The organism is Photobacterium alginatilyticum (assembly GCF_009910675.1).
Classification (GTDB): Bacteria; Pseudomonadota; Gammaproteobacteria; order Enterobacterales; family Vibrionaceae; genus Photobacterium; species Photobacterium alginatilyticum.
Genome location: NZ_RSEJ01000002.1, coordinates 173,015 through 288,357 on the forward strand (window position 1 = coordinate 173,015; position 115,343 = coordinate 288,357).

General features: G+C 43.9%; 100 protein-coding genes and 1 tRNA gene (1 of these 101 cut by a window edge). 18 read left to right on the top strand and 83 right to left on the bottom strand.

The genetic code is table 11. From position 1 onward, the window contains the following. Nucleotides 1–46 carry the 5' portion of a 2-succinyl-5-enolpyruvyl-6-hydroxy-3-cyclohexene-1-carboxylic-acid synthase gene (gene menD, locus EIZ48_RS03015; protein WP_160648643.1) on the bottom strand. It extends 1,703 nt beyond the left edge of the window, so 46 of the gene's 1,749 nt are visible here — the first part of the coding sequence; the start codon lies at nucleotides 44–46; its stop codon lies off the left edge, out of view. Continuing rightward, nucleotides 43–1,359, bottom strand: a complete 1,317-nt coding sequence (locus tag EIZ48_RS03020; RefSeq protein WP_160648644.1) for an isochorismate synthase — start codon at nucleotides 1,357–1,359, stop codon at nucleotides 43–45. Before EIZ48_RS03020 ends, menD begins: the two co-directional genes overlap by 4 nt. A gap of 441 nt (nucleotides 1,360–1,800) precedes the next feature. Between EIZ48_RS03020 and EIZ48_RS03025 the strand changes: the two genes are divergently transcribed. The 3 genes from EIZ48_RS03025 (at nucleotide 1,801) to EIZ48_RS03035 (ending at nucleotide 5,117) form a co-directional block, all read left to right on the top strand. Then, nucleotides 1,801–3,015, top strand: a complete 1,215-nt coding sequence (locus EIZ48_RS03025) for a pyridoxal phosphate-dependent aminotransferase (RefSeq protein ID WP_160648645.1) — start codon at nucleotides 1,801–1,803, stop codon at nucleotides 3,013–3,015. 150 nt (nucleotides 3,016–3,165) lie between these two features. Continuing rightward, entirely contained in the window at nucleotides 3,166–3,750 is a 585-nt protein-coding gene (yfbR, locus tag EIZ48_RS03030; RefSeq protein WP_160648646.1) for a 5'-deoxynucleotidase, read from the top strand. Next, complete coding sequence (locus EIZ48_RS03035) at nucleotides 3,750–5,117, top strand: anti-phage deoxyguanosine triphosphatase (protein ID WP_160648647.1); 1,368 nt, start codon at nucleotides 3,750–3,752, stop codon at nucleotides 5,115–5,117. Before yfbR ends, EIZ48_RS03035 begins: the two co-directional genes overlap by 1 nt. A gap of 59 nt (nucleotides 5,118–5,176) precedes the next feature. On the opposite strand, the gene EIZ48_RS03040 is transcribed toward EIZ48_RS03035, so the two are convergent. Further along, nucleotides 5,177–5,809, bottom strand: a complete 633-nt coding sequence (locus EIZ48_RS03040; RefSeq protein WP_160648648.1) for a tRNA-uridine aminocarboxypropyltransferase — start codon at nucleotides 5,807–5,809, stop codon at nucleotides 5,177–5,179. Between the two features lie 10 nt (nucleotides 5,810–5,819). On the opposite strand from EIZ48_RS03040, the gene rrtA reads away from it, so the two are divergent. Next, nucleotides 5,820–6,392 (top strand): rhombosortase, encoded by a 573-nt coding sequence (rrtA, locus tag EIZ48_RS03045; protein WP_160648649.1) that lies wholly within the window; start codon nucleotides 5,820–5,822, stop codon nucleotides 6,390–6,392. 135 nt (nucleotides 6,393–6,527) lie between these two features. Beyond that, a complete protein-coding gene (locus EIZ48_RS03050) occupies nucleotides 6,528–6,866 on the top strand; it encodes a TehB family protein (protein ID WP_160648650.1) in 339 nt (112 codons plus the stop codon). Nucleotides 6,867–6,976: 110 nt separating this feature from the next. On the opposite strand, the gene EIZ48_RS03055 is transcribed toward EIZ48_RS03050, so the two are convergent. From EIZ48_RS03055 to tig, 7 genes are all read right to left on the bottom strand, one after another. After that, the gene (locus tag EIZ48_RS03055) at nucleotides 6,977–7,264 is read right to left on the bottom strand and encodes a ComEA family DNA-binding protein (RefSeq protein ID WP_089153676.1); all 288 of its coding nucleotides are present in this window, start codon (nucleotides 7,262–7,264) and stop codon (nucleotides 6,977–6,979) included. A 161-nt stretch (nucleotides 7,265–7,425) separates the two neighbouring features. Further along, the gene (ppiD, locus tag EIZ48_RS03060; RefSeq protein WP_160648651.1) at nucleotides 7,426–9,315 is read right to left on the bottom strand and encodes a peptidylprolyl isomerase; all 1,890 of its coding nucleotides are present in this window, start codon (nucleotides 9,313–9,315) and stop codon (nucleotides 7,426–7,428) included. A gap of 219 nt (nucleotides 9,316–9,534) precedes the next feature. Beyond that, nucleotides 9,535–9,807 (bottom strand): nucleoid-associated protein HU-beta, encoded by a 273-nt coding sequence (hupB, locus tag EIZ48_RS03065; RefSeq protein WP_075764154.1) that lies wholly within the window; start codon nucleotides 9,805–9,807, stop codon nucleotides 9,535–9,537. A 224-nt stretch (nucleotides 9,808–10,031) separates the two neighbouring features. After that, entirely contained in the window at nucleotides 10,032–12,404 is a 2,373-nt protein-coding gene (gene lon, locus EIZ48_RS03070; RefSeq protein ID WP_075764152.1) for an endopeptidase La, read from the bottom strand. A gap of 137 nt (nucleotides 12,405–12,541) precedes the next feature. Further along, nucleotides 12,542–13,822, bottom strand: coding sequence for an ATP-dependent protease ATP-binding subunit ClpX (clpX, locus tag EIZ48_RS03075; protein ID WP_075764150.1), 1,281 nt, complete (start codon nucleotides 13,820–13,822; stop codon nucleotides 12,542–12,544). Between the two features lie 114 nt (nucleotides 13,823–13,936). Beyond that, a complete protein-coding gene (gene clpP / locus EIZ48_RS03080; RefSeq protein ID WP_075764148.1) occupies nucleotides 13,937–14,560 on the bottom strand; it encodes an ATP-dependent Clp endopeptidase proteolytic subunit ClpP in 624 nt (207 codons plus the stop codon). A gap of 107 nt (nucleotides 14,561–14,667) precedes the next feature. Next, entirely contained in the window at nucleotides 14,668–15,975 is a 1,308-nt protein-coding gene (tig, locus tag EIZ48_RS03085; protein WP_160648652.1) for a trigger factor, read from the bottom strand. A 523-nt stretch (nucleotides 15,976–16,498) separates the two neighbouring features. Here tig and EIZ48_RS29035 point away from each other — a divergent pair. Then, a complete protein-coding gene (locus EIZ48_RS29035) occupies nucleotides 16,499–16,663 on the top strand; it encodes a hypothetical protein (protein WP_175577521.1) in 165 nt (54 codons plus the stop codon). Nucleotides 16,664–16,750: 87 nt separating this feature from the next. On the opposite strand, the gene EIZ48_RS03090 is transcribed toward EIZ48_RS29035, so the two are convergent. Further along, nucleotides 16,751–16,827, bottom strand: a tRNA-Arg gene (locus EIZ48_RS03090). A 348-nt stretch (nucleotides 16,828–17,175) separates the two neighbouring features. Here EIZ48_RS03090 and folD point away from each other — a divergent pair. After that, nucleotides 17,176–18,033, top strand: a complete 858-nt coding sequence (gene folD, locus EIZ48_RS03095; RefSeq protein ID WP_160648653.1) for a bifunctional methylenetetrahydrofolate dehydrogenase/methenyltetrahydrofolate cyclohydrolase FolD — start codon at nucleotides 17,176–17,178, stop codon at nucleotides 18,031–18,033. 113 nt (nucleotides 18,034–18,146) lie between these two features. Here the strand turns inward: folD and galU are convergent, their stop codons facing one another. Together galU and rfaH are read right to left on the bottom strand one after the other, a co-directional pair. Further along, nucleotides 18,147–19,055, bottom strand: a complete 909-nt coding sequence (gene galU, locus EIZ48_RS03100) for a UTP--glucose-1-phosphate uridylyltransferase GalU (protein WP_160648654.1) — start codon at nucleotides 19,053–19,055, stop codon at nucleotides 18,147–18,149. An 87-nt stretch (nucleotides 19,056–19,142) separates the two neighbouring features. Next, on the bottom strand, nucleotides 19,143–19,640 hold the full coding sequence (gene rfaH / locus EIZ48_RS03105; RefSeq protein WP_160648655.1) for a transcription/translation regulatory transformer protein RfaH: 498 nt from the start codon (nucleotides 19,638–19,640) through the stop codon (nucleotides 19,143–19,145). A 412-nt stretch (nucleotides 19,641–20,052) separates the two neighbouring features. On the opposite strand from rfaH, the gene EIZ48_RS03110 reads away from it, so the two are divergent. Continuing rightward, a complete protein-coding gene (locus tag EIZ48_RS03110) occupies nucleotides 20,053–21,444 on the top strand; it encodes a peptide MFS transporter (protein WP_160648656.1) in 1,392 nt (463 codons plus the stop codon). 209 nt (nucleotides 21,445–21,653) lie between these two features. On the opposite strand, the gene EIZ48_RS03115 is transcribed toward EIZ48_RS03110, so the two are convergent. Then, the gene (locus EIZ48_RS03115; RefSeq protein WP_160648657.1) at nucleotides 21,654–22,700 is read right to left on the bottom strand and encodes a response regulator; all 1,047 of its coding nucleotides are present in this window, start codon (nucleotides 22,698–22,700) and stop codon (nucleotides 21,654–21,656) included. Between the two features lie 349 nt (nucleotides 22,701–23,049). Here EIZ48_RS03115 and EIZ48_RS03120 point away from each other — a divergent pair, with 349 nt between their 5' ends. Together EIZ48_RS03120 and EIZ48_RS03125 are read left to right on the top strand one after the other, a co-directional pair. Continuing rightward, complete coding sequence (locus tag EIZ48_RS03120; RefSeq protein WP_160648780.1) at nucleotides 23,050–23,925, top strand: LysR family transcriptional regulator; 876 nt, start codon at nucleotides 23,050–23,052, stop codon at nucleotides 23,923–23,925. Nucleotides 23,926–24,201: 276 nt separating this feature from the next. Further along, nucleotides 24,202–24,801: a Yip1 family protein gene (locus EIZ48_RS03125; protein ID WP_160648658.1), complete on the top strand. Its 600-nt coding sequence runs from the start codon at nucleotides 24,202–24,204 to the stop codon at nucleotides 24,799–24,801. Between the two features lie 143 nt (nucleotides 24,802–24,944). Here EIZ48_RS03125 and purF read toward each other — a convergent pair whose 3' ends face one another. From purF to fabB, 10 genes are all read right to left on the bottom strand, one after another. Next, a complete protein-coding gene (gene purF / locus EIZ48_RS03130; RefSeq protein WP_160648659.1) occupies nucleotides 24,945–26,462 on the bottom strand; it encodes an amidophosphoribosyltransferase in 1,518 nt (505 codons plus the stop codon). Between the two features lie 123 nt (nucleotides 26,463–26,585). Then, nucleotides 26,586–27,077, bottom strand: a complete 492-nt coding sequence (locus EIZ48_RS03135) for a CvpA family protein (RefSeq protein WP_075764229.1) — start codon at nucleotides 27,075–27,077, stop codon at nucleotides 26,586–26,588. A 64-nt stretch (nucleotides 27,078–27,141) separates the two neighbouring features. Continuing rightward, the gene (locus EIZ48_RS03140; protein ID WP_160648660.1) at nucleotides 27,142–27,705 is read right to left on the bottom strand and encodes an SPOR domain-containing protein; all 564 of its coding nucleotides are present in this window, start codon (nucleotides 27,703–27,705) and stop codon (nucleotides 27,142–27,144) included. A gap of 2 nt (nucleotides 27,706–27,707) precedes the next feature. Further along, nucleotides 27,708–28,979 carry a bifunctional tetrahydrofolate synthase/dihydrofolate synthase gene (gene folC / locus EIZ48_RS03145; protein WP_160648661.1) on the bottom strand — a complete coding sequence of 424 codons (1,272 nt, stop codon included), beginning with the start codon at nucleotides 28,977–28,979 and terminating at the stop codon, nucleotides 27,708–27,710. Nucleotides 28,980–29,139: 160 nt separating this feature from the next. Then, nucleotides 29,140–30,081, bottom strand: coding sequence for an acetyl-CoA carboxylase, carboxyltransferase subunit beta (gene accD, locus EIZ48_RS03150; protein WP_240152850.1), 942 nt, complete (start codon nucleotides 30,079–30,081; stop codon nucleotides 29,140–29,142). A 168-nt stretch (nucleotides 30,082–30,249) separates the two neighbouring features. Further along, nucleotides 30,250–31,035: a tRNA pseudouridine(38-40) synthase TruA gene (gene truA, locus EIZ48_RS03155; protein ID WP_160648662.1), complete on the bottom strand. Its 786-nt coding sequence runs from the start codon at nucleotides 31,033–31,035 to the stop codon at nucleotides 30,250–30,252. A gap of 206 nt (nucleotides 31,036–31,241) precedes the next feature. Next, complete coding sequence (locus EIZ48_RS03160) at nucleotides 31,242–36,524, bottom strand: FimV/HubP family polar landmark protein (RefSeq protein WP_160648663.1); 5,283 nt, start codon at nucleotides 36,522–36,524, stop codon at nucleotides 31,242–31,244. 283 nt (nucleotides 36,525–36,807) lie between these two features. Next, complete coding sequence (locus EIZ48_RS03165) at nucleotides 36,808–37,821, bottom strand: aspartate-semialdehyde dehydrogenase (RefSeq protein WP_160648664.1); 1,014 nt, start codon at nucleotides 37,819–37,821, stop codon at nucleotides 36,808–36,810. Further along, nucleotides 37,818–38,990, bottom strand: a complete 1,173-nt coding sequence (locus EIZ48_RS03170; protein ID WP_160648665.1) for a 4-phosphoerythronate dehydrogenase — start codon at nucleotides 38,988–38,990, stop codon at nucleotides 37,818–37,820. The genes EIZ48_RS03165 and EIZ48_RS03170 overlap by 4 nt, the downstream gene beginning before the upstream one ends. A gap of 561 nt (nucleotides 38,991–39,551) precedes the next feature. Further along, on the bottom strand, nucleotides 39,552–40,766 hold the full coding sequence (gene fabB, locus EIZ48_RS03175; protein WP_160648666.1) for a beta-ketoacyl-ACP synthase I: 1,215 nt from the start codon (nucleotides 40,764–40,766) through the stop codon (nucleotides 39,552–39,554). 205 nt (nucleotides 40,767–40,971) lie between these two features. Here fabB and mnmC point away from each other — a divergent pair, with 205 nt between their 5' ends. Next, a complete protein-coding gene (gene mnmC, locus EIZ48_RS03180; RefSeq protein ID WP_160648781.1) occupies nucleotides 40,972–42,987 on the top strand; it encodes a bifunctional tRNA (5-methylaminomethyl-2-thiouridine)(34)-methyltransferase MnmC2/FAD-dependent 5-carboxymethylaminomethyl-2-thiouridine(34) oxidoreductase MnmC1 in 2,016 nt (671 codons plus the stop codon). Nucleotides 42,988–43,098: 111 nt separating this feature from the next. On the opposite strand, the gene EIZ48_RS03185 is transcribed toward mnmC, so the two are convergent. The 4 genes from EIZ48_RS03185 to EIZ48_RS03200 form a co-directional block, all read right to left on the bottom strand. Continuing rightward, complete coding sequence (locus tag EIZ48_RS03185) at nucleotides 43,099–44,421, bottom strand: IS4 family transposase (protein WP_160648667.1); 1,323 nt, start codon at nucleotides 44,419–44,421, stop codon at nucleotides 43,099–43,101. Between the two features lie 130 nt (nucleotides 44,422–44,551). Then, nucleotides 44,552–44,872 (bottom strand): hypothetical protein, encoded by a 321-nt coding sequence (locus tag EIZ48_RS29040; RefSeq protein ID WP_075764114.1) that lies wholly within the window; start codon nucleotides 44,870–44,872, stop codon nucleotides 44,552–44,554. A 240-nt stretch (nucleotides 44,873–45,112) separates the two neighbouring features. Then, nucleotides 45,113–46,279 (bottom strand): nucleotide sugar dehydrogenase, encoded by a 1,167-nt coding sequence (locus EIZ48_RS03195; protein ID WP_160648668.1) that lies wholly within the window; start codon nucleotides 46,277–46,279, stop codon nucleotides 45,113–45,115. 142 nt (nucleotides 46,280–46,421) lie between these two features. Then, nucleotides 46,422–47,840 (bottom strand): MBL fold metallo-hydrolase, encoded by a 1,419-nt coding sequence (locus tag EIZ48_RS03200; RefSeq protein ID WP_160648669.1) that lies wholly within the window; start codon nucleotides 47,838–47,840, stop codon nucleotides 46,422–46,424. Nucleotides 47,841–48,266: 426 nt separating this feature from the next. Between EIZ48_RS03200 and wecA (EIZ48_RS03205) the strand changes: the two genes are divergently transcribed. Both wecA (EIZ48_RS03205) and EIZ48_RS03210 read left to right on the top strand, forming a co-directional pair. Further along, nucleotides 48,267–49,364: a UDP-N-acetylglucosamine--undecaprenyl-phosphate N-acetylglucosaminephosphotransferase gene (gene wecA / locus EIZ48_RS03205; protein ID WP_160648670.1), complete on the top strand. Its 1,098-nt coding sequence runs from the start codon at nucleotides 48,267–48,269 to the stop codon at nucleotides 49,362–49,364. Between the two features lie 237 nt (nucleotides 49,365–49,601). Further along, a complete protein-coding gene (locus tag EIZ48_RS03210; protein ID WP_160648671.1) occupies nucleotides 49,602–49,775 on the top strand; it encodes a hypothetical protein in 174 nt (57 codons plus the stop codon). Between the two features lie 104 nt (nucleotides 49,776–49,879). Here EIZ48_RS03210 and wecA (EIZ48_RS03215) read toward each other — a convergent pair whose 3' ends face one another. The 18 genes from wecA (EIZ48_RS03215) to EIZ48_RS03300 form a co-directional block, all read right to left on the bottom strand. Continuing rightward, nucleotides 49,880–51,001 carry a UDP-N-acetylglucosamine--undecaprenyl-phosphate N-acetylglucosaminephosphotransferase gene (gene wecA / locus EIZ48_RS03215; RefSeq protein WP_160648672.1) on the bottom strand — a complete coding sequence of 374 codons (1,122 nt, stop codon included), beginning with the start codon at nucleotides 50,999–51,001 and terminating at the stop codon, nucleotides 49,880–49,882. A gap of 480 nt (nucleotides 51,002–51,481) precedes the next feature. Then, nucleotides 51,482–52,648, bottom strand: a complete 1,167-nt coding sequence (locus tag EIZ48_RS03220) for a nucleotide sugar dehydrogenase (RefSeq protein ID WP_160648673.1) — start codon at nucleotides 52,646–52,648, stop codon at nucleotides 51,482–51,484. A gap of 10 nt (nucleotides 52,649–52,658) precedes the next feature. Beyond that, entirely contained in the window at nucleotides 52,659–53,405 is a 747-nt protein-coding gene (locus EIZ48_RS03225) for a glycosyltransferase family 2 protein (RefSeq protein WP_160648674.1), read from the bottom strand. Nucleotides 53,406–53,463: 58 nt separating this feature from the next. Beyond that, complete coding sequence (gene cpsG, locus EIZ48_RS03230) at nucleotides 53,464–54,828, bottom strand: phosphomannomutase CpsG (protein WP_160648675.1); 1,365 nt, start codon at nucleotides 54,826–54,828, stop codon at nucleotides 53,464–53,466. A 6-nt stretch (nucleotides 54,829–54,834) separates the two neighbouring features. Then, nucleotides 54,835–56,247 (bottom strand): mannose-1-phosphate guanylyltransferase/mannose-6-phosphate isomerase, encoded by a 1,413-nt coding sequence (locus EIZ48_RS03235; RefSeq protein ID WP_160648676.1) that lies wholly within the window; start codon nucleotides 56,245–56,247, stop codon nucleotides 54,835–54,837. Between the two features lie 40 nt (nucleotides 56,248–56,287). Continuing rightward, nucleotides 56,288–56,737 (bottom strand): GDP-mannose mannosyl hydrolase, encoded by a 450-nt coding sequence (locus EIZ48_RS03240; RefSeq protein ID WP_160648677.1) that lies wholly within the window; start codon nucleotides 56,735–56,737, stop codon nucleotides 56,288–56,290. Nucleotides 56,738–56,739: 2 nt separating this feature from the next. After that, nucleotides 56,740–57,552, bottom strand: a complete 813-nt coding sequence (locus EIZ48_RS03245) for a hypothetical protein (RefSeq protein WP_160648678.1) — start codon at nucleotides 57,550–57,552, stop codon at nucleotides 56,740–56,742. Further along, the gene (locus tag EIZ48_RS03250) at nucleotides 57,542–58,636 is read right to left on the bottom strand and encodes a DegT/DnrJ/EryC1/StrS family aminotransferase (protein WP_192928445.1); all 1,095 of its coding nucleotides are present in this window, start codon (nucleotides 58,634–58,636) and stop codon (nucleotides 57,542–57,544) included. Before EIZ48_RS03250 ends, EIZ48_RS03245 begins: the two co-directional genes overlap by 11 nt. Further along, the gene (locus EIZ48_RS03255; protein ID WP_160648679.1) at nucleotides 58,629–59,195 is read right to left on the bottom strand and encodes an acyltransferase; all 567 of its coding nucleotides are present in this window, start codon (nucleotides 59,193–59,195) and stop codon (nucleotides 58,629–58,631) included. Before EIZ48_RS03255 ends, EIZ48_RS03250 begins: the two co-directional genes overlap by 8 nt. Beyond that, nucleotides 59,195–59,602 (bottom strand): hypothetical protein, encoded by a 408-nt coding sequence (locus EIZ48_RS03260; protein ID WP_160648680.1) that lies wholly within the window; start codon nucleotides 59,600–59,602, stop codon nucleotides 59,195–59,197. The genes EIZ48_RS03255 and EIZ48_RS03260 overlap by 1 nt, the downstream gene beginning before the upstream one ends. Next, nucleotides 59,602–60,534, bottom strand: a complete 933-nt coding sequence (locus EIZ48_RS03265; protein WP_160648681.1) for an NAD-dependent epimerase/dehydratase family protein — start codon at nucleotides 60,532–60,534, stop codon at nucleotides 59,602–59,604. Before EIZ48_RS03265 ends, EIZ48_RS03260 begins: the two co-directional genes overlap by 1 nt. Next, the gene (gene gmd / locus EIZ48_RS03270) at nucleotides 60,531–61,565 is read right to left on the bottom strand and encodes a GDP-mannose 4,6-dehydratase (protein ID WP_160648682.1); all 1,035 of its coding nucleotides are present in this window, start codon (nucleotides 61,563–61,565) and stop codon (nucleotides 60,531–60,533) included. The genes EIZ48_RS03265 and gmd overlap by 4 nt, the downstream gene beginning before the upstream one ends. 1,663 nt (nucleotides 61,566–63,228) lie before the next feature. Beyond that, on the bottom strand, nucleotides 63,229–64,353 hold the full coding sequence (locus EIZ48_RS03275) for a hypothetical protein (RefSeq protein ID WP_160648683.1): 1,125 nt from the start codon (nucleotides 64,351–64,353) through the stop codon (nucleotides 63,229–63,231). Nucleotides 64,354–64,384: 31 nt separating this feature from the next. Further along, nucleotides 64,385–65,581: an O-antigen ligase family protein gene (locus tag EIZ48_RS03280; protein WP_160648684.1), complete on the bottom strand. Its 1,197-nt coding sequence runs from the start codon at nucleotides 65,579–65,581 to the stop codon at nucleotides 64,385–64,387. A 705-nt stretch (nucleotides 65,582–66,286) separates the two neighbouring features. Continuing rightward, the gene (locus tag EIZ48_RS03285) at nucleotides 66,287–68,452 is read right to left on the bottom strand and encodes a polysaccharide biosynthesis tyrosine autokinase (RefSeq protein ID WP_160648685.1); all 2,166 of its coding nucleotides are present in this window, start codon (nucleotides 68,450–68,452) and stop codon (nucleotides 66,287–66,289) included. Nucleotides 68,453–68,548: 96 nt separating this feature from the next. After that, nucleotides 68,549–68,977, bottom strand: a complete 429-nt coding sequence (locus EIZ48_RS03290; protein ID WP_160648686.1) for an arsenate reductase/protein-tyrosine-phosphatase family protein — start codon at nucleotides 68,975–68,977, stop codon at nucleotides 68,549–68,551. A 43-nt stretch (nucleotides 68,978–69,020) separates the two neighbouring features. Next, a complete protein-coding gene (locus tag EIZ48_RS03295) occupies nucleotides 69,021–69,401 on the bottom strand; it encodes a four helix bundle protein (RefSeq protein WP_160648687.1) in 381 nt (126 codons plus the stop codon). Between the two features lie 56 nt (nucleotides 69,402–69,457). After that, on the bottom strand, nucleotides 69,458–70,606 hold the full coding sequence (locus EIZ48_RS03300) for a polysaccharide export protein (protein WP_160648688.1): 1,149 nt from the start codon (nucleotides 70,604–70,606) through the stop codon (nucleotides 69,458–69,460). A 695-nt stretch (nucleotides 70,607–71,301) separates the two neighbouring features. Here EIZ48_RS03300 and EIZ48_RS03305 point away from each other — a divergent pair. The 4 genes from EIZ48_RS03305 to EIZ48_RS03320 all read left to right on the top strand — a co-directional run bounded on the left by EIZ48_RS03305 (nucleotide 71,302) and on the right by EIZ48_RS03320 (nucleotide 75,652). Next, complete coding sequence (locus EIZ48_RS03305) at nucleotides 71,302–71,511, top strand: hypothetical protein (protein ID WP_160648689.1); 210 nt, start codon at nucleotides 71,302–71,304, stop codon at nucleotides 71,509–71,511. A gap of 238 nt (nucleotides 71,512–71,749) precedes the next feature. Continuing rightward, complete coding sequence (locus EIZ48_RS03310) at nucleotides 71,750–72,505, top strand: YjbF family lipoprotein (RefSeq protein ID WP_160648690.1); 756 nt, start codon at nucleotides 71,750–71,752, stop codon at nucleotides 72,503–72,505. 12 nt (nucleotides 72,506–72,517) lie between these two features. After that, nucleotides 72,518–73,459, top strand: coding sequence for a capsule biosynthesis GfcC family protein (locus tag EIZ48_RS03315; RefSeq protein ID WP_160648691.1), 942 nt, complete (start codon nucleotides 72,518–72,520; stop codon nucleotides 73,457–73,459). Beyond that, nucleotides 73,460–75,652, top strand: coding sequence for a YjbH domain-containing protein (locus EIZ48_RS03320; protein WP_160648692.1), 2,193 nt, complete (start codon nucleotides 73,460–73,462; stop codon nucleotides 75,650–75,652). It abuts the gene before it with no gap. 94 nt (nucleotides 75,653–75,746) lie between these two features. Here EIZ48_RS03320 and cysN read toward each other — a convergent pair whose 3' ends face one another. The 6 genes from cysN to EIZ48_RS03350 all read right to left on the bottom strand — a co-directional run bounded on the left by cysN (nucleotide 75,747) and on the right by EIZ48_RS03350 (nucleotide 82,622). Beyond that, a complete protein-coding gene (gene cysN, locus EIZ48_RS03325) occupies nucleotides 75,747–77,156 on the bottom strand; it encodes a sulfate adenylyltransferase subunit CysN (RefSeq protein WP_160648693.1) in 1,410 nt (469 codons plus the stop codon). A 29-nt stretch (nucleotides 77,157–77,185) separates the two neighbouring features. Next, nucleotides 77,186–78,142, bottom strand: a complete 957-nt coding sequence (locus EIZ48_RS03330; RefSeq protein WP_160648694.1) for a DHH family phosphoesterase — start codon at nucleotides 78,140–78,142, stop codon at nucleotides 77,186–77,188. Continuing rightward, nucleotides 78,142–78,741, bottom strand: a complete 600-nt coding sequence (gene cysC, locus EIZ48_RS03335) for an adenylyl-sulfate kinase (RefSeq protein ID WP_160648695.1) — start codon at nucleotides 78,739–78,741, stop codon at nucleotides 78,142–78,144. Before cysC ends, EIZ48_RS03330 begins: the two co-directional genes overlap by 1 nt. 9 nt (nucleotides 78,742–78,750) lie before the next feature. Beyond that, complete coding sequence (locus EIZ48_RS03340; RefSeq protein WP_160648696.1) at nucleotides 78,751–80,466, bottom strand: SLC13 family permease; 1,716 nt, start codon at nucleotides 80,464–80,466, stop codon at nucleotides 78,751–78,753. A 3-nt stretch (nucleotides 80,467–80,469) separates the two neighbouring features. Further along, nucleotides 80,470–81,378, bottom strand: a complete 909-nt coding sequence (gene cysD, locus EIZ48_RS03345; protein ID WP_205298569.1) for a sulfate adenylyltransferase subunit CysD — start codon at nucleotides 81,376–81,378, stop codon at nucleotides 80,470–80,472. A 680-nt stretch (nucleotides 81,379–82,058) separates the two neighbouring features. After that, entirely contained in the window at nucleotides 82,059–82,622 is a 564-nt protein-coding gene (locus EIZ48_RS03350; RefSeq protein ID WP_160648698.1) for a sugar transferase, read from the bottom strand. A 259-nt stretch (nucleotides 82,623–82,881) separates the two neighbouring features. Between EIZ48_RS03350 and EIZ48_RS03355 the strand changes: the two genes are divergently transcribed. Then, the gene (locus EIZ48_RS03355; protein ID WP_160648699.1) at nucleotides 82,882–84,795 is read left to right on the top strand and encodes a polysaccharide biosynthesis protein; all 1,914 of its coding nucleotides are present in this window, start codon (nucleotides 82,882–82,884) and stop codon (nucleotides 84,793–84,795) included. Between the two features lie 54 nt (nucleotides 84,796–84,849). On the opposite strand, the gene EIZ48_RS03360 is transcribed toward EIZ48_RS03355, so the two are convergent. The 31 genes from EIZ48_RS03360 to ccmA all read right to left on the bottom strand — a co-directional run bounded on the left by EIZ48_RS03360 (nucleotide 84,850) and on the right by ccmA (nucleotide 115,269). After that, a complete protein-coding gene (locus tag EIZ48_RS03360) occupies nucleotides 84,850–85,698 on the bottom strand; it encodes a hypothetical protein (RefSeq protein ID WP_160648700.1) in 849 nt (282 codons plus the stop codon). Between the two features lie 104 nt (nucleotides 85,699–85,802). Then, nucleotides 85,803–86,759, bottom strand: a complete 957-nt coding sequence (locus EIZ48_RS03365) for an NAD-dependent epimerase/dehydratase family protein (protein WP_160648701.1) — start codon at nucleotides 86,757–86,759, stop codon at nucleotides 85,803–85,805. A gap of 293 nt (nucleotides 86,760–87,052) precedes the next feature. Further along, a complete protein-coding gene (locus EIZ48_RS03370) occupies nucleotides 87,053–87,982 on the bottom strand; it encodes a glycosyltransferase family 2 protein (protein ID WP_160648702.1) in 930 nt (309 codons plus the stop codon). 110 nt (nucleotides 87,983–88,092) lie between these two features. Further along, on the bottom strand, nucleotides 88,093–88,455 hold the full coding sequence (locus EIZ48_RS30040) for a GtrA family protein (protein ID WP_369127458.1): 363 nt from the start codon (nucleotides 88,453–88,455) through the stop codon (nucleotides 88,093–88,095). Between the two features lie 163 nt (nucleotides 88,456–88,618). Then, nucleotides 88,619–89,635 (bottom strand): NAD-dependent epimerase/dehydratase family protein, encoded by a 1,017-nt coding sequence (locus EIZ48_RS03380; protein ID WP_160648704.1) that lies wholly within the window; start codon nucleotides 89,633–89,635, stop codon nucleotides 88,619–88,621. Between the two features lie 2 nt (nucleotides 89,636–89,637). Beyond that, entirely contained in the window at nucleotides 89,638–91,356 is a 1,719-nt protein-coding gene (locus EIZ48_RS03385; RefSeq protein WP_160648705.1) for a thiamine pyrophosphate-binding protein, read from the bottom strand. A gap of 46 nt (nucleotides 91,357–91,402) precedes the next feature. Then, nucleotides 91,403–92,716, bottom strand: a complete 1,314-nt coding sequence (rfbH, locus tag EIZ48_RS03390; RefSeq protein ID WP_160648706.1) for a lipopolysaccharide biosynthesis protein RfbH — start codon at nucleotides 92,714–92,716, stop codon at nucleotides 91,403–91,405. A gap of 1 nt (nucleotide 92,717) precedes the next feature. Then, a complete protein-coding gene (rfbG, locus tag EIZ48_RS03395) occupies nucleotides 92,718–93,797 on the bottom strand; it encodes a CDP-glucose 4,6-dehydratase (RefSeq protein ID WP_160648784.1) in 1,080 nt (359 codons plus the stop codon). A gap of 2 nt (nucleotides 93,798–93,799) precedes the next feature. Continuing rightward, nucleotides 93,800–94,573, bottom strand: a complete 774-nt coding sequence (gene rfbF / locus EIZ48_RS03400) for a glucose-1-phosphate cytidylyltransferase (protein ID WP_160648707.1) — start codon at nucleotides 94,571–94,573, stop codon at nucleotides 93,800–93,802. A gap of 20 nt (nucleotides 94,574–94,593) precedes the next feature. Beyond that, a complete protein-coding gene (locus tag EIZ48_RS03405) occupies nucleotides 94,594–95,559 on the bottom strand; it encodes a CDP-6-deoxy-delta-3,4-glucoseen reductase (protein WP_160648708.1) in 966 nt (321 codons plus the stop codon). A gap of 28 nt (nucleotides 95,560–95,587) precedes the next feature. Then, nucleotides 95,588–97,243, bottom strand: a complete 1,656-nt coding sequence (locus tag EIZ48_RS03410) for a hypothetical protein (protein WP_160648709.1) — start codon at nucleotides 97,241–97,243, stop codon at nucleotides 95,588–95,590. 46 nt (nucleotides 97,244–97,289) lie between these two features. After that, the gene (locus tag EIZ48_RS03415; RefSeq protein WP_240152851.1) at nucleotides 97,290–98,207 is read right to left on the bottom strand and encodes a glycosyltransferase; all 918 of its coding nucleotides are present in this window, start codon (nucleotides 98,205–98,207) and stop codon (nucleotides 97,290–97,292) included. A gap of 1 nt (nucleotide 98,208) precedes the next feature. Further along, a complete protein-coding gene (locus EIZ48_RS03420; RefSeq protein ID WP_160648711.1) occupies nucleotides 98,209–99,990 on the bottom strand; it encodes an ABC transporter ATP-binding protein in 1,782 nt (593 codons plus the stop codon). Continuing rightward, a complete protein-coding gene (locus EIZ48_RS03425) occupies nucleotides 99,983–101,359 on the bottom strand; it encodes a glycosyltransferase family protein (protein ID WP_160648712.1) in 1,377 nt (458 codons plus the stop codon). Before EIZ48_RS03425 ends, EIZ48_RS03420 begins: the two co-directional genes overlap by 8 nt. A gap of 5 nt (nucleotides 101,360–101,364) precedes the next feature. Beyond that, on the bottom strand, nucleotides 101,365–102,468 hold the full coding sequence (locus tag EIZ48_RS03430) for a DegT/DnrJ/EryC1/StrS family aminotransferase (protein ID WP_160648713.1): 1,104 nt from the start codon (nucleotides 102,466–102,468) through the stop codon (nucleotides 101,365–101,367). Beyond that, nucleotides 102,461–102,928: an acyltransferase gene (locus EIZ48_RS03435; RefSeq protein ID WP_160648714.1), complete on the bottom strand. Its 468-nt coding sequence runs from the start codon at nucleotides 102,926–102,928 to the stop codon at nucleotides 102,461–102,463. The genes EIZ48_RS03430 and EIZ48_RS03435 overlap by 8 nt, the downstream gene beginning before the upstream one ends. Next, nucleotides 102,928–103,329 carry a sugar 3,4-ketoisomerase gene (locus EIZ48_RS03440; protein WP_160648715.1) on the bottom strand — a complete coding sequence of 134 codons (402 nt, stop codon included), beginning with the start codon at nucleotides 103,327–103,329 and terminating at the stop codon, nucleotides 102,928–102,930. Before EIZ48_RS03440 ends, EIZ48_RS03435 begins: the two co-directional genes overlap by 1 nt. 2 nt (nucleotides 103,330–103,331) lie before the next feature. Then, on the bottom strand, nucleotides 103,332–104,201 hold the full coding sequence (rfbA, locus tag EIZ48_RS03445) for a glucose-1-phosphate thymidylyltransferase RfbA (RefSeq protein WP_160648716.1): 870 nt from the start codon (nucleotides 104,199–104,201) through the stop codon (nucleotides 103,332–103,334). Nucleotides 104,202–104,218: 17 nt separating this feature from the next. Continuing rightward, nucleotides 104,219–105,286 carry a dTDP-glucose 4,6-dehydratase gene (gene rfbB, locus EIZ48_RS03450; RefSeq protein ID WP_160648717.1) on the bottom strand — a complete coding sequence of 356 codons (1,068 nt, stop codon included), beginning with the start codon at nucleotides 105,284–105,286 and terminating at the stop codon, nucleotides 104,219–104,221. A 904-nt stretch (nucleotides 105,287–106,190) separates the two neighbouring features. After that, entirely contained in the window at nucleotides 106,191–106,457 is a 267-nt protein-coding gene (locus EIZ48_RS03455) for a YfcL family protein (RefSeq protein WP_160648718.1), read from the bottom strand. Further along, nucleotides 106,441–107,007, bottom strand: coding sequence for an elongation factor P hydroxylase (locus tag EIZ48_RS03460; RefSeq protein WP_160648719.1), 567 nt, complete (start codon nucleotides 107,005–107,007; stop codon nucleotides 106,441–106,443). The genes EIZ48_RS03455 and EIZ48_RS03460 overlap by 17 nt, the downstream gene beginning before the upstream one ends. A 127-nt stretch (nucleotides 107,008–107,134) precedes the next feature. Then, nucleotides 107,135–107,947, bottom strand: coding sequence for an MlaA family lipoprotein (locus EIZ48_RS03465; RefSeq protein ID WP_160648720.1), 813 nt, complete (start codon nucleotides 107,945–107,947; stop codon nucleotides 107,135–107,137). Nucleotides 107,948–108,022: 75 nt separating this feature from the next. Then, nucleotides 108,023–109,246 (bottom strand): c-type cytochrome biogenesis protein CcmI, encoded by a 1,224-nt coding sequence (ccmI, locus tag EIZ48_RS03470; RefSeq protein WP_160648721.1) that lies wholly within the window; start codon nucleotides 109,244–109,246, stop codon nucleotides 108,023–108,025. Further along, nucleotides 109,246–109,752, bottom strand: coding sequence for a cytochrome c-type biogenesis protein (locus tag EIZ48_RS03475; protein WP_160648722.1), 507 nt, complete (start codon nucleotides 109,750–109,752; stop codon nucleotides 109,246–109,248). Before EIZ48_RS03475 ends, ccmI begins: the two co-directional genes overlap by 1 nt. Beyond that, nucleotides 109,749–110,303: a DsbE family thiol:disulfide interchange protein gene (locus EIZ48_RS03480; protein WP_075764010.1), complete on the bottom strand. Its 555-nt coding sequence runs from the start codon at nucleotides 110,301–110,303 to the stop codon at nucleotides 109,749–109,751. The genes EIZ48_RS03475 and EIZ48_RS03480 overlap by 4 nt, the downstream gene beginning before the upstream one ends. Further along, nucleotides 110,303–112,285, bottom strand: a complete 1,983-nt coding sequence (locus EIZ48_RS03485) for a heme lyase CcmF/NrfE family subunit (RefSeq protein WP_160648723.1) — start codon at nucleotides 112,283–112,285, stop codon at nucleotides 110,303–110,305. Before EIZ48_RS03485 ends, EIZ48_RS03480 begins: the two co-directional genes overlap by 1 nt. After that, nucleotides 112,282–112,767 carry a cytochrome c maturation protein CcmE gene (gene ccmE, locus EIZ48_RS03490; RefSeq protein ID WP_160648724.1) on the bottom strand — a complete coding sequence of 162 codons (486 nt, stop codon included), beginning with the start codon at nucleotides 112,765–112,767 and terminating at the stop codon, nucleotides 112,282–112,284. The genes EIZ48_RS03485 and ccmE overlap by 4 nt, the downstream gene beginning before the upstream one ends. After that, nucleotides 112,764–112,970 (bottom strand): heme exporter protein CcmD, encoded by a 207-nt coding sequence (gene ccmD / locus EIZ48_RS03495; protein ID WP_075764004.1) that lies wholly within the window; start codon nucleotides 112,968–112,970, stop codon nucleotides 112,764–112,766. Before ccmD ends, ccmE begins: the two co-directional genes overlap by 4 nt. 7 nt (nucleotides 112,971–112,977) lie before the next feature. Beyond that, nucleotides 112,978–113,709: a heme ABC transporter permease gene (locus EIZ48_RS03500; RefSeq protein WP_075764002.1), complete on the bottom strand. Its 732-nt coding sequence runs from the start codon at nucleotides 113,707–113,709 to the stop codon at nucleotides 112,978–112,980. A 234-nt stretch (nucleotides 113,710–113,943) separates the two neighbouring features. After that, nucleotides 113,944–114,612: a heme exporter protein CcmB gene (gene ccmB / locus EIZ48_RS03505; protein WP_075764000.1), complete on the bottom strand. Its 669-nt coding sequence runs from the start codon at nucleotides 114,610–114,612 to the stop codon at nucleotides 113,944–113,946. A gap of 6 nt (nucleotides 114,613–114,618) precedes the next feature. Then, nucleotides 114,619–115,269, bottom strand: coding sequence for a cytochrome c biogenesis heme-transporting ATPase CcmA (gene ccmA, locus EIZ48_RS03510; RefSeq protein WP_160648725.1), 651 nt, complete (start codon nucleotides 115,267–115,269; stop codon nucleotides 114,619–114,621). Nucleotides 115,270–115,343: the final 74 nt, after the last annotated feature.

Here is a 115,343-nt window from a genome sequence, read left to right on the forward strand (position 1 = left end):
AAGCATCATTCTGAACCGATAACGGTGTTAATCCAGCCCGAGTCATGCAGATTTGCGCTCCAGTTCCGGTTCATCGGAGCCGAGCAGACTGCATAGCGTCGAGGTCTTGCGATCCAGCTCCTGCCACTCGCTGTCGGCCGTCGAGCCGGGAACAATGCCTGCCCCTGCAAATAAATGAAGCTCTTCACCCATGATTAGCGCGCTGCGGATAGCGACACAGAACTCACTGCGCTGACGACTAAGAAAGCCCACCGCGCCGCTATACCAGCCACGGGCAAACGGCTCGTGCTCGGTAATAAAATCCAACGCCTTGTCACGGGGCAAGCCGGCAATGGCCGCGGTCGGCTGCAGACTATCTAACAGATCGGCACTGTAGACCTGTTCATTGAGTTGGGCACCAATACTGCGCTTCAGGTGTTGCACCTTACGTAGACGAACCAGCTCCGGCGTCTCCGCAACGTTCATCGTTTCACAGCGGGGTACCAGGCGGCTGACAATATCGTCTACCACCAGACGATTCTCATAGCGGTTCTTATTGTCGTCCATCAGCCATTGCGCCAACTGGTCGTCTTCCGACAGATCCTGCCCACGGCCAATCGTACCCGCTAGCGCTTCGGTTTGCAGATCGCGCTCCTGACGCAGGAACAACCGCTCTGGCGTCGAACCGACAAAACAATGCTTGGCATCCATCGCCATCATGAAGTGAAAGCTGCTGATATTGCGGCTTCGGCTGGCCTTAAGTAGCTGTGCCGGTGAAACAGGCAAATCGAGCTGCAACGTCGTACGTCGCGCCAGAACCACCTTTTCAAAAAGGTTTTGTGAAATCGCATCCAGCGCATTGCCAATCATCGCAGACCAGCCAGCAAAGTCAGGCGCGTATGAGCGACCTAGGATCTTGCTTTTAATTTCAGGCACTTCCGATGTGTCCGGTGTTATCTGCGACAACGCCTGCAAGGTACTTTCTTTATCATCTGCCGAGAGATTGACTGCCAGCTGCCAGCTACCGTCCAAACGGATCACTTCCAGCTGCGGCAAAAAGAAAAAAGAGGAAAGGCAACGGCGGTTGCGGCTAGTCCGGCCGTCAAAAGAGCGCCCGCCCCAGATGCGTTGTTCGTCCGACAGCACTTTTTCTGCCGCCATCGGATCGGTAAAGGTTTTGATCTGACCTAGTGCCACTACCTCTTCACGGCTATCTCGAGACTGCCAGTAAAATTTCGGAAAGAGAGGTTGTGACTCCATCCAGTCAATAAGGTCGGTATTGGCCGGTAAATCCAGCGCCACCGTTAATCGTTGGGTTGTTTGTGTCGCCTGTTGAATTTTCTTAATCAAAGACTCAACTGCTGTTTGTAACGCGGTCAAGGTAACCTCACTCAGCTCTAAGCACCCTAGCGGCTCATCCCTGGCTGATTGTTAATATGCCAATCACTTGGCACATAATTCTACCTTTATGTGGGTTAAATACTTAACCACATAGTGAATGTGCCATTCTACCTCAGTTCATGCAGTCTGACTAATAAAGTAATTAGTCAACACTACTCTTCATATCTCATCACAATTGATCATGGCACCTGACAAGGTGTTTCCTCCTGGTCAGGTGCCAATTCAACCACCGGTCTCAAAGCAATCATGGTGCGAACACCTCGACGGCAGATCTGAAACCAGTGGATCACACCTAAGCAAATAGAATTTAATTACATAAAACACTATTCTTCACGATTTTTTCCTGCCGGGTATTTATTTTATACAGATTCATAGTGTAATTTGTTGTCAATACATAATAATTTGCGCAGGAATCAAGCAATGCACAACATCGGGATGTCATCCAAGTTAAATAATGTTTGCTACGACATACGAGGTCCCGTTCTCAAACATGCCAAACGCATGGAAGAAGAGGGCCACAAAATTTTGAAGTTGAACATCGGCAACCCGGCCCCGTTCGGCTTCGATGCACCAGATGAGATCCTGGTTGATGTGATCCGTAACTTGCCGACATCGCAGGGCTACTGTGATTCAAAAGGCATTTATCCGGCCCGAAAAGCGGTTGTGCAGCATTACCAAAAACGCGGCATGCTCGACATTGATGTCGAAGACGTCTATATCGGTAACGGTGTCTCCGAGCTTATCATGATGTCGATGCAGGCACTGCTCAACAATGGTGATGAGATTCTGGTACCGGCACCGGACTATCCGCTCTGGACAGCAGCAGTGTCACTTTCTGGCGGAAACCCGGTTCACTACATCTGTGACGAGGAAGCTGACTGGTATCCCGATCTTGACGATATACGCAGCAAGATCACACCCAATACCCGCGGTATCGTGCTTATCAACCCGAACAACCCGACAGGTGCGGTCTATAGCCGTGACTTTTTGCTGGAAGTGGTTGAGATAGCCCGCCAGCATAACCTGATTATTTTTGCCGACGAGATTTACGATAAAATCCTGTACGAAGGAGCCCAGCATACTTCTATCGCCCCGCTGGCCGAAGATGTTTTCTGCGTCACCTTTAACGGCCTGTCAAAATCGTACCGCGTTTGCGGTTTTCGCGCCGGCTGGATGATCCTGTCGGGGCCGAGGCACCTTGCCAAGCCCTACATCGAAGGGATCGAGATGCTGTCGTCAATGCGCCTTTGTGCCAATGTCCCGATGCAGCATGCAATCCAGACCGCGCTCGGCGGCTACCAGAGTATCAACGAGCTGATCCTGCCTGGCGGACGCCTGCTCGAGCAGCGCGACAAAGCCTATGACATGATCACCTCAATCCCCGGTATTTCCTGCGTGAAGCCCAAGGGAGCACTGTACCTGTTCCCAAAACTGGATCAGAAAAAGTTCAATATTGTTGATGACGAGCGAATGGCGCTGGACTTCCTGCAACAGGAAAAAGTCCTGCTGGTGCACGGCACCGGTTTTAACTGGAAGAAGCCGGACCATTTCCGCATCGTCACCCTGCCACGGGTTGACGATCTCGAAATGGCAATCGGCCGTCTTGAACGCTTCTTGCATAGCTACCGCCAATAATCATTGCCCCATCCAAGCCAAACCCAGCCAAGCCTCAGTTTTTACTGGGGCTTTTATTTACCTCACGTTTTTTTCTGTTACCTTTAACTAGATAGGCCAAACTGAATACAGCCAATCAGCCTCACTCTCAGCCGCAAAAGAAGTATCGATATGGAAAAAAGTCATTTTTTTGCCCACCTGGCACGTATGAAGCTCATCCAGCGCTGGCCGCTAATGCGGAGTGTCTCGACGGAGAACATCTCGGAACATAGTCTTCAGGTCGCTTTTGTCGCCCATGCCCTGGCACTGATCAAAAACCGTAAATTTGGCGGCAATACCAATCCCGAGCGCATTGCCCTGCTCGGTATGTTCCATGACACCAGCGAAGTGCTGACCGGGGATATGCCAACCCCGATCAAATATTACAACCCGACCATTGCCGAAGAGTATAAAAAGATTGAGCTTGCTGCCGAGCAAAAGCTGCTGTCGATGCTGCCGGAGGAATTCCGGGACGACTACGCGCCGCTGCTCGATAGCCACACTATCGACAAAGAGGATTATGCCATCGTCAAGCAGGCTGACAGCTTGTGTGCGTACCTCAAATGCCTTGAAGAACTCAGTGCCGGCAACCATGAATTTACCCAGGCCAAGAAACGCCTCGAACAGACCCTGTCGGAGCGCTCCAGTCCCGAGATGCAGTACTTTCTCGATACTTTTGTAGATAGTTTCAACCTAACGCTGGACGACATCAGTTAATGACACAATTTATTCTCGATCCCAGCTGGGAAAACCGAAAAAGCAATGAACAGAAAGTTCGCCGCAACGACCATCGCTCAGCCTACCAGCGCGACCGGGCAAGGATCCTGCATTCTGCCGCATTCCGTCGCTTGCAGGCCAAAACTCAGGTCCACGGAGCCGGGCATCATGACTTTTACCGCACCCGGCTAACGCATTCCCTGGAAGCCTCCCAAATTGGCACCGGCATTGTGGCCCAATTGAAAATCAAACAACCAACGTTTCGTGATCTGCTGCCATCAACTAGCCTGATGGAAAGCCTGTGTTTGGCACATGATATCGGCCACCCTCCCTTTGGCCACGGCGGCGAAGTCGCACTGAACTACATGATGCGCGAACATGGTGGTTTTGAAGGCAACGCCCAGACATTTCGTATCGTAGCTCTGCTCGAGCCCTATACCGAACACTTCGGTATGAACCTGTCGCGTCGCACCCTGCTCGGTCTACTCAAGTACCCGGCACTTATCAGCAATACCCGCGCCACCGAGCTACCGACAGAGGTGGCCAACTTTCGCCACCTGAAAGCTAAAGACTGGCACCCTGCCAAAGGGGTGTATAACGATGATATAGAAACCTTCGAATGGGTGCTGGCACTGCTCTCCGATCACGACCGCGAACTCTTTAGCCAGATGCGCCATCAACGCACTAGCCCGACAGAGCACCTGAAAACACGCTTCAAATCACTCGACTGTTCGATTATGGAGCTGGCCGATGATATCGCCTATGGTGTGCATGATCTGGAAGATGCCATCGTGATGGGCATCGTTACCCGCGAGCAATGGCACGAGGCCGTCGCCAGCAAGCTTGCCGACTGCGGTGAGCCCTGGCTGGAGGCGCGGATCGGCAAGCTCAGCGAACAGCTATTCGGCACCCACCATCAGCGCAAAGATGCCATCGGGGCAATGGTCAACGCCCTGCTGACTTCCATTCATATCGCTCCGGCTATTCAAAACGGCGTCGATAGCTTTGACGCCCCCCTGCTACAGTGGAATGCCTATCTCTCCGAATCAATGGAGCGGGTGCTGGAGGTACTAAAACAGTTTGTCAGTGATTTTGTGGTGAAAAAACCGGAGATCCAGTTGCTCGAATACAAGGGACAACAACTGGTCATGGAACTGTTCGAGGCCTTTGCCTCCGATCCGGAGCGTCTGCTTCCGGCCAATACTCGGGAACGATGGGAGCAGGCCGTCAGTAATGGAGAAAATGCGCACAGGATCATTGCGGATTACATCTCGGGAATGACTGATGGCTTTGCCCAACGGCTTTACAGCACTCTATTCCAGCCAACCACTGCCGTTGGCGTCGGCCACGAGGGGCATGGGTTTTAGACAAAGCTCCTCCCTATTTTCAAGAGGAGGGAACTAGACCACGACAGCCTAACCATAAATTAGGAATTAGAATCTTGAGTTTCACGTTTATAATTCCGCTCAAATACCCCCTCGGGCATTTGCTGGATCTGAAACTCTATCATTCGGTTGAAAGCATCTATCAAGGGGGAGAACTTCGCTTCTCCTTCCAGTGCGGCCAAGGCCAGATAACCGGCCTCGACGGTCGAGACCCCCTGCTCTTTCGGTGACTTACGGATGCGGTAATTGCCTTTCTCGACATTATCCAGATTAACCGTTGGCAGCGCCTGCAGGTTGCTGGACAGTTGCCACATCTTGTAGGCCTTTTTCCAGGTACCATCAAGCAAAATCAGTGCTCGTTTTACGCCTTCACGCTGCGGCTGCCGGGCCAGCGAAGAAACAGGCTCCGAATACTCTCCAGGGTATACAATGTAGACATCTCGCAAAGGATCGCTTAACAAGCTGTTCAGCTCATCATGATCAGAAAAATCCTCTCCGACCCACAACCGGGCATTGGGTAAAGAGAGCGTCAGTATACGTGCGGTACCAATTGCACGTTTTACCTCTGAAGGATGTTGTAATATCCAGAGTTCGGTTTTAGCATCAACAGTTTGGATCCAGCTGCAAATACAGGCTTTTTGGGCCTTGCCGCACTGCCCACAATATCGGCTCATCGAGGTGACCTTGTCTATTCGTACTTTTCTGATTATTGCCATCACAGCTCTCTTCATCGCACAATGGCCCGCCGCCCAATACTGGTTGGCCTGGGATCGCAGTGCAATACTCGATGGCGAAGTCTGGCGGATCCTAACAGGAAACCTGACCCATACCAATTGGCCGCATATGATAATGAATACCCTGGCGCTGGCAATCATCACATTCATTTATCGGTTACATTACTCTGCCCGCCCATATAGCTTGCTAATACTGGTACTCTCGGCTGTCGTTGGAATTGGGATCATAGCAACCGACATTCAGTGGTATGCCGGGCTATCAGGGGTACTTCACGGGCTATTTGCCTGGGGGGCCGTAAAAGATATCCAGACCAAACAGAAAGGCGGCTGGCTGCTTATGCTGGGGCTCGTTGGTAAAATCGCGTCTGAACAATACTTCGGCGGTTCGGCCAGCTCAGAGGCACTTATCGGGGCACGCGTAGCTATCGAAGCACACCTTCTCGGTGCCATTGCCGGTGTAGTCTGCGTACTAATCCCGGTCATATTGAAGAAAAGCTTAAATAAAAACAAGCTCTTAAATTAATAACTGTCGAACACTCTTTGCACACATATCATTGCAAATGAGAATTATTATTGACAATGCCGACCTTAACCTGCATTATAAATGCAAGTTAAGAGTAAGCCAATTTAGTTCTCACTTGCATGCTAAGAGGTCATTATGAGCCATCTACGAATTCCAGCTGATTGGATAATTCAGCGTTCAACCCCTTTCTTTACCAAGCAGACGGTACCAGCGGCATTGCTATCGCATCATAATACGGCAGAGGGCGTGTTCGGACAGCTTTGCGTCATGGAAGGCAGCGTTACCTATCACGGTTTCGCGGATAGTGAGGCCACCGAGCCCGAAATGACAGTCGTCATCAATGCCGGTCAGTTTGCAACCAGCCCACCACAGTACTGGCATCGGATAGAACTCTCCGATGACGCGCAGTTCAACATTAACTTCTGGTCAGAGAAAGAAAAAAACGATCAGCCCCTATTCAATACCAAGAAATAACCAGCAATTGCCAGGAAATGGACCCCCCCCCTCACTCAAACAGCTTCGCCAAGGAAGGCGAAGAAGAACCACATACCTCTCTCCTTCAGCCGCTGTGCTTTGAAGAAAAGTTAAAGCTTAATTCGCTCCCGGTTCTTGGCGACAGTCGCAGCGCCTATCCCCTTCACATTTTCTAGCTCGTCAGCTGTGGCGAACGTACCATGAGTATTACGGTATTCAATGATATTTGCTGCTTTGTCCGGCCCAATACCAAGTAATAGCTTATCCAGCTCTTCAGCATTGGCTGTATTGATATTCACAGTGATCTCAATACCCTCATGTGAATCACCACTAGCATGCCCCACAGGAACAAAGCATAGCGCGGCAATCAGTATTACCGCATGAAAGAATACATTCAAAATTAACCTCCACTCATTACAAACCAAATAGGAATATTTCACGGTTCTGCGGTAATTAGCTTAAAACGAGAGGAAAGGAGGTAAATAGAAATGAATAATGATATGACAGAAAAACGACGGGCCGCACAATGGCGGCCCGTTAACGAATTGCTAAATTACAATTAGTTTGCTGGTGCATCCAGAGTTGGATAACTAACCTCAGCAGTGTTTCGCAGTACTTTCAGCGTTGCCATTACATCCTGCTGTGCATTCATCTGCTCAACCTGAGTGGCTAACTGGCTGTCTGATGCAACCTGCTCAACATCCGCCTCAATCACTTCATCCAAAGCGATAATCAGCACATTGCCGGACATGTCACGCGTCATACCGTAAACTGCCTTGCTATCGACAGGCTTGGCTAGACCATAGGCAACCTGGGCAACCATACGGTCAGCACCAGAACGACTGATGGTTTGCGCATCAGAGAAGCTAAGAGACTCTGTTTCCAGGATGTCTGTCTTGCCATCACGAAGCGCTGCAATGATCTCGTCAGCTTTTGCCTGTGCAGCCTGCTCGCCTTGCTGAGCAGCCAACTGCTGCTTAACAGAGTCAGAGACTTCGTCGAAAGGAAGCACCATCTCATCACGAGCGTCTTCGACACGTACGACAACGACATGCTCTGGACCGATCTCAATCACATCAGAGTTCAGGCCATCTTCACGCACTTCCGGGCTAAATACCGCCTGCATTACTGCAGGGTTAGCCAATACGCCTGGCGCATCGTTCTGGGCGAAGAAATCAGTTGTCTGCACTTCTGCATCCACAGCCGCTGCAGCATCGTCCAATGAATCTGGCATTTCGAACGCTGTCTCAGCCAGCTGAGTCTGAAGGTCATAGAACTCTTCAGCCGCACGCTGCTCACGAAGCTCGGCAACAATTTCATCGTGCACATTAGCAAATGGCTTAACCTTAGAAGCCTTGATATCGTCTAGCTTGATGATGTGGTAGCCAAACGAGGTCTGGACAACGGCAGATATTTCACCTTTGTTCAATGCAAATGCCGCATCTTCAAAAGCCGGATCCATCACGCCGCGCTCAAACCAATCTAGCTTACCGCCTTCTTTGGCACTGAACGTATCGTCAGAAGACGACTCGGCCAACTGGGCAAAGTCCGCTCCGCCGTTTAGCTCAGCCAGCAGGGCATCAGCCTTCGCTTTTGCATCACTGCTGTCACCCTGGATAAGGATATGGCTAGCAAGGCGCTGCTCGGCTGTGCCAAATTTAGCCTGGTTCTCTGCGTAAAAAGCTTTTGCATCATCTTCAGAGATATCCAGCGTGGTTTTCAGGCCCTCGCCCGACAGCTCGATGTAAGCCACTTTGACCTGATCAGGGCGCGTGAACATCTGTGGGTTCTGATCATAGAAAGCCTGGATTGCTTCTTCAGAAACATCCGCGTTCTTCTGAAACTCAGCCACATCCAGAGTCAGGCTACGGATAACACGCTGCTGCTTCTCAAGCTTGGTCAGTGCCGCCAGCTCATTGCCCAATGCAAAATCACTGCCTTGGATCGCAGTCAGTAGCTGCTGACGCAGCATATCTGTACGCATTGACTCGGCAAACATTTCCGGTGTGAAACCAGAACGACGAAGCAAGGTATTGTATACCTCGTTGTCAAACTTACCGTCACGCTGGAACTCAGGCATTGAGACAATCGAGCTACGGATCTGCTCATCACTGATACGCAAACCAAGCTCTTTGGCGCGTTGCTCAACCAGTACATCATTGACCATGCGATCAAGCACGCTACGACGGAACTGCTGTACGTAAGCCGGATCGCCCATCAACGTTGTGAAGTACTCACCAAGCTGAGACTGCATACGGTTACGCTCATTCTGGTAGGCCTGCTCGAACTCACGCTGACTGATTTCTCGATCATCAATCTTTGCAGCGGCTTGCTCACTGCCACCGGCAAGGTAACTACCCACACCAGCAAAAACAAAAGATAAAATAATTAAGCCAAGAATGATCTTGACCCAAATGCTGCTAGCGCCTTCGCGCATACGCTCCATCATAATCTGCCGTATCTCCTACTCATTCGATCTGGCACTGTGGTTGTGAAGAATGCCTTCGGGTATCTAGCCAATAGGCACTAGATACTGAAAATTTCACCCTGATACAAAGTAAAAAAAGCGCATCAACTCGATGCGCCCTCATTTCATGCCAAGTTGTCAGTAAGTCTGACAACCCGCATCGATGTTTGTTCAATACAAACAGCGGGCCGATGCCCACTATTAGTTTACAGAATCCTTAAGCGCTTTACCCGCTTTAAAGCCAGGTACTTTCGCAGCAGCAATCTGGATTTCTTCACCTGTCTGTGGGTTGCGACCGGTACGTGCTGCACGCTCACGAACAGAGAAAGTACCGAAACCAACTAGCGCAACCTGATCACCTGTTTTCAGGGTGTCTGAAACAGCGTCAATGAATGCATCCAGAGCACGACCAGCTGACGCTTTAGAAATATCTGCATTTTCAGCAATTTTATCAACTAACTGAGTTTTGTTCACGATTTCATCCCCTCTATGAACCTTGTCCGCAAGCCACCTTGTCAACAAGCTTAAAACTTGCAACGGACAAAAAAAATGTATCAGGCCTAATTATACCGGCACAGAACACCTGAGATACGGGTAAGCATTGATATTATTGAGCTTACAGCGAATTAGACCTAACTTATAGCGATACAAAAAAACGCTGACAAGGCTTTTTGTACCTGAAAGCGTCTTTTCTTTACTTAACTTTGCTGCATGTCACTGTTTTGGGCGTTAACCAGCTCAATGCCTGTCGGATTATTCTGCAGTGCAACGGTCAGCACCTCATCAATCCAACGCACCGGACGCACGACCAAATCCGCAATCACGTTATCTGGGATCTCTTCCAAATCACGCTCATTCTCTTTCGGGATAAGTACCGTCTTGATACCCCCTCGGTGTGCGGCCAGCAGTTTTTCTTTCAGGCCACCGATCGGCAATACTTCACCACGCAGTGTGATTTCACCCGTCATGGCAACATCACCGCGTACCGGGTTACCCGTCAGACTTGATACCAGCGCCGTACACATCGCAATACCCGCACTCGGACCGTCTTTCGGTGTTGCGCCTTCTGGTACGTGAACATGAATATCACGCTTCTCGTAGAAGTCTGCAGCCACGCCAAGACGTTCGGCACGGGTACGTACAACGGTCATTGCCGCCTGGATCGACTCCTGCATCACGTCCCCCAGCGAGCCGGTGTAGGTAAACTTACCTTTACCCGGCATCGACTCGGTTTCAATCGTCAGCAGATCACCACCGACTTCCGTCCAGGCCAAACCGGTTACCTGACCAATACGGTTGTTCTCTTCAGCTTTACCGTAATCGAAGCGCTGGACGCCCAGGTAAGCTTTCAGGTTTTCCTGAGTGATCGTCACCGTCTTGGTGTCAGTGTTTAGCAGGATCTCTTTGACTGCCTTACGGCATAGTTTGGAGATTTCACGCTCCAGGCTACGCACGCCCGCTTCACGGGTGTAATAACGAATAATGCCGATCAGGGCTGAATCATCGACTTCAACCTCGCCCGGCTTCAGGCCGTTGCGCTTGATCTGCTTCTCCAGCAGGTGGCGCTTGGCAATATTGAGTTTCTCGTCTTCGGTATAACCCGACAGACGGATCACTTCCATACGGTCAAGGAGCGGCCCCGGAATGTTCATTGAGTTCGAGGTCGCCACGAACATCACGTCAGACAGATCGTAATCAACTTCCAGGTAGTGGTCGTTGAACGCATTGTTCTGTTCAGGATCAAGTACCTCCAGCAAAGCTGACGATGGATCGCCGCGCATATCCGATGACATCTTGTCGATCTCATCCAGCAGGAACAGCGGGTTTTTCACTTCCACTTTGGCCATTTTCTGGATCAGCTTGCCCGGCATAGAGCCGATATAGGTACGACGGTGACCACGGATCTCCGCCTCGTCACGCACACCACCCAGTGCCATACGCACGTACTTACGGCCTGTTGCGGCGGCAATAGACTGCCCCAGCGAGGTTTTACCGACACCTGGAGGACCAACAAGACATAGAATAGGTCCCTTCAGCTTGTTGATACGGCTCTGAACCGCCAGGTACTCAAGAATACGCTCTTTAACACGTTCCAGACCATAATGGTCGGCATTCAAGACTTCTTCTGCCTTGGCCAGGTTTTTCTTCACCTTAGAACGCTTATGCCATGGCACGCTCAGCATCCAGTCGATATAGCCGCGTACAACCGTCGCTTCCGCTGACATCGGCGACATCATCTTCAGCTTCTGCAGTTCCTGCTCGGTTTTTTCACGCGCCTCAGCCGGCATTTTCGACTCTTCGATCTTCTTCTTCAAAGATTCGAATTCATCCGGGGCATCATCCAGCTCACCCAGCTCTTTCTGGATAGCCTTCATTTGTTCGTTGAGGTAATACTCGCGCTGGCTCTTTTCCATCTGCTTCTTGACGCGGCCACGAATGCGCTTCTCAACCTGCAGCAGGTCAATTTCAGATTCCATCATTGCCATCAGGAACTCGAGGCGTTCCGTGATATCAACGATTTCTAGCACCTTCTGCTTATCGGCAAGCTTAAGCGGCATATGCGCAGCAATGGTGTCGGCAAGGCGTGCCGCTTCATCAATGCCGTTCAGCGACGTCAGCACTTCCGGCGGGATCTTCTTGTTCAGCTTGATAAAGCCTTCGAACTGGTTGATCGCCGTACGGACCAGCACTTCCTGCTCACGCTCGTCCATCTCCTGGGTTACAAGAAACTCTGCGTCGGCAGTGAAAAACTCATCATCGCGTAGATTTTCAACCTTGGCACGCTGCTGGCCTTCAACCAGCACTTTCACCGTACCATCAGGCAACTTCAACAACTGAAGAATAGTGGCAACCGTACCGACATCATACAGGTCGTCGATCGAAGGCTCGTCGGTAGCCGCTTCTTTCTGGGCTACCAACAAAATTTGCTTATTGTCATCCATTGCCGACTCAAGACAACGAATAGATTTATCCCGGCCTACAAACAATGGAATAACCATATGAGGGTAGACCACCACATCTCGTAGTGGCAGAACGGGGATCTCAAGGCGTTCCGAACGCTCCAGGTTCATATTCTTCTCTCTTCCGTTCAATCTCTTTACTGAGTATATGGGGGTAAAGCAGAAAGATTCAACGGGATAAGTAACAGAAAATAAAAAAGGAGGCAAAAGCCTCCTTTTTTTCAACATTATGAGCAGTAATTACACAATCACTCAGCGCCAGCTGCTTGATTTTCTGTGTTTTCATAAATCAGCAATGGGTCGGACTCACCCTTGATGACTGATTCATCGATGACTACTTTGCTCACGCCTTCTGCAGAAGGAAGTTCGTACATAGTATCTAGCAGGACAGCTTCCACGATAGAACGTAGACCACGAGCACCAGTTTTGCGCTCCATTGCCTTACGGGCAATCGCTACCAGCGCATCATCACGGAACTCAAGCTCGACATTTTCCAGCTCAAGCAATGCGGCATACTGCTTGGTCAATGCGTTCTTCGGCTCGCGCAGGATCTGCACCAGTGCATCTTCGTCCAGTTCGTTCAGGATCGCCGTGACAGGCAGACGACCAATGAACTCAGGGATCAGACCGTACTTAACCAAATCTTCCGGCTCAACCTGTTCAAACAGATCGCTCAGAGTGCGCGACTCGTCTTTAGAACGAACATCGGCACCGAAGCCAATACCTGTACCGGTTGCTACACGCTGATCAACCACTTTATCCAGACCGGCAAATGCACCACCACAGATAAACAGGATCTTAGAGGTATCAACCTGCAAGAACTCCTGCTGTGGGTGCTTGCGGCCACCTTGTGGCGGAACAGAGGCAACAGTACCTTCGATCAGTTTCAGCAAGGCCTGCTGAACACCTTCACCCGATACATCACGGGTAATCGACGGGTTGTCTGACTTACGTGAAATCTTGTCGATTTCATCAATGTATACAATACCACGTTCTGCTTTTGCTACGTCGTAATCACACTTCTGTAGCAATTTCTGGATGATATTTTCTACATCTTCACCGACATAACCCGCTTCTGTCAGCGTGGTTGCATCAGCCATAGTAAACGGTACATCCAACATACGAGCCAGTGTTTCAGCCAGTAGAGTCTTACCACTACCGGTCGGGCCGATCAGCAGAATGTTACTCTTACCCAGCTCAACACCGTCGCTGGTGGTGTCGCCATTTCGAAGACGTTTGTAATGGTTGTACACCGCTACCGCCAGTACCTTTTTCGCATGGTTCTGACCAATAACGTAATCATCCAGGTTCGCACGAATTTCCTGTGGCGTTGGAAGTTCGCTGCCGTCTCGCTTCGGCATCACTTCTTTAATTTCTTCGCGAATAATATCGTTGCATAGATCAACGCACTCATCGCAAATATAAACAGAAGGGCCAGCAATCAGCTTGCGAACTTCATGTTGACTTTTGCCGCAGAAAGAGCAGTACAGCAGTTTTCCACTACCACTCTCTTTTCGCTTATCTGTCATTCGCTAACCTCTTTTTGGGTCTCAACCCATCATTGCCTTGTTTTGAGTGTATAACAACTCTTATCATTTTGCTCCGCGTCTCAGCAAACCTGTGCCACGGAGCCAAAAACAGAGTTAGTCACGGTTACTCAAAACTGCATCTACCAAGCCGTACTCGACTGCTTGCTCTGCCGACATGAAGTTATCACGATCTGTATCGCGCTCAACCACCTCAAGCGGCTGGCCTGTGTGCTCGGCAAGCAGATTATTTAGTCGTTTCTTGATAGTTAAAATTTCTTGAGCATGGATCTGAATATCAGAAGCCTGGCCCTGGAAACCGCCTAGCGGCTGGTGAATCATCACGCGCGAGTTAGGCAGACAGAAACGTTTGCCCGGCGCACCGCCAGCCAGCAGGAAGGCGCCCATTGAGCAAGCCTGACCCATACAGAAAGTACTCACGTTTGGCTTGATGTGCTGCATGGTGTCATAAATTGACATGCCGGCAGTTACCGAGCCACCCGGTGAGTTGATGTATAGAAAAATATCTTTGTCTGGATTTTCAGACTCAAGGAATAAAAGCTGCGCAACCACTAGGTTGGCCATGTGATCTTCTACCTGACCGGTCAGAAAAATCACACGCTCTTTTAGCAGTCGGGAATAGATGTCGTAAGAACGCTCACCACGAGAAGTCTGCTCGACCACCATAGGTACCAGCGCGTTCATAATTGGCGACATGGCGTTGTTGTCTTGGTAGCTCATAACGTTATTTCCCTAAAATAAATGGCCCGAATGAAATTACTCTCACACGGACCATTGTTAGCAGAAGATTTGAAACAAAGTCAAATCTCTACAGTAATTTCAGCAAATTAAGCTGCAGGCTGCTGCTGGTTCATTAGCTCGTTGAAGCTAACTTCTTTGTCAGAAACCTGTGCTTTAGCTAGAAGTGCGTCAATCGCCTGCTCTTCTAGAGCAACGTTGCGCATGTTGTTCATCATCTGCTCGTTCTGCTCGTAGTAAGAAACAACTTCTGTTGGATCTTCGTATGCAGAAGCCATTTCAGAGATCAGCGCTTTAACACGCTCGTCATCCGCTTTCAGCTCTTCTGACTTGATCACTTCGCCTAGAAGCAGACCAACTACAACACGACGCTTAGCCTGCTCTTCGAACAGTTCACGTGGTAGTTCAGGTGCGTTTGCAGCATCACCGCCGAAGCGCTGAGTTGCCTGCTGACGCAGAACGTTGATTTCCTGGTCGATAAGCGCTGCAGGAACGTTGATGTCGTTCTGCTCGATTAGGCCGTTAAGAACCTGGTCTTTGATACGACCTTTAACCGCTTGCTTAAGCTCGCGCTCCATGTTCTTACGAACTTCAGCTTTCAGACCTTCAACAGAACCGTCTTCAACACCGAACTTAGAAACAAACTCTTCAGTTAGCTCAGGTAGTTCCTGTGCTTCAACTTTGTGTAGTTTGATTACGAAAGACGCTGCTTTACCTTTTAGGTTCTCAGCGTGGTATTCTTCTGGGAAAGTCACTTCTACAGTGAACTCGTCGCCCGCTTTCTTACCAACGATACCGTCTTCGAAACCTGGGATCATACGGCCCTGGCCCATTGCAAGAGCGAAACCTTCTGCTTTACCGCCTTCGAATTCTTCGCCGTCTACAGAACCGGTGAAGTCGATTGTTACGCGGCTGTCTGCAACTGCTGCTTCTTCAACTTCAGACCAGGTTGCCTGCTGCTTGCGTAGCGTGTCCAGCATAGTCTCAACGTCTTCGTCTTTAACTTCTACTGCTGGCTTTTCAACAGTGATCTTGTCTAGACCAGCTAGTTCGATCTCTGGGAATACTTCGAAAGACGCTTTGAATACTAGATCTTTACCTTCAGCGATTTCAACTGGAGTAAAAGTAGGCGCGCCTGCTGGGTTGATTTTTTCTTTAACAATTGCTTCGATGTAGTGACGCTGCATCACTTCACCAAGGATGTCTTGACGAACAGAAGCGCCAAACATACGAGCAACCATTTTCAGCGGAGCTTTACCTGGACGGAAACCATCGAAACGACGATTCTTAGCAATTTTCTTCAGTTCAGCTGTTACTGCATCTTCAATGTTAGCAGCAGGAACTGTGATAGTTAGATGGCGTTCTAGGCCTTCAGTGGTTTCAACGGTAACTTGCATTTTATTTAACCTCAAAACTTACTCAGCATTCTCTGAGTGATGTTGCCGATCAGTCATATGCTGACGGTGGCATCCTTTCGTGTTATGGCTTACGACAAGGCAAAAACCATAACGCCTTAATTCTGATAATTTCTGTATCTATTTGGCCTTAGAGCCACGAAGCCAGAAATTAAAACGCGGTATTATAGCGAGCTGAAGCGCTGTCGTCGAGACGAGTCAGCCCAACCGCAATCAAACCTTTCACACAAGATAGGGGCAAAAAATCCATTTTCAAGGAGAAACTGTAAAAATCTCCCTACCTTTTCTGTTTTTTTGACAAAGAATTGGAATATCAGCGCCAAATGCCTCATGAATGCCGATTTTATGTTCAGACTGGAGCACTGCTGAGTGGTCCCTTTAAATGAAATGATCAAAAAGATTCTAAATAAGCAACAATGAGCACAATAGGTGCAAACCATCAGAGATATCATGTGCGTTAGCAATAATGGAATAGGATATGTTGCTCAACGTTAAGGATATCGATATGAAAAGGAATAAAGCGAAGGTCATTGCTTCCTGGCACCCATCAAACCCAAGGGAAATGGCTGCACTACAAGCACTATTGATTCAGGAGATTGGCGGACAACCTGCACACCACCAAGGCGGCACAGGAAAAACCGGTAACAATTCCGGGCGAGTCATCCGATAGTGATAAATCAGTAACGCAGTAAAAGCCTCTCAGGCTAAGAGTGAACTTACTAAATCGGAACGCAAGGAGATAAATCAAGAGAGGAAATGGCGCGCCCTGCAGGATTCGAACCTGCGACCACATGCTTAGAAGGCACGTGCTCTATCCAACTGAGCTAAGGGCGCATCATTATATGTAACGATAAGTTACGGGACGGGATTATACGTCCCCTGACAGTCACGTCAACGCTTTTTCTCCGAATTTCGCCCCCCTTCCTACCAAGTGCTCAAAGTAACAACAATTTGCATTAATTTCAGTAATTAACTGCCATTTTGCAGCCCTCAACGTATCTCTAGCAGCAACCTATTCATCTACACGCCCCAATCCGTCGATTCTGCTTCAACCATGTGCTTGTGAAAAAAAGGCATGTGTATTGCCTAAAAAGGAATAAAGCAAACGTTTGCGCTATGGATCTTGGTCACATTCTTTGCGACAATGTGAAAGCTCCGTTAACTACAGCCCAAAGGATAATCATGGCCGCTCAAATTATTGATGGAAAACTCATCTCCCAAACCGTTCGACAAGAAGTTGCTGCCCGTGTTAAAGCACGAGTGGATGCGGGTTTGCGTGCCCCTGGTTTAGCCGTTGTGCTTGTTGGACAGGATCCGGCATCGCAAATTTATGTCGGCAGCAAGCGTAAAGCCTGTGATGAAGTCGGCTTTATTTCTAAGTCATTCGACCTGCCGGCTGCAACATCCGAAACTGAGCTACTGGCCCTGATCGATGAACTCAATAATGATAAAGAAATCGACGGCATCTTAGTTCAGTTACCTCTGCCTGCCGGAATAGATACCACCAAGGTCATTGAGCAAATCGATCCGGAGAAAGATGTCGACGGTTTCCACCCGTACAATGTCGGCCGCCTGTGTCAGCGTATCCCTAAGCTCCGCTCCTGCACGCCCAAAGGCGTAATGACACTGCTTGAACGATACAACATCGCCGTTCGTGGTAAGCACGCCGTTATTGTCGGTGCATCAAACATTGTTGGCCGGCCGATGACCCTTGAGCTGTTGCTTGCAGGCGCCACCACAACAACCTGCCACCGCTTTACCAAAAACCTGGAGCAGCATATTCGTCAAGCCGATATCCTGATTATCGCCGTCGGCAAACCTAACTTCATTCCGGGCGAGTGGATCAAAGAAGGCGCAACCATCATGGATGTCGGTATCAACCGACTAGACAGCGGCAAGCTAGTCGGTGATGTTGAGTACGATATCGCCCGTGAGAAAGCCCGCCACATTACTCCGGTCCCAGGAGGCGTCGGCCCCATGACAGTAGCCACATTGATTGAAAATACCCTGCTCGCCTGTGAGCAGTATCATTCGGACTAAAGATCTAGGGTCTAAAGATAATATCAAGGTGCGCAAGTCGAATATAAAAAAAGCGAGAGGTGTAAACCTCTCGCTTTTTTGAGTCTGGAGCCTGTTTTCCTGAAACTCGCTACTTAGAGCGTTTTAACCACGTCTTTCAGATAAGCTTTAAAATCTTCACCAAGGGCTTCGTGGCGAATACCATACTCAACAAACGCCTGCATGTAGCCTAGCTTGCTTCCGCAATCGTGACTCTTTCCTGACATATGAAAAGCATTGACTTGCTTGGTTTCCATCAGCATATCAATGGCGTCAGTCAACTGAATTTCATCACCGGCACCAACAGGCGTTCTTTCAAGCAGTCCCCAAATCTCTGCTGGCAATACATAGCGGCCGACGATTGCCAGATTTGACGGCGCTTCTTCCTGATCCGGCTTTTCAACAACCTTGGTCATTGGCGCAGATTCACCTGGATTCAGCTCTGAACCATTGATATCTGCCACACCATAGCTCGACACTTCTGACATTGGCACAGGCTCAACCATAACCTGGCTCACCTCGGTCTCATTAAATGCCGATACCATCGCGGCCATATTTTCCTTGCGCAGATCGCTCGCCGCATCATCCAAAATGACATCAGGCAGAACAACAGCAAACGGCTCGTCTCCCACCAGCGGATGGGCGCAAAGGACAGCATGACCCAAACCTTTTGCCTGTCCCTGACGAACATGCATAATCGTGACATCTTTAGGACAAATGCTCTGTACTTCATCAAGCAACTGACGCTTAACACGCTTTTCCAATGTTGCTTCCAGCTCGAAAGAGGTATCAAAATGGTTCTCAATCGAGTTTTTTGAAGAGTGAGTAACCAGCACAATCTCTTTGATACCTGCCGCCACACACTCATTCACCACATATTGGATCAGCGGCTTGTCGACGATTGGCAGCATTTCTTTCGGGATCGCCTTAGTTGCAGGCAACATACGCGTACCGAGACCGGCGACAGGGATCACCGCTTTACGAACAGGGGAAGTATTAGGCATTCTTAATTCCATTAATCAATAATCGGGCAAACTATAACAAACTGTGGTTAAACTATCGACACTGTCTCTGGCAGTAAACACTGCCAGTTATTTCTTCACAATATCTTCATTTTGAACACTAACTTTCACTGGCTTACCCAGCAGGTTAATCAGCATAAACGAACGTTTCTCGCCGTCAGGCTCCTGGTAAATGGCTTCGATACCCTTGAACTGACCCTGGGTCAACTTCAGGCTTTCACCTGGCTGAGGCAAGCTTGACAGTTTCACCTGATGCTCTTCACTGTCTTCATTCATCATCAAGCCGTAGATCAGGTCCGGCTGAACAGTCTGGGGCTTGGCACCCTGGCGAATAAAGCTCGCCACTCCGCGAGTTGAGCGAATGGTGGTATAACTGATCTCTTCCGGGTCGAAATACACAAACATATAACCCGGAAACAGAGGTTCGGAACATTCCGTTCGCTTGCCCCTGACAATTTTTTGCACTGTCACCTGAGGGTAGTAACACTCAACACCTTGGCGATCAAGATTGATCACTGCGCGCTCCTGCTCGCTGCGCTTACAATATAGGAGGTACCAATCTTTCATAATTTTCTTAGCCTAATTCACGCCAACTGAAACACTCCCTAAATTATAAGTACTGATAAACAAAGAACAACTTATTCCAAAGCGATTGATATCACATCAAATTCTCTCTTCAAGCCCGTCACAATTGTAACAACCATTAAAAACACAAAAATGCAACATTAAAAGCTAGCATAAAAGACCAGATCAATATAAAGCACCAGAATGAGCATTAAAGACAACACAACAAACCAAACGAGCCGTGTAAATCTGAGATTTCATTTTTGACCAAATGATATGCAACCACTGACAAATCAAAGGTTTACATTGTTTTTCATTTGTTCTGCAAATGTGAAAATTTGCAGTTTAAAAGTTTGTGCTTTATAAAAAGAGCCGAATTTGCAATCACACATACAATTCAACACAGAGAATAATTATGAGCAATCTGAGAAGTGGTACATTGCTTGGCCACCCTAAAGGTTTGTTTCTACTGTTTGGTACAGAACTATGGGAACGATTTTCTTACTATGCCATGCGCGCGATTTTGGTACTTTATCTGACAGATAAAACCATCAACGGCGGCCTTGGCTGGTCGACTCAAGACGCACTCAACCTCTACGGCATCTACACCGGTCTCGTCTACATCACTCCTCTAATTGGTGGATGGATTGCCGATAACTTCCTCGGTCAGCGCCGCTCTATCATCATTGGTGGTATCCTGATGGCTCTCGGCCAGTTCACACTGGCACTACCAAATAGCATGGTCGACCCGCACTCAGTGACTGCTTTCTACCTGGGTCTTGGCCTGCTGATCATTGGTAACGGTATGTTCAAGCCGAACATTTCAACCATGGTCGGTGACCTGTACGAAGAAGGTGATAACCGTCGTGACGGCGCTTTCACTATCTTCTACATGGGTATCAACCTTGGTTCACTGCTTGCGGGTATTATTGCCGGTGCTGCTTCAGCTGCGTACGGCTGGAAGGCAGGCTTCCTGACTGCCGGTATCGGTATGGTTATCAGCCTGATTACTCAGATGGTATTTGCTGAGCGTCTACTGGGTAATATCGGTAAAGAGCCAGCTGCCAAGCGTGCTGCCGCGATGAACAAATCCGGTAAACAAGAGCCGCTAACCAAGCAAGAACGCGATCGCATGAAAGTTATCATGATCATGGGTCTGTTCGTGGTTATTTTCTGGGCTGGCTTCGAACAAGCCGGTGGTCTGATGAACATCTTCTCTCAGCAATATACTGACCGTATGATTGGTAGCTTTGAAGTACCAGCAGCATGGTTCCAGTCTCTGAACCCGTTCTTTGTGATCACGCTTGCTCCGATCATCGCTTCTATCTGGGTGAAAATGGGTCCTAAAGAGCCAAGCTCACCAATTAAATTTGCGATGGGTCTTTTCTTCCTTGCAATAGGTTTCCTATGCATGATCGGTGCGGTTATGCAGCAAGGTGGCGATCTTACTGTTAAGACATCAATGATGTGGCTAGTAGGTGCATACTTCTTCCACACTCTGGGTGAGCTTTGCCTATCACCAATCGGCCTGTCAATGGTAACCAAACTTGCCCCGCTACGCCTTGCCTCTTTGATGATGGGTGCATGGTTCGGCTTTAACGCAATTGCTAACTATGTAGCCGGTATCATTGGTTCACAAGTAGGTGAAGCAGGTCCAATGGCTATCTTCAGTGGTATTGCAATTGCAGCAACAATTGCTGGTGTACTGCTACTACTTTGCTCAAATCAGCTTATCCGCTGGATGCACGGTGCAGAAGGTAAAGTTGTCGAAGAAGAAGCTACAGACGCGAAACCTGTTGAAGCATAAAAATATGAGTAACTAGGTCTAGGTCTAGGTCTAGGTAATAGCAAAAAGCGAGAACAGTGAGTTCTCGCTTTTTTGTTTTTGGGTTCTAGGTTCTAGGTTCTAGGTTCTAGGTTCTAGGTTCTAGGTTCAGAAATCTTCAAAAGCCCCCAGGAAGTGTCAAGCTCCTGCTCTTCCTAAGCACCTTTCTTCCCAGGAACCAGGACCCGCACTTAAAAACCACACCGCTTTAGAGTAAGGCTGAAACTGGCCGAACCAATTTCACTGAGAGAGAGTCGACCTCCGGACTCGGAAAGCGGCAAATGGATAGTGTCATTCTGGTAGGCATTCTTACCAAGCCAAGGCTGAGCAACCAGCTCTTTATTACCTTCACTGGTTTGCAGTATTGCAGCCAAGCCTGTTGATGTGACAGACAAGCTCTTGTCGCAAGCATCAAAAATGCCAAACAGGGCTTTGATCGGCGCGGCATAACCTGAATGCTTCATCCCTTTTTCAATCAATTGAATCAAGCTGCGGATATCATGTTCATCGGCCATCCGGGTACGTAGAAAATCATTAAAGAACGCCCGAATAAGCAAGGTGGTCGCGGTGCCATTGTCGTTATCTGTTGACGAATCGACAAGGTAGAAGGCCAAACGCCCATCCATAAGCCAGGTATAATCCAGTAGTACAGGCTGGACATCGGTCGACTGCAGAACACAATAACTCAACTGCCAGTCTCCCTGCTTGGACTCTGTCTCCGGCATCAAACCCAGCAGCAGTTCCCGAGCAGCCCTCGGGTTGGCCTTGAGCTCTTCAATGTGCCATTCCAGCTCCTCATCGACACAGCTATCATCGCCTATCCCAAACCACTGACTGGAAAAATCTCGGTTTTCCGTCACGGAATCTTGGGATTTCAAAACGGACAGCATGGCTGACTTCAGCACCATGATGTTATCCAGTGGCTTGACCAGAAAATCCTTTACTCCGTGGCGAAGCGCCGTGGCAACATCAGCCATATCACCGGTGCCAGAAATGACAATAATCGGCACCATCGGGTACTGTACGGAGATTTCTTCGACAAACTCCATCCCGGTCAATACCGGCATTGCCAAGTCACAAAGCAGCACATCGGGAATACTATCTCTTAACGCTTGTAACCCTGCCAGCCCGTCTTCAGCTTCACGCACTTTACAGCCCTGGCTTTCAAGGAAACCAGTGATCATTCTGCGAAAAACAGGATCATCTTCAACCACGAGAACATCTTTATCCTCAAGCAAAGGTTGTGCCCTCCATGAATGATGATTATCTTTTGCCTGAGTGTGCTCAGGACGACATACGGATTTATCAGAATGCGTGTGCATGAAAACTCGAATTGCTAACCAATCTATCAAAAGCATAGGCCGGAATTATTATTCCGTCATAACTATCACAGCTTTCAGCCCGTAAATTATTGGATTATGCAACCTACTTCAAAAATTAACCTTCTCAAGGCATAAAGATCGCCGTTTTTAGTAGGTAGAACTATGTTGATATTGATTTACAGCAAAACTTGTTACGATAGTGACACCTCATAGCACAATTTGTTATACCATTCTCCGATTATTAGTTTTCAGTGATTGTATGACTATGAAGCTTGACGATTTAAATTTGTTTCGTATGGTTGTTGAACACGGCAGCTATACTGCCGCCTCCCGTAAAACTCAGGTTCCAGTTGCCACATTAACACGACGGATCCAAGCCCTGGAAGAGTGCCTAAGCATTCGCCTGTTAAACCGTCACGCGCGAAAACTTTCACTGACAGAGGCCGGACAAAAATTCTATGATGATTGTAGCCCTCTGCTGCAACAGTTGGTCGATACTACCGAGCACATTAGCGAAGAGTGCAAGGGAGCGGCTGGCAAGCTGAAAATTGCCGCTCCGTCAAACCTGACCAAAGTGATGCTGCAACCAATGCTAAATGCGTTTATGCAGGATCATCCGGCGATCAGTATTGAACTGCATATGAGCAGCGAGCCGGAGCAGCTTGATCCGACAGATTGGGATGTTATTTTTCGTGTCGGTCCGCAGCGCGATTCAACACTGATTGCCCGGCGCATCAATTCGGTCAAGGACATCCTGGTCGCCAGCCCGGACTACCTAAGAAATAACGCCGAGCCCAAGCATGCCCAGGATCTCCACCATCACTCCCTGCTCAAAGGCAAGCCATTGCTTCGCTGGCGCCTGACCGACAGTAACGGCGAGACAGTCACAGTAAATGAACGAGGGCGTTTTGAGGCCAATCAGCTTAATGTGGTGCGTAAGGCATGTGCAAGCGGCCTTGGTATCACACTGATGCCGGATGTGATGCTGGAAAAATATATCGCCACGGGTGAGCTGGTCCGTATTCTTGAAAACTGGTCGGCCAACCCACGAGAAGTCTACCTTCTCTATAACCACCGCGATTACCAGCCAGAAAAACAGCGTCTGTTTATTGAATTCGCCAGCGAATACTTCAAGCTATAATCCCTACCAGAAAGTTCTTCCACCTCCAGCCGGAATGTCCGGCTGGTGAGTACCAATTTCTTGCCAAGCCTGATAACCCCGACTAAACGTTAATAGACTGAACAGAGCAATTGGCTGCCCTTTTTCAAGGCGTAGGAGCCAATAACACTTGATACCAAGGACTCCTAATTGTCCTGTTCAGTAAGGACTAAGAGCACAATCGAGTTTTGGGGAAAGTGTTCTTTGAACCATTAATCTTATCGTGCGGAATATCGCACAAGATAACGGGGAAACGTTATGATTCTGGGACATTTATTTGGGCTGTATACACACCCTAAACAAGAGTGGCGTACCATTGACAAGGAACATGAAGGGTTCCAAAGCAGCCTTTCTCATATCTTGTTGATCGCCTTGCTGCCACCGATCTTTGCCTTTATCTCCAGTGTCTTCATCGGCTGGCGAATAGGTGTCGGTGAACCAATCTTCCTCACCCAATCCAGTGCATTAGGCATGTCTGTTGCCATGTATTTTGCGCTCATTGCCGGTGTCTTTGCTCTCGCCTACCTTACTTATTGGATGAGCCATACATTTGGTTCGACACCGACCTATACTCAGGCACTTGAACTTGCCGCCTATACGGCAACGCCGCTGTTCATGGTCAGTATTGCAGCCATTTACCCACAAGTGTGGTTCCTGATGATTGCAGGCCTAATCGGGATCGCCTACTCGGTGTATCTGCTATATACCGGCGTTCCAATTTTGATGCATATTCCTGAAGAGCGCGGGTTTATCTATTCCAGCTCCATTGTGACCTGCGGTCTGGTTCTACTGGTATCGATTATTGCCGGCTCGGTTATTCTCTGGAATCTCGGACTGGGGCCTCAGTTTAGTCATTAAGCGGAAAAAGCTAAGGTTCGAGAACCGAGTGCTAAGAAAGAGCAAGAAGAGATAGAGAAAAAGCTCCTCCCTCTTTTCAAGGGGGAGGTTGGGAGGGGGTTAATCCCAACCCAACCTCCCACCTTCACAAAGAGAGGTAAGGGCTACACGCCCTCGTTATGCAATTCCAGGTTTGCCAAATCCTGCTGAATAATACGCTGAGTCTTGGAATCTTCGCTACGTAACGACTCCAGATATTCAAGATACTCCTGATTGACATCACCAGTCACATAGCTACCACTGAATACCGAGGCTTCAAACTGCGGGATATCCGGATTCCCTTCCAGTACCGCTGACACCAAATCATCAAGATCCTGGAAGATCAGGCCATCAGCACCAATCATCTTGCAGATCTCATCGACCTCGCGACCGTGAGCAATCAGCTCGTTGGCACTTGGCATGTCAATTCCGTAAACATTCGGGAAGCGCACTTCCGGCGCGGCTGATGCCAGATACACCTTGCGAGCTCCCGCTTCACGGGCCATCTCTATAATTTGCTCGGAAGTCGTGCCGCGAACAATAGAGTCATCCACCAGCAGCACACTCTTATCTTTAAACTCAGAACGGATCGCATTGAGCTTGCGACGAACTGACTTACGACGCATTTGCTGTCCCGGCATGATGAAAGTCCGACCAACATAACGGTTCTTCACAAACCCCTGACGGTACGGCAAATCAAGACTGCGAGCGATTTCAAGCGCACTGTCACAAGAGGTTTCCGGTATTGGGATCACGACATCAATGTCCAAATCATCCCATTCCCGCTTAATCTTCTCACCAAGCTTGGTGCCCATCCGGACACGGGCGCCATACACTGACACCTTATCGATAAAGGAGTCAGGGCGGGCAAAATATACGAACTCAAAGACACACGGGTTTAGTGTCGGGTTATCAGCACACTGCTCGGTGTAGAGCTCACCGTCAAAGGAGATATAGACCGCTTCGCCAGGTGCCACATCGCGGACAAAGTCAAAACCTACCGCATCGAGAGCTACTGACTCCGAGGCAACCATGTATTCCGTCTTGCCGTCGACTTCACGCTTGCCCATACATAGCGGACGAATGCCATGCGGGTCACGAAATGCAATAATACCGTGGCCGATCACCATAGCGACAACCGCATATGCACCCTTGACGATTCGGTGGACTTCGCGCACGGCTTTAAACATATCAGTTGGGTTGATTGGGTAGGACTGGGCATGTTCGAGTTGGTTGGCGAGGACGTTAAGAAGAATTTCCGAATCAGAGGTCGTATTGACATGACGCCTAGCCTGCTCAAACAATGTCTCCCTAATTTCGGCCGCATTGGTGAGGTTACCGTTATGCGCCAATGAAATACCATAAGGTGAGTTGACATAAAACGGTTGTGCTTCCGAGGCACTTGAGCTTCCTGCCGTCGGATAACGGACATGACCAATACCAACATTGCCCTGAAGGCGCTGCATATGCCTCGCTTCAAAGACATCACGTACCAGACCATTTGCTTTTCGCAGACGGAAACGATTGCTTTCCAGGGTAACAATACCGGCGGCATCCTGGCCGCGATGTTGTAGCACGGTCAGTGCATCATAGATAGACTGGTTTACCGGGGTTGAACCCACGATTCCGACAATACCACACATGTCCTAATTCCTCGTCACGCATTAAGTGCAATTATAACAGCCTACCCATATCACGCTTATCAACAGGGGCGGTATCTGCCGCCCCTGATAACAACCAACGAATAAACTGTCTAAATACCGATGCTACAGTGCACCGGGCAAAAAGCTTGATGTGTCTTTGAGGTAAGTGAAGAACCATTCAATCACGACGCCGAACTGCGGGATCAACTGCGACTCTTTCCACCAGTCAGCACTTGCAAACCCTGTAAACGCATCGATGAAGAATAGCAAGGCAGAGACAATCAGTACTCCCCTCACTCCGCCAAAGACAATTCCCAGAACCCGATCTGTCCCAGACAGGCCTGTTTTCTGTACTAACTGTCCTATGACATAGTTCACCACCGCACCGACAATCAGTGTGGCAATGAACAATGCTGCGATGGCACTACCGTTACGTAGCATCTCATCCTGTATATTCGTAAAGTACGCTGCCAGCTCGGTATAAAAATTACTGGCGATGAAAAAGGCAGCGAACCAAATTACCAGTGATAAGGCTTCCTTAACAAAACCACGGATCAAACTGACCAGTGCAGAGAAGCCTATTACGCCTAAAATTACGTAATCAATCCAGATCATCATTTGTTATATTCATCTTGTTGGTGCGTATTCTAACAGAAAAAATGAGAACGCAAACGTTTACCTAAGGGTTTAATGGGTTAAATCTGAGCAATCGGCCCTTTAAACCGGTTAATTTTTCCAATTCTTTGAGCTGGGTAGAAAGCTTGGATTTTGATACATCCGGACCAACAACTACCCGCGCCAGATCACCTTGCTGAGGCTGTTTGGGAAAAACATGTGCCTGGTAACCGGCATCACGTAGTTTGCTGACCAGTTGGTTGGCGTTGTCGAAATTGCGAAATACGCCAAGTTGTACAACCCAGCCGCTATCTTGATTACCTACCTTTGGCTCTGTGACTGGGGCAGGTTCGACCTTGACCGCTCCACGCTCCGAGACAGTATTGTTCGCCTCAGGCTCATCAATCACAACGGTCACAGGCTCCGGCGGCAAACCAACCTCGGCAAACTCGGGCTCGGGGATCACTTCAAACTCCCCTTCCTCGCCAATTTCAGGCTGAAGCGGAATACTGGCAAACTGTTCTTGATAATGCTGCTTCTTGCCATCAAACAAGTCAGGCAGAAAAATAACACCGATCGCCACCAAAATAATGGTGCCGACCAAGCGGCTTTGAAATTTACTCGCCACGTCTACTCCTGGGTTGATGCTAAGTGACTGGAAATCTGACCGACAGTGTAAAACGAGCCAAATACGATTACCATATCCTCGTCGCCGGCCTCTGTCAGCGCTGTGTCATAAGCTTGTTCCGGCGTTGGGTAAGGCTGACAATCACCCGGCAAGTGCGCAATAATTTCATCGGCAGTCGCCGCCCTTGGCCCTTCAAGTGACGCTGGGTACCACACATCGACGACATCGTGCATCTCTGCCACCGTTGCCGCTATATCCTTATCATGCAGCATGGCTACAACAGCATGAATACGGCCTTTGTTTTCGCGCTGCTTAACTAAAGCCAACTGCCGGGCAAAGTACTGCGCTGAGTGGGGGTTGTGCGCCACATCCATAATAACGAGCGGTGAGTCGGATACACGCTCCATTCGGCCAGGCAGCGACGCCTTTGCCAGACCATTGGCGATATTCTCGTCACTGATATCCAGCTCGGCAGCGCCCAAGGCCATCAGTGCCGTTGCCGCATTGGGCAGAGGAAGAGACGGCAAAGGTAAATCATTAAGATCAAATGCCCCGCAATGCCAGCTCCAGCTATTCTCAGACTGCTTGTAATCAAACTGATAACCAACCTGATAAAGCTTGGCCCCAATATCATCAGCATGAGCAGGAACGGTTGCCGGAGGATTAGGCTGACCACATATTGCTGGCTTCTGTGATCTGAAGATGCCCGCTTTCTCATAGCCGATCACTTCGATATCGTCACCCAGCCAGTCGACATGATCAACGGCCAGACTGGTAATGACCGATACATCATGATCAACAATATTGGTGGCATCAAGCCGTCCGCCCAATCCCACCTCCAGAATAACCACTTCGACCTGATGGCGCCTAAAAAGCTCCAGAGCAGCCAGCGTGCCAAACTCGAACAGACTCAAGCTTACGTCCTGGCGGTACATCTCGATGGCTGCAAATGCCCTGCTATGTTCATCATCAGCCAGCTCGGCGCCATTGATGCGGACACGCTCGTTATACCGAACAAGGTGAGGAGAACTGTAGACACCGACCTTGTATCCGGCATCCAGCAAAATAGCTTCCAGAATCGCGCAGGTAGAACCCTTGCCGTTAGTGCCGGCAACAGTAATAACATGCGGTGCGGGTTTCGTTAACTGGCCGCGCTGAGCGACACGTGAGGCACGATCTAATCCAAGATCAATGGCGCTGGTGTGGAGGTTTTCTAAATAAGTCAGCCAATCGGCTAATGGAGCGGTGGCTAGTGGTGCTGTCAGTCCGGACATTTGTTATCGTTCTAAATTAATACCTATGATAGGTACTAATTTAACACTGAACCGAGTTTGAATTCATGTAAAGAGAGGAATAAATTCGCTCAACACATCACTTGTGCACTTTACTGATAGCTTTGACTATCAACCAAACCCGGCTCAATGGCAGAAAACGTTATTCTTTCTCGTTATCTGCTTCTTTTGTCTCTGTATCTTGGGCCTGAACATCCTCGGCAGCAGCCGCAGGCGGAACAACCGGCACAACCATCGGCGACGTTAAATGAGTCAGCTTCGCGATAATGCCACCAATACGTTGGCGCATTTCTCGACGATCGACAATCATATCAATCGCACCGTGCTCAAGCAGGAACTCACTGCGCTGGAAGCCTTCAGGAAGCTTCTCACGGACCGTTTGCTCAATAACACGCTGGCCGGCAAAACCAATCAAGGCTTTCGGCTCACCAATGTTGATATCGCCCAACATTGCCAGACTTGCTGATACACCGCCCATGGTCGGATCGGTCAGTACAGAGATAAACGGCAAGCCCTTGTCAGACAAGCGCTCCAGTGCTGCACTGGTTTTCGCCATCTGCATCAGAGACATCAGCGCTTCCTGCATACGGGCACCGCCACTGGCAGAGAAACAAACAAGCGCACAATTATTGGCAATAGCCTCATCGACAGCTTGTACAAACTTGGCACCGACTACGGAGCCCATTGAGCCGCCCATAAAGGAGAACTCAAAAGCACACGCGACCAGAGGTTGCTCCAGTAACGTACCTTTCATCACAACCAGTGCGTCTTTCTCACCACTGTTTTTCTGCGCCGCAGAAAGGCGATCTTTATACTTTTTCGAATCGCGGAACTTCAGCTTATCCTGTGGCTCCATCTCTGCAGCAATTTCAACCTGACCTTCAGTATCAAGGAAAGTTTCAAGGCGACGACGCGCCTTCATACGCATATGATGATCACACTTAGGACAAACTTCTAAGCTACGTTCCAGGTCTGCGTGATAAAGCACTTGTTCACATGATGTACATTTGGTCCATACGCCTTCAGGGATGGACGCCTTTCGAGAAGAAACAATGTTGCTTTTGATCTTTTCAAGCCAGCTCATGAATGACCTTTCATCTTCTTATTTCCCGGCTATATAGCAGAGAATTATAAATTCGTTAATTTACCGAGGTGGAATTAAAGCACAAAGTTGTCGATCTGTAGATAAAAAACTGGTTGTACTAGTTGCTAAAGGGGAACTAGATCCTAGTTTATTCCCCCGAGCCTTCTGTCAATCGGGCAAAAACAGCGGACCAATCGGCGCTCTTGGCAACCCGAACTCCTCAGGGTAATCAACATCAACCAAATACAGACCTTCAGCTTTCGCCGTTGCACCCGCCAGAGTGCGGTCTTTCTGCTCCAGTAACCACTTCATCCATTCAGGTTTTTCTTCACCGCGGCCAACCTTGATCAGGCTCCCAGTGATATTTCGTACCATATGGTGTACAAACGCGTTCGCCTTGATATCAATAATGACAAAGTTGCCCTGGCGAGACACATTCAGGTGCATTAGGTTACGCCAAGGACTACGAGATTGACAATACACAGCACGGAAGGATGTGAAGTCATTCTCACCCAGCAAATACTGACCGGCCTCTTGCATTTTCTCTACGTCGAGCTCGCCGTGATAATGGCTTACCCCAGTCCCCAAAATAGCGGGACGTAGTGCATGATTATAGATGATATAGCGATAGCGGCGAGCCGTAGCGGTAAAACGGGCATGAAAGTCATCATTCACTTCGACCGCCCAGCGAACAGCGATATCTTTGGGCAGATTGGCGTTAGCGCCCATGGTCCAGGCAACCATCTTACGCTCGACGTCGATATCGAAATGGACGACCTGACCCGTTCCGTGTACCCCTGCATCGGTACGACCGGCACACTGTACTTCAACAGGCTGGTTGGCGACTTTACTCAGCGCTTTTTCCAGACGCTCCTGCACGCTATCAACGTCACGTTGACGCTGCCAACCATAATACTTGGCCCCATCGTATTCGATACCTAAAGCTATTCGCATAATTTACTTCGTTCTTACTGTCGGCGCAGCTGGCCTGTTATCTAGGAGTGAGGGATTATAGGGAAAAAAACAGGCGCAGCCTAGGGGGAAGAAACGAGGTTCAGGGAACAGGCAAAAGAAAAGCGGAAGCCGTGGCTTCCGCTTAGGTAAAGATGTGGCCTTAAGGCCATAGAACCGCTCTTACCTAGCTCTAGGAATAGGAACTACTAGGATCTCGATCCTCGCACCTTGTCTAACAGCCCCTTCGCTTCGCGTTTGATCTGGGCATCACCATTACTGGCAACCTCTTCCAACAAGCCAAGCGCACCTTCGCTGTCGTTCATCTCAAGATAAGCCTTGGCCAAATCCAGCTTGCTGGCATATTCCCCCTGGCTATCGACATCAAATGCAGCCACATCAGAAAGGACATCCGGGAACTCATCAAGCCCGACCTCCAGGTTCAGCGGCTCTTCCTCCATCTCGACCGGGTGCTCAGACTCTATGTCTTTCATCAGCTCGTCAATACTGATATACGCAGGAGAAGGATCGGCATCAGTAACCAGTTCACTGCCACCAATATCGTCGAGTAATGCCTGCGATTCCGCTTCTGCCAGTAGCATTTCGGTATCAAAAGCAGCCACGTCCTCAATTTGCATCTGTGGCTGTTCAGCCCAGTTCTCTGTCTCTAGTACTGGTTCAGGGCTGGTTGCCGCCCAGATTGCCGAGTCTTCTTCCGGCATCTCAAGCTCTGAGCCAGAAAAGCTCGAATACTCGTCATCACCATCAAAGGAGTTCGACAGCAACTGTTCACGCTCGGCTTCAAGCTCATCCTGAAAATCAAAGCGTGGTTTAGTGTCGATATCATCAGTGCTATCTGCCACAGATTCATTCAGGTCCGAATGAACAGGATCTGGCACACTCTCGCCAGCGATATCTTCCGATACAGACTCAACAGCATCATCCCAGGCAGAATCGATGCTAATAGATTCTTGCGTGTCTTCTAGCTCAGCAACAGCGTCTTGAGGAGCGGGCTCATCTTCCTGCTCATGCACTTTATCCTGTGCTTGTTCACTCTCCTGTACAGTTGGCTCGATTGGCTGTGCTTCTACCTCAGCTTCTAGAACATTATCAACCAATGTGTTCTCAGCCTGCACATTGTCAGGGCCAGCAAAGGCTTCCTCGGGATCGCTCAGCAGAGCAGCCATATCAAGTCCGGCAGAGTCGACAAACTCGTCGTCAAACATATCTGCTGGTGGCGTTTCAGGCTGGAGAGGTTTTGCGGCCTGCGGTTCTCTTAGCCCTTGCTCTACTTCATATTGTTCGAGTTCATGCTGTTCATCGAAAGACGCCTGCAAGGCTTCATCTTCGCTAAACTCTGGCAATGAGCTTGGATCAATACTCTCGAACTCAATATTCTGCTCACCATGAATAGATGCTGGTGCGGGTTCAGCCGGCTCCGCATCCACTTCATCGGCCGGGCTTTGTTCCGCTTCTGGCTCATGGCTATCAGCCTGAACAGCTTCGGCGGCCTGCTGCAATTGCTTAACAATATTATCAAGCGCCTGCTGCTCTTCATCTTCTGACAACGGCGATGATAGCTCCTCGAGCTCTTCCGCTTCAGGGTCATTAAAAGCCGCTTCTTCGTCAAACTCAGGCAGTTCATCAAGGGTTAACGGTTCCTGCGAGGCATCGAGTAAATCATCAACAGATTGATAATCAGAGTCATCAACAGCAGACGGAGCTTCAGGAGCTAGCTCTTCAGTTACGGATTCATCTGATGCCAGATCAGGAGCGACAACATTTTCTGGCTGGGCAGCTTCGGCAGCCTGTTGCAGCTGCTTAACAATATTATCAAGCGCCTGCTGCTCTTCATCTTCTGAAAGCGAAGGCGATAGGTCCTCTAACTCTTCTGCTTCCGGATCATTGAATGCGGCCTCTTCGTCAAACTCAGGCAGATCATCCAGGCTTAACGGTTCCGGCGCTTCCAGTTCAGGTTGCTTAGCAAGCGCTTCTTCCGGTTGCACTTCTTCCTGAGCTGGCTCTTCCGGCTCCCAGTCATCAAACGAAGCATCGAGTAAGTCATCAACTGATTGATAATCAGCTTCATCGGCCATTGCCGGAATATCAACGTTCAGGTCTTCTGACGCCAGATCTTCAACAGCTTGGTCTTCTGTTACAGATGTCTGAGGCTGCACGGCTTCGGCAGGCTGCTGTAGCTGCTGTAGCTGCTGAACAACATTATCAAGCGCTTGCTGCTCTTCATCAAACTCAGGCAAATCATCCAGACTTAATGGTTCAGGCTGTTCATCCTGAATGTCATTTTCCAGAACGTCGCTTTGATGAGGCTCTTCTACCGGAGACGGTACTTCCGAAGCCAACTCTGCCCCATTCGAGGTGTCTAGTTGCTCATCAATAAAATCATAGTCAGGCTCATCTACAGATACCGGAGTTTCAGCCTGAGGCTCAGAGAGCGGCTCTGGTTCAGCCAAGGCCACTTCGTCATTTGAAACTGGGAGTTCATCAGAATAGGCCTCAGTCAATACCGTTTCTTCTGGCTCGATCTCTGTTTCATCATCAACGCTTTCAATTGAACTTGGCTTATTTTCAACAGATTCTTCGCCATCATGCTCCTGAGTGACTGTATCTTCAGCGCCTTGCGCCTCAAGGCCAGGCTCTTTAACACCAAGCTCCTCAGCACCAGCGTCAATGGCATCAAGAACAGGGCCTTCCTGAACTGATTGCTCTGGCTGCTCCTCAAAGCTTTCCAATAGCTCATCAACACTACGGCCAAGCACTTCAACATCATCGGCTTCAGGTTCATCCAGCAACCCTTCAACATCCGCCAGCAATGCATCAATTTCATCGGCTTCTACCGGTTCTTGCTGTGAAAGTGACTCGTTTTCCTGTGGTTCTGCATCCGCTTCGCTATCTAACACTGGCTCCTGAGCAAGCTGTTGTTCTGGCTCCTGAGTGAGTGCATCAATAAGCTCCTGCTCTTGAATAGATTTTGCAACAGGCTCAGCCTGAGGTTCCGGGTCCGGCTCTGCGGGCTGATCATCCAGCGCCTCATTGAATATCTCGGCAAAGGCCGACTGTTCAGGCTCAGGGAAATCGGCATCAGGTGTTTGCTGTTGCTGCGATAAGGCGTCTTCGTTGTCGGGTACCGGCTCAAACTCAGGGTCTGAAAAATCAGTCTCGAACATCTCGGGCTCTGACACATCAGAACCTACACTATCACCAGGCTGTTCGGCGATAGCTTGCTGTTCGTCGATAGCTTGATCGATGCCCTGTTGTTCATCAATAGCAGGCGGTTCATCTAAGCCTTGCGGTTCATAAGTGCCAAGCGTCTCATCCAGGCCTTGCGGTTCAGGTTCCGAGGTCGATAGCTCAGGAAGGCTGCTGTGCTGAGCAAGAATATCATCCAGCAGGTCCGTGCTATTCTCGTCAATAACGACATCATCAAGGTTCAGCTCGTCTTCATCTTTGAGCTTAGTATCGGATGTTGCTAAACCATCGTTGTCAACATCATCAAGGTCGTCATCAAGATCATCAACCAACTCGTCCAGTAATGCTGTGCTGTTCTCATCAATAGATACGCTCGGATTGAGCAGATCATTGGTGTCATCATCACCAAGTAATTCATCAAGTAGTGCTGTACTGTTTTCCTCGACCTCGACTTCAACCTCAGTGCTTAACTCATCGTCTTCTTCTATCAACTCATCGAGCAATGCCGTACTGTTCGCTTCAAACAAAGCGTCAATATCGTCTTCATCAACCGCTTCAGACTCAACGGCAAACATCGCATCAGCATCGGCTAGCGCCTGATCAACGGCGGCCTGCTGCGCAGCCTCTTCGACAGCATCAGTTTGTTCTGAACTGACCGGCGACGGAGATTCCGGAGTCTCTTCCACCTCAACCGAATCAAACAATGAATCCAGATCATCCTGATCAACCACCTGCTGACTTGCATCGTCTTGTGCAGGCTGATCGTGACTGTCCTGTTCCATTTCAACTTCTGACAGCAGATCATCCAAGATAGACTGGTCAAGCAGCCCATCCTCAATCTTCTGCTCTCCGAGCAAATCGTCATCCAAGCCAACCGTGCTGTCATCGGAAAGATCAAAGCTGTCTTCATCGTCGGCTTCGCTTTGAAGCGACTGTTCCCACATTGCGGCCAGAGCTTCATCCGAATTAGGCTCTGAGGACTGCTCCATTTCATCCAGCGCCCGCTCCATGTCCTGGAGTCCAATCGCCTGCTCATCACCTTTCACAGAAATGCTGCTCGGGGTCAGACCGCTGTCAATCTCGAATTCATCGCTACTATCTGTAGACAAATCGAGCATATCAATGGAATCGACTTCTCTATCCTGCTCGCCAGAGAAGAGGCTCTTTTCAGGATCATCAAACAGCGAATCGTCATCGCCCCCGAAAAGATCATCAATATCATTGTCATCGCTGAGCGGAAGCTCCGGGTTAACCGCATCATCCTCAGGAGGAGGGACCATCGCAGGCTTTTGTTCCGGGCTGTCTAGGGATTTAACCTCATCGTCACCCTCTTTCTTGCGTCTTAGCATGAAGAAAGCCAGTGCACCGGCAATCAGTGAACCTGGGAGGAAGGCAACTGCCGCTAACGCCCATGGGTTGGCTATCAGGCTATCAATCCATGACGTTTGAACAACAACAGGCTCAACCTGCTGGACCTTCTGTTGCTGAATGAACCCTTTGATTTGCTCTCTAAGGATCTCATCACTGCTGATCTGATCCTTCAATGCCGTAACTTCGTGCTGCATCTCAGCGAGGCGAACTCGCAATAAATGATTGCTTTCCAGAAGCTTGGTCATTTGGACGTCAGACGCATCCAGCTGCGCCTGAAGAGCCGTAGGCTTAAGCGGAATCCCCCCTTTCGGGCTTTGCGGCACCGACGACGAACTAGCCTCGCGGCTCTCTTTAGGAGCGGCTTGACTCACCACCTCTTCTTTGGCGACATCTGGCTTGGGAATCGGCTGGGCAACAACAGTTGGTGCTGGTGTATTTACTCTTGGTGCCGGGGCGCTAGATGGTGCAGACGAGGATGTCTGACGTGACTGACGGCGCTGGTCTGCGGCCAGGCGACGCTTAACGCTATCAATGTTTTCCTGACGGATCTGTCCCAGGCTCGGAATAGTCAGCACGCTGCCGGGGATCAGGCCATGAATATTGTTTTGTTCGAAAGCCTGTGGATTGGCGCGGTGGATCGCACCGATGACCTGATAGACCGACACCTGATTGTTCGGGCGGTTACGGGTAGCAATAGACCACAGCGTCTCATTATTGGCCGTCGGCCCATAGCGAGTCGCAGAGGCACGGTTTGTTGAGGTATTCCGAGCCGTCTCAACAATCGTTGCAGGCTGCTCGTCAGCAGCAGGGCCAACAATACGTACCGTATTGGCCTGGACCGGTATATGGAAGGCTGCACTGGCGAAAATAACCGGTAATAGTATGCGTTTTATCATAGTCGATAGGTCAGACACTGCCTGCTGTCCTCTCTGGCAGGGAATAATAAAGTCGTTTCGAGTATCGCGTGAATTGAACCGACAATCGAAATCATGGCGCTAAGCATAATGAATCTATCGACCACACATCAAGACTCTTGAGCGGTAATTGAGGGTTGTTGCTCAAAGGAAGGGCCCCAGCATCAACAATACTTAATGTAGTCAAAGAAAATTCCTCCCTCTTTCAAGGGAGTGGCGGAAAGAGGCTTCAACCCCACCCTAACCCTCCCCTTCATAAGGGGAGGGAACAAGTACGTGAGAATTACAGGTACTCTTCAATCAGTTTCTCGGCAATCTGTACACTGTTTGTTGCTGCGCCTTTACGGACGTTATCAGCAACAACCCACATGTTCAGACCACACGGATGACTGATGTCTTCACGGATACGGGCAACCATAACATGGTCTTTTCCTGTTGCATCACCCACCTGAGTCGGATAGTCATTACCGTGGAATACTTCAATGCCTTCTGCATTTTCAAGCAGGCTGATAGCCTCCTCGACATGGACCGGCTGGCATGTTTCCACATGTACCGCTTCGGCATGGCCATAGAACACAGGGACGCGAACACAGGTCGGGTTAACGCGGATATTATCATCACCCAGAATTTTCTGAGTTTCCCACACCATTTTCATTTCTTCTTTGGTGTAGCCGTTATCCATAAACTCATCAATGTGTGGCAGACAGTTAAAGGCAATTTGCTTGTCGTAAGCCTTGTTTTCCGCCGGCAGGCCGTTTAGCAGCTTAGCCGTTTGTCCCGCCAGCTCGTCAACACCCTTCTTGCCCGAGCCTGAAACCGACTGGTAAGTGGCAACATTGATGCGCTCGATACCATACGCTTCGTGGATTGGCTTAAGTGCCACCAGCATCTGGATAGTCGAACAGTTCGGGTTGGCAATAATGTTTCGGTTCCGGTAATCAGCCAGCGCATGCGGGTTTACTTCCGGCACCACCAAAGGTACATCGTATTCGTAGCGGAAGCGTGATGTATTATCAATCACCACCACGCCGTGATCAGCAGCAATCGGTGCCCAACGGTCAGACGTTTCCGCACCGGCAGAGAATAGTGCAAGCTGCACCTGACTCCAGTCAAATTCTTCTACATCTGTAACACGAACACTCTTGCCCTTAAAACGCAACGTGTTGCCTGCGCTACGCTCGGATGCTAGCAAATATAGATTGCGAACAGGAAAATTGCGTTCCTCTAGAACTTCGACGATGGCCTCACCGACAGCACCTGTTGCGCCGAGTACGGCAATATCAAATTCCTGGCTCATGGAGTTTCCTCTACTGTAAAACCTAATTTAGCCAGCGACTCTACCCCAAAACCCGTCTCTCCGGCTACTGTAATTGCGCTATATTCGCGCCGATCCCAATAATTTTTTCTCATCAGGTCAAAAGCCGCAGCCATCTGTTGATCGTTCCCCGCACTTTGGATCATTTCACGACGAAACAGGGCATCATCTTTGCGGACATCATAGATAAGCTGGATCAGGGCAAATAAATCATCTTCTTGCCACTTATTACTCAGCTGCACGAAGGGGATCGGTGCCACAGGCAACAAACTGGAGGCCGACACCTGCTTATCGAGGCCAAGGAACTCACAATAGCGATTAAACACCATCGTGGTCCCCCGCGCCTTGCCCTCAAGGCCATAGCCGGCAATATGCGGGGTCGCAAACGACAGCAATGGCAATAAATCGAGATCCACCAGCGGCTCATGCTCAAAAACATCCAACACAGCGGTTAACGGCTTTCCTTCTCCACTGCTGGCCTGTTGCAGCGCCACTTTCAATGCCTGATTATCAACAACAGGACCGCGCGCGGCATTAATCAGTATGGCTCCCGGTGCCAAGGTGTCCAAAAAGGCTTCATCAACCAGGTGGTAAGTCGGGAAGTCACCGTCACGAGTGATTGGCGTATGCAGTGTGATGACATCACACTGTGTCTGTATCGTTTCTAACGAGTGGAATTGACGGCTATCGCCCTGCTGCTCTTTTAAAGGGTCATTGAGCAAATAACGGATCCCCAATCCATCAAGGCACCGGGCCAGGTAAGTGCCCACATTACCGGCTCCAACAATACCGATAGTTTTGTCAAAAACCGAAAAACCGTGCTGCTGCCCCAACACCATCAAGCTGCTGAGCACATATTCCGCCACACCGACCTTGTTACATCCGGGCGCGGCAGTAAACGTGATGCCTTGCTGTTCAAGCAACGCCTGATCGACATGATCCTGCCCGGCCGTAGCCGTTCCGACAAAGCACAACTTATCGGCTTTTTCTAGCAACGACTTGTTCACTTTGGTCACTGAACGGATCATTAGGGCATCGACGCCGATGAGATCATCCGACGTTAACGTCCGACCCGGCTTCGTCACAACCTCGCCCAGCTGGCTGAATAAATCGGCCGCATAAGGCATGTTTTCGTCAATAAGGATTTTCATTGGGGTTAGATCCAAGTATCGAGTATCGAGTGCGAATTCAAGAAACTCATTGTACTGTCAAGCCATTGCTTTTCCTAGAGCTCTGAGATCTGCCGTCTGCAAGTCATTAATATGAATCAAACTTTTCTGCTCTTATTACTTGCTCCTCGAAACTCGGCTCTAAAAGCTCTCTTCTCACCTTTGTTTTTCCCGGGCACTAGGTTCTAAGATCTCGCTCCTGCTTCAGACATAAAAAAACCCGGCATAGCGCCGGGTAAAAAAATCCAGGTTATAAAAAACACTCGCTTCTGCAATAGACAGCTCCCGCAAAAGAAAATACTATTCACATAAGCTAATGTCGCGTCTGTCTAATAGGCACTGGCTATAGAAACAGCAATCTTCGAAGTCTCGCAAAGTCGTCTTAGATTGGTTCTTAGCCAGTGCCGTCCCGGAAAAAGATAAAAGGGGTTTAGGGGCGAGTCATGAGTGTCGAGTTTCAAGGTGAGCCTAACTCGTCTTTTCTCGATACTCGTCCCTCTATCTCATATTTCGAACCCCGTATCTCTATTCTCTCCCGAAGGCTTAACCTTCGTATTTCTTAATCACTAGTGTTGCGTTCGTACCACCGAAACCGAAGCTGTTAGACATCACAGTTTTCAGCGGTTGCTCACGGGTTTCAGTAACAATATCCAAGCCTTCTGCCGCCGGATCCAAGTTATCAATATTGATACTTGGCGCGACAAAGCCGTTATCCAGCATCAGTGTTGAGTAGATAGCTTCATGTACACCAGCGGCACCCAGAGCGTGACCAGTCATCGCTTTAGTCGCAGAAATAGCCGGGCTATTTTCACCAAACAATTCCTGGATCGCACCTAGCTCTTTCACATCACCAACAGGTGTTGAGGTACCATGGGTGTTGATGTAGTCAACCGGCTCGTCAAGATCCTGCATTGCCATCTTCATACAACGCACCGCACCTTCGCCAGAAGGCGCTACCATGTCGTAACCATCTGATGTCGCACCATAGCCTACGATTTCACCGTAGATTTTCGCGCCACGAGCAAGAGCATGCTCAAGCTCCTCGACAACCAGCATACCGCCGCCACCAGAGATAACGAACCCGTCACGGTCAGCATCATAGGTACGAGAGGCTTTCGTTGGATCGTCATTGTACTTGGTCGACAACGCGCCCATCGCATCGAACATCATGGTCAGCGTCCAGTCCAGCTCTTCACCGCCACCGGCGAAAACCACATCTTGCTTGCCTAGCTGGATAAGCTCCAGTGCGTGGCCGATACAGTGTGCAGATGTTGCACATGCTGAACTCATGGTGTAGTTCACACCACGGATTTTAAACGGTGTCGCCAGACAGGCTGATACTGTCGATGACATGGTACGAGGCACCATATAAGGACCGACACGCTTCACGCCTTTCTCGCGTAAAATATCAACGGCTGCAGCCTGGTTATAAGAGGATGCGCCACCCGAACCCGCCACTAGGCCAGTACGGTCATTGGAAACTTGTTCTTCAGTCAGGCCGGCGTCTTCAATTGCCTGCTCCATAGACAAATACGCAAATGCTGCTGCATCGCCCATGAAACGCATTTTTTTACGGTCGATATGCTCAGACGGGGTCATCTTTAAGTCGCCCCAAACATTGCTTCGCAGCTTCATTTCTGCGAACTGTTCAGAGAAGTTGATACCGGATTTACCCGTTTTCAAAGACTCCAGCACTTCTTTAACGTTGTTACCAATGCTGGATACGATACCCATGCCTGTAATTACGGCTCGTTTCATGATGAATTCCTACTGTCATTTAACGCTGATGATAATAACGGGTTTATTCACAGAAAGTGGTCAGCTTTCCCTACTATCAGGTACAATCCCCGTCAATTTCACTTTATTTAATCGTTAATGCTTCTGTTTCTGTAGCTTAGCCAATCAGATTCAGACCATCACGATATCTGTTACACCATTTACATGAGGTTTCCCTTTGTCTGAGTTGTCTAACAAGCGCATTGAAAATGCCATTCTTGACTGGAACGAGTCCGGTACCCCGGTATCCAATGACTTTGACGATGTTTATTTCTCCAATACCAATGGGTTGGAAGAAACACGCTATGTTTTTCTCAAACAAAATGGCTTACCCGAACGTTGGGAAACCTTCAACCGTCGCCGCTTTGTCGTGGCCGAAACCGGCTTTGGTACCGGGCTCAACTTCCTGGCTGTCTGGCAATGGTTCAAAGCCTTTCGCAAGGCTAACCCGGATGCAGCCACCAAAGAGCTTCACTTTATCAGCTTTGAGAAATTTCCGGTTACCAAAGCCGATTTAATCAAGGCACACCAGTCCTGGCCCGAGCTGGCCGAACTAGCCGAACAGCTCCATGCCCATTACCCGCCAGCCGTTGCCGATTGCCAGCGTATTGTGCTGGAAGACGGCATGATCACCCTTGACCTTTGGTTTGGCGATATCAAAGAGTGTATGCCTCAAGTATGGACCAATGATGACGGTATCGTGGATGCCTGGTTCTTAGATGGTTTCGCGCCGAGCAAAAACCCGGAGATGTGGAATCAGAACCTGTTTGACGGCATGGCCAAACTGGCGCGCGTCGGTTGTAGCACCGCCACATTCACCGCAGCTGGCTTTGTTCGACGCGGCTTGATCGACGCTGGTTTCGAAATGAGCAAGGTGAAGGGCTTTGGCACCAAACGGGAAATGCTGGCAGGCACACTAACCCAACGCCAGCACCAGGCGAACTATAAACCTTGGTATGCACGCACCAGCGCTGAACATACCCGGAATATAGCGATTATCGGTGGCGGTGTCGGCTCGGCAACCACGGCATTATCGCTGGTTCGCCGTGGAATGGACGTTACCTTATATTGTGCCGATCCTCTGCCGGCTGAAGGCGCCTCGGGGAATCGCCAGGGCGCAGTCTATCCTCTGCTTAATGGCTCTAACGATGCGTTGTCTCGCTTCTTTGCTCCGGCCTTCCTCTATGCCCGTCAGTTTGTCGAACAAGCTGCCGAGAAAAAATCCTTTGCCCATGACTGGTGTGGTGTCACCCAGCTAGCCTGGAATGAAACAGCAGAGAAAAAGCTCGGAAAAATGATGGAGGGCGGGTTTCCCAACACCCTGATCAGACAGCTAGATGCCGAGCAGACCGAACAAGTTACCGGCATCCCGTCGGCCCATAGCAGCGTAAGCTACCCGCTTGGCGGCTGGCTATGCCCGCAGGAGCTCACCTGCGCCCTCATTCAGCTAGCACAAGAAAGTGGTCGCTTGGTACTTAAAAGCAATACAGATATCTGCAAACTTACTCAGCACGATGATCAAATCGGCTGGGTACTCACTGATAGTGCGGCAAACCAATACCAACATGCAGCGGTTATTGTTGCCAACGGTCACCGTTTTGCAGAATTTGAACAAACTCAGGCCATTCCCGCCTATTCGGTCAGGGGGCAGGTCAGCCATATCCCCACCAATGATTCACTATCGCAGCTAAAAACGGTGCTTTGCTATGACGGCTACCTCACACCAGCCAACACTGCAACTCAAAGCCACTGCATTGGCGCCAGCTACCGCCGCGGCAGTACCGATCTAACATTCAGCGAGGAAGAGCATGCTGATAACAAGCAGCGACTGGTTGACTGCCTGCCTGATGCCAACTGGCCAGCAGAGATCGATATGGCTGATAAGCAGGCTCGCGTTGGCGTTCGCTGTGCCAGTCGTGACCACCTGCCGTTTGTCGGCGATGTTTGCAACTATGAGACATTGATCGAGCAATATGCTGATTTGAGAGAACAACAAGACAGCGCAGAGAGTGTTCCAACTTATCCGAACTTATATTCGATGATAGGCCTAGGCTCTCGCGGATTAAGCTCAGCTCCCCTACTGGGTGAACTGCTGGCATCACAGATCTGCGGCGATCCGCTGCCACTTCCTAATGATGTGCTTGATGCCCTGCACCCGGGACGGATGTGGGTACGCAGGTTGGTTAAAGGGAAGAAGCTGTAAGAGAAACAAGAACGGTGAGATAAGACATAGCGAATATGCCCCTCCCTCTTTTCAAGGGGGAGGCTGGGAGGGAGTTCGTTCAACCCCACCCTAGCCCTTAATGCCACTCGCTTAAGAGCGAGTGGCTTTTTCTCTACTGGGGTATTTAGCTGGTCTTTTTAACACTGCCCGTGGGTAAGATAGTCTCTTTCTTTTTCTCGGTAAGATTAACCTTTTACCATTTTCTCTCAGTGCTTTTAATTTCTTCGGTATCGTCCCTGGGCTTCGGCCATCACACCAGATAAACTCATCCTGTATTAGATAGAGAGCATTGATAAAACTGATCCGTAATGGCTCGACTTTGTGCTCTTTCGCCATCGCCGCCATTTCAAGCCGAACGATATTATAGGAGATTAAAATCCCCCAAATTTCCTGATAAATACCGTCTTTCTTTAAGCTTCTCAGAATGGGCTTGTTCGCCAGTTGGTACTGCTTGAGTTCACCGTATCCTTGCTCGATTTCCCAGCGTTGCCAATACACATCCAGTATCTCTTTTAACGGATAAGCCTTTGGACAGAGACAAGATGTGATAAAGCCTTTAATTTCCCCTTTAGGTGAAGGAATGAGAACAAGCCGGGCTCGCCATGTTTTCCCCAAGTATGGCGCTTGCTTTCGAGCCTGTGGGGAAATGGGCATTTCTATTAGATGGTCGTAATCTGTATAGGACTCAATAATTTCATAGTTCATCTTGGACTTAATTGGTGTAAGCCAGTGAGTATTTTCTCCACAGCCTTCCCAACTCATGAACAGCTCTGCTGACATGAAGCCTCTATCGAATAAGGTCAGCGAGTTATCTGGTGCCGAGCCTACCAATTGCTGAGCGTAATGGATTTCACTATTTGATACGGGGCCAAATGCGGCATCAGACAATACATGACTGCGAGTTGACATGAGAGTCACAGCTAAAACTGAAGGGAATGACGCCGAACGTTGCGCAAAGCCAAACTCTTGATTACTAGGTGTATTTTGCGCTTTAAATTGAGTTCCATCGACACTCAACACTTTTAGTCCACATACCTCATCGAATTTATGCTGTTTTTCCCATTGAGAAGCAGTCAGTTTGAACAGGTATCTTAAGGGCTCAAAACCCAGCTTTTCCTTTCCTTTGATTATACTGCTCGTCGCTAATGGTGGTAGTTCACCTTTAGCATCAGGAAAAGCAAGCTCTAACTTGTCACAAACATCCTGAATGGAACGGTTTCTAAGTAAACCGATACCTAGGACCAACCAGACTGCCTGTTCGGCAGGAAAACGCCGCCTTCGAACCGATGCCTTACCCGTTTGTTGTACCGCTTCTTCTATCCATTCAACAGGAATGTGTTTACTGAAAGCATCGATATAATGGTCTTGGCAAAACTCAGCGGTAATTTGCAGTTCTTTGGAAAATTCAGACATAAAAAATCGGCCACAACTATAGTTGTGACCGATTATGTAGCCTTGGAAGGATCGTTCAACTAATTAAAACGATCGGCATTAACCCTAGCCCTCCCCTTCATAAGAGGAGGGAACTAAAACCGAATAATTCCTACTCCGCCTGAACAGTTACCGGTGGTGCCGGATCGTCACCGCCGCCGGTATCTGACACCGCCACACCAATAACGATTGCAGCTACACCCACAGCTAATACTGTCGCCGTTAAACCACCCGCAGAGGCCGCCATCGCGGTATCAATTCCGGCAGCCGTTCCCTTAGCTTCAGCCGTAGCTTGAGAAGCCGCATTCACCGATGTAGCCGTCGAGGTATTAGTCGCAGCTCTAGAGGCTGATTGCGAACTAGTCGCGTCTGCCGCACATGCAGACATGCTCATCATCCCGGCACAAAAAAGTGCAATTATTGATTTATTCATATCATCCCCGAATACATAAGCGAGTTTATTGATATGAGTGTAAGTATAGGAGAGTTACCGGGATTGAGGGGCGAGTTAGCTAGGAGATTTTGATAGTCTCAAAGATGAGAAAGTGATAAGGGTAGGACAAAAAGAAACGAAATGTGAGACGAGAAAGCAAGAAGGCGAGAAAGCCAGTTAAATTTGTTAACCGTCTGTCTCGCCACTCTCTTCTCGGTACTCGAACTTGATGTTCGCGAATCAATCTTCTCCGAACAAATCGCGGGTATAAATCTTATCGACAACGTCTTCCAACTCTGACGCCATACGGTTTGAAACAATCACGTCTGACATGAGTTTGAACTGCTCAAGGTCAGTGATCACCTGGGAGTTAAAAAACTCCTCTTCCTGTAACACAGGCTCATACACAACAACCTCTATACCTTTCGCTTTAATACGTTTCATGATGCCCTGAATTGAAGAGGCTCGGAAGTTATCAGAACCACTCTTCATGATCAGCCGAAAAATACCCACCACGTTCGGCCGCTTGCTGATGATCGAATCGGCAATAAAATCCTTACGGGTTCTGTTCGCCTCCACAATAGCGCCAATGATATTGTTCGGCACTTCCTGGTAGTTTGCCAGTAGCTGCTTGGTATCCTTTGGCAAGCAGTAACCACCGTAACCAAAAGACGGGTTGTTGTAATGAGAACCGATGCGAGGATCTAACCCTACCCCCTCAATGATCTGGCGACTGTCGAGGCCATGTTTTTCAGCGTAAGAGTCCAGCTCGTTAAAGTAAGCCACCCGCATAGCAAGATATGTATTAGAAAATAGTTTTACCGCCTCGGCTTCGGTCGATTCCGAAAACAACACCTCAATATCTTCTTTTACCGCCCCCTGTACCAAAAGCTCTGCAAAACGCTTTGCACGCTCTGAGCGCTCACCCACGATAATCCGAGAAGGATAAAGATTATCTAACAGTGCCTTCCCTTCACGCAGGAATTCAGGCGAAAAAATAAGGTTCTCACAACCGAGCTCTTGTTTGATTCGCTCGGTATAACCAACAGGTACCGTAGATTTGATGACCATCACCGCTTCGGGATTGACTACCATCACATCTTTAACCACACTTTCGACCGAGGAGGTATCAAAGTGATTTGTCACCGGATCATAGTCGGTCGGTGTCGCGATGATCACATACTCAGCTTTCTCATAAGCACACTGCTTATCAATCATGGCAACTAAGCTTAAGTCTCGCCCCGCCAAGAACTCGCTAATTTCTTTATCCTCGATAGGAGAAATTTGCTGATTGATTAGGCTTACTTTGTCTTCAAGAATATCAAGAGCTATCACGTCATTGTTCTGTGCTAACAACACGGCATTAGACAGCCCGACGTACCCTGTTCCTACAACAGTAATATGCATTACTAAACCTCAAATCATTCAATTTTCAGCTTTTAGGGAATAATTCATATTCTAACAATACTTATAAAGCACTGTATAAGGTCACTATTGTAGAGTAGTCGTTTTAACGCTTTATGACATGAATATTTAACTCGTCTTAAAATTATCCGACCAATAAATCCTGCGTTTCGGTTGCTGTTACGATGATCTCGCAATCAGGTTTTATCACAGCCAATTGTTGAGCCAAGGCTTCCTGTGCGGCAACATCACCATGGACAATCCGAATTTGCGACGGACCGTGCTTGATATTAGCCACAAACTGAACCAAATCGTCTTGATCGGCATGAGCAGAGTACCCCGACAGCGAATGGATAGCAGCATTCACATCTACCTGACGATTATTAATATCAACAGATTTAGGCTGCTCCAAAAGCTGGCGTCCCAAAGTCCCTCTCGCCTGGTATCCTACCATCACTACATCCGTTTGGGATTCAGGCAACAAGGCTTCAAGATAGTTCATAATCCGGCCACCAGCACACATACCGCTTGCAGCCACAACAATCGCAGGTTCTCCAGTCGCTTTCAGTCGATTAACAAGCGCAATATGATCAGAGTGCTGATTGATCGTCACGCATTGCTCAAAAGATAAGGGATGCCGCCCGCTGATCACCCGCTGCTTGGCCTCTTTCGCCCATAGCCGCTGGAACGTCACATACTGCTGCGTCACTTCCATTGCCAACGGAGAGTCCAGGATCACAGGAAGTTGGTGCCATTTCACTGTTGAATCAACTTGCTTGGAGATACCTGTCATTGCCTTAGCAATCAAACTCTCTATATCGAACAGCAGCTCCTGAGTACGACCTACACTAAATGCTGGGATCAATATTGCCCCGCCATCTTTAAGAGAACGGTCAACGAGTGAGGATAAGTGCCGCTCTCGCAAACAGACAGACTGATGCTGCTTGTTACCATAAGTGCTTTCTATTACCAGTGTATCAACCTGTTCAGGTGGTTGAGGGTCAACATGCAATGGAGTATCAGAGGGACCAAGATCACCGGAGAAAACGACTTTACGCCCGCAGGGGGGATTCACCATCCCATCTTCCGGCAATACAAGCTCGATATAGGCCGACCCCAGAATATGGCCGGCAGGACGAAAGCAGATACTTACCAACTCACTGCTAGGCAAAACCAACTCGACACGACAATCAAAAGGAATAGGCTTTAAAAGCTGCTGTACCAATTGTGTAAACCTGCTGCACTGAACCTTATTCAGCCCAAGGTGGATTTTTAGGCCATCCTCCAGCATTAACGGCAATAACGCAGCCGTAGCCTCTGTCGCATAGATGGGGCCACGGAAACCCGCCGCCAATAACCAGGGCAAACGCCCAACATGATCGATATGGCAATGTGTCAGCAATAGCGCACGTATATGCTCTATCGGAAAATCAATATCTAGCAGACGCCCGCCTTCCTCTCCCTGGAACAAGCCGCAATCAATCAGTAGTCCGTAATTACCGATTCGTATCTCATGACACGAGCCCGTAACGCCAGTACGAGCGCCATGGTGGATAATGTTCACTTTATTGCCCTGTGGTTTGTGAGCCTGAATCGATGATGGCAAAAGCATAACGAAGGGTAAGCATGCACAATATTTTGCTAGAGACATATCACGGAAAAAAAACCATTCATGCGAGCGATATAGTACTAGGGGAAAGATAAACGTGATAAACGGCAGCCAACAGTCTTAAAAAAAAGACAATAGCAATTTTGACACACTTTGCATTGATACATAAAATTTCACTAAGCAATGTACAATAAAATAGTGCATTGCCAATTCGACAAGACTAGTAAAAAATTTTAAAAAGACACAATAAACATATCTAAAACGTTACCTTACTCGCTTTTACCAATTAAGCTAACCACTTATTGCATATGTAACTTTAATGTCATCCGTAATAGATATAACATGTGTCAGTTTTTTGCTTATATCTAAAAGGTCATCCCTATGGACAGTGGACTTGCTCTGATTTTTATCTTCTCTTTCGCCAGCCTGTTTGTGCTACGAAAGGTAGCGAAAAAGATCCAGCTCGTCGACGTTCCATCAGGAAGGAAGCAACACCTTGGAAGCATTCCTCTTATCGGCGGTCTCGCGATTTTTGGCACCGTAACGCTTGCGCTATTCATGACGCCAGACCTTGCCAGAGACACTAACCTTTACCTGTTCTGTGCTTCGGTACTGGTTTTCACTGGCGCGATAGATGACAAATACGACATTAGCTTCAAAGCGCGACTTGTCATCCAGGTAATGATGTCTATCATTATGATTAAATTTGGTAGCCTGTACCTCGCAAGCCTCGGTAATTTACTGGGCTTCGGCAACTTAACCTTAAACACTCCATTGAGCTACCTTGTCACGACTCTAGCCGTGCTCGGAGCCATTAATGCCTTTAACATGGTTGATGGCATAGACGGGCTGCTAGGCGGGCTGGCTACCGTCACCTTTTCATCACTCGGCTATCTGTTCTGGCTAGACCATCAACTCGATCTTTATCATTTCTGTTTGGTTATCGTTATCGCAACGATACCCTATGTCATGCTCAACCTTGGTTTTCCACTCGGGCAGCGCTTCAAGGTATTTATGGGCGACGCCGGAAGCGTATTCATTGGCTTCACCGTCATTTGGCTTTTGGTCAACGGGACTCAGGGTGAAAGCACACCACTTCGACCTGTAACGGCATTGTGGTTAATTGCGCTTCCACTTATGGATATGACAACCATAATGATCCGGCGTATCCGCAAAGGCCAGTCACCTTTCAAACCAGATCGTGAGCACCTTCACCATATTTGCCAACGCATTGGCCTCTCCCAAAGAATGACCCTGCTTGCGATATGTGGCTTGGCATCACTGTTTGCATATATCGGCGTGCTTGGTGAGCAAGCGAAGGTGAGTGAATCAATCATGTTCAGCGCCTTCCTCACGCTATTCGTGACCTACTACTTGTCTATCACACATATTTGGCGGATCACGGCATTTCTTCGCAAGATCAACATCAATATGACAGAAATATTCAGTAAAAGAGCTAACAGAGAAAACAGAAGCTAATTAACCCTCGCTAAAACTAACATCTTGAAATGGCTTAGGTAAAAACAGTAACCTCTATAGATCACATAATCTTAAGCCGTCTCACAACTGCTACTTACATCCTCTGATAGAAAAGCTACACTTCATTGATGCTCCACAGTGGCACAGCTGTGTTTTCAGTGACTTAAGCCGATATCGCGTTACGGTCAAATTACCGAAAGCATGACTATAGCAAGAGCTCTGTTAGTGGAAGGATGTATGCAAAAAAGCACAACTTTCAACTGGAGTGTAGAAAAACTTCTTGATGCAATCTTCGAGGCAGGCTTTATATACCTGTTGAAGGGGGCTCTATTTCTTGACGAGCTTGAAAAATACGACAGACAATCGAAGGCGATGAGGCGAGAAGATAGAAGGCAGGAATATTTGAAGTAAGTAGAACAATGTTCATTAAAGCACTTAATAGCAATAAGCCCTGTTGTTATTTAGCCAATTACAACAGGGCATAAGTACGAACACTCTTAGCTACCGCATATATTTTATTTTTCTGAGTTTGTTTGTTGTGGAGCTTGACTTTGCGTTTCTAAACTAAAATCAATGGGTCTATTCGTGCCAAACAGCTTATGGATAAAGGTAATAATACGCCAGATATGGCTGATCACAAAGAAGTAAACCGCAAACACACCTAAGAAGCTAGCAAACATTACTGATTCACTGATCTTCTCCATATCAGACCAAATACCAACACCTGCCATGACGATAGCCATTGTACATATCACAAACAGCGACATACCTGACGAAAGCCCAATACGCTGACAAATATGGTGAAGGTGCTCACGATCCGGTCTAAACGGTGATTGGCCTTTACGAATTCGGCGGACCATGATTGTTGCCATATCCATCAGAGGAATCGCTATAACCCATAGAGCTGTTACCGGGCGAATATAGGTATTATTCTCACCTTGAGTCGCTTCAATCAGCAACCAAATCACAGTGAAACCAATAAAGATACTACCAGCATCCCCCATAAAGACCTTAAACCGGCGCCCTAGTGGGAAGCCCAAGTTTAACATAATATATGGCACAATTGCAGTCACGATCAAACCACAAGTCATGGCCAAATCCATGTTCCCATCAACTAAGAACACGAAGCCAAGCGCACCGAAAGTTACAGATGCCAAACCGCCAAGTAGCCCATCAATTCCATCGACCATATTGAAAGCGTTAATCGCACCGATAACACCAAGTACGGTAATAAAGTAACTTGCAGCAACGGATAACTCGATAGCTTCACTGCCCATCAAGTAACCCAAATTATGCAAGCTCTTATCACCAATCAGCATCATCGCAAACGACACACCAGCCTGAATAATAAGTCGCAGCTTGAAGCTAATATCGTAGCGATCATCAATAATACCAGTAATCACCAAAATCGTGGCACAAACTAAAAACATAATTGTATCAGGCGTTATGTCAGAAAATATCGTAAAAGCGAAAGATAACGTAGTAAAAATAGAGACCCCACCAACAAGAGGAATAACCCCTTGATGGTGTTTACGAGCATTTGGTTTATCGACCAAACCAATACGCTTTGCCACTTTTCGAAATATGAATAGGCTGCAAAACGAAGCGAGAAAAACAAAAATATAAGCGGTAGGCATAAAGTTACTTTTTAATTTTAAGGTTCGAGGTTTCTGGTCCGAGTAAATTATGATGACAATACTTATTAACCAATTCCCCCTAGCTGGATAACTTTAATGTTTTTTCACCACAGTTCATAATCTTCGGGTGTATTCTAAAATCTTTTTCCAGAGTTTATATCGTAGATTATATTCAATTAAAGTATTTAAACATCTGAGTTTATCACCACCGTCATAGAGCTTACCAACCATATGGAATGCTTTAACAGTTTATTCAACCTTTGCAGTCATAAAATGAAACTCACCACGAATAAGGGATGCATCACCACACTCTACAACACCAGATTTAGAAATATAAGCCTAGGCACGGCCCAATCATGAACACATTGATAGCATTACGACCAAGAGACACGCTATTCCCACAAGAATGTATAAATAACGCTAAATTCTGAAAAACATGCCAATAGACCTAGGTATTAGCAAAATTCAAGTTTATGCGATTTAGTCGCTACCGAACAGATCACGGGTATAAACTTTGTCCACCACATCTTCAAGCTCAGTGGCCATACGGTTAGATACAATCACATCCGACATTGCCTTGAACTCTTCCAAATCTGAAATTACCGTAGAGTGGAAGAACTCTTCGTCTTCTAACACTGGTTCATACACAACGACCTCGATACCCTTAGCCTTGACGCGCTTCATAATGCCTTGGATACTGGATGCACGGAAGTTATCAGACCCCGACTTCATAATTAGGCGATAAATACCCACTTTCTTTGGGTTACGGCTGATAATAGAATCGGCAATAAAGTCCTTACGAGTCGTATTTGCATCAACAATCGCCCCAATTAGACAGTTTGGTACATCTCGGTAATTAGCACGAAGCTGTTTGGTATCTTTCGGTAAGCAATATCCTCCATAACCAAATGATGGATTATTGTAGTGGTTGCCTATGCGAGGATCTAACCCTACACCTTCAATAATCTGGCGCGCATGTAAGCCATGAGATTCCGCGTAAGAGTCCAACTCATTAAAGTAAGCAACACGCATAGCGAGGTAAGTGTTTGAAAAGAGTTTCACCGCTTCTGCTTCCGTTGAATCAGTGAATAGAACATCAATGTCTTTTTTTATCGCACCTTCAATCAACAAATCGGCAAATAATCGAGCACGCTCGCTACGCTCACCCACGATAATACGAGATGGATAAAGATTATCGTATAATGCACGGCCCTCACGAAGAAATTCAGGAGAGAAAATGATATTATCACATTCTAGTTTTTCTTTAATCTGCTTAGTGTAGCCGACAGGAATCGTGGATTTAATAACCATCACCGCACTAGGATTAATTTCAATAACATCCTTAATTACTGCTTCAACAGATGAAGTATTGAAGTAATGATGTTCTGCATCGTAATCTGTTGGCGTAGCAATCACAACGTAATCAGCATTTTTATATGCTAATACTTTATCTAATGTAGCCGTAAAATTCAGCTCTTTTTTGTTTAGAAAATCTTCAATTTCCATATCCGCAATTGGTGATATTTTATCATTGAGTAGTTGTACCTTATCTTCGATAATATCTACAGCAATGACCTCGTGATGCTGGGCTAACAGCATCGCATTTGACAAGCCAACATAGCCTGTACCTGCAATAGCGATTTTCATGATCTTTACCTTATTTTCTAAAAATTGCCCTATATGCGTAAAAAGAAAAACATTCCAACGATTTTTTAAATGACAATTTTTCAATTTCTCTATAAATTTGCCATTGCCTTTTAGCTTTCTTAATTTTATTGCGTGAAATTGAATTTGGTAAAATGCGATACTGAGTTAAAACATCATTTAGCACATATGCTCTTGAACCTGTTCTTAATAGCTTTAACCATAACGCATAATCCTGACCAGTCCTCAGTAATGGCATAGAAATATCATTAAACGCAATTCTTCGAAGCATCACTGTTGAACAACCCAACGTCGCCTTCTTTTTTAACATATCATGATAATCAAAGGATCCACTCTGATTACTATCAACCAATTTATCTAGTTTTTTGCCAGAACCATCAACTAATTCATACGCTGTAAAAGAAAAGTCGATCTTATCTCCCATAAAATGAATCTGTGATTCCAGCTTATTAGGTAACCAGAGGTCATCACTATCTATAAAGGCTAAAAAATCACCTTGAGCATGTTCGATTGAATTATTTCTTGATACCGCCGCCCCACTATTTTTTCTATTACAAAAAACCTTAACTCTATCATCATTATTAGATAAATATTCGAGCACTTTCAAAGTTTCATCTGATGAACAATCATCTGTAATAATCCACTCCCAGTTATGGTGTGTTTGATTAACAATTGACTCGTATGTTTGTATTATCCATTCTTCTGAATTATATGTAGGAGTAATAATAGAAACTTTCATATAGAACCTATAAAAAATAGGCTGTCATTCAACAGCCTGATATTCATAATTAAGATTATTACCGGCGAAGTAATTGTAGTAACTCTTCTGTCTTGTATTTCATTAATTGGATGTCATTACGAGATTCCACATTCAAACGAACAACAGGTTCTGTATTTGAGGAACGAAGATTAAAGCGCCACTCTTTAAACTCTAGACTAATACCATCTGTTTCATCAACGGTAAGCGCGTTTGGCTCAAATTTAGCTCGAACTCGTGCAATTGCCCCTTGCGGATTACGCAGTTTAGAGTTTATTTCACCCGAAGATGGATACGCTTCAATTCGCTCTTTTACCACTTCAGATAAATTCATACCTTTAACTGAAAGTAATTCAGCTACTAGCAACCAAGGAATCATGCCACTGTCGCAATATGAAAAATCACGAAAATAGTGATGAGCACTCATTTCACCACCATACACAGCATCTTCCTTACGCATACGCTCTTTTATGAAGGCATGACCTGTCTTCGACATTATTGGCTTACCTCCTGCAGCATTTACTACATCAATGGTGTTCCAACTTAAACGCGGATCATGGATAATTTTAGCACCTGCATCTTTTTGTAAGAAAGCTTCTGCTAATAAACCAACTATATAATAGCCTTCAATGAATTCGCCATGCTCATCAAAAAAGAAACAACGATCAAAATCACCATCCCAAGCAACTCCCATATCAGCTTTATGTTTGATGACAGCATTAGCTGTATCAGCCCGGCACTCTGGAAGCAATGGATTTGGGATACCATTTGGAAAGTGACCATCCGCTTCATGATGAATTTTGATAAATTCTACTGGTACATTTAATGCTCCAAAGCGTTTTTCGATTTCATCAATCACCTGGCCCGCGGTCCCATTACCAGCGTTCACTATCAACTTTATAGGCTTAATATTGTTCAGATTGATGTAAGTCATCAGATGATCAACATAGGGCACTAAGTTGGATTGCTTGATAAATGTTCCACGTTGAGTAACTTCTGGAAATTCATTCTTCTCAGCCAGTGCTTGAATATCATGAAGTCCGGTATCACCACTTATTGGCTTTGCATCTTCACGAACCAATTTCATACCATTGTAGTTTATAGGGTTATGACTGGCTGTAACTTCAATGCCACCATCAACTCCAAGGTTTTTAGTTGCAAAATAGACTTCTTCTGTACCAGTCATACCGATGTCAATAACATTAACACCAGAGTCCATTAAGCCTTCTGCCAAGGAAAGTTTAAGTTCTTCTGAAGTTAATCGTATATCACCTCCTACTACCACAGTTTTAGGTTGTAGATGCAGACCAAAAGCACGACCAATTCGATACGCTATATCATTATTTAATTCATCACCAAGCTGGCCTCGAATATCATATGCCTTAAAACAAGTGAGTTTACTCATTACTTATTAACTCCTACCATAGCGGTCTTCAAAGCGTACAATATCATCTTCTCCAAGATAGCTGCCCGTCTGAACTTCAATCATTTCCAAAGGAATTTTTCCAGGGTTTTCTAACGCATGAATAGTACCTAAAGGAATATAGGTAGATTCATCTTCAGTTACAAGAATGGTTTTCTCACCGATGGTTACTTTGGCGGTACCTGATACCACTATCCAGTGCTCAGAACGGTGATGGTGCATCTGAATAGATAGCTTTTCACCAGGTTTTACAGTAATACGTTTAACTTGATCTCGTTTGCCAAAATCAATCGAATCATACTTACCCCATGGACGATATACTTCACGATGAAGTTTATGCTCTACGCGATTTGCTTCTTTTAATTGCATTACAACAGATTTTACATCTTGCACCTTATCTTTAGCTGCAACCAGAACAGCATCTTTGGTCTCAACAATCACGAGGTTATCGATACCAACAGTCGCAATCAATTTGTTTTCGCCGTGAATATAACTGTTTGATGAATCAACTGTGATCACATCTCCTTTAGTTGCATTCTGATTAGCATCTTTATTTGATACTTCCCACAGCGCAGACCAAGAACCCACATCACTCCAACCAGCATCCATAGGCACTACCATTGCACTGTCAGTATTTTCCATTACAGCGTAATCAATCGAGTCATCAGGACATGCTTCAAATTCCGTTTTATCAACACGGATAAAATCCATGTCAGGAGCTGTGGCGGCCATGGATTTTTCGCATGCTCTTAGAATATCTGAGCGATGCTTTTTAAGCTCTTCAATATATCGAGATGCTTTAAACATGAACATGCCACTGTTCCAGTAATAGTTGCCACTTTCAAGATAGCCTTGAGCCGTACAAAGGTCTGGCTTTTCCACAAACTTATTCACAACAAAAGCATCATCTTCACTCGCATCTGCTTTAATGTAGCCATAACCCGTTTCAGGTGCAGTTGGAACAATACCAAAAGTAACTAACTGTCCGCTTTGAGCAAAAGGTATAGCATTTTGAACTGAAGACTGAAAAGCTTGATTGTTTTCTATCAGATGGTCTGCTGCAAGTACCAGTAAAATGGGGTCTTCACCTTGTTCAGCATTTTTCAAAGCCTGTAAAGCTGCTAAGGCAATCGCAGGTGCTGTATTACGTCCAACAGGTTCTAAAATAATGCCACTATGATCAAAACCACCTAAACGTAGGTGCTCAGCAGCAATAAAACGGTACTCTTCATTACAGATCACCATAGCTGGCGCATGAGAAATACCACTTAAACGCTGTACAGTGGTTTGCAACATTGAATGTTCGCCATTTAAGGAAAGAAACTGCTTAGGAAACAGTTGACGCGATAAAGGCCACAATCGGGACCCTGAACCGCCCGCCATGATCACTGGTAAAATCATTTTATCTCCGTAAATTTTACTTTTACTACATTAACTGTTGTTACACATACCATTTTGAGTGCTTGTGTATGTCAGTTGCTGTAAGTATTTCTTTCAAAGTGAACCAGCGGTAATGATCATGCTGCTGTTCTGGTAACTGCTCACAAGTAAGATTCAGTTCAACCTCATAACCAAGCGCTACATAATGGGTACTAAACTCATCACCAAAGAAATTATCGGTATAAAAGTGCTCATAAGGTCCAAGGAAATTAGCACGCTCTAAGCTAATTTCTACACCTAACTCAATTTTAGTGATCCGACTAAATGCTTGACTGATACTTTCATCTTTTAAGATACGTCCACCAGGAACAAACCAATAGCCTTTGGCTGGCCTATTTATACGCTTACCAAGTAGAATTTCTCCTCGAGAATTTTTAACCACAAGGTCAATAGATACTAATGGGGAATTTTTTATCACAGAACAAAACTCGTTTTTATCCAAAAAAAACATATCTATGAAAACCATTCCTTATTTAAAATCTTACTATATACAAACCTTCTTATATTTTTTCTAGCCGAGTTGGGAAATAACTTAAGAATCTTACTTCTGAATGTTCCAACATTTAACAACTGTACTTCTCTAAAAGTTAGAACTTCCCTTTCTTGGTTAACTTCAACATCAAGTTTCCTCAAATCAGATAAAGCCTTAGGATGCCACTTTCCTTTTATAACGCCATGTATGATTTTAAAAACATCATTGTGTACACTATAAAATTCAGAATAAATATCAGAACGATCGCTTCCTTTCAGTTCAAATTCCCAAGCACTTTCACCAGGCTTTAGAATATCTATTAAAACATCTTTTTTCCAAACAGAAGGAAATAATGCAGTTCTATATAATGACCCCGGGGATATTTGACCAACAAGTTCATCAACTTTAATATCAGGCAACGGTGAATTCTTAAGTCTTAGGTAATCCATATTGGAATCTAGAAACCTGTTATAAAGTTCTAGAAAATCTTGATGATTAACTTCTTCTTTTAAAAAAGCATCATCGATCATTATAAGAACATTATTTTCTTCTACTTTGACCAAAGATTTTTTCAAGCTAGTAGACCAATCAATATCTGGACCTGATTTTGCGTCTACAACACCATCAATATTGGATGATTTCTCATTACAGGCTAAATAGAGCTTAAATTCCGATTGATTCCAATACTTTTTATATTGTTTAAAGAATATAGGCCACAAATCAGAGTAATTATCACATGATAGAACTAAGACAGCTAAATCATTTGTTGATGGCATAACATTACTATTCATCATAAAACTCTATTATTGCACGGCAGATTCTATCTATCTCTTTGTCGGTTAACTGTCCAGCTGAAGGTAACCATAGACCTTCTTCACCCACAAGATTAGATACTTCATGCTCACCTGGTAACTGATATGCTTCCTGCTTGTTAATTGGCGGGTACATAACTCGAGTTCCAATACCTTTCGCCTTTAAAGAATCCTGTAGTTCTTCTCTTCGATCGACCATAACATCGATAAACCAAGGAGTTGTAGAATCTAAATCTTGTTCAAAGAAGCGAACGGCAGTTACATCTTTCAAGTTTGACTGATAGCGTTTGAGTATTTCTTTTTTGCGCTCTACTCGCCATGCAAGCTTCTTCATCTGCTCAATGCCGATGCATGCTTGCAATTCAGTAAACTTGAAGTTGAACCCGATTTCACTATGAATGTCGTTTCCACCACCACTGCGACCAAAATCCTTCAAACGGCGTACTCTTGCTGCAATTGCATCATCATTAGTAACAATACAGCCGCCCTGACCAGTCGATATAATTTTAGGAGCAGAAAACGAAAAGCTACCAACATCACCGACAGTGCCTATATGACGGCCATCTGGATAAAACGATCCCAGAGACTGCGCAGAGTCTTCGATAAGTTTTAGGTTATGTTCTTTAGCTAAGGCAATAAATGCCTCTACACCTGATTTAGGATAACGTCCATTTGCTGTTACCAGCATAATCGCTTTAGTCTTTGGAGTAATTGCAGCTCGAACTTTATCAATATCCAAACACAAAGTTTCACGCTCGACATCAACAAAAATAGGCTCGGCACCATACATTTTCACTGAGTTTGGTGTCGCGATCATTGTGAAATTCGGCACAATAACTTCATCACCAGCACTGATACCGGCTGCCATTGTTGCTAAAGTCAAACTTACTGTACCATTATTAACAACGATACAATGTTTAGCCCCTGTATATTCGGCTATCATTTGCTCGAACTTCTCTGTTCTTTTGAACTCTGTGATAAAACCATCTTCATCCATATATTCACTGATGGCTTTTTTCTCTTCATCACCAAACCATGGACGCATTTGCATTATAAATTCAGACATTTTTTTTACTTTCCAAATACTGTGATTCTAAAGATAAAATTTGATCTTTATCTCTGTTCTTAATTTGTTTAGCTGGGATCCCCGCATATAAGTTCCATGCGGCTAAAGGAGCTTTTGTCAATGACTGGGCACCAAGGCATGCACCATCGTCAAAGTGCGCACCAGGGAGAATAGTTGAGTTTGAGCCAACGATGCAGTGTTTGCCAAACACAATACTACTAACCTCAACATTACCTTTATACTCCGCAGGAATCATAGGGGTTGCTATTCCTGCAATATAATCATCACTTCCAGCAGCTACAACAACATTAGGTGCTAGTGTTGAATATTTCCCGAACTCTACATTCGATTCAGGCCCACCAATTATCTTACAACCTGACGCTATATGAACATTGGAATCAAGTTTCAAAGCTGTAGAAATATAGGTAAAATCATCGATAATAACGTTATCGCCGATCTCAACAAGTTCTGGATAGCGAATTCGTACTGTTTTACCTATTATGACATTCTTACCGCATTTCTTAAGGTCGTTTAAGTCGAAGAATATATTCTCTGACATTACAAACGTCTTCTATCTGCATCAGCCCCAACATAAGGACCGTTTTTAACTTCAAGAACTTGAGTACCATCTTCCAAAATATGGTAGCCATGTCCGCCGCGAAGGAGAATTAATACATCACCTTCTTTAGCTATCAATTCAGCAACTTTATCATCTTTAGTGTTGTACACGTCAGCTTTAACACTCCCTTTACGGATGTAGAGTACTTCCTGAGTCCAAAGAACCTCACGCACAACTTCATTATGTGTATGAGCAAGTAATTCTTTACCTTCGTCATACCCCCAAGTACCTACTTGAATGTATTCCTCATCTACAGAGAAAAAATTCAGATTTCCAGCCCAAGCATTTTCAGCAGGAATGTGGCGAGCAAGAACAAGTTCACCTTCTTTGATTTCATTAATAGCCATTACTTGTTTTCCTCATTGTCTACAATATTTTTTAAATACCACTGAATAGTCGCCTTTACACCATCTTCAAATTGAATCTGGGGTTTCCAACCAAGCAGAGCTTCACCTTTACTACCATCAACAGTTTTATATGGTGCACCATCTGGCTTGGTCGGATCCAACTTGATCTCACCTTCATAGCCAACAATAGCACTAATTTGTTTAGCCATATCTATAATTGATATGCCTTCAGCTACTCCGATATTTACAGGTTCTAATGTTGCATCTGCTTTTATGCTTCGCACCATAGCTTCTGCACCATCATCGACATGTAACCATTCACGCACAGGCTTACCTGAGCCCCAAACATTCACAAACGGCTCATTATTTTGTTTGGCTTTTACAAATTTCATGATTAACGCACCCAGAGCATGAGAACGTTCTTCTTCGAAATGGTCTTCAGGTCCATACATGTTAGACAGAATAATATTCATCACATCCATGTTATGCTGCTGAGCATATGCCCAAGATCCAACCCAAAATGCTTTACGAACGAAACCGTATACTAAAACCGAATCATGTAATGGCCCATCCCAGAATTCTTCTTCTTTGAATAAAGTTGCCTTACCTGGGTAGGCACAGTTAGATATTGGATTTACAACCCTTTTCACTCCAACTTCGTTTGCAGCATGTAACAAACTCAACGTTATTTGAAGGTTATTTTGAAACAGCTCAACAGGGTGCTTAGCACCAAACTGAATACCGCCTACAAAAGACGCACAATTTAAAACGTATGTCGGTCGAATTTTTTCAAAGAATGCTAGAGTTGCATCTTTATCTCTTAAATCTAAGCCTAAACTTAGCGACGTCTTTGTAAATTCAAGGCCTTGAGACTCAAGAAGTTTGCAAACTCTCTTTCCTAAAAAACCTGTTGCTCCTGTTACAAGAATCATGTCAAATCACCACCATATACATCATATTTAAGGTCATACTGGACCATAATTTTAACGAGCTCTCGTAATGAGGTTTTTGCTTTCCAACCAAGTTCCTTCTCGGCTTTACTTGCATCTCCCCAAAGCAGTTCAACTTCAGCTGGGCGGTAATACTTTGGGTCTACCTGAACAACGACTTTACCCGTTTCCTTATCAATACCGCACTCATTCTCGCCTTCACCTTGCCACTCTAACGAGATTCCTACTTCTTCGAAAGCAAACTCAACAAACTGACGAACTGTATATGTCTCACCAGTTGCGATTACATAATCTTGAGGCTTGTCTTGCTGCAGCATTAACCACATCATTTCAACGTAATCTTTTGCGTAACCCCAATCTCGCTTAGCATCCATGTTTCCAAGCCTTAATACATCTTGTCGGCCTTGAGAAATCTTTGCTACAGCTTGTGTTATCTTCTTAGTTACAAACGTTTCGCCTCGGCGAGGTGACTCATGGTTAAACAGAATACCGTTGCAGGCAAACATTCCGTATGACTCGCGATAGTTAACCGTTACCCAATAACTATATATTTTTGCTGCACCATAAGGAGATTTAGGATAGAACGGTGTTGACTCGCTTTGTGGGGCTGTATCAGGTAAACCACCAAATAATTCAGAAGTCGATGCCTGATAAAATTTAGTCTTTATGCCAAGATCTTTAATTGCATTAAGAAGTCGGATTGTTCCAACACCATCGACCTCTGCAGTATATTCAGGCACATCAAAGGATACGGCAACATGTGACTGTGCTGCTAAGTTATAAACCTCATCTGGTTTAATTTTTGCCAATAAAGAATGTAAATTACTTGAATCTGTAAGATCACCATGATATGTAAAAAATCTATCATGGTTCATCAGATGATCAATTCTAGGTGTCGTAAATACTGATGAGCGACGTAGTATTGCATGTACTTCATATCCTTTTTCCAATAGTAGCTCAGCAAGATATGAACCATCTTGACCCGTTACACCTGTAATAAATGCTTTCTTCATATACTCTCACAAAATAAGAACAGTTAAATAAACCATGTCTCGTTGAAGAATAAGTTAATAAATCTTTTCACTTGATCAAAAGCAAAAAATAAAACTCAAACTAATAACATTGACAATATAATAATATTTGATGCGAACTTGGCATAAGTTACATTTGAGATGTCCTTTACGCCTTATTCCTTATATCAGCATCAAAATAATCAAACCTCAGGTATAGAACCATATGAACATTCCCGTAATAAAGGGCTTTTGAGAAGGTTCAACGCATACTTCTCTCGTTTACGCTGAGTGTTACCTGTACCTGTTGTTTCACTTTTTAAAAGTTAAAATATATCTACCAGCCTCTAACAAAAACTTCCACTCGCTCATCCATTCTCGCACACGACACATATTCTAGAAATTTTATCCATGATCAATCTATTAGCTGTGATGAGTAACTACCTCAATATATCTTGAACTAATAACTCACATCTTGCTCTGTCCCGTATACTCATTCTTATCTGATTGGGCTCAACAATACCCATCGAATACGACACGGGCCTCTCAAATTCATTATTATTAAAAACAGACAAATATCTCTTCGTCAGATCCATTGTTTCTTGTAGCCCGTAATTTATCTTTCAGCGCTGTAAGAAATCCTGTCAAATTTTACCAGCTCCTACAATCAAAACCATTTTTCAGCGAAACTTGATTTGATTTACTGCAAGCAGGAATCCGCTTCTTTTCGATGCTATTTTAGACAATTTTCTTATAGATGCACATTGTATCTATTTTAAGCAGAAATCTGGCCATAAAACAGTTAAGACAAAAATGGTCTCATTGTTTTTTTCAACATATTGCTGACCAATGATAACAGCATTCATAATGATCTTTATATTTTCCATCTATAATAATAACTTCTTCCATCAGACAGTAGATAAGAATCGTTCATACAATCGATGAAACTCTATTGTAACTTTGATCGAACAGTCATCATCAATATATAAGGCTCTATATCGGAGGAAATCCACTTCGATAAAGGCAAGATAATCATTTAAAGCTAAGCTAGTATCGCTAAAACCAGCGGTACAATTCCATTCACCTTTACTGATAATGAACCTCATATTATTAGTAAATTTATATTTAATAAATTATGATTTAAAAATGCTTAAACACATTAAATAACTTGCTTTTGTGTGGGTTACATATCTATTAGCTCAGTAAACCCAATAGGAATAGTTAACAATGTAATCCTTAGGTCTCTTATTTTTATTGTGAATTTCTGATGTTAAAACTATTTGAATAGAGGCATCTTCACTATTACTTCTCATCGTACGACGTTTTCAGTTTAATTTTCTGTGTTCAATATATGATACAAGCTCTGAAGCAAATTAATCACTTTACGAGATGTTAGCATCAAAATTCATCAACTCAACATCATAAAGCAGGCTTGATGAAAAAACACATAATATATATTTCAGGTGCTTTGTTAAGTTCTGATAAAATCAACACATTTATATAAGCTGCAACAAGATAACTTACCTTAAATCCCCAAATATGAAGCATAAAATCCAATAGTAATCGTTAATAATGAAAGTTCGGTTTAACCTAACATGAGATTTTACTATTTTACACTTTCTCTTTCATGTTTATCTTTGAGTGGAATAATTTCATTATCTATAACTTAGGTTTTAGATAAATCTGAACGATTTAAAAAAATAAGTTGTGAAGTCACTATTAGAAAGAAAGCTAATGGTAGCAAGAATAAAAAATATAAGTTTAAATCCCCAACCAGCAGATTTAAAAGACAAACAATAGCAAAAGTCAGCGATAAAATTAGTATTGTAAATTTAGTAATAAACTCATTAGATTCAAGGAGACGACTAAATAGCGAATAATTTAGTAAGTCCAAAATATTAAAAATTTTACTTAAGCACATAAGAAATACTGCTATAAATACAAGAAAATCAATTTCAATGTTATATAAATAGCTCACACCAACTGATGTTGCTAAAATCAATACATTTAAACTAACTAACAATAACAATAATACCAACTTCAAGTTATAAGAACTAGCGCTATGTTTATAGGAACGCATCAAGACCTTTGAACCAATGCTGATAGGAAGCATAACGATACCTAACATTGATATTATTGGTAAAGCGATTAATTGCACCTTTGTTTCAAAAAAACCCAGAACGAGTATTTTATCAACATAACGGCTTAAAACAGGAGATGAATTATATAGCAAAGCTGAGATTTTATAATGTCTCAATCCTTGAAAATCGACTATAAATTTCACCGTTTTCTTTGAAAATATAAACACGAGTGATAATATAGAAAGAATCACACTTATTATGATATTAGATAACAATACATCAACCTGTAATAACATAACTAGAGCCGATAAAACAAGCATGTTCACTATATTAACTGCAGCAACGGCATAATCTAGTTCCTTTATTCTTAACCAATTGATAACCGTGTCGTAAATATATAAAGAGACTAAGAATAGAAACATGAAAAAACTATCAGATATGACATACGATGCGATAGCGTATACGACAAAAAACACTAAAAATAAAGATACATCAAACTTATTTTTATTACAATTAATGACTGCATAGTTGAAAGCAGTGCTATTTAGCGAATGTACAAAAAATAGAGCCCCATATAGTAAAGAAGTAAACTGCAAATATGATTCATTATTCAAATCATAAAGATATGGCAAGAGTATTATATTAAAAATACCAATATTTACTGCAACTGAAGTAAAATTCAGAGAGAAGCTTTTTAGTACATTCTTCATGTTAAAACAACCAGCATAGTACGTTATTTGACTATTTCTTATTACAACTTCGATTTTCTAACCATTTCAACAGGAAAGCTGCTGATAAAAAAACATAATTATCAAGCAAACTGCCTGAAAATAAAGCCCCAAAGAAAATGATCATTGAAATATAATAAAATAAGCAGAAGACATTAAAATCACTATTTATTACTTTTTTTGTTGCTTTCATCATTGATATAATTATAAAGGCAGAAAAGAAAGCACCAAAAATTCCATAGAAAAAGATAAGTTCTAAAAAGATGTTATGAGGATACGGAAACTGTTCATGTCCAAATTGTTGATAGAATTGATCATAGTCAATTCCAAATGTTAGTAAGTAATCTAATGGATTGGAAAAAAAGGCAATGTGAGGATTGATTCGCAATGCCAAAGAAAGATTATTTTCATAATCAAAATTTGAAAATCTTGATTGTAATATCATATCTGAATTTAACTGGTATATAATCACTACGAAAATAGCAGCACATGGTAAAAAAAAGATAAATTTATTAAGTTTAATTTTACCAAGATAACAATGCACCATTGCAACTAATACAATAATCATACTGATTAAAGACCCACGAGAGCCTGTCTTATATAATGCATATGCACACAAGATATAAACAAAAAGTAATTTTATAAGGCTAACTTTTCCTTTTGAATAGAGTCCAAAAAATACAAGTAATGTTAATATTGAAAATACTCGATATAATATATTTGGTCCAAATACAAAATTCCCTCTTCCACCTTCTGATAATAGCAACATCCCAACTAATAGAAATAAAAACAACAAAATCGATGAAGAGATTAATCCGTTGAAAAATGCAAAATTGTTAACTCTATTTAAATATTCAGAAACATATACAAACAAAGCACAGCATATCACCATTTGTACTACCCAGTGATAATATGGTTCTGGATAGCCTATAAAAAAACTTTTAATCAAGAAAAATATCGACGATAACAGGAAAACAATTAAGTAAGAACTTTTGTACGTTACGCTTGTAAATGAAACGACAGTCAATAAAGGCAAAAAAATAAATAATGCGAAGTAAAATATCTTAACATCAAATATACTAAAGTCGCCTGCAAAAAGACTCCAAAAAAGAATAACTAAGACTGTTACTCCTGATATAAAATAATCTATACTCTTCTTGTTCATATAAATATAAGTTAAATATCCCCGGGAAGAAGACTCAAATGTCATTTAAGACGGATTTCTCAAAAAATATATTGTACATTTAATATATATAGCTTTTCTTATCCACCTTTAAGTTTTGGCTCATATCGATACAAATGGCAACTATAACATAGTGTAACTACTCATCATCTTACTTTTCTACAGCTTCACTAAACTATTAAGCACTGTTCATTACTTCAAATATTAACTATAATCGAATTAACTAACTATTCAGAACTCCTTTCCTAGAACGGACTCAAAATAGCTAGCTATTATTTCTATAATGCGTGTGCGATTTCTTAAAATCTACTTTAAAAGATTTTTACCTTTGCCGAAGTGACTATAATAAAAGGAAAGTGATTGCATGCTTAGCGATACTCATAATCACACTCAGCCGTATCGCACATTAAACTCTTAGTCTAAGGGGATGCATACTCTTTCCTTGCTACGAATATCAGCACCGATAGTGAGGAAAGGCATCGTGAGCTTTGAACTACTAACGAAGGTTACTGACAAAATACATGAGGACCAAATGACTTAGTGTGCTCATTGCTGAAACCTATCAATAAAAACGAAATCTCAGCCAGATTCGCTCTTAGACTCACAATACCTTCAACATATTACATTATACGAAATAATATGAACTCTAAACAACGCTCTAATTGAAGTCAAAGATGAATGATCAGATCTGGAACCTTAGGCTAATACAACGCCTTTAATACGTTGCCAAGCCTATTTCTCAGAATCGTAACTGTAGTTATAATAACCATAGTTACCTCCGTAATAGCTACTAGCCTTACGAACAACTGCATTCAAAATAAAGCCTTTAACTTCAATGCCATTTTGCTCAAAGCGTTGCTTTGCTACTTCAACTTCTTTAACTGAGTTCTGACCAAAACGACCAACAAGCAAGGTAGTACCAGCATGAGCTCCTACAATAGCAGGATCTGTAACCGCTAAAATTGGCGGGGTATCGACTATTACCATATCGTAACTTTCTGATGCCCAATCCATTAAAGCTTTAAAGCGAGGGTGCATTAATAGTTCCGAGGGGTTGGGAGGTACATTACCTCGACCGATATAATCCAACCCTTCCAATCCTGGCTGCTTAAGTAAGGATTCAATTTGAGCTTGACCACTAAGATACTCAGAAAGGCCTGGTTTATGCCCGACAGCCATTTGTCGTTCCATCTGACCTTTTCGCATATCGGCATCAATCACTAAGACCTTTGAGCCAGATTTTGCGATTACCGCCGCCATATTTGCCGATACAAATGATTTACCGATACCAGGGCTTGGACCTGAAATCATCAAGATATTATTCTTTGCTTCCATCATCGCGAAATGTAAGCTAGTACGAAGGCTTCTTAAGGCTTCAACAGACAAGTCAGCTGGATTGGAAACTGTCAATAAAGTCTCCTCAACTGTTAACGGCTTCTTACCTTTTTGGTTTTTCTCCAGCTCTATCTGCCAATCAGACATTGGCACACTTGCATAAACAGGCAAACCAATCGCTTCTATCTCATCAGGGTTTTCCACACCACGGTGGAAAACAGCGCGAAGAAGAGCAATAGCCACAGCTAACATCCCACCCAAAAAAGTAGCTAACACCACAATCAACGGCTTTTTAGGCTTCACTGCACGAGTATACGACTGTGCTGAGTCTAGAATACGAACATTACCTACTGTACTAGCTTTAACAATATTCAGCTCTTGAACTTTATTCAGTAATTGCACGTATATTTGTTGATTAACTTCTACATCACGGGTAAGACGCAATATCTCACGTTGTGTTTTTGGTAATTTTTGAATTTGTGAATTCAAACGATCACGCTCGCCCAATAAAGTCTTACGTTTATCAAGTAAAGATATGTAGGCAGGGTGCTCTTTAGTAAATCGCTGAGAGATTTCACTTTCTTTAAAAGTCAATTCATTCAATTGAGCCTCAATGGTTACCATCACATCTAATGTAGATTTGGCTTCAAGGCCTAGATCAATCGATTCATTATCTTGTCGGTATTGATTCAATTGATCTTCAGAAAGTGTCAGCTGATTTTTGATATCAGGCAAGTGGGCTCTAAGAAACTTTAAACTGTTTTCGGCTTCAGCAGAATTGCGCTCGACATTTTGCAGGAAGTAATTCTGACTTATATCATTAAGAATTTCTTTGATATTACGACGATTTTCACCAATCAGCGATAGCTGAAGAATTCCAGTCTGCTTACCACGTTCGCTGACGGATAGATCTTTTTGTAACCGTTGAATAGCATCAAGCCGAGTTCTTTTTAGTACAGTAAATGATGCCCTATCATCTGCAGCTAATTGGCTCACAAATATTGCAAATTCACCTCGTTGTGATAGTTCACCAACGCGACCAGATAATATAGTTCTTTTATTACTATCTACTAATTCAAAAAGCCCTGTTTCAGAATCCGTAACTAATAGCGTAAATTCAGGCTCATCAACATGGCTAGGTACTTCAAAACGACTAATGTAGATCGCATTTTGCTTACCTTGGATACGAGCTAGTCCCTTACCAATAACAGGCAAGTAATTGGGCGAGGAAACAGTCGTTAAATTCAACTTATCAACTGTTTTTCCCAAAATCATACGAGACTTAATAATCTCAATTTCGGTAGTCGCTGATGATTCAGAAGCAAATAGCTCTCCCATTTCACCCAGAGCTGGCATTCCTGAACTTTTGGTTTCAACCTGAATAAGTGCATCCGCTTTATAAATGGGTGTCGCCAGCAGCGCATATGCCACTCCAGTGATGGCAAAAATGAAAGTAATCGCAATGATATTCCAGCGATTATCTAGCAAGATGCCAAACAGCTTCCCCAGATCGATCTCGTCTGATTCAGCCTGTTTGACTTGGGTGTTTTGTGTAACGCTCATTGAAAATTCCAGTAATGAGAATTAAGTTATGAGAAGAGAGAGGCTAGTAACGAGAAGTATCTTCACTCGTTACTCGAACCTCTAATCTTGCTCCTGTTAAATTTTTTTCGCCCATGCATATGCAGCTTCCTCGATCAGAGCATAAGCATGCTCAAAAGCTTCACGACTTTGACGGTATGGATCAGGGATATCTTTCTGGCCAATCCATTGGCCATACAACATTGTCTTTCCTCGGGCTTCAGGAGCTATATTAGTAACGGCTTCTATATGACCTTTTTCCATCACAAGAATAAGATCGTACTCTCGGCACAATTCACTCGTAAGCTGCTGAGCTTTATGACCTTCTAAGCTCACACCGTGCTCTGTAGCAATCTCAGCCGCCATTTTATCGGCTGGCTTACCAACCAAAGCCCCAACACCCGCCGATGCAATATGCTTATTGGGCAGTAACTTTTTTAGTAAAAATTCGCCTGATGGTGAGCGGCAGATGTTGCCAACACAGACGACAAGGATTTTGTTGAACATTAGCTTTTCCTAAAGGCGGTCCTAGGTCCTGGATCCTGCATGGTTATTCAAAATTATCATAGATAGCACTAGGTTCTTTTACCGAGCCACTACGATATTTTATAAGTCCAGCGATCATTTTGCTGATTTTCAACGCTCGAACCAATAGCGAATCAGCTAAGTCTGACTCAATATATCCAAACTCTTTAGCAAGCATCAATTGAGTTACTAATTCACCACACGATCCCTTCGCGTAATATAGAAAACGAACTGACTCTTTTCTTGTCTCCCGCTCTTCTCCCTCAGCTATATTCGAAGGTGTTGAAACAGCAGATCGTGAGATTTGGTCTTTCAAGCCATAATCACGACAAGTCTTAAAGGCGCTATGAATCGACACTGCTAGACTAAAGCTCTCTTGCCAAACGGTTAGTTTTTGATATTCCATACCAATTAACACCTACCTGACATCTAGGATCTCGCAACCTAGGACCTAGCCTACTATTACGGCCAATTTCTGATCCGCAGTACACCTTCAGTCAGATCATTAAACCCGCTGATTGTAGGAACGATCTGCGAAACTACACGATTCCAGCGTGTGATTGGAGCCGCTGTCACATAGACAATATCGTATGGTTCAAGCTCGAACTCAGTACCTATCAATAAAGCGGATGCATCTTGAATATTGAGCTGATAGATGTTGGCAAGAGTTTGATTAGCGTCATTACTCTCAATTGAACCATCTTTGTTACCGCGAATAACAAAAACACCAGTGGCATCAGCCGAAAGTTGATTAATCCCACCAACATTGCTGAGCGCTTCTGTTAGGCTCATTCCGGCACGATCGATCTTAAGCAGTTGAGGTTCGTTAACCTCTCCCATTACGAAGACTTTCTGGGCATCATTGCGAGGAACATGAACAATGTCACCTGGACGGAGCAGACGATTTTGAGTCAAGTCACCGCGCTGCATAAGAGCGTATAAAGAAATATGTTCTTCAACACCATTACGTGTCAGCTTAACATTACGCCAATCTGCATCAGCAGTAAGACCACCAGCACGGTTAATAGCATCTAACAAAGTCAATGGCACGTTTGTAATGGCTTGTTGGCCCGGAGTACTGATCTCTCCGGTGATATATGTCTTTTGGGAACGGAAAGCGGCAACATTAACATCTACTTGCGGGCTTTCGATGAAAGCTGCAAGGCGTTTAGCCATTTCATCACGCACTTCGGTAACTGTTTTACCTTCCACTTTAACTATGCCTATATAAGGATAGAAAATAGTACCATCAGCATGAACCCAGTTACCGGATTCACTTGAGCTACGATAAGAGCCCGCAGGAATCGTTAACTCAGGGTGATCCCAAATAGTCACATTTAGAATATCACCTGGTCCTATTCTGTACCTGTAGCGAGCGACTTCAGCATCTAAACTGGGGTTAGTTTGAGAATAAACCTTAGGTGCTTTAAATTGGCTAACGACACTAGCTGTCAGAGGGTAAACATTCACCTGTTCTGAAATATCATTATCTTGATCTATAGCCTTGATAACTTTCTTGTCATCAACGGTTAAATGAGCGCCAGGCACCGTGCAGCCTACCAGCATGACAGATGCCATTGCAGTTATTAGAATTTTTTTTGTGAAATCCATATTATAAGATTCAGTACCAATGAATGAAGGGCTGCTCCCTTATTGTAAAACAACACGGGAGCAGATTTCTTGGGTTTGCATCTGGCTCTTCATCCACGAAGCAACCAAGTACAATATTACAAACATTTAAGATCACAGATAAAGAAAACGGCCACAAAATGACTATTTCATGCACGCTACCGCCCTTGGGTTATAGCTCCCAATGTGCTTTAAATGTCTACTATCTGAGAGTCACCGTGCTTGCCAACTCAAAAATTCATCTGAGTAACCACTTGTAAGCCATTGACATCTCATGGGTGTAATACGCTTACATAAAAACGGTCACTATTTTACACAAAACACAGCTTAATAGGAACTGGATTTTTGATAAACCATCTTAGTCCACAACCTCAAAAAATTGGCAACGCGCTGATGCAACTAATAAAAACATCGCCCCACCACTTAAGTAATCCTCTGCTACCGTATTAATAGTACTGTTTTTGCCATTTAATCTTCTTCCAAACCTAAGCATCATGCGTAAAGTTTATTATTAGAGGAAGTTAAAATAGTTTGACGACAATTATGTGTATTCGTTGCCATCAATCCAAATAGCTCATATCATTGCCAGTGAAGGTGACTTCGCATTTTTGTAATTTTATAAAAATAAGGGAATAGGATGAAAAAAACCACAATAGCATTACTAGCAGCTATGTCTATTGCTAGTTCTGCGTTCGCAGCTACTGAAACTTCAGCAGGTGCCGCAGGTAGCACATCATCGACAGCAACTACTGCTGGCGCTACTTCTTCAGCAACTGCTGGTACTGCTTCTACCACTGCAGCGACTGCTGGCGCGTCTACTGGCGCAGCTGCAGGTACGGCTGGCGCATCTGTTGCTGCAGCAGGTGGCATTACAGCAACAGCAGTAGCAGCAGCTGCTGCTGTAACAGTTGCTGCTGTTGCCGTAGCTGACGCTAGCGACAATGGTAACTCAACTACAACATCTGTTTCAGCTCAAGGCTAAATTTGCTTTTGGGCATATAAAAACGAGACAGCTGCACCACATAACCGCACACCCGTGCGGTTATTATTAGCTTTAGACACATTGTTTTAAACAAGCTGTTTATAACAGGCCTCATTTTTAACTAATGGATAATTTCAACTCGGATGCGATCACTTCAACGTTCTATTCTTTGTCTTTGTGTAGTTCTAATCTCAGCTGCGATAACAGGCTGCAGCCAAAAGTTTAATGATGTCAACGACACGATTAAGGTCGCACTTTTTGGTGAACAAGATATTTGGCTGGATCAAGATGATGTAAACAACCTACCTTATGCAAGCATTTATGCGAAAGTGAGTGATGGCCCTCAAGCCTTTATGGTGTTAGCGCTTGCTGAGCCCAAAACAAGATTAGGCAAGCATCAAGCTACATCACAACAAGCATCAATCAAACAGGTCTCAGCCCAACAAGCCTCTCTCCAACATACAACGCAACTAAAGTGGATGTCTTCCGACAATGGAATGCTAGTGACTGAAAACGGGCGATTAGTGAAAACCCTGAATCTTCCTCAAGGTAATCTTATCGAGACTATCAGCTCTCAGCCGGACCCCCTTGTACTAGGGCTTCACCTGCCTTCAACACCAACAATCTGGCAACGCAAGATTGATTGGCAGCCTGGTTACCATTTTGGCTATACATTACAATCCGAATTTACTCGTCAGAAGGACGCAGTAATTATCGTCAATGAAAGGCCTATTAAGGCACTGTACTTCACTGAAAATGTGACGGTTTCCAGCTTGAACACTGAGTATCAAAATGACTTCTGGCTGCATCCGCAAACAGGAAAAGTACTAAAAAGCCGGCAAAAGATCGCACCTAGCTTGCCATATGTCGAAATTACTTTATTGAAGCCTTATTCATAACACGGAAAGAACATGACTCTGCTCGTATTCAGAAATCTTGCTGGTTTGGCTATCTCCGCCACCTCACCTATTGCTCAAAGGAAGCGGGATCAAAAAAGATATAAACCTAATTTTTTGAAAATCTTTTTACCTATCTCTTTTGTAGTAGCAAGCTTAATCGCCAGCTCAAATCTTATGGCTCAAGCCCCTTCTCATGAAGACGCCGTTGCATCTAGAGAAAACCAGCCAGTTAAGATTACAGTAAAAACATCACTAGACAGCAAACACCAATTAGAACTTAACTACCCTGTACCGGTAAGAGTTAACCAAATATTGAGTGATAGTGTTGTCAATATTAATCAACTACCGCTTTCTCAAGAGCAGACTAAACTTGTTTCTTCAAACGACATTTTCTGGACTGGTGCGGCCCTGTTTGAGCGTTTTCCTCATCCTCAGAAGCAACGTGTAGTTAACCAGCTTAAACAATTAGCAAGCGTCGGGAAAAGAGAATGGGAAGAGGAACAAAGTCAAGCCGCTTTCAAACTCGCTGCGTACATAGAAAATCTAAAAGTTGGCCAAAGAATCTTTACACCTCTTGATTACGACATCGTACGCATTGAGCCTGCAAAAAACCCTTTGGTTAACAATGATATGACCTTAGTGTTGCCTTCTCGCCCAAGCACAGTGCTTATCACAGGTGCGGTAACCGAGCCCAAAGTTGTTTCATGGCAAGAACGCGGAAACGCCAATAGTTATCTCAAACATGCTGTGACACTCAATAATTCGGCTAACAGCGAAGTCTGGGTCATTCAACCCGATGGACAAGTTGAGCAACACCCTATCGCATACTGGAATCAAAAACATTTTGAGATAGCCCCGGGAGCGACAATATATCTTGGCTTTTCCTCTCTACCCGATGAGTTCAACACCATCAACGAGGACATTGTAAACCTGCTAAGGAACCGGGCTCCGTAAATGAAAAAGACATTAAAAACCTCATTATCAGCGCTTACCGTTGCGATGTTACCGATATTGCACAGCCATGCCGATGAATTTAGCTACCCGGAATTCCAGCCATCCCAATCCGATTTTGGTGGTGTAGGTTTGATTCAAATGCCAACAGGACGAGCCGCAGCTGAAGGTGAGTTTAACGTTGGTGGTACATTTAATGATGAATACCATCATTATACCGTGTCACTGCAGCTACTGCCTTGGCTGGAATCTACGATCCGCTATACCTTAGTGCAAGATCTTCTCTATAGTAACGACCCCAGCTTTAGTGATGATACAAAATATACTGACAAGGGAATTGACTTCAAAGTTCGCTTACTCGAGGAGAGCTACTGGATACCTGAAACTTCAATCGGTGTACGTGATTTCGGTGGCACCGGATTATTTGATGGTGAGTTCATTGCAGCCAGCAAACATATCGGCCCATTTGATTTCACTGTCGGAGTCGGTTGGGGCTATATTGGCAATAGTGCAAATTTAACCGGTGACAAAACAGCCAGCAATGATTGTAATCGTAATACCGAGTATAAAGGTAAAGGCGGTAGTGTTGATTTTGATCGCTGGTTTAGTGGATGTAGCGCTGTTTTTGGTGGAGTGGAATATCAAAGCCCTTGGCAGCCGCTGAGGTTAAAAGTTGAATATGACGGCAACGATTATGCCAGTGACTTCCCGGTTACCCGTGGTGGCATCGACATGACTCAGGACAGCAAATTCAACTATGGTGCGCTATATCGCCTAGGTGACTGGGGGGACTTACGTGTTAGCTATGAGCGCGGCAATACCTGGACATTCGGCTTTAACCTAAATACCAACTTCAATGACCTAAAAGCAATTTGGCAAGACGAACCGCTACCTGCATACCAAAAGCATACACCACACCCGAATGGTAAAAAAAGTGAACTGAGTAATGAGGAGTGGCTTGAGCTTGCTCAAGACCTACACCAAATTGCTGGGTATGAGAACCCATCAATTTATAGTGACTCAGAAACGGTAACCGTTGTAGCGCCGCAAACTAAATACCGTGATAGATCTGAGGCGCACTTACGCGCGGGAACTCTCATTGCCAATCACGTCCCTGAGGCAAAAGAGTACCGCTTAGTTGAAACATCAAACCGCCAGGCTGTCACCGAAACGCGAATTGATAGCGAGCAGTTCTTAAAAGTGGCAAACCATGAATACTTTGATGCTAAAGTCGAAGATGCTGCAATAGTTGACGTGCCAGAATCACCTAAAGGCTCATTGATTGCCTCATCAGACAAAGATTGGGATGTCAGTGTTGCCCCTACCCTACAACAGTCTTTTGGTGGCTCAGAGAACTTCTATATGTTCAATATCGGCATCAATGCCGGTGCCAACTATTGGTTTGGCGATCATGTTGAACTCGGCGGCTCTGTCTACTTCAATATCTACGACAACTACGACAAATTCTTGTACGAAGTCCCGCCTGATGGTACCGATCTCAAACGCGTTCGAACCCTGGTTCGCCAGTATATCAACGACAATCCTGTTCGAATGAATAATCTTCAGCTGACCTGGATGGATCGCCTCGGTGACAACTGGTATAGCCAGGCTTACGGAGGCTACCTGGAGATGATGTTCGGTGGTGTCGGCAGTGAAATACTTTATCGCCCTCAAGGCAGTAACTGGGCCGTAGGTGTAGATGCTAACTATGTCATTCAGCGTGATCCGGACTCTCAGTTTGGCTTTTTCACTGAGGAAGTTCAGTTTGATCCTATCACCAACCGAGACTATCGGGTACAAACGGGCGCAATAACAGGCCACGCGACTGTGTATTACCAACCTCAATGGGAGTGGCTACCAAATACATTGTTCAAAATCAGTGCTGGCCAATACCTGACAGAGGATAAGGGAGTTACTGTCGACTTCTCTAAACAGTTTGACAGTGGTGTTATAGCCGGTGCCTTTATCGCACAAACAAACTTGTCTGCTGAAGAGTTCGGTGAAGGGAGCTACAACAAAGGGTTTTATGTCTCTATTCCGTTTGACATCATGACGGTTAAACCAAGTACCAATCGAGCTACGATTTCCTGGTTACCACTAACCCGCGATGGTGGACAGATGCTTAATCGCAAATACCAGCTATTCAGTGTAACCGATGCACGCTACCCATGGTATGGACGTAAGGCGATAAACTAAGTATCGGCATGCATTGTTAAGTACCCTAATAAGAAAAAGCGAGAGGATGGCCTCTCGCTTTCTTATTTTCATTCATTGCAGCTTATCAGCAAGGCTATATTTTCTGACACCCCCACTCAGGGTAATGCTTACGAATATAAGCGTTCAGTTCAACTTCAGCCTGCGTATAGACTTTTTCTGTTGTCGCTTTGGCTGCCGACAATTCTTTGACCATACCCGCACCAACAGTAACATTCGTCATACGGTCAATAATGATAAATGAGCCTGTTTGCGAGAGCTCTTGGTATTTATCAACCGTCACTTTTTCTGATAGTGAGATATCAGCAACCGCTATCTCATTCAAGCGAAGTAACGTAGAATCCTGCTCGTGTTGCTCCAAGGTGTTAACATCAATCTTGTAGCCTAGTCGAGCGACCTTTCCAGAACAGCTTTTCGTGGCAAACTTAAAGCCATACTCGCGATTAACTTTGAGCGCATCTTCATCCATCCAGACAATGTTTGCCTTAAATTGGCTAATGCACTCAGGTTGGCTCTCAGGGTGAACAATCATGTCGCCACGAGAGATATCAATTTCATCCTCAAGGGTCAGAGTTACCGCCATACCCGGGTGAGCCTGCTTCAACTCTCCATCAAAGGTATAAATACGTTCAATGGTCGAAGTTTTGCCTGACGGAAGAGCAACAACCTCATCACCAACATTGACAATGCCTGAAGCCAACGTTCCACAAAAGCCTCTAAAGTCAAGATTAGGCCGATTGACGTATTGCACAGGAAAACGCATACGCTCCAGATCTTTATCTTTACCTACTTTGACGGTTTCCAGTAACTTCATCAGCGTCGCGCCAGGATACCAGTCCATTTTCTCGCTAGAGGTAACAACATTGTCACCTTTCAATGCTGAGATAGGGACAAAGCGAATATCTTCTATATCAAACCCTTCCGCCATCTTGCGGTAATCAGCCTTGATGTTCTGATACACCTCCTGGTCATACCCCACCAAATCCATCTTGTTAATGGCAACAATAATGTGCTTTATTCCCAGCAAGCTACAAATATAGCTATGACGTCGAGTCTGGGTCTGAATCCCATGGCGGGCATCTACCATCACAATTGCCAAATCACAGGTTGAAGCCCCTGTTACCATATTGCGAGTATACTGTTCATGCCCGGGAGTATCAGCGATGATAAACTTACGCTTATCTGTTGAGAAATAACGATAGGCAACGTCAATCGTAATACCTTGCTCGCGCTCTGACTGAAGCCCATCAACCAATAACGCCAGATCGAATGCTTCATTGGTCGTATTGAACTTTTGTGAATCTTTCTCAATGGCAGCCATCTGATCTTCATAGATCAGTTTGCTGTCATACAATAATCGACCTATCAGTGTGGATTTACCGTCATCCACACTTCCGCAAGTCAAAAAGCGTAGCAAATCTTTGTTTTCATGTACCTTCAAGTACGCTTCAATATCCGTTGCTATTAGTTTAGAAGAGTGTGACATGGGGGTTCCTTGTACTATCAATACCTTTATTATTGATAAAAATGATTCAGTGTTTCAACAAATACATCTAGCTGCTCTACTGGCAGAGCATTAATACCGGCAGCGGCTTTACGCCCCCCTCCCGTCGGAAACTGACAGCAAATCTCATCGGCGCCTGTACGATTTGATAACGGCGCACGAACACTGACGGTATAGTCGGTGTTAGAAGGGTTCATTGTTAAAACTGCATGAGCCTTATTCGGGTTTTGGTTAGCCAACTCATTACCAAACACACCACTTACACGTCGGGCCCATACCGCTGCGGGCAGCATGAAAACTGTACTAAACACAGTATCCACATACGGCTGCAAATCATTCACATGCTTGTAGTCATTTTCATAACCGGCTTTTAGGTGAAAGTATGGCGATTCAGGGTTATTGAGCAACTCAAAAGGATTTTGATAAGGCTGAAGTTGATGGTACAAGTCTGCTGGTGCAATATGCAAATCATCAAGGCATGAACCATAACCGTTATAGTTAATCAACGTACCAAGCTCACATAAAAATGCTGTTTGCTCTTCATCAAGACCATTCACTTCTGCCATGGCGTAAGCAACCGAATGTAAGTTGTCACCAAATGCAGCTGCGATCGCCCAATAGATGTACTTATCACCAAGGTATTGATTAATCAGCAGGCTAGTGCAAATTTCAGGTGATACATCAATAAGTACTTCGCAATTGTCATGCTGAGGTATAATCCCCGAACGATGATGATCACAATAAAAGACAGAGGTGTCACTCGACAACAAGCTAGCCAGCGGCTCAGCATTTTTTTCCATAGATAAGTCAAGTACAGTTACCGAAGTTGCACTTTGTGGCACTTGCTTGAGTAGCTTGATATCACGCTTCACCCCTGTTACCAGAGTACTTTCTCTAGGCTCAACCCAGCGTAATTGCAACAAAGCAATAATACCATCAGCATCGCCGTTGAAAACATCATAATGCATTAGCGTAAATACCCTTTTGCGTCGAGATAATCCAGAACCAGTTTGGCGCACTGTTCAACGGTTATACCGTCTGTTTTAACATGAAGCTCCGGAGACAGGGGCGCTTCATAGGCAGAATCGATCCCGGTAAAATGCTTAATTTCGCCAGCACGTGCTTTTTTGTACAAACCTTTAGGGTCTCGTGATTCACAAACCTCTAGCGGAGTATCAACAAACACCTCAATAAACTGGTCTTCGCCCAATATGTCCCTCACTTGGCTGCGATCAGTTCTAAACGGTGAGATAAAAGCTGTTAGCACTATGTTACCGGCATCTACAAACAACTTAGAAACTTCACCAATGCGGCGAATATTCTCAACTCTCTCGGAATCACTAAAGCCAAGATCTTTATTTAAGCCATGACGTACGTTATCACCATCAAGCAAATAGCTATGTTTTCCATTATCAAGCAACAAACGTTCTACAGCATTCGCAATCGTTGACTTTCCTGAGCCACTTAAACCTGTGAACCATAACACCACCGGTTGCTGCTTTTTGAGTGTTACTCGCTCTTGATGACTGACTGTATGTTCATGCCACACAACATTTACATCTGACATTATAATTCCTTAAAACGGGAAAAAGACTGGGATAATGGCAATAGCCACTATGCTATATACAACAGTGACAGGCCAACCCACTCTAACAAAATCTTTAAATTGATAATTACCCGCATTCATAACCATCAGGTTAGTTTGGTAACCAAACGGGCTAATAAAAGAGGCGCTTGCCGCATAAGCAACGGCCATAACAAAAGGCAGGTAATGAACTCCATATGTATCCGAAAACGCCAATCCAATGGGTAGCATAATCGCGGCTGCCGCACTGTTGGTCATTGTTTCCGTGAGTAAGACAGTTACTAGAAAGACACCTACAAAAGCAAAGTAAACTGAGCGCCCCCCCAGTATCTCATACAATTGGTCAGACACTGCAGTTGCAAGCCCGGTCGATGTGAATGCATAGGCTATCGTCAAAGAGCAAACAAGAATAACCCACAATTCAAACGGAAACTGCCGTCGAATCGCAGTTCCATCAAGGATACCGGCGGTCACACATAGAATTAAATAAGCGGCCAAAGCATCAACAAGGGTTAGCGACGTACAGGCAGAGAAGAGTATGGCAGAGAAAAAGCCCAAAACAGCCAATATATTCTGTAACAAAGAAAGCGGCTCACGTACTTTCTTTCCTGTCAGCAAAAAGAAGTTTCGTGAGATATTCTGACGCTTGCTGAAATCTTTACCCACAGCAAGAACAAGCTTATCGCCAGCTAATATTGTCTGTTCACCTAACTTTCCAGATAAAGATTGGCCCTGGCGGCTAATAGCGACTACTGCCGCATCGAAGCGAGAGCGAAAGTCCGTCTGCTTCAGAGTTTTGTTTACCAGCACCGACTCAGGACTTACGATAACCTCTGTTAAGTTCTGGCTAAGCAGTTCACTTCGGTCAGCAAATAACTCTACACCATGAAGCGCCTTTAGCTGCTTAACCTCACTGACTTTTCCGGTAAAAACCAGCTTATCATTTACTTCAACAACCATATCAGGCGTTACCGGTGAAAGCAGTCGGCCACCACGAACGATCTCTGCCAAAAACAAACTATCTAATGCTCGTAATCCATTCTGGCGAACAGTTTTACCGATCAACTTACTACCAGGTTTCACCTCTGCATCAAGAAAATATCGCTCGTACGAAGAGCCCAGAACTGAATTCACGGGTAGTGACTTCGTCATTACCATGACAACAGTACCACACACTAAAAGCAAAATTATCCCGGCAGGAAAAAAGCTAAAAAAGGATAAGCTGGGGAGACCTTGCTCTTCTATTAATCCATTAACAACTAAATTGGTCGAGGTACCAATAAGAGTAAGCGTCCCACCAAGAATAGCAAAATATGACAGTGGTATTAATAATTTAGACGGAGGATGATCTTGATTAGTTAACACACTCCTCATCAATGTCGCGACAACAGCTGTATTATTAAGCACCGCAGAACTAAATGCTGTCGCTATCGCTAAGCGCAATACGGTCCAACGGTAGCGGGTATGAAGCAACCTGCTAGAAAGCCACACAAGCAATATCGATCGTTCAAGCGCCAAAGACGCAAGCAGTAATAACAGTAAAGTGATCACAGAGCTATTCACACTGTTGGCAAGAACAACACCTTGATCTACAACACCGTTTACATAAAGGATACTAACAGCAGCAAGAAATACTAAACTTGCTTTGAAAGGGCTGAATATTAACAAAAATATCAGCCCCAAAATGACTATTGCGGTGATGAGCACTGACTAGAAATACCCTTCACGTTTTTTCTTTTCCATTGAGCCAGAGCTATCATGGTCAATGGCACGCCCCTGACGCTCAGAAGTTGTAGTCAAAAGCATTTCCTGGATAATTTCGGGCAACGTCGTCGCCTGAGATTCAACCGCACCGGTGAGTGGATAGCAGCCCAAAGTTCGAAAACGTACCATTCTATCTTCGACAACTTCACCATCTTTAATCTCCATTCGCTCATCATCAACCATGAGCAACATGCCATCACGCTCAACTACAGGACGTGACTTAGCAAGATACAAAGAAGGGATTTCGATATTTTCCAAGTAGATATATTGCCAGATATCTAACTCCGTCCAGTTTGACAAAGGAAAGACCCGAATACTTTCCCCTTTATTGATTTTTCCATTGTAAATGTTCCACAATTCGGGACGTTGGTTTTTCGGATCCCAGCGGTGGTTCTCATCACGAAAAGAGTATACTCGTTCCTTTGCACGAGACTTTTCTTCATCACGACGAGCCCCCCCAAAAGCGGCATCGAATCCGTGTTTGTCGAGAGCCTGCTTCAACCCTTGCGTTTTCATGATATCTGTATGTACTGAGCTGCCATGAACAAAAGGATTAATGCCCATTTCAAGCCCTTCAGGGTTTTGATGAACAATTAGATTCATCCCCATCTTGCCAGCCATGTAATCACGAAATTCAATCATTTCCTTGAATTTCCACGTTGTATCAACATGCATAAGAGGAAAAGGAGGTATTCCAGGAGCAAAAGCTTTTTTGGCAAGATGAAGCATAACGGAAGAGTCTTTACCTACCGAGTAGAGCATCACAGGGTTGTCAAATTCAGCAGCTACTTCACGAATAATGTGAATCGACTCAGCCTCGAGCTGCTTTAGATGGGTTAATTTCTCAGGTGTCATTTTCATCGTGTTTGGTTACATCCGTGATGATTTATATAAAAGCCACAGGACTCTTCATCGTGAGTATGAGGTTACTATTGTAAACAGTAAAAAGTTCTCTTACCACAACGTCTGCGAAAGATAGGCGTCAAAAAGACTTAAAGTAACATTCATTGCCGCATTCGTTTCATACATCGTAAGATGTATCGGGCATATGCATACTTCACGAAGAGAACAGACAATTCACGCATTTGCTCAACGACTACAAAAGTGTGAACCTCTGCGTAAAGTGCATTTTAAATGCAGGATATGGGTCGTAAATATAGTAGTATCAACTAATGACACTTCCATCAATAGAGTGGAAGAAAAAATAACAATATTCTAACGTTCACTGTAGAAAGAGGTTAGAGCATGTATAAAGCATATGCTCATTTCACTGTAAAACACCCTTATATTCACGGGTTTAACTTAATCACATTGTTAGTGATTTTCATGATAAGTGGATATCAACTGTTGGAAAATGAAAACCTAGCATATGCAGCTGGGTTTCTTCTTATATCAATTCCTACTTTAATATTTGCTAAAGCATCAGATTATAAACGCAAGTATTTAAGTGCTAATAGCTAGAATAATCAATAAAAAGACAGGCAGCTTTTTCAAGGTGCCTGTCTTTTTTAAATTGATTATCATCAAGCCTACAGCTATGACCTAACCCTATCGCCAGAACCTTTTCCTGTTGCAGTCTGGAGGATCAATCTAAAATAGAGAGAAAGTGAAAAAGTCTCTATCATTTCAGCATCTAAGCTAGCGAGTTGTTTGGGTACGGACATATCTACACCATTGACTTGCGCCAGCCCCGTTATCCCCGGCAGTACATCTAATACACCACGCTTATTGCGTTCTTCAATCAGTTCTTCTTGATTATATAAACTAGGGCGAGGACCAACGAAACTCATTTCACCGCGAAGTACATTAATCAATTGTGGTAACTCATCAAGCTTTGACTTGCGCAAGAAAGCCCCAAATTTCGTTACCGAACTTGCATCAACCATATGGGTTGCAACAGAGGCTGTCGAAATTGGCATAGTACGTAGCTTGATCAAAACGAAAGGTTTACCGTTCTTCCCTACTCGCTTTTGACGGAAAACTGGTGAGCCTGTGTCAAAAAAACCACACACACACACAAGCAACAAAATAGGCCAAAGAAGTAAAAGGCCTAAAAAAGATAGCGTTAAATCTATTAAACGAATAATTGGTTGGTTCATAACATTTTGGGAGCTGTATGCTCAATACCTCTTAATAACGGCCTACAGTTAGCTAATGGCAAAATCATTAGAAACAATAAAAAGATGATACCACAGAGGAGCTACCCGATCAGCCATTACAGCAGGAGTAACAACCTTAAGACGAATAACATACGAACTTCAAACTGTAGATATACTATGATGCTTTTCGGTACTGAACCCTAGCTTATCAAACAAATTGAGACTAGAATACGAGGCCTGCTTCAATAGGTATAGTATCATGTTTCAGCCAGTTGTATCTTTCTTCAGTGCTCGACGTACAATCAAGCGCATTCTTACCCTAAGCTATGATATTTTTGCTATAGCATTTGCTCTATATGCGTCAATCGCTTTACGATTAGGTGTGATCAGCTTCCCAATGGAGCTTGAAGAGGTAGGTAGCTTTGTTATCACCATCGCTGTAACGCTAATTGTCTTTACCAAGCTAGGCTTATACCGGGCAGTCATGAGATATATGATTGTTCCAGCGATTGGACACATCTTTTTAGCTGTTGTCGCATCATCACTGGCGTTGTCAATTTCGAGCTTTTACCTACACTCTTTCATACCACGTAGCGTACCAGCCATCTATGCAGGCATTGCAATGATCCTCCTAGGAGGGCCACGCATCCTGATTCGAACATATTTCGATCGGTACTATCGCAAAGGTAAAGATAACGTATTAATTTATGGGGCCGGGGTAGCCGGTAGAGAACTAGCCTATGCGCTAAGACAAGGTTCAGAATACCATCCCGTTGCAATCATTGATGATGACCCAAACAAGATTGGAAACATAATCTACGGCTTACGGGTCTATGACAGCAAAGACTTCCTAAAACTAAATGGCTTATATCAGCCTGTAAAGCTGTTACTGGCAATTAACAACATTAGACAAGGCGAACGGCTACGCCTTGTTGATAAACTATCAAACTGGCCAGTAGCGATCCAATCTGTTCCTTCAGTTGAGGATATAGCATTAGGTCGAGCAGATAAAACAGAAGTAAGAGATCTAGACATTGCAGATTTACTAGGAAGAGATTCAGTCGAACCTAAACACGAATTAATGCAACAATGTATCTTTGGAAAAAGTGTTATGGTAACAGGTGCCGGTGGTTCGATCGGCTCTGAACTTTGTCGACAAATCATCAAACTCAGCCCCAAAACACTCGTTTTGTTTGAGCTTAATGAATATAACTTGTATCAAATTGAAAAAGAGCTAAAACAAATCGCTCTCTACACGAATGTTGAAACAACTATCATTGCAGCTCTTGGCTCCGTACAGCACAGCAATCGACTAGAAAAAATGATGCGCATATATCAAATAAACACGGTATACCACGCAGCTGCATATAAACATGTTCCAATTGTCGAATACAATATGATTGAAGGTGTTAGAAATAATATCTTTGGGACCTTGTTTGCTGCCAAAGCGGCAATAAACGCAAATGTTGATAACTTTGTCTTAATCTCAACAGATAAAGCCGTTAGGTCAACTAACATAATGGGTGCTAGTAAACGCATGGCAGAATTAGTACTGCAGGCCCTTTCTGTTGAACAAGTAACAACTAACTTTACTATGGTCCGATTTGGTAACGTATTAGGCTCGTCTGGTTCAGTCGTTCCGCTGTTCCGAGAACAAATTAAGAAAGGCGGACCTGTAACCGTTACACACCCAGACATTACGCGCTACTTCATGCTAATCCCTGAAGCGGCTCAGCTAGTTATTCAAGCAGGCTCAATTGGACATAATGGTCAGGTATTCGTCCTTGATATGGGCGACTCTGTTAAAATTCTAGATCTTGCTAAACGCATGATCCACTTAATGGGTATGTCTGAAAAAATCGATGTCGACTGTGATGGTGATATTGAGATCAAATTTACTGGGTTAAGACCTGGGGAGAAACTCTATGAGGAACTGTTGATTGGAGAGAATGTGGCAGGCACCAGTCATCCTAAAATTATGACTGCATTAGAGGACTATCTAACTTGGAAAGAGATGGAAATTGTCTTAAATAAATTAGACAAATTTTGCCATGAATTTAACATTGAAGCGGTAAGAGATATTCTAATTTCTACTCCAACAGGCTATACGGGTGGTGGCGAGATAAAAGATCACCTATACTGCCATCATAAAGAAAAACAACTTCAAATATAAGACTAAAGCGCACAACCGTAATAGTTTAGTTGTGCGCTTAAATTGATATAGCCGCTAATATAATTCTGATTTATATAGCACCTCTACGTGATTAAGCTTATCCCCACTCAGCTTTTTTATAAATTTAGAACTAAAAGGAATCTCACATTCTCCAAAGATACGATATAGCTTTTCCTTTTTTGAATAGGCTATATCTAATTTATCAATTTTTTCTCTGAAGAATAATTTCCTAGTATAAGACCCGTTTGAAGTTTTTTTCTTAGTATTCGTTTCAATTAAAGAGCTATCTGGTGAATGGCTAACATTTATGGCTGACAGAAAATTTTGAATTCCATTTTTTTTAATTAAACCTTCAAATGGAAAAAAAACCACCTCACTCATATCAAAGCTATCATTTAATATGCTTCGTAAGTTATTGTAGTCATAAATTTTGGCATTATTATTAGATTCACAGAACACACTAAGTGATGGATAATCAAGTTTCACATCATGGTATATTTCAGTGTAAAAGGAATGCAATGCAGATACTGGCTCACGAGTGGTTACAATAATCTTATATTGTATTCCACTCAACAACATACTCAACCTGTCAATTTTCATTTGCCAGGTTATACCTAAATTATCAACGGTTAACATCTCTTCAGATAGAAATAAAGGAGTCTGTGAGCCGTTTATTAGACTTGTAAGAGTTTTCCTACAAACATCTAAATTCTTAGATAATTCCTCAGGTGTCTGAGAGTTCATGAAGCATATTAACTGAGTATAGAAATGATGTTCTTTACCTTGACCCCGAGGTTGGTTAACACCAAGGTAGTTTATGTGGCAATTATCACTTTCCTCATATAAGAATTCTTGTAAACTAGATGTTGCGGTTTTTGGCAGACCGATATGTAAATATATCATGTTACGTAAAAGTCCTTGGGTAACATATTAATATGGGATAATCTTTTTGCTTATAAATAAGCGACTATAACAATACTTTGACTGCTGATATCTCAAAAGTAGATTCAGAGTATATTTTTTAAACTAGATTTTGTTGATTCTATAGCTTTCCAGTTCAAAAGAGTTTTTGCTTTTGTTACATCAACTTCAAGATTATCGAGCAACTGGATAGCGAGAGATTCCTTTCCAACCAACTTTAGTAAGCAACGAAAAACACTAAGTGGAAAAGGAAACTGTACGATAGTTCGGTCTAATGATGCCGCTAAATAGTCCGTCAAATCTTTTGTCGAGATGACATCTTCATCGGCAATAACAAAAAGTTCATTTGCTGCATTTGGATGTTCAATGCAAACTTCAATAAAGTTAATCAAGTTGTTAATTGAGACAAAACTTCTTCTGTTTTTTACTAAACCAAACGGAAGAACGGGTATGCGTTTTACAAGATGGATCAATCTTCCAAAGTTTCCAGGAGCATCGTGTCCAAATACCAGCGGAGGACGAACAATCACAAGCTCAAGACCTAATTCACCAGCCAATGTTATCAACGAGTTTTCAGCTTCCAGCTTAGAGATGGCATAAGCTGCAGTCGGGTTACATTGAGTCTTCTCGCAAAATGGCTTAGCTCCAGAAACATTCCCAATGACTCCTATAGAGCTTATAAATATAAAGCGCTTTACACCACTTCTAGCCGCTTGTTCTAATAGCGCAACACTCGCTTTGCAGTTGACGCGACGAAATAACTCAAGAGACTTGGACGGATTTTCGTTGACTTGGTGAGCTCGCCCTGCAAGATGGACGACAACATCGATATCACTTAAAGCCTCAGCCCAATCCGTTGTTTCTGATAAGTTACCAACGGGAACGACCTCGAGATGACCGGTGTTAGCTAGATAATTCAGCCTTGACAAATCGGTTCTAACAGCAGCAACCACCTCTGAATGAACCAAAAGACGCTTTATTAGATGCTTCCCAATAAAGCCATTAGCTCCTGTAACTAGTATTCTATTTTTTAATTCACACATAAAGATTTATAAATTCAAAATATTCTAGTAATAGCATTTACTTCTAGATTTTGCAGAAAGCGTATATTTCACTTAATATCAAAAGGCTTTATATTTTCATGAATATTGAAAATTCCAATTTGTCAAAGCTCTTCTTTTCGATGCAAAGAATCTTATATGGCCATAAGCAACAAAGAACTGTGGATATACTCTTACAATATACCCTTTGTAAGCCATTAATCACCATGAAGTATTTGTGATCTTTCCCTGATAATGATTATAGATTTATAGAGAAAGACCAACTAAAACTATAGTTAGAAATTAATTCTTTCTTTCTCAATTACCATAGGAAACTTAGATGTTTTCGTCACTAAATGGCCGACATATTCACCTACTAAACCAATAAAGAATAATTGAACAGAACCAAAAAAGAATATACCAATGAGTATAGGCGCAGTACCAAGAGGAAACTCATCCCAAAACATTAGCTTAGTGGCAAAATAACCGACAGCAATCAATAAACTAATAAAGCTCATAATGAAACCGGCAATCGTCGCTAGGCGCAATGGAACCTTAGAATGGCTACATATGCCAAGCATTGCCATGTCATACAGTGAGAAGAAATTATTTTTGGTAATTCCTCGATGACGCAATGGCTGTTTATAATGAACCTTGGCTACATTGAAACCAACTTCCATTAATAGGCCACGAAGATACGGATATGGGTCTGGAATACCCTTAAGAATATCAATAATTTTCTTATCGTATAACCCAAAACCATAAAAATTCTTTTCTAGTTTTGTTTCGGATAATTTCGTAATAACTCGGTAGTAAGCCTTACGGATCAAAAACATAAGCGGAGATTCAGCACTATCATTTTTTACACCAATGACTAATTCATTCCCGGCTTCCCACTTCTCAATAAACTCAGGAATTAACTCAGGCGGATCCTGAAGGTCAGCAACCATGAACAATGTAGCATCACCAGATCCTTGCAATAATCCATGTTGAGGCGAACGTATATGACCAAAATTTCGACTGTTAACAATTACTTTAACATTTTCGTCTTTACTTGCTAGGTCACGTAAAATATCAACAGTTCCATCTTCAGATGCATTATCAATAAAAATATGCTCATAAGTATAATTTTCAAGTTTTTCGAATTGCTCTTTCACTTTTATATAAAGAAGCTCAACATTTTCTTCTTCATTAAAACATGGTGTCATAACACTAATTTTTTTCATCAATTTTCTTCTTGAATTTAACTAATTTAAAGGTGTAAATCGATTGAACATAAGATGTTAATGTCATCTTATATTTATATATACTTCAATGTAAAATCTTAAACTTGATTTTATCTAAAAACCCAGTTTTTCAACATAAACCAATTAAAAAATATGCTTGGTAGAAGGCATATTGCTTGGGAAATGTAAGGGTTAAAGTTAATTTCTGTGATTAATATATCAAGGAAGTAGGCATTAAAAAGGTACACTGCTAGATACACAAAAATAAATTTGAGAAAGGTAATGTGTCCACCATTGCCTTTAAATACCATTCTTCCCATGCTGAAGAAATTAAAGACAACACCTACTATAGTGGTTACCAGTAGCGAATAAAAGTACGGAATTCCAGAAAAAACTAAAATGGCGTAAAGACTATAACCAAAAAGTGTATTCAAAAATCCTACAAACAAAAATCTCACAACGCGAGAATTCATATAATACTTAATATTCTTCCAAAAAGATGAAATAAAAAGGTGATTAGTATTTACACTCACAATAATGCCTATCTAACTATTGTTTGAATTATTTTAACCATGATCTATATATAGTTTAACCTTAGAAATACATAAGTATCAAAATTGAAACCAATTATTGAATCTAACTAAATGAATCATAGCCTTCAAACTTGAGAGTTTTAATTATCGCATTTTCAAGTGAAGTATACATTTTAAGATCCAATTCGGTTTCAGCTTTATCTATACATGGAACATATACATTAGTGTTGCCATCACTTTTACTTAATGTGATGGTTTGAACTTTATCTAAAGAAATTTTCTTAGCTAAGTCCTTTATTGATATAGACTCTTTTGAACCAACATTATATATCTCACCGCTTCGTCCTGAGGATAAAATTCTTAACAACCAAATGATGAGGTCAGCTGCATATAAATATGATCTTACAGGTGTACCATCACTTTTTATAATTATATCTCTATCTTGCAAGACATCACTAATGAAGTTGCCAAATGCATATTCACCACTTAAAGGAAGATAGGGGCCAGAGAACGCAAAACACCTAGCTATAACAATATCGCAGCTTACATTATCTTTAAAATATTCTTCTGACTTTAATTTTGAACTCGCGTAGCCGTCATTATGGTTAAATAACGGATTGTCTAAGAATGTTTCTGGAATATGGGATAGATTCTTAGGCTGTGGGCCATAAGCGGCACCGGAGCTTGTATAAAGAATTCGTTTACAGCCAACTCTTTTTGAAAAATCGCAAATATTTTTCGCACCATCTAAAATGGTATCTCTCATTAATTCAGAGTTTTCTCTATTTATCTCAGTAGAAGCATCTGTTGCGGCATGTATAATTAAGTCATAAGATTCATTCAAATCAGAGAAAGAACGTACGTCACCTTTAACAAGCATAAAATTTTTATGGTTTGCTAAATAAGGTTGATTTTCAGCAAACTTTTCAGGTGAACGAGAAAGAATAGTCACTGATATATTTAACTTGTGAATCTCATTTAAATATATGAATGTTTGTAATAGCCACTTGCCAAAGAAACCTGTTCCACCAGTTAAGAATATTTTTTGATTTTTATAGAACTCGAAGTCTTCTGTTAGCTTTTCAGCAATAAGAGCTAAATCATCGATATCAACAGACATTCTTAATCTCCACAGGGGTATTGCTGATCAATTGGATTGCCAAAAGCGAGCCTAGGTTTGCACTCTCTTGCATCACGCATTACAACTTCTAATAATGTAGGTGTAGGTTTTCTTACAAATGCTAGAATTGCATCATCAAATTCCTGCTCGCTTTCAATTAACAATGAATTCATATTATAAGCTTTACTGACACTCACAAATGATGAGCTATAACCTTTCCAATAAGTCGATTGATTTCGACCTTCGAAGTACATTTCTTGGAATGCTCTGACCATACCAAGAGATTCATTATTAACAACAATAGTCAGAATCGGTAAATTTTCTCGCGCAATAATATCAAGCTCTTGAATATTTAATTGTGCTCCACCATCACCCGAAATTGAGACAACGTTACAGTCAGTTGCACAACTCACGCCTATAGCAGTAGGAATAGAAAACCCCATGGCGCCGAGCCCTCCCGAATGATGGATCATTTGCTCATTGTCTAATAATAATGAATGAGCAATCCACATTTGATTATTGCCAACATCCGTCACAAAGTGTACAGGCTGTTTAGCAAATCTTTTAGACAGAATAGAACAAAGGTTAAAAGGACTAATTGTCAGCTCGTTGTACTCATTGACAAATTTATTCTTCCAATGTGACTCAAGTGTGTCAAACCAGTCAGGACTAGTATTTAGCTTACTATTTCCTGATCTTAGATACATGTGAAAAAATTGTTCGCAAGTGGCATGGATGTTCACATGACCTTTAACTCTGTTGTTCAACTGTTCTGAATCTAAATCAATTTGAATTATTTTCTTCGCAACTCGAGCAAAGTCATTTACATCAGCCCCTGTCTGGCGGACATCTAACCGACTGCCTAGGACAATGATTACATCTGCATTTTGTATTGCATGATTAGCAGTTCGAGTTCCATATGCTCCAATCAATCCAAAATAACCATCTCCTGCGGGTGTTTTTTCACTGCCTTTAAGACTAGCTACATGAGGGATTTTTAGCTGAGATATATTCTCAACCCATCTATCAAAACTAGGCTCATTAACAGCTCCACCGCCAATTAAGAATAGTGGTTTTTTAGCCTCAGAAAGACAAAGAAGTGCTTCTTCTATTTGTTTCTCACTTTTTTCAGAAATATTAGGCATTCTTTGAAAGCAGTGTTTTCTAGAATTTAAGTAATCGATAACATCATCATTTAACTCTGCTCGTTGTAAATCCATTGGGATATCAATTAAGACTGGGCCTGGCCGACCAGAAGTAGATATATCGATTGCTTTTTGTAATTCTGGTATGAGATCTTCTTTTCTTTGAATTTGAGTTGAATACTTAGTGATGCTTTTAACAATACTTACAATATCGAGTTCTTGGAATCCTTGTTGCCGTATATTTCGGTGACCTTTAAGTTCATAGGTATTGACTTGACCTGTAATGAATACACACGGATAATTATCAAGCCAACAATCTGCAATCCCAGTAACCAAGTTCGTAGCACCAGGCCCACTTGTCCCAAGTGCTAAGCCGATACTGTTATTGTTTGTCGCCCTTGCTACACCACCGGCTGCGAATGCTGCGGCCTGCTCATGATGTAGGGAGATTAATTTTGTCTCTCCTAATACATTAATGCTATCGACTAAATGAGCAATCATCCCTCCGATAAGTTCAAAACCTACCGTCACGTTATTTCCACTCAGAACTTTCGCTATTGCATCAGAAGCTTTCATCTATACACCTAATTGAATGCCTGTCGTTGACAGGCATATTCTCAAATTAAAAATTCAAACCAAGAAACTCTTCAAACTTCTCAATAACGAAATCTAAATGGTCTGTCGACAACCCTGGGTAAACGCCAATCCAGAAGGTATGGTTCATGATAATATCTGTATTTGTTAAATCCCCCACCACTCGATATTCAACATCGTTAAAATACGGTTGGCGCGTTAGGTTTCCTGCAAATAATAAACGAGTACCAATTTTGTGCTGATCCATGAATTTCAGTAATTCAACGCGATCAATACCACTCTCTGGTTTGATAGTAATTGGGAATCCAAACCATGAAGGATCAGAATTTTCAGTTGCCTCAGGCAAGATCAGGAACTCTTCACAGTTAGCAAGACCTTCTTTCAAATAACGAAAGTTAATTTTTCTCTGTTCGACAAATTGCTCAACACTATCCATTTGAGCTAAGCCACATGCTGCCTGCATGTCTGTAATTTTTAGGTTATAACCTAAGTGAGAGTATGTGTACTTATGATCATAACCATGAGGTAGTGAACCTAATTGCTGATCAAAACGCTTTTTACACGTGTTGTCACAGCCAGGGGCACAATAACAATCTCTACCCCAATCACGGAATGATTCAATGAGCTTACGTAGCTCATTATCTTTGGTGAAAACAGCACCACCTTCACCCATTGTAATGTGGTGAGCTGGATAGAAACTGACAGTCGCAATATCACCAAACTGACCAACCATCTTGCCGTTATAAGTCGAACCTAAAGCATCACAGCAATCTTCAATCAGCCATAAGTTATACTTGTCAGCTACTCGGCGAGCCTCTGTTAGATCAAATGTATTACCCAAAGTATGGGCAACCATTATAGCTTTTGTTTTATCGGAAATTGCTGCTTCAATCATTTCTGGCTTGATTTGATATGTTGGAATATCAACATCAACAAAAACGGGAATCAAACCATTTTGAATTGTTGGGTTAACTGTAGTTGGAAAACCAGCAGCGACAGTAATAACTTCATCACCAGGTTTTAATTGACGGTCACCCAGTTTAGGAGAAGTCAAGGCTGTCAAAGCCAATAGGTTTGCAGAGGAGCCTGAAGTCGTCGTTAAAACATATGGAACACCCAGATATTCACCCAGACGTTTTTCAAAAGCATCATTGAAACGACCCGTAGTTAGCCAACCGTCCAGTGAAGCATCTACCATCATTTTTAGTTCGCTTGCGCCAAGAACTTTTCCTGATGGTGGGACCACACTTTGGCCACCAACAAACTGCTTTGGTGCATATTCTAACTCGGCATACTGCTCAACTAGATCTGCAATTTGTTTTCTGATTTGCTCTTTAGACATGTTAGATTCCTGCTCTTGCTTTCATGTATTCTTGAATTTCATTTAATGTATGTTGCTTAATATCTGCGCCATTAAGCCAGGCTTTCTGCCAAACCACGATACGATTTAGCGTTTCTTCCAGCCCCCAAACAGGCTGCCAGTTTAGACGCATCTTTGCTTTGGAACAGTCCAGCTTCAAATAATGTGCTTCGTGAGGGTGCTCTCCCTCAGTTAAATACCAACTAGCATCTGAACCCCATTGATGTACGAGATTTTCCACAATCCACTGAACAGGTTTTGCATCATCTTCACGGGGCCCGAAGTTCCAGCCTTCAGCATAGTCGGTGCCATTTTCGTACAAATGTTCTGCAATCGTGATATACCCGGATAAAGGCTCAAGTACATGCTGCCAGGGCCGAACAGCATGCGGGCTACGAATTTCAACTGCATCCCCATTTGAAAATGCTTTTAACATATCAGGTATAAGCCGGTCATCGGCCCAATCGCCACCACCAATGACATTACCAGCTCGAACAGATGCTAGCGCACACCCATGCTCTTCATACTTATCTTCGTTAAAGAATGATTGGCGGTATGAAGAAGCAACAAGTTCAGCACATCCTTTACTGTTACTATATGGGTCATATCCCCCCATTGCTTCTTCTTCACGATATCCCCAAACCCATTCCCGATTCTCATAGCATTTATCACTTGTGATATTAACGACAGCCTTAATGCTACCAACTTGCTTAACAGCTTCAAGCAAATGAACGGTTCCCATTACATTAGTAGAATAAGTACCTATAGGGTCATCATAAGAAAGGCGGACGAGGGGCTGAGCCGCCATATGAAAAACTATTTCTGGTTGAAACAGAGAAATACTATCTCGAAGCTGTTCAAAGTTCCTAATATCGCCTTCTTCATTCTCCACACACCCGCCAACTCGTGCTTCCTCATATAGGCTAGGTGTTGTTGGAGCCGGTAAAGAGTAACCTTTGACGATAGCTCCCATTTCGTGTAGCCATAACGACAGCCAACTCCCTTTAAACCCGGTATGTCCTGTAACAAAGACCTTCTTTCCCCGCCAAAAATCAGGATTCATATTTACTCCCAGACTTTCCAAGGTGCTTCACCGTCTTGCCAAAGATTTTCTAAATAAACTTTATCACGCAGCGTGTCCATTGGTTGCCAAAAACCATGATGTTCATAGGCCATGAGCTCCCCTTCTTCTGCAAGCTTGTTAAGTGGGTACTGTTCCCAAGTGCAACTATCATCGTCAATGTATTCTAATACATCTGGACTTAGTACAAAGAATCCCCCATTAATAAGAGCTCCATCACCCTTTGGCTTTTCTTTAAAGCTACTAACTCGTCCGTTGTCGATGTCTAAAGCACCAAAACGCCCTGGTGGAAATGTTGCAGTAAGAGTTGCTTTTTTACCATGCGACTTGTGGAAGTCAATCGTACGCGAGATATCTATATCACTAACACCATCACCGTATGTAAAACAAAATGCATCTTCATCTTTCAGGTAATTAGCAACACGACCAAGACGTCCCCCCGTCATCGAATTATCACCAGTATCTACTAATGTGACAGTCCATGGTTCAGCACGCTTACGGTGAACTTCCATTTTATTTTGCTTCATATCAAATGTAACATCGGACATATGCAAGAAATAATTAGCAAAATATTCTTTAATTACATAGCCTTTATATCCACAGCAAATGATAAAATCATTAATCCCATGTGCAGAATACTGCTTCATGATATGCCACAGTATTGGCTTACCACCGATTTCGACCATTGGCTTAGGTTTTACTGATGTTTCTTCGCTAAGGCGAGTCCCTAAACCACCGGCTAGGATGACAGCTTTCATTGGTATCTCCAATTTAAAAATTATTTTGAGGGGGTGAATGCATCTGAGTAGAAACTATCTTGTAATAGTCCTTTCTCAAAAAAAGTATGCTTTGCCGTATCAATCATGATAGGAGAACCACATGCATAAACGTCATACTTTTCCAAGGATTCAAAATCCTCACAAACGGCCTGATGAACAAGTCCTTTGCGTCCGCTCCAATCACCATTACCGGATAGTACAGGTATATAATGAAAATTAGATTTTTCTTTAGCTATAGTTTCTAGTGATTCAAGATAAAAACCTTCACTTGAGGGCATTCCCCAATAGATATAAACCTCTCTAGGATCTTCATTTTTGATTAGCTCTTCTACAATGGCTTTGACTGGGGCAACTCCTGTACCCCCTGCCAATAAGATTAGTGGTCTAGTACTGTCACGAACAAAGAAAGTTCCTTTAGGGCCTTCAATTCGCATTAATTGATTATCTTTTAGTTCGCCGAAAATCAACTCTGACATCTGGCCATTTGGAACCTTACGAATGTGAAGCTCTAATTCCTTACATTCCCTTTTTGCATTAGCTATGGAGTAACTACGTTTAACACCTTTAAAATTTAAATCAACATACTGCCCGGGAAGGTAATCAAACTTTGCTGTAGGAGGAAAGCGAAATCTAATAACAACAATATCTTGGGTAACATACTCAAATGCTGCAACTTTACATGGTAAAGTCTGTTGTTTGATATGTGCTAATTCTGGATAGTAATTAGCTTTTAGTACTGCATCCGATAGTGCTTTCGACTGGCAGGTTAAAATAGTTCCAGTATCAACTACTACACCATTTTCATTCTCAACTGTACCAGATAACAGTTCAACAGAGCATGCTCCACATTCACCAGTCTTACAACTGTGCTCCAAAGGAATTGATTGAGAAATAGCATCTTCTAATAAATTCATATCGCTTTTAAAGCATTTACCAGATGGATGAATTTCAATATTAAACGTCATAATAACACCAAAAAAATATTAACTTCATTTATTTTTTATAAATATATTTAGGTAAGCCAGAGATCGAACCTGTATTATAATTATCAAGCATAAAAGAATAGTCATCTATGCAAGTCGCCACGTTACTAAGCAACTTTTCAAACTGTATAAAATTCAATATTCCCGTGTTACCACCGACACCAAACCTTAAATTATTCGTGCATTTGTACGAGTCTAATGAAAAGTTCGGCTTTACTATTTTAACTAGTTTATATCCATGTTCATTTACATACTTGTTATATTCTGTAAAATTGTAGTGAGGATATTCTGGGCTTAAAATAACCACACCTGGATCAAATTTACCTAGACTATCGAATCCATCACAGCCTTGCCATGCATGGCAACCATTGGATTTATATGGTTGTGGCATTGCAACATCAGGGGAATAAGCGATAGTTACATCTTTTTCTAATTGTTTTATATAATTCCAAGTAGAATATTCTGTACCAAGACCATCAGTAAAAAACCTATAATGGGATGAAAACACAGAATATGCAGCATTTGAGATTGCATTACACGAAACTAACAATAGCGCAACAGAAAGTAGAACTCTTTTTACGATTACATTAGAAAGTGTATTAATGACAAGATGAGAGAAATACACCACGTTAAATATTGCAAATACATAAAGTGGGTAAAGATAGAGTAAACTAATAAATATTCTTGCCTTATACATAAATAGGAATGAGCATAATATCGTAATTATAACACTACAAATATAGACCCAATTCACTCTCCTAAAAAACATCAAAAGCAATGCAATTAGGAAATTAAGACAAAACACAATGCTATTTGAAAGTTCATTGAACCATGTATCAAATGCCTCGCTTATACCCACTGACGAATGAGCAGAAGCTAATTCAGATTGAGCTTTTATAAATGCACTAAAGTGCAAAAAAGCATAAGGGTGAATAATAAAGAAAGTAATTAGAAATACAATCGTAGAATATAACACTAACTTTACTATATCTTTCACTGTTAAGCTATAATGTACATTCCTATAAAGCCATACAAAAAATACAATTCCAATTAGTACATTTACAATAAAAAATGGCTGTTTTGCAAGTGCTGAAAGAGAGAAAAGAACGACTGCAACAATGAACTTAGGGTATGATAATATTTTATCTTTGCTTATATCCAGAAGAACTATTAACCCGACACACTGAAGCAACATGCCTAATGACTCCGGATGAATCGTCAAAAAATAATGTGAAGATACTGGATCAAACAAAAAGTAAAGTACCGCAAGAGCAGATACTGTTTTCGTAAACAAATGTCTACTTAATGTATATAGGCAAAAAGTTAACGCTAGACCAATGATAAAAAGGTTAAGCCTAACTATAACATTAAAACTCTCATCGCTAGCCAGCCCAAAGAGCTTAGCAAACATTATGACAACAAAATTTACCGAAAAATAAGTCCATCCATAGTATTTTGAGTGATATGAGTCGCCCATATTGTAATATGGGTAAGAAGTAAGAGTATGAAGAGAGTCAACAATAGAATGCGGGTCTATAGCCATGAACTCAACGGATTCTACTCTTGAGATAATGCTAATGGCATAGATAAGAGTATAAATTACCCCTATCGCAAACATAATAAGATAGTCAGATCTATTTAAATCTCTAACTGAAGTAACTTTCATTGTCATTAAATCCCTGTAAGCATAAGGTTAACCTATAACTCATATTCTAAAACACTCTTTTCAGACTTAATGAAAAAAATTTCAGCAGCCGGAAAAACCATTTTTGACTTGAAAAAAAGCGTGGCAATAATAACGTAAATCGTATAATAACATCTTTATAATTACCTTTATTCAAAGACTGAATAAGATAATCAAATCGAGCTGTTTCAGCGAAATGTCTTGCTGAAGATTCATACCCATAATGTTCTATTATATAATTCGCTGCATCAACACGCTCTTCAAGAAAAAGTGTCGTGTCCATTATACTCGCACCATGTTTTCTATATCGTACTAACAATTCAGGAATATAAACAACACCACCGAGTAAAGCAGCTTCTACCGCAATAAGATAGTCATTCACATATCTCAATTTTTGATTGTATTTTAATTTCTCAAGTGCAACACGTCGAAAACAAAGGGTTGGTGTCGGTATTATCGCTTCTGCAATAACCTTCTCAATATTTTCACTTGGTTTAAACAGAAAATTAAAATGATTCAAAATGGTTTTACTAGTTGAGCTATTAAACCATTGCATATTAGAATAGCAAAGATGTCTTTCTTTATTAGCCTCCAACGCTTCCACTTGTCGCTCAACTTTTGTTTTGAACATTAAATCATCGCCCGCAAACGGGATGATATACTCTACTTCTTTGTCATTTAGAGCCATTTCCACAACAGAATTAAAATTCTCTGCCACACCAGTATTTTGGCTTTTAATATTAATAGATATTGGATACTTGTTTTTATTGCTATCAACAAAGTTATTTAACACTTCGGCAGTTCGATCTGTTGAACAATCATCTGAAACAAAAATAACTATATTTTTGTACGTTTGTTCTAAAACTGAAGCTAAACATGACTCAATATATTTCTCATGATTATAGCATGCGATTGATACAGCTACCTTTGGTTGATTTGTATCCATTTTAGTACCTTGATAACTCAACCATATTCTTAAACTCCTCATTTTCTTTTGACAAAGTCTCAAATCCCCCTACCGCAGAAATCGTTCCTTCATTGAATACAAAAAGCTTATCGGCATTTTTAATTGTTGATAATCTATGGGCTATAACGATAATAGTTCTCTCACCCTTTAAGTTTGTGATCACTTTAGAAATATCATTTTCTGTGGTCGCATCGAGGGCAGAAGTTGCTTCATCCAGAACAATGATCTCTCGATTGAAATAGAGAGCTCGAGCAATAATTACCCGTTGCCTTTGTCCACCTGACAATTTCTTTCCGTTCTCACCGAGTAAGTAGTCTAAGCCTAGTTCGTTTACTAGATCTTTCATTCCAGCTTTCTGAAGAGCCTTTAGAACCTCTTCATCGTTAATCTCGTGACTAGGAACCCCAAAGGCAACATTATCTCTAATTGATGCATTTAAGATAAATGGGCTTTGACTAACGTAACTGACATTATTTCTTATTCCCTTATACTCTGATAAAGAAACTTCGCTACCATCAATAAAAACTTTTCCTGATGAAATTGTTAATAACCCAGAAAGAACATCGGCAAAGGTTGTTTTCCCGGCACCTGAAGAGCCTACTACACCAATAAACTCACCTTTATTGATGACTGCATCAACATTCTTTAAGCCTTTTCCATTTTTACCATCGTAAGAGAAGCTTATGTTATCAAAACTAATATTATCTCTAAAATCAAGACAATTTCTTGCTACATCAATTTGGTCTGCAACGGCTTTAAATTCATTTTGAATTGTTTCTACAGCATTAATAGAAGACTTAATCTGAGAGTAGCAATAAAGAACTCTATTCATCATAGGAGCTAATCTTATGGCAACGGCTGCCAATAATGTAATGCTCGCAATGCCTTCAGCTGGGTTAGTAGATGTTAGCAAAATATACGATATAAACATAACTATACCGAACATTAAGATGGCTTCTGTTAAATAAATAGGAATATACTGAATAAGCATATTCGTTTTATCTAACTCACTAACATTTCTATTCGAGACGTTATACTTACCTAGGAAAACATCTTCTTTCCCTATAAGTTTTGTATCTTTGACCCCTGCTAGCGCCATGGTAAGAATGCCAATATTCTCCTGACTTGCTTTAACATATTTATCGTTAACGTTTTTTGTCACCTTACGAATAACTTTCATTTGTAAAACAATCAGACCACCAACAACAACACCAGTTAATATTGATATTCCGGAATATTGTGACAGCAGAACTAGCAACAACGCTAAACAAACGATCGTATTTGAAACCAACATTATACATTGAATCAGATACGAATTTACCGCACGACTTACCACTGCAGTAAGATTGTTGATGATTACTGAAGAATCTTTTGTTAGGTGAAATGTTAATGGTGCTCGTATATATGATCCCATTAAGTTCGAACATATATCATTCCGCCAATCTCTAACAAGATTAAATTGGAATCTCTGCTGAACCAACATGTATATATTCTTTAATATAAACGACATCCCTACACAGAATGCAATAAACACTAAAAAATAGGTTGTATTAGGGAAGTTTAATAATTCATATATATATCTAATCTTTTCACTTTCAACAATCACATCTGGGTTCATTGAAATCGTTATTAAAGGATATAATAGAGCCACTCCAATAACTTCAAATGAAGCTGCAACAATTGCAGATAATAAAACTAATATTATGCGTAATCGAAATTTTGCTCCGTAATCTCTTACGAAATCAAGAAACAAATTAAACATTATCTAATTCCATAACTGACTTAACTAAGTTGTAGTCAACTTTGATTCCAAGGCTTGTAGCCACTGTGTACAAAAAACTGTGGGTTTGTTTTGGTGTAAGTCTCGCTGCCAATAGTATAAGATTAATATATTGCTTATATACGTCTGATATGTATCTTTCACGATGCATATAAATAGTATTGAACTTTTCGTCAGAGTTATTAATTAATTCAATACCAGTAGCTTCTGAGATTTCTTTGAAGCGATGCTTCCAGCGACCTTTTTCTTCAATACAAGCTTGACTTGCTGAAACTAATTCAGAACGATATACATCATCATTTAGTAAACGTTTCGCTAGTTCATGAGCCTCCCCTGTAGATTTATACATAGGGAGGTTTACATAACCTTTAGTGAATTTTTCAATACCTGCGTTATAGCTTGATAGCAAGCACCCATTGGAAGCCATTATATCCATAATGCGCCATGGAAAACATTCTACTGCTTGAGCATGGGAAACGTTCAAGCAAACACGACTCGAATTATAAATATCTTGATTGTGTTTCAACGAGTAAACAGACCTTGGATTAAACGCTAGTGCTAAGTTTGGTGAGTAAGCAACTGTATTATACCAACTAGAGTTGCCATATAAACTTAGCCCTAACTCGTTAACAGCATTTAAGACATTAGTTCGGTCTTGGCTGCTATTAATTGCACCAAAATCATCTGGTTCCATATAATCTAATATAAAATCCAGTTTTTTCTCTTTAAGGTATTTTTCTGGTTCAACATAGAAGTTATTCGCTAAATATTTCACAGCATCTTTAACTTCTTGCTTATTATGCTTCTTTAGTAAGTTCGCTAAGCTTGTCGGGCCAGAAAAATTGCTTCCAATAAAGCTAATATTTGCGGAAAATTCTAAATTTTCACTAACAACAGCTGTACCAGAGTTAATAATAAAGACATTTTCATCTTTTGCACCAATAGCTTTTAGTTGAGTTACGACATCGTTGGATAAGCAAAAATATAAATATCTATTGGGGTCTTTCTTTATTCTTTCCTGATCATTGTAATACGGTAGTGAGTCAGCTTGCCAAATGGCAATAGGACAGTCACACAACTCTTCAATAAATGACAACTTCGAGTTATTAAAACTGATGACCAGATCCGGATTAAATTCTGTTATATCTGAAGTTAACTTCTTTAGTTTTAAAAACCCAGACTCTTCGTTTTCGCTATTCCATGACTTTTTTAAAAATTCTGCGGTGTTGCACACCATCACTTCATTGTTATATCGCTCAAGTTCACTAATTAACCCTTCATAGTAACTAATTAACTTAAACTGTCCATCAACATAAATATGTGATGAAAAACATAATAAAATTTTTGCCATTATTCTTATGCCTTAAACTCATTAACTTTTTTAATGATATAAGATACATCCGTCTCACTCATCACAGGACTAATAGGCAGACTTAATACCTGATTATGAATTTCTTCAGTCAAAGGCAGCGATATATCATTTAATTCATTATAAGCCTTTTGTTTATGAGGCGGAATTGGGTAATGTACTAAAGTAGCAATACCTTCATCTTCCAAGTGTTTGATAAGCTCGCTACGGAATTCAGTCTTAACGACAAACAAATGCCATACATTAAATTCTTTAGATTCAATGACAGGTAACGATACTAATGGGTTTGAAATCTCACTTGTATATCTTTCGGCAATACTTTGCCTTGCTACAATTTCTTCATCTAAGTGTGCAAGCTTAACTCTAAGCATTGCTGCTTGAATTTCATCCAGACGGCTATTTACGCCTTGATAAACATTTTCATACTTACGGCCTGAACCATAATTCCTCAGCGATTTTAATACAGAGGCTAACTGTTGGTCGTTTGTTGTTATTGCCCCTGCATCACCCAACGCACCTAAATTTTTTCCTGGATAGAAACTAAATCCAGCAGCGTGTCCCCAGTTACCAGCTTTCTTTCCTCCGCGCTTCGAACCGTGTGCCTGCGCACAATCTTCTAAAACAAGAAGATTGTGTTTTTCAGCAATTTCCATGATTTCAGGCATTGGAGAGATCTTTCCATACAAGTGAACAGGTAAGATCGCTTTTGTTCTCTCTGTAATCGCGTTCTTAATCATCTCTGGTGAGAGATTGTAGCTTGTTTCATCTGGTTCGACTAAAACAGGAACTAAATCGTTCTCAGTAACTGCTAAGACTGAAGCAATATATGTATTGGCTGGAACAATAACTTCATCTCCAGCTTGCAATCTACCTAATTCTTTCCATGCACGAAGAACTAATGTCAATGCATCAAGACCATTGGCAACCCCAATAGCAAACTTAGTACCACAATACTCTGCAAACTCTTGTTCAAAAAGCTCTAGTTCTTTACCCATGATATACCAGCCAGAGTCAATAACTCGACTACAAGCTTCTTTCAGTTCAGACTGATACTGTTTATTAATAGCTTTTAAATCTAGAAAATTAATCATTACTTTTCTCTAAAAAACGGGTTACTTTGGCTGGGTTACCTACAACAACAGCGTATGGAGGTACATTCTTAGTTACTACAGCACCTGCGCCTACCATACAATTTTCGCCTAGCGTTAGACCTGGTAATATGGTTGCGTTAGCACCAATAGATGCTCCTTTACGAATTGTTGTCCGTAAAAACTCTTCAGGGTATTGTTTTGAGCGTGGTGCCTTGTCGTTTGTGAAAGCGACGCAAGGGCCAATAAATACATTATCCTCTACTGTGATACCATCCCATAAATAAACACCGGACTTAACAGTAACGTTATCACCAATTAACACATCACCTTCAACTAATGTGTGAGCACAAATATTACAGTTATCGCCGATTTTGGCTCCTTTGAGGATAACAGAGAATTGCCAAACTCTTGTTCCTTCACCGATATCACTGGTTTGGACATCACTAAGCGGATGGATCATTACTTACTAGCCTCACTAAGAAATGTATCGTAGTCTCGGATATAGTCAGCTTCATCGTACAGTTCACTAGCTAAAACCATCAGCACACAGTCACTTGAAAAATCATGCATTTCACGCCATTGCATGCTTTCAATCAAGAGCCCCTTTAATGGTGAATCTAATAAGACTTCTTGCCTCACATCACCATCATCAATAATAAATTTGCAACTGCCTTTTACACAAACAGCAATTTGCTTTAGATCGCGGTGTGCATGGAAGCCTCTTGATACTCCAGCTTCAGTATCGTATATATAGTAAACTCGCTTGATGTCAAAAGGAATATTTCTATTCCCTTCAAGCGATATAAGACCGCCTCGCTCATCGCCCAATGACTTAAAATTAACTAACTTGAGATCTTTCATTATCACTTATCTTTAATTAAGTTATTTAAATATTGACCGTAAGTATTCTTCAACAATGGCTGAGCTGCCTTTAATAATTCACTATCGCTTATCCAATTATTTCGCCAGGCGATTTCTTCTAGACACGCAATTTTAAAACCTTGTCGTTTTTCGATGGTTTCAACAAAAGTTGCAGCTTCAAGTAAACTTTCATATGTACCAGTGTCAAGCCATGCAAACCCACGTCCCAACAACTCAACATTTAGATCACCACGTTCAAGGTACGCTTGGTTAATACTTGTTATTTCAAGTTCACCACGCTCAGATGGCTGAATATCCTTTGCAATGTTAACAACGTCATTATCGTAAAAATACAACCCTGTTACTGCAAAGCTTGATTTTGGTTTCTGAGGCTTTTCTTCAATAGAAATAGCTTTCTGCTCATCATCAAATTCAACTACACCAAATCGCTCAGGATCATGAACCTTATATCCAAATACTGTAGCACCTGTTTCTAGTGAAGCTGCTTTCAATAATTTTGGTGAAAAACCCTGACCCCAAAAAATATTATCACCAAGAACTAGGCATACACTATCGTTGCCTATAAATTCTTCACCTATAATAAATGCTTGAGCCAGGCCTTCTGGTTTTGGCTGCTCCGCATACGATAGCTCTACACCAAATTGGCTTCCATCACCAAGAAGGTGCTCGAAGCTAGCCCTATCCGTTGGGGTAGTTATAACTAAAATTTCTTTGATTCCCGCCAGCATCAACACTGACAGCGGGTAATAAATCATAGGTTTGTCATATACAGGTAGTAGCTGCTTTGAAACACCTCTGGTAATAGGATATAGGCGGGTACCAGAACCACCAGCTAATATTATTCCTTTCATTTTTTACCTCTTATTAGCTACTTACTTTCGATACCTAAACGTTCACGGCTGTATGAACCATCAAGAACCCGACTCCACCACTTTTGGTTGTTAAGATACCACTCAACTGTCTTACGTATTCCAGACTCAAACGTCTCTGCTGGTTTCCAACCAAGTTCACGCTCAATTTTTCCTGCATCAATTGCGTAACGGACATCATGTCCCGGGCGGTCTGTGACAAAGGTGATTAAGTCTTTGTAGTTCGTTACACCATCAGGCTTATTAGGTACTAACTCTTCTAAGAGACTACAAATCGTATTGACAACCTCGATATTAGCTTTCTCATTATGACCACCAATGTTGTATGTCTCACCGACTACACCTTCTGTAACAACCTTGTATAAAGCTGATGCATGATCTTCAACATATAGCCAATCCCGAATCTGCATACCATCGCCATACACAGGCAAAGATTTCCCATCTAGTGCATTCAAAATCATTAGAGGAATTAATTTTTCTGGGAAATGGAATGGTCCGTAATTGTTAGAGCAGTTTGTAACAATAGTTGGTAAGCCATAGGTTCGAAGCCAAGCTCGAACTAGATGATCACTAGATGCTTTTGAAGCTGAGTAAGGGCTTGAAGGAGAATATGACGTAGTTTCAGTAAACAAATCATCCGTACCTTCAAGATCACCATACACTTCATCAGTTGAGATGTGGTGGAAACGGAAATTTTCCTTACGATTTTCACTAAGAGCATTCCAATATGCCCTCGCAGCTTCCAACAGTGTATATGTCCCAACAATATTCGTTTCAATGAAATCAGCAGGCCCATCAATTGAGCGATCTACATGACTTTCGGCAGCAAGATGCATTACTGCATCAGGCTGATATTCTCTGAAAACACGATCCAGTTCATTACGGTCACAGATGTCAACATTTTCAAAGTGGTAGCGTTCGCTTTCTACAATACTTTCCAACGACTCAAGGTTGCCAGCGTAGGTTAACTTGTCTACATTGACCACAGAATCTTCTGTATTATCAATAACATGTCGAATTACAGCCGAGCCTATAAAGCCAGCACCACCAGTTACTAGAATTTGCATATGATACCTTTTTGGAATGCTACCGCCCTAGGGTTATATCGATCCCCCAAAGCGCAAAATTCATTTTTTTGTCGCTACATTCTACTAGTAGCAATCGGACAATTTTACCAATAAGCAAAATCAATAGCCATTATTGATAGTAACAAAATCTGGTATTTTTCTATGGATTCGGTGCACAAGGTTGAATTATCAACAGATTAATTTATAAACAGAGCTCATAGTCTGAGCTTTAGACACATGAAGGGCTGAGATACTAGATTGATAAGGTGATAATTTATTCAATTACATCTGCTACATTTTTTCATTGGCAGATATCTTACCCAGTAGCTTAAATCATATGTATTACAGAGGTGTACAACAAAGAGATAGCATTTTTTTCATCCATATAGAATGAATACAGTAATTATTAAATATGATAACTTATTTAGACTAATATACTATCTTAAAGAAATAAACCATTGAAGGCTAAGTTTCTAAAGGGGGGGGGCTAATTTAAATATCTCATATTGAGTATATAGATATCGTTTGTCAACGCTCAACTTTGCACACCAATCAGCGCAATTATCAACAATACTTTATGTGAAACACAGAGCTTAGCAGTAACCGCTAACTATTAACGAATAAAAAATACATTTACTAACGAACAGTCATGGTATCCAGTTGATTTATTGTAAATAGCATCTAAAACAATCCTTGCAAATCAACCACCACTATAAGCATCACTTCTTTTTTTTATGTTAAATTGCCTTACTATAACATCATTTAATTTGCAATGTTTCTATTTGTAATGACTACAGGTACAAGCTAGATGTGAAATTTTAACGGACTTCAATAGAACAAAAAAGTGCTGATAAATAGCACTTTTTCTTTAACTCTTCACTTTCCATCGTCATTGATGACAGAGCTACTGCGCACCTTGTTGCAGTTGATCCCACATAGCCTTAACAATGAGCTGATCAGCCGGTGTTAGCTCTGACTGTGCTTCAGCCAAACTTGTTTCTACAGCAGCATTCATTGCCTCTAACGAGCTAATCCCATCCATCTCGCAGTTAGCCGCTGACAATGAAATGTGCCCACGTAGATAACCTCCAGCAAATAATTCATCATCTGATGCGGTCTCTACCATCGTATCAATCAGATTAAGTAACTTCTCTTCATATTGCTGGATCATAACTATACTCTTTGTTGGTAGCTGGTTCTGTAAAACTCTCTGGACACAAGGGAGCAACTTGGTAGTGCTCTCTCAGTGCATCAGACAGTATTTTTGCACGTTCGGGTGTACGCTGCTCAAGGTAGGTGAGCACCTGCTCTCGTACTTGTTCGGTAAAACCAGCTCTATCTGGCTCACAGTTGCCGTTTAGGTTATCACAGCTCACTAGAAATCGAAAACCACAACTGGCAGACAGGATCCACTCAACAGCCTGAGGTTTGATCTCGACTTTTTCAAACTCAGCCTGGACTTCAGCAGTACGTCCGTCAGGCTCATACCAATACCCATAATCTTCTAATAATCGCCGCTTTGGGCCAGCAATGCACCAATGTGCTATTTCATGCAATGCAGAAGCAAAGTAGCCTCGAGCAAAGATAATTCGATGATGTTGATGATCTTCATCAGCAGGCAGATAAATAGGTTCATCACCGCCAAGTACCAACTCTGTATTGTAAGTTTCTAGAAAAGTTTGGTTGAATACTTTTATTAAATCACTGTAATTATGGGACATTGTATACTTAAAATTACTTATCGATTATGGAAAGATTGAGTGGTGTTTTACATAAGTAAAGACTAGGCCCCAAATAGACTTCCGCTCAATTTTAGGGGCTAACCTAGAGAATTAGCCCCGCTTTTATTTAGTAGTCGTCCACCTCATCCAAAAACTCATCCAGATACTCTTCATCTTCTGGCTCTTCAGGCAAGCTTTCACCGCCTAGGGCACGGAAGTTCTTGTTTTGAATGTAGGCATCTCGGGTGAAGATGTATGGGTCTGGCGAGTCTTTCAGCAAGTTTTCTTGCGAGACAAGTGCTGCGCGGTCTTCCATGCCTTCAAAGGCCCACTTACCAAGGCTCTGCCAGAATGTCAGCAGGTTAAGCGGAAAGTAAAGACCGTCTACATAGTCACCAGCACCTTCTCGAAGTGTGACGGGACCATACATCGGAACCATAAAGTACGGTCCGTTTGATACGCCGTAGTAACCCATTGAATCACCAAATGCACGCTCACCTGGCTTGGTGATATCTGCCGCTGTTGCGATATCAATCAAACCGGCCAAGCCGAACACGGAGTTGATCCAAAAGCGGTTGAAGTGGGTAACAGCTTGCTCACCATCTAGCATGATGATGCTGTTGACCATATTGGCCGGCTCATCGAGGTTAGAGAGGAAGTTTCTGATCCCCGTTCTCACTGGCGAAGGGACATAATCGACATAAGCCAGAGATACCGGACGAGCGACATACGGATCCAGATAATCGTAGTTCAGTGTCCACATGGCCCGGTTGAAGCCTTCGAACGGGTCATAGGTTCCTTCGACAGTATACTCAGTTGCCTGCTCGGTATATTCAGCGTTGGTCTCAGCACCTGAGCTGACAGACTCATCGTTTGGTGTCTTGGCACAGCCTGAAAGACCCAGAATAAGAAGTAGTGATAAAAGGGTTATTCTTTTCAAAGGATTATTCCACAGATATAAAAAAGCAGACTGGACAATGATATCCAGCCTGCTCCATGAGTTCCAGCGATGTTATCAGTATTGTTTATTTATCTGCACATTTGTGGAACCACCGAGCGAAATCACATCACTCTGGCCATACCAATCACCCTTTTTGGTCATTACATTGCCATCAGTGTCGATACGTGCCTTGACGATCATAGTAGGCAGCGATGACATCAAACGCTCAGGTATCATGCTGTCGCTGTCACTCAATGTCAGCGTCAGCGGGAACTGAGATAGCGGCATCCGACGCGCCGCTACAGGCATTGGCGCGCCATCAGCGGAATGTACAGAGACAATGACGATTCCCTGAGATGGCAATGTCACTGATGGATCAAGCTCAACCTTCACCGATACTGTTTTCGGATTCGCTGCTTGTTCACTCGCCTGAGTGATTTGTGCCTGTGCCCGCTCAATACTGCGGTCCAGCATTTTGGCTCGAGGATCATCTTCGCCAATCATCCGCTTCATCATCGTCCAATAAGAGACAGCCTGCGGATAATCACCACGCTCAAATGAGTCAAACGCCAACAGAGACATCGCACGGATATTTGTATGGTCTTGCTTGATCACATTACGCAGTAGTTGGCGCGCATAATCGCTCTTGGCCGGATCACCAATCAGCATTAGCGTCTGAGCATAGCTCAGCTGGATTTCCGGGTTACCCGGCTCCAATGCATAAGCGCGCTTCATCGCCCCCTGAGCCGTATCGGCATCGCGGTTCGCCATCCCAATTCGGCCAAGCAGCAACCAGCCCGTTGCATCATCCGGATTGTCGTGCAAACGGGTACGCAGTGCCAGGGTCAGATCGTTCATCTCAGCATCGCTTAGTGGTTCAGCCCCCTGCTCATCCATCAGGCGCTTTGATAGCTCAGGTAGCTGTGCAACGGTCTGCTGCCAGGACTCTACCTTGTCGAGGTTGCCGACGGTGAAATACATACCGTACGATACTGCCACCAGCATGATAAGCCCCGGGATCAGCATAACTGTACTGACTGCCGTTTTTTGCTGCTCGGTCTGGGCCGGAACATCATCCAGCAGTGACTGCTGCAACTCAGAAACCAGCTCATCCTGATTCGAGACCAAACCTTCGCTGGTTTCACTTTCCAGCTCGTTAATACGATCTTTAAAGAAGGCCTTGTTCAGCTCATCACGGCTAGCGACGTCATCCTGTGCCTTGCCAAGATACATTGGCGCGACAAAAATGGCCGCAGCAACCAAAACCAAAGCAACGGTTATTAGCCAAAACAGCGTCATTACTTCACCTTCCCGTTGTTATTCGGATTTTGTTGTTCCATCTCTTTCAACAACGCTTTCAGGCGTTGCTGTTCATCAGCTTCCAACTCTGGCGCTGCCTTCTTATCTGCCGTTTTGCGAGAACGCATAACCAGCACGGTAAAACCAATGAAGACGAACAACAATGGTCCAGCCCACAGGATGATTGTCGATAGCATCAACGGCGGATCGTAAGTAACGAAGTTACCGTAGCGCGCAATCATGTAGTCAACCACATCTTGCTCGCTTTTACCTTCGCTCAGCATATCATACGCCTTCTGGCGCATATCTTTGGCCAACTCGGCATTTGAGTCTGCAATCGTATTGTTCTGACACTTAGGACAACGCAGTGTTGCCGTCAGGTTCTGGAATGCTTTTTCCTGCTCTGCGGACTCGAACTCATAGACATCGATGGCAGCCGACGCAGGCAGAGCTGCAGCAAATACCAGCCCGAAAGCCAGCAGCATGGCACTAATTTGTTTCATCATCCCTTCGCTTCCTCCAGCAACGCCTGATACATCGGCTGTAGAGTATCAGCCCAGTTTCGCTCGTTCACATCACCAACATGGCGATAACGAACAATACCGTTGGCATCAATCAGGAAGGTCTCCGGCGCGCCGTAAACGCCCAGGTCCATCCCCAGCATGCCGTTACCATCGAACAGACTATGAATGTACGGGTTGCCCAGCTCATTGAGCCAACGGACAGCCTTAAGACGCTCATCCTTATAGTTAAGGCCAATAATTTTTACCCCGTTGCTTGCCAGCTCGTTAAGGTAGGTGTGCTCGGCGTAGCAGGTCGGACACCAGGTTGCCCAGACGTTCAACAGCAGAGGCTCGCCCTTGAAGATATCCTGCTCATACAACTTGCCGGCTTCGACCAAATCTTCCAACTTGAAATCAGGGACCGGCTTACCGACCAGTACCGATTCCAGCTTGGTTGGATCATCGCCTTCTGCATTACGAGTAAGCTGAACCATAAAGACCAGCGCCAGTGCCAAAAACAGTACCAGAGGTACAAACAATAATTTCTTATTCATCAGTTAACCTCAGCTTTCTTGCCAGCTTTAGCCGTGTCTACCTTGGCTTGTTTACGGAAACGGTAACGCTTGTCACTGATTGCAAATGCTCCACCCAACGCCATCAGCACCGAGCCAAACCAGATCCAGTTTACAAACGGTTTGAAGTAAATTCGTACCGCCCAGGCACCATCGCCCAGCTTCTCACCCATAGCAACATACAAATCGCGGGTGACACCACTGTCGATCGCCGCCTCGGTCATCATTGAACCGGCTACTGTATAAAAACGCTTCTCGGCATGCAGCTCGGTAACAAACTTGCCGTTACGGGTAATATTGAAATCTGCAATATAACCATCGTAGTTAGGACCATCGGCATCACGCAGACCGGCGAAATGGAAATCGTAGCCCTGAACCTGTACCGTTTCACCCGGCGCCAGACGCACATCACGCTCAATATCGTAATTTGAAACCAGAGTAATACCGATCACAGACACGGCCAGACCAATATGACCCAATACCATTGCCCAGTGACTGCGGCCAAGCTTACCTAGCCCTTGCAGCAGGCTATGGCGATGCGTCGCACGCTGATACAGCTCAAAACTGTGCATCACCACAATCCAGATAGCCATAACAAGGCCAAGTACCGCCAGCGGCTCCATGCTGTCGGTAAAGAGCAGAATGGTCAGGAACGAGAACGGTAGCGTAATCGCAGCCGAGATAATCATCGGCTTGGTGATATTAGACAGGTTGTCACGCTTCCAGCGTACCAGCGGACCGATACCCAGAATGAAGGCAAACGGGATCATCAGCCAGGTAAACAAAGTATTGAAGAACGGCACACCAATGGATACGGAACCAAGGCCAATCTGCTTGTGGATCAGCGGCAGCAAGGTACCAATCAATACAACCAGCAGGCCAGCGACCAGCAGCAGGTTGTTAGCCAGCAGCAGGTTCTCACGCGAGAACAGGCTGTAGTTACCTCGTGATCTGATCTGACCGCCGCGCAGAGCGTAGAGCAGCAAGGAGCCGCCAATGACCACAATCAGGAAGCCAAGGATGAACATACCACGGGCCGGATCGGAGGCGAAAGCATGCACAGAAACCAAAACACCAGAACGGACCAGGAAGGTACCCAACAGGCTCAACGAGAACGCCGAGATTGCCAGCAGTACGGTCCAGGCTTTAAAGGTACCGCGTTTTTCCGTTACCGACAGCGAGTGCATCAAGGCAGTACCGGCTAGCCATGGCATGAATGAGGCGTTTTCGACCGGATCCCAGAACCACCAGCCGCCCCAGCCAAGTTCGTAGTAAGCCCACCATGAGCCAAGTGCGATACCCAGCGTCAGGAACGACCATGCGGCAATTGTCCAGGGACGAGACCAGCGCGCCCATGCAGTATCCAGACGACCTGTCATCAAAGAGGCAATCGCAAAGGCAAAGGCAACTGAGAAACCCACATAACCCATGTACAGCATCGGTGGGTGAATAATCAGCCCCGGATCCTGCAGCAGAGGGTTCAAGTCGCGACCGTCAACCGGGAAGAATGGCAAGGTACGCAGGAACGGGTTGGAAGTCATGATGATAAACAGCAGGAAGCCTACTGAAATCATGCCCATTACCGCCAATACACGGGATACCGACTCTAACGGCATACCGCGGCTGAACATGGCTACAGCAGCCGCCCATGCAGCCTGGATCAGCACCCACAGCAACAGCGAGCCTTCGTGTGCGCCCCAAACAGCAGTAATACGGTAGTACCACGGTAAAAGGCTGTTCGAGTTACTCGCGACATAGGTCACGGTGAAGTCGTTGGTGTAAAAGGCCCAGCACAGCACGACGAATGACAACAACAGCATACCGAATACACCGTATGTCAGCGGACGTGCCATGCGCATCATTGACTGGTTGCCGACAGAGGCCCCGTACAATGGATAGATACTTGCGAGGATCGACAAACCCAGCGCAATAATCAGGCTAAAATGCCCCAGTTCTGCAATCATTGAACACTGCCCTGCATCTGTTCTTCGGTATATTGAAGAGGTTCGTGGGTTTTCTTCATCGCTTCAGCCACTTCCGGCGGCATATACTCTTCATCGTGTTTTGCCAGTACTTCGTGAGCTTCAATGGTGGTGGCATTTACCAGTACACCCTGAGCGACGATACCCTGACCTTCACGGAACAGATCCGGCAAGATACCGTCATACTTAATGGTCACAGCCGGGCCGACATCGGCCACGTCAAAGCGAACTTCCAGCGACTGAGGATCACGCTTTACCGAACCCGCAACAACCATACCACCGATACGCAGGCGCTGACCGACTTCAGGCTTGGTGCCGTCCGGCTTGCCATTAACCAGCTCGGTCGGGGTATAGAAGAGATCCATGTTCTGGTTTAACGCATACAGCATTAAACCAATAGTTGCGCCGAGGCCCACAACTAACGCCAGCACTAGCGTCATGCGTTTTTTACGTCTCGGGTTCATAGTGTGTTCTCCAGTTTTTTCGCTTCTTTAATACGGTGCTCACGAGCGATTTTGTTCTTGATTTCTGCCGCCAGGCGGCGTTTTTTACTCAGGCTTGAAAATAAGATCCACAGCAGGGCAGCAAAGGAAATACCATAGGCCGCCCAGACATAAGATGCGTAGCCACCCATCGCTAAAAAGTCACTAAAAGATTCAAAATGCATGATGGCCTCACTTCATTAATTCACGGACCCAAGGGCGATGACTTTCACGGGCAATGATTTCATTGCGCAGACGAACCAGCGTCACCGCGCCAAAGAAACAGGCAAAGCCGACAATGTTCAGTAACAGCGGCCACAACATGGTGCTATCCATCGACGGTTTGTCAAATTTGGTAATCGTGGCACCTTGGTGCAGGGTATTCCACCACTCAACAGAGAAGTGAATGATAGGCAGGTTGATAACACCGACAATCGCCAGAATACCCGCCGCCTTTGCCGCAGTCTTCTGATCATCAAACGCACTATAGAGGGCGATAACACCAAGGTAGAGGAACAACAAGATCAGCTCAGACGTCAGGCGGGCATCCCACACCCACCAGGCCCCCCACATAGGTTTACCCCAGATGGCACCGGTGAGAAGAGCAATCACGGTGAACACGGCACCCACCGGCGCCATTGCCGCAGCAGCCATATCGGACAGTCGGATCTGCCAGACCAAACCGATAAAGGCCGCAATGGCCATTGACATATAGGCCCCCATCGACCAGATGGCCGCAGGAACGTGAAGATAGATAATCCGGAAACTATCGCCCTGCTGGTAATCTGTCGGGGCAAACATTAACCCCCAGATAGTACCGCCAATGATCCCCAATAAGGCAATAATGGAGAACCAGGGTAACAGGGTACCGCACAGGCGGTAGCAATTTTCAGCTTTCGCGTAGGGATGTAACCACTTCCACATATTTCTGCTCTACTCGTATAATTGTAATAAGTACGTTCTCAGCCAGCGTATTGTTCACTCAAAGCAGAACAACATACCAATGAAACAATTCTCATCATTAAATTAGGATAAGCAAAGTTGAATACCCCCTTTGAGGTACTTGCTCATCTAACCATCGCTTCCTTGTTCTTGCTCAAAATTGTCTCATGAGATCCATTATTATGAGACATCTTACTCAGGTGTAATTGTAATGTTTTATTGCACACTTATACGTAATGATGCAGCAACCGCAAATGGCGCCAGCGTTGCCGACCCAACCAACATTGCCCCCATCAGCGCCAACTGCCCGTTGAACGCCATCCCGAGGCTTGCCGCATCAATTGCCGAGGTAGCAAATATCAGCACAGGGATATACAGCGGCAAAATGAGCAAGCTCAATAATACCCCGCCCTTTCTCAGCCCCACTGTCAGCGCGACCCCAATCGCCCCGAGAAAGCTCAATGTCGGCGTACCGACAAGCAGCGTCAGTACCACCGCCTTCCAGGTCTCCCAGTCCAACGACAGCAATATTGCCAGCAGCGGGCTGATCAGCAACAACGGCACACCTGTCAATACCCAGTGCGCCACCATTTTGGCAAAAGCCAGCACCGGCAGTGGTGTCGGCATCATCAGCATCTGCTCGAGCGAACCGTCGACAAAGTCATCCCGGAACAGACGCTCCAGCGACAACAACGCGGCCAGCAACGCGGCAACCCAAACAATACCCGGCGCGATCCGAGCCAGTAGATTCGGCTCCGGCCCGACTCCCAATGGGAACAGGGTGATCACAATAATAAAAAACCACAACGGGTTAAAAACATCAGCCTGTCGACGAAATGCAATCAGCAGTTCACGCCGAATGACTTGAAAAATAGCGCTTAGCATCCTGAACTACTGCCCCAACTTAATCTTCCGTAAATGGTTACTGTCTGTGAACATATCCTGGTGAGTCGTTAGCAGCACGACACCGCCACGCTCGACATGAGACAGAAATAACCGTTCCAGCACTTTCACACCCTGCTTGTCGATAGCCGTCAGGGGCTCATCCAAAATCCACAGCTTATGGTTGCTGATCCACAACCTAGCCAGAGCCACCCGGCGCTGCTGACCAGCAGACAGCTGACCGGCCGGGACATCTTCCCGCCCAGCCAGACCGACATGGGCAAGTGCCTGCCAGAGGCAATCGTCACCGCTGACCTGCGGCGTTCCCGTCAGCTCCGAGTCTTCCGTATGGGTATGCATAGCCTGGAAAAAAGCCAGGTTTTCAAACGCTGTCAGCTCCCGCTTTACCCCGGTCTGGTGACCAAGGAACAGCAAGTCCTGATAGTAATCTTCCCGTGCTGTTTCGATATTTTCGTTGTTCCAGCACACGCTACCGCTGTCTGCCCGCCCGAGACCCGCAATGATCCGGAGCAAGGTTGTTTTTCCGGCGCCGTTATGTCCTTCAATCTGAACCAGTTCACCTGTCGATACAGAGAAACTTAGGTCGTCGAACAACACCCGCTCATCGCGGACACAGCTTAATTCTTGTACAGACAACATATTAAATGATGTATCCTAGGTGACACAATTTAGCGGGCATATTACCACACTGGTTCAGGATTTTGTTAGACACC

What these genes read in the sequence shown, in the direction of transcription:
- EIZ48_RS03195 (WP_160648668.1), bottom strand. Translation starts at nt 46,279, where the DNA reads ATGCATATTACTGTTGTAGGAACAGGGTACGTCGGGCTGTCTAATGCC.
- EIZ48_RS03185 (WP_160648667.1), bottom strand. Translation starts at nt 44,421, where the DNA reads ATGTCTGAATTTTCCAAAGAACTGCAAATTACCGCTGAGTTTTGCCAA.
- EIZ48_RS03280 (WP_160648684.1), bottom strand. Translation starts at nt 65,581, where the DNA reads ATGACATTTGAGTCTTCTTCCCGGGGATATTTAACTTATATTTATATG.
- EIZ48_RS03040 (WP_160648648.1), bottom strand. Translation starts at nt 5,809, where the DNA reads ATGAGCCGATATTGTGGGCAGTGCGGCAAGGCCCAAAAAGCCTGTATT.
- EIZ48_RS03265 (WP_160648681.1), bottom strand. Translation starts at nt 60,534, where the DNA reads ATGATTCTTGTAACAGGAGCAACAGGTTTTTTAGGAAAGAGAGTTTGC.
- ccmA (WP_160648725.1), bottom strand. Translation starts at nt 115,269, where the DNA reads ATGTTGTCTGTACAAGAATTAAGCTGTGTCCGCGATGAGCGGGTGTTG.
- lon (WP_075764152.1), bottom strand. Translation starts at nt 12,404, where the DNA reads ATGAACCTGGAGCGTTCGGAACGCCTTGAGATCCCCGTTCTGCCACTA.
- clpP (WP_075764148.1), bottom strand. Translation starts at nt 14,560, where the DNA reads ATGAGCTACCAAGACAACAACGCCATGTCGCCAATTATGAACGCGCTG.
- EIZ48_RS03165 (WP_160648664.1), bottom strand. Translation starts at nt 37,821, where the DNA reads ATGAGCCAGGAATTTGATATTGCCGTACTCGGCGCAACAGGTGCTGTC.
- rfbA (WP_160648716.1), bottom strand. Translation starts at nt 104,201, where the DNA reads ATGAAAGGAATAATATTAGCTGGTGGTTCTGGTACCCGCCTATATCCT.
- yfbR (WP_160648646.1), top strand. Translation starts at nt 3,166, where the DNA reads ATGGAAAAAAGTCATTTTTTTGCCCACCTGGCACGTATGAAGCTCATC.
- EIZ48_RS03425 (WP_160648712.1), bottom strand. Translation starts at nt 101,359, where the DNA reads ATGGCAAAAATTTTATTATGTTTTTCATCACATATTTATGTTGATGGA.
- EIZ48_RS03210 (WP_160648671.1), top strand. Translation starts at nt 49,602, where the DNA reads ATGCAAAAAAGCACAACTTTCAACTGGAGTGTAGAAAAACTTCTTGAT.
- EIZ48_RS03440 (WP_160648715.1), bottom strand. Translation starts at nt 103,329, where the DNA reads ATGAAAGATCTCAAGTTAGTTAATTTTAAGTCATTGGGCGATGAGCGA.
- clpX (WP_075764150.1), bottom strand. Translation starts at nt 13,822, where the DNA reads ATGACAGATAAGCGAAAAGAGAGTGGTAGTGGAAAACTGCTGTACTGC.
- rfbB (WP_160648717.1), bottom strand. Translation starts at nt 105,286, where the DNA reads ATGCAAATTCTAGTAACTGGTGGTGCTGGCTTTATAGGCTCGGCTGTA.
- EIZ48_RS29040 (WP_075764114.1), bottom strand. Translation starts at nt 44,872, where the DNA reads ATGAATAAATCAATAATTGCACTTTTTTGTGCCGGGATGATGAGCATG.
- tig (WP_160648652.1), bottom strand. Translation starts at nt 15,975, where the DNA reads ATGCAAGTTACCGTTGAAACCACTGAAGGCCTAGAACGCCATCTAACT.
- EIZ48_RS03365 (WP_160648701.1), bottom strand. Translation starts at nt 86,759, where the DNA reads ATGTGTGAATTAAAAAATAGAATACTAGTTACAGGAGCTAATGGCTTT.
- EIZ48_RS03170 (WP_160648665.1), bottom strand. Translation starts at nt 38,990, where the DNA reads ATGAAAATCCTTATTGACGAAAACATGCCTTATGCGGCCGATTTATTC.
- EIZ48_RS03050 (WP_160648650.1), top strand. Translation starts at nt 6,528, where the DNA reads ATGAGCCATCTACGAATTCCAGCTGATTGGATAATTCAGCGTTCAACC.
- EIZ48_RS03295 (WP_160648687.1), bottom strand. Translation starts at nt 69,401, where the DNA reads ATGGAATATCAAAAACTAACCGTTTGGCAAGAGAGCTTTAGTCTAGCA.
- EIZ48_RS03320 (WP_160648692.1), top strand. Translation starts at nt 73,460, where the DNA reads ATGAAAAAGACATTAAAAACCTCATTATCAGCGCTTACCGTTGCGATG.
- EIZ48_RS03455 (WP_160648718.1), bottom strand. Translation starts at nt 106,457, where the DNA reads ATGATCCAGCAATATGAAGAGAAGTTACTTAATCTGATTGATACGATG.
- wecA (WP_160648672.1), bottom strand. Translation starts at nt 51,001, where the DNA reads ATGCCTACCGCTTATATTTTTGTTTTTCTCGCTTCGTTTTGCAGCCTA.
- EIZ48_RS03120 (WP_160648780.1), top strand. Translation starts at nt 23,050, where the DNA reads ATGAAGCTTGACGATTTAAATTTGTTTCGTATGGTTGTTGAACACGGC.
- rfbF (WP_160648707.1), bottom strand. Translation starts at nt 94,573, where the DNA reads ATGAAAGCTGTCATCCTAGCCGGTGGTTTAGGGACTCGCCTTAGCGAA.
- EIZ48_RS03275 (WP_160648683.1), bottom strand. Translation starts at nt 64,353, where the DNA reads ATGAAGAATGTACTAAAAAGCTTCTCTCTGAATTTTACTTCAGTTGCA.
- EIZ48_RS03385 (WP_160648705.1), bottom strand. Translation starts at nt 91,356, where the DNA reads ATGAAAGCTTCTGATGCAATAGCGAAAGTTCTGAGTGGAAATAACGTG.
- cysN (WP_160648693.1), bottom strand. Translation starts at nt 77,156, where the DNA reads ATGTCACACTCTTCTAAACTAATAGCAACGGATATTGAAGCGTACTTG.
- EIZ48_RS03355 (WP_160648699.1), top strand. Translation starts at nt 82,882, where the DNA reads ATGTTTCAGCCAGTTGTATCTTTCTTCAGTGCTCGACGTACAATCAAG.
- rfaH (WP_160648655.1), bottom strand. Translation starts at nt 19,640, where the DNA reads ATGAAAGATTGGTACCTCCTATATTGTAAGCGCAGCGAGCAGGAGCGC.
- EIZ48_RS03285 (WP_160648685.1), bottom strand. Translation starts at nt 68,452, where the DNA reads ATGAGCGTTACACAAAACACCCAAGTCAAACAGGCTGAATCAGACGAG.
- EIZ48_RS03460 (WP_160648719.1), bottom strand. Translation starts at nt 107,007, where the DNA reads ATGTCCCATAATTACAGTGATTTAATAAAAGTATTCAACCAAACTTTT.
- EIZ48_RS29035 (WP_175577521.1), top strand. Translation starts at nt 16,499, where the DNA reads ATGAAAAGGAATAAAGCGAAGGTCATTGCTTCCTGGCACCCATCAAAC.
- ccmD (WP_075764004.1), bottom strand. Translation starts at nt 112,970, where the DNA reads ATGCATTTTGAATCTTTTAGTGACTTTTTAGCGATGGGTGGCTACGCA.
- rfbH (WP_160648706.1), bottom strand. Translation starts at nt 92,716, where the DNA reads ATGTCTAAAGAGCAAATCAGAAAACAAATTGCAGATCTAGTTGAGCAG.
- EIZ48_RS03135 (WP_075764229.1), bottom strand. Translation starts at nt 27,077, where the DNA reads ATGATCTGGATTGATTACGTAATTTTAGGCGTAATAGGCTTCTCTGCA.
- wecA (WP_160648670.1), top strand. Translation starts at nt 48,267, where the DNA reads ATGGACAGTGGACTTGCTCTGATTTTTATCTTCTCTTTCGCCAGCCTG.
- EIZ48_RS03245 (WP_160648678.1), bottom strand. Translation starts at nt 57,552, where the DNA reads ATGATGAATAGTAATGTTATGCCATCAACAAATGATTTAGCTGTCTTA.
- ccmI (WP_160648721.1), bottom strand. Translation starts at nt 109,246, where the DNA reads ATGACGCTGTTTTGGCTAATAACCGTTGCTTTGGTTTTGGTTGCTGCG.
- EIZ48_RS03310 (WP_160648690.1), top strand. Translation starts at nt 71,750, where the DNA reads ATGCGATCACTTCAACGTTCTATTCTTTGTCTTTGTGTAGTTCTAATC.
- EIZ48_RS03360 (WP_160648700.1), bottom strand. Translation starts at nt 85,698, where the DNA reads ATGATATATTTACATATCGGTCTGCCAAAAACCGCAACATCTAGTTTA.
- EIZ48_RS03300 (WP_160648688.1), bottom strand. Translation starts at nt 70,606, where the DNA reads ATGGATTTCACAAAAAAAATTCTAATAACTGCAATGGCATCTGTCATG.
- EIZ48_RS03035 (WP_160648647.1), top strand. Translation starts at nt 3,750, where the DNA reads ATGACACAATTTATTCTCGATCCCAGCTGGGAAAACCGAAAAAGCAAT.
- EIZ48_RS03235 (WP_160648676.1), bottom strand. Translation starts at nt 56,247, where the DNA reads ATGATTTTACCAGTGATCATGGCGGGCGGTTCAGGGTCCCGATTGTGG.
- EIZ48_RS03480 (WP_075764010.1), bottom strand. Translation starts at nt 110,303, where the DNA reads ATGAATAAGAAATTATTGTTTGTACCTCTGGTACTGTTTTTGGCACTG.
- purF (WP_160648659.1), bottom strand. Translation starts at nt 26,462, where the DNA reads ATGTGTGGTATTGTCGGAATCGTGGGTTCAACCCCGGTAAACCAGTCT.
- EIZ48_RS03370 (WP_160648702.1), bottom strand. Translation starts at nt 87,982, where the DNA reads ATGAAAAAAATTAGTGTTATGACACCATGTTTTAATGAAGAAGAAAAT.
- EIZ48_RS03485 (WP_160648723.1), bottom strand. Translation starts at nt 112,285, where the DNA reads ATGATTGCAGAACTGGGGCATTTTAGCCTGATTATTGCGCTGGGTTTG.
- EIZ48_RS03220 (WP_160648673.1), bottom strand. Translation starts at nt 52,648, where the DNA reads ATGAAAATCGCTATTGCAGGTACAGGCTATGTTGGCTTGTCAAATGCG.
- folC (WP_160648661.1), bottom strand. Translation starts at nt 28,979, where the DNA reads ATGTCCGGACTGACAGCACCACTAGCCACCGCTCCATTAGCCGATTGG.
- EIZ48_RS03260 (WP_160648680.1), bottom strand. Translation starts at nt 59,602, where the DNA reads ATGGCTATTAATGAAATCAAAGAAGGTGAACTTGTTCTTGCTCGCCAC.
- ppiD (WP_160648651.1), bottom strand. Translation starts at nt 9,315, where the DNA reads ATGATGGAGCGTATGCGCGAAGGCGCTAGCAGCATTTGGGTCAAGATC.
- cysC (WP_160648695.1), bottom strand. Translation starts at nt 78,741, where the DNA reads ATGTCAGATGTAAATGTTGTGTGGCATGAACATACAGTCAGTCATCAA.
- EIZ48_RS03415 (WP_240152851.1), bottom strand. Translation starts at nt 98,207, where the DNA reads ATGGATACAAATCAACCAAAGGTAGCTGTATCAATCGCATGCTATAAT.
- EIZ48_RS03290 (WP_160648686.1), bottom strand. Translation starts at nt 68,977, where the DNA reads ATGTTCAACAAAATCCTTGTCGTCTGTGTTGGCAACATCTGCCGCTCA.
- EIZ48_RS30040 (WP_369127458.1), bottom strand. Translation starts at nt 88,455, where the DNA reads ATGAATTCTCGCGTTGTGAGATTTTTGTTTGTAGGATTTTTGAATACA.
- EIZ48_RS03420 (WP_160648711.1), bottom strand. Translation starts at nt 99,990, where the DNA reads ATGTTTAATTTGTTTCTTGATTTCGTAAGAGATTACGGAGCAAAATTT.
- EIZ48_RS03315 (WP_160648691.1), top strand. Translation starts at nt 72,518, where the DNA reads ATGACTCTGCTCGTATTCAGAAATCTTGCTGGTTTGGCTATCTCCGCC.
- ccmE (WP_160648724.1), bottom strand. Translation starts at nt 112,767, where the DNA reads ATGAACCCGAGACGTAAAAAACGCATGACGCTAGTGCTGGCGTTAGTT.
- EIZ48_RS03110 (WP_160648656.1), top strand. Translation starts at nt 20,053, where the DNA reads ATGAGCAATCTGAGAAGTGGTACATTGCTTGGCCACCCTAAAGGTTTG.
- ccmB (WP_075764000.1), bottom strand. Translation starts at nt 114,612, where the DNA reads ATGCTAAGCGCTATTTTTCAAGTCATTCGGCGTGAACTGCTGATTGCA.
- rfbG (WP_160648784.1), bottom strand. Translation starts at nt 93,797, where the DNA reads ATGAATCCTGATTTTTGGCGGGGAAAGAAGGTCTTTGTTACAGGACAT.
- EIZ48_RS03405 (WP_160648708.1), bottom strand. Translation starts at nt 95,559, where the DNA reads ATGACGTTTAATATTGAAATTCATCCATCTGGTAAATGCTTTAAAAGC.
- galU (WP_160648654.1), bottom strand. Translation starts at nt 19,055, where the DNA reads ATGCCTAATACTTCCCCTGTTCGTAAAGCGGTGATCCCTGTCGCCGGT.
- EIZ48_RS03430 (WP_160648713.1), bottom strand. Translation starts at nt 102,468, where the DNA reads ATGATTAATTTTCTAGATTTAAAAGCTATTAATAAACAGTATCAGTCT.
- EIZ48_RS03330 (WP_160648694.1), bottom strand. Translation starts at nt 78,142, where the DNA reads ATGCATTATGATGTTTTCAACGGCGATGCTGATGGTATTATTGCTTTG.
- fabB (WP_160648666.1), bottom strand. Translation starts at nt 40,766, where the DNA reads ATGAAACGAGCCGTAATTACAGGCATGGGTATCGTATCCAGCATTGGT.
- EIZ48_RS03240 (WP_160648677.1), bottom strand. Translation starts at nt 56,737, where the DNA reads ATGTTTTTTTTGGATAAAAACGAGTTTTGTTCTGTGATAAAAAATTCC.
- gmd (WP_160648682.1), bottom strand. Translation starts at nt 61,565, where the DNA reads ATGAAGAAAGCATTTATTACAGGTGTAACGGGTCAAGATGGTTCATAT.
- EIZ48_RS03350 (WP_160648698.1), bottom strand. Translation starts at nt 82,622, where the DNA reads ATGAACCAACCAATTATTCGTTTAATAGATTTAACGCTATCTTTTTTA.
- truA (WP_160648662.1), bottom strand. Translation starts at nt 31,035, where the DNA reads ATGCGAATAGCTTTAGGTATCGAATACGATGGGGCCAAGTATTATGGT.
- EIZ48_RS03500 (WP_075764002.1), bottom strand. Translation starts at nt 113,709, where the DNA reads ATGTGGAAGTGGTTACATCCCTACGCGAAAGCTGAAAATTGCTACCGC.
- folD (WP_160648653.1), top strand. Translation starts at nt 17,176, where the DNA reads ATGGCCGCTCAAATTATTGATGGAAAACTCATCTCCCAAACCGTTCGA.
- EIZ48_RS03255 (WP_160648679.1), bottom strand. Translation starts at nt 59,195, where the DNA reads ATGTCAGAGAATATATTCTTCGACTTAAACGACCTTAAGAAATGCGGT.
- EIZ48_RS03410 (WP_160648709.1), bottom strand. Translation starts at nt 97,243, where the DNA reads ATGAAAGTTACTTCAGTTAGAGATTTAAATAGATCTGACTATCTTATT.
- EIZ48_RS03380 (WP_160648704.1), bottom strand. Translation starts at nt 89,635, where the DNA reads ATGTCTGTTGATATCGATGATTTAGCTCTTATTGCTGAAAAGCTAACA.
- EIZ48_RS03475 (WP_160648722.1), bottom strand. Translation starts at nt 109,752, where the DNA reads ATGATGAAACAAATTAGTGCCATGCTGCTGGCTTTCGGGCTGGTATTT.
- cpsG (WP_160648675.1), bottom strand. Translation starts at nt 54,828, where the DNA reads ATGAGTAAACTCACTTGTTTTAAGGCATATGATATTCGAGGCCAGCTT.
- EIZ48_RS03125 (WP_160648658.1), top strand. Translation starts at nt 24,202, where the DNA reads ATGATTCTGGGACATTTATTTGGGCTGTATACACACCCTAAACAAGAG.
- EIZ48_RS03225 (WP_160648674.1), bottom strand. Translation starts at nt 53,405, where the DNA reads ATGAAAGTTTCTATTATTACTCCTACATATAATTCAGAAGAATGGATA.
- accD (WP_240152850.1), bottom strand. Translation starts at nt 30,081, where the DNA reads ATGAGCTGGCTTGAAAAGATCAAAAGCAACATTGTTTCTTCTCGAAAG.
- EIZ48_RS03250 (WP_192928445.1), bottom strand. Translation starts at nt 58,636, where the DNA reads ATGTCTGAATTTATAATGCAAATGCGTCCATGGTTTGGTGATGAAGAG.
- EIZ48_RS03025 (WP_160648645.1), top strand. Translation starts at nt 1,801, where the DNA reads ATGCACAACATCGGGATGTCATCCAAGTTAAATAATGTTTGCTACGAC.
- EIZ48_RS03435 (WP_160648714.1), bottom strand. Translation starts at nt 102,928, where the DNA reads ATGATCCATCCGCTTAGTGATGTCCAAACCAGTGATATCGGTGAAGGA.
- cysD (WP_205298569.1), bottom strand. Translation starts at nt 81,378, where the DNA reads ATGACACCTGAGAAATTAACCCATCTAAAGCAGCTCGAGGCTGAGTCG.